Below are 114,017 nucleotides of genomic sequence, written 5' to 3'. Positions count from 1 at the left end.
TCGGCGAAGCGCTTCAGGCTGTAGACATAGTCCTCGGCGACCAGCTCGCGCTTGCGGCCCTTGAATGCGGGGTCGTCGGCGAAGTAGATGCCGGGCCGCAGGCGCACGGTCCAGGTCTTGTAGTCCTCGCTGTGCTCGGGATCGCCGGCCGCGGTCAGCGGCTTGAGCCGCGCCGGCCGCGCGAGATGATCGTAGGTGTACAGCCCCTCGAAGATGTGGGGCGTGATCATGCGCGAATACAGGTCGGTGATCTTGGCCGGATCGAAACCCGTCTCTGCGACGCGGAAGGCGTAGCGCAGCACCTTGGGCGGCGCCGCCGCGCCCTCCTGCGCCGCGCGCACGGTGGCCAGCGGCGCCAGCAGCAGCGCGCCGGCCAGCGCCAGCGCGGTCCAGGGCCGGCGCGCGCAGCGGGCGGCGGCGCTCATCGCGCGGCCCCTTCACGCGCCAGGCGCTCGGTGTCGATGTCCACGTACTTCCAGAAGTCGCGCAGGTAGAGGTTCTTGTCGTAGCCCAGGACCCAGGGCTGCAGCATGTCGGTGAAGACGCGGTGCACATGCACCTTGTAGGGCATGTAGGCCACCAGCAGGCGCTGGGCCTCGCGGATCACGGCGTCGCGCTCGGGGCCGTCGGGCATGCCGTGCTGCTTCTTGTACAGCGCGTTGAAGGCGGGCAGGTCGAAGCGTGCCTTGTTGGACTGGCCCTTGTTGCCGCCATAGCCCAGGCCGAGGAAGTTCTCGCCGTCGGGGATGTCGGCGCTCCAGCCCAGCCCCCACATCATCAGCTTGCCGGCGTTGGCGGCCTTGAGGTTCTCGGGCCACTTGGCGATCTTGAAGCGGATGCGCAGGCCCAGCGCGTCCATGTTCTTCTGCCACAGCTCGGCGAGCTGGCGGTTCTGTCCGTCGGGCTGGGTGGCGTACTCCAGCACCAGCGGACTGCCGTCGGGCTGGTCGCGCCAGCCGTCGCCGTCGCGGTCCACATAGCCGTGCAGGTCCAGCAAGGCCTTGGCGCGCGGCAGGTCGTGCTGGCTCATCTCGGACTTGAAATCGGCGGCGTAGCCGGTAACGCCCGGCGCGACGATGCCCTGCGCCGGCACGGCCTGGCCACGGCGCGGCAGGCGGATCTCCTGCTCCAGGTTTACGGCCAGCCCGATGGCGCGGCGCAGCGCGATCTTGTCCGCCGTGTAGCCGCCGACCAGCGGGTGGTCCATGTTGAAGTAGCTCGCCACGATGTCCGAGCGCGCGTAGCGCACCGCGCGCAGCCCCTGGCGGGCGAGGTTGGGCGCCAGCTGGTTCTGCGGCATCGCGATGGGCGCGAACTCGGCCGGCAGGTCGTCCACCATGTCGAATTCCTTGCGCAGGAAGGCCAGCCAGCGCGGCTGGTTCTCCTCGATGATGGAGATCTCCACGCGGTCGATCATGGGCAGGCGCCGGCCCTGCAGGCGGCGCACCTGCTCGGCCAGCACCGGGTTGTCCGTGGGCACCGGCTCGCGGTAGAACTCCTCGCGGTAGTTCGGGTTCTTCTCCAGCGCGATCAGCGAGCTGCGCCGCCAGTCGGCCAGGCGCCAGGCGCCGCTGCCCACCGGGTGCTCCATGATCTTGCCGTCGTAGTGCTCCACGACCTCGCGCGCGACCAGGCCCAGCATCGGATCGGCGAAGTGGTAGAGGAAGCGCGGATCGCTGTGCGCGATGCGGACCTCCAGCGTGTAGCGGTCCAGCAGGCGCAGCCCGTCGACCGGGCGGTCGTAGTCGAAGGGCGTCTTGTGCGTCAGCGCGGCCTTGCGCAGCTCGGACAGGCCCAGCACGCCGGCGTTCTCCAGCCGGTAGAGGCTGCCGCTCTTCCAGCGCGGGTCGTAGTGGCGGCGGATCGAATAGGCCAGGTCGGCCGCGGTCAGCTCGCGCTTGCGGCCCTGGAAGGCCGGATCGTCGGCGAAGTAGATGCCCTTGCGGAAGCGGAAGATGAAGCGCGTGTGGTTGTCCAGCACCTCGGGCATGCCCTCGGTGACGCCGGGCTCCAGCTGGTAGGGCCGCGCCAGGTAGCTGTAGCGCAGCGGCGTGTCGAAGATGCCGGCGACGATGACGCGCGAGTACAGGTCGGTGACCTGCACCGGATCGAAGCCGGTCTCGGCCACGCGGATGGCGTAGCGCAGCACCTTGGGCGCTGGCGCCGGGTCGGCGGCATGCACGGGAACGGCGGCGATCAGGCCCAGGGCCAGCAGGCCGCGACGGGACAGGGAGAGGGCGCGCAGGCGCAGGGAAGGGGAAGACTTCATTGCGAGAGGGTCAGTGGCCGGCGCGCTCGCGCGCCGCCAGGTCGATATCCACATACTTCCAGAAATCGCGCATGTAGATGTTGCGGTCATAGCCGATCAGCCAGGGCTGGGCCATGTCGGTGTAGATGCGGTGCACATGCAGCTTGATCGGCATGTAGGCCACCATCAGGCGCTGCGCCTCGCGCATCACGGCGGTGCGCTCGGGGCCGTCGGGCATGGACTTCTGGCGGCGGTACAGCTCGTCGAAGGCGGGCAGCGCGAAGCGCGACTTGTTGGCCTGGCCGCCGTTGGGGCCGTAGCCCAGCGCCAGGAAGGTGTCGCCGTCCGGCGCGGTGGCGCTCCAGCCCACGCCCCACATCATCAGCTTGCCGGCATTGGCGGCCTTGAGGTTCTCGGGCCATTTGCCGATCTTGAAGCGGATGCGCACGCCGATCGCGTCCATGGCCTTCTGCCACAGCTCGGCGAGCTGGCGCTTCTCGCCGTCGGGCTCGGTGGCGTATTCGATCACCAGCGGGCTGCCGTCGGGCATGTCGCGCCAGCCGTCGCCGTCCTGGTCGACATAGCCGTAGAGGTCCAGCAGGGCCTTGGCCTTGGCGGGGTCGTACTCGCTGAGCTCGCTGCGGAAGTCCGGGTCGTGGCCGGCCACGCCCGGCGCGATGGGCCCCTGCGCGGCGATGGCCTGGCCGCGGCGCGGCAGGCGGATTTCCTTCTGCACGTCCCAGGCCAGCGAGATCGCGCGGCGCAGCGCCACCTTCTCGGGCGCCAGGCCGCCCACCGTGGGGTCGTTCATGTTGAAGTAGCTCATCGCCACGTCGGCGCGCAGGTAGCGCACCGCCTGCATGCCCTGTTCGGCCAGGTTGGGCGCCAGCTGGTTGCGCGGCATCGCGATGGGCATGAATTCCTGCGGCACCTCGTCGACCATGTCGAACTCGCCGCGCAGGAAGGACAGCCAGCGCGGCTGGTTCTCCTCGATCACCGAGATCTCGACGCGGTCGATCAGGGGCAGGCGCTGCCCCTGCAGGCGCCGGGCTTGCGCCACCAGGCGGGCATTGGACGGGTCGGGCTGCTGGTCGTAGCGCTCTTCGCGGAAGTTCGGGTTTTTCTCGAGCACGATCAGCGAGCTGCGCCGCCAGTCGGCCAGGCGCCAGGCGCCGGTGCCCACCGGGTGCTCCATGATCTTGTCGCCGTAGCGCTCGACCACCTCGCGCGCCACCGCGCCGAGGAAGGGGTCGGCGAAGTTGTTCACGAAGCGCGGATCGCCGGTCTCGCTGCGCACCTGGAAGGTGTAGCGGTCCAGCACGCGCGCGCCGGCCACTTCGCTGTCGTAGTCGAAGGGCGTCTTGTCCTTGAGCGCCTTGCGGCGCAGCTCGGTCAGGCCCGGCAGTTTGGCGTTCTCGAGCAGGTAGAGGTTGCCGCTCTTGTTGCGCGGGTCGTAGTGGCGCTTGATCGCGTAGACGTAGTCCGCCGCGACGAGCTCGCGCTTGCGGCCCCCGAAAGCGGGGTCATCGTCGAAATAGATGCCGGGGCGCACGCGGAAGGTCAGGGTCTTGTAGTCCGGCGAGATCTCCGGCAAGTCTTGTACGGTGGACGCACGCAGGCGCACCGGACGGGCCAGGTAGTCGTAGCGCAGCGGCGCGTCGAAGATGCCGGCGGTGATGGTGCGCGAATAAAGGTCGGTGACCTGGGCCGGGTCGAAGCCGGTTTCGGCGATGCGGATCGCGTAGCGCAGCACCTTGGCCGGCTGCGCGGCCGGCGCGGCGGCGCTTGCCGCGGTCTGCGCCGCGGCGCCATCCAGCAGCGCCAGGGAGAGAAGAAGGGTCAGGCCGGCTCGCATCGTCGCATCGTGGGCTGAAGGAGAGGCGCGCGACCAGGCGCGCGGACGGCGGGGGACAGCGGCATGTGGCGCATCGGATCCTCGCGCGCCAGCCCCGGATGGGCGCGCATTGTGGCCCAGAACCACGACCACAGCGCCCCGGGAAACCATAACGAATATTCAGCTTAATGCGAACAAACAGCTATGTGCGCCCCATCGGTGCTGCACTAGACTCGCGCCCGTTGACCCGCAGCCCTGCACCAGGGCCGCTGCATGCCATGGCGGGCCCAGTCCCCGTTCGCTTGACCAGCGCGCGGGGTTTCAGTTCTCCCGGCGCTGTACGCCACGCGCACGCAGGCCGCCGGGATCCAGCGACTCGCAATAGGAGCCCGACAGCAATGGCGGCTTACTTGTTCAGACGCCTTTGGCAAATGATCCCCACCCTGCTGGGGGTCGTGCTGCTGGTGTTCTTCCTCTTCAAATGGTTTGGCGGCGATCCGGCCGAAGTGCTGGGCGGACTCAACGCCAGCGCCGAGCAGGTCCAGGCGATCCGCGAACAGCTGGGGCTGAACAAGCCCGTCTGGGAGCAGCTGCTGATCTTCCTGAAGCAGATCGTGACCTTCGACTGGGGCAAGAGCTGGGCGACCAACGAATCGGTGTCCAGCCTGTTCGCCAGCCGCATGCCGGCCACGCTGACGGTGATGCTGCCCATCCTGATCCTGGAAGTGCTGCTGGCCATCCCCTTCGCGCTGGCCGTGGCCTACATGCGCGGCAGCAAGATCGACCGCGCGGTGATGATCTTCACGACGGTGGCGGTGTCCATCTCGCTGCTGGTCTACGTGATCGTGTTCCAGTACTTCTTCGCCTTCCGCCTGGGCTGGTTCCCGGTGCAGGGCTGGAGCGACAGCTTCTGGACCAACCTGAGCACCTACGCGCCGCTGCCCATCTTCGTCGCGGTCGCGGTGGCGCTGTCGCCCTACACGCGGCTGTACCGCACCTTCTTCCTGGACGAGATCGGCCATGACTATGTGCGCACCGCGCGCGCCAAGGGCCTGACCGAGAAGACCATCCTGCTCAAGCACGTGCTGCGCAACGCGATGATCCCCATCATGACGAACATCTCGGTGGCGCTGCCGCACGTGTTCGTCGGCTCCTTCCTGCTGGAGGTCTTCTTCTCCATCCCGGGCCTGGGGCGCGAGATCCTGCTGGCGGTCAACCGCAGCGACTACCCGGTGATCCAGGCCTTCGCGATCTACATCGCGGCGCTGACCATGGTCGTGAACCTGATCACCGACCTGCTCTACAAGCTCGTCGACCCACGGGTGGTTCTGAAATGAGTGCAGTGATGACTTCGACGACGACGAACGGCGCGGCGCCCAAGCGCTCGCAGGGCGTGTGGGCCGCCTCCTGGCGCCGCCTGCGGGCCGACAAGATGGGCATGGGCGCGATGGTGGTGGTGGCGCTGTCGCTGCTGCTGGTGATCGCGGCCGGCGTGGGCCTGGTGGCCCGCGACTGGCAGAAGGAAGTGGGCGTGCCCAACGCGCCGCCCACCTTCATGGGACCGGCCCCGGCCGAGAACGCCGGCGCCATTCCCCAACCCAAGGGCCCCAACGTGGACCTGAGCGACATCGATCCGCTCGCGCCCAAGTACAAGGAATGGGAAGAGCGCGCCAAGACCTACAAGACCGAGGACACGGTCAAGGCCCAGACCCTCGCCTTCGGCGCCGACCGCCTGGGCCGCGACGTGCTGGCCAAGGCCATCAAGGGCGCGGAGATCTCCATCCTGGTGGGCGTGCTGGCGGCGCTGGTGGCCACCGTGATCGGCACCGTGCTGGGCGCGATCTCGGGCTTTTACGGCGGCAAGGTCGGCGACTTCCTGGAGTGGGTCTACAACGTCTTCACGGCGATGCCCAACATCCTGCTGATCTTCGCGTTCGCGGTGGTGTTCGGGCGCGGCGTGCTGCCGGTGGTGATGATCCTCGGGCTGGCCGGCTGGACCGGCATCTACCGCCTGATCCGCGCCGAGTTCATGAAGCATTCGGTGCGCGAGTACGTGCGCTCGGCCGAGGCCATCGGCGCCTCCAAGACCTCGCGCATGTTCAAGCACATCCTGCCCAACGTCTCGCACGTGGCGCTGGTGCAGCTCTCGCTGCACGTGGTCAGCTTCATCAAGAGCGAGGTGATCCTGTCCTACCTGGGCCTGGGCGTGAGCGTGGACCAGGTCTCCTGGGGCACGATGCTGGCCGAGGCGCAGAGCGAGCTGATCCTGGGCTACTGGTGGCAGCTGGTCGCGGTGACGGCCTTCATGGCCATCTTCGTCACCGCCTTCGCGCTGTTCACCGATGCGCTGCGCGATGCGCTGGACCCCAAGCTGCGTGGTCTGGAATGACCCCCACGATCACGGAGAGTTGAGATGTTGCTATCGATACAGGACCTGAAGGTCGCCTTCCGCATGGGCAAGGTGGACGGGCAGATGCAGCGCCAGCTGGCGGTCAAGGGCGTCAGCTTCGACGTGCCGGAGAACAGCACGGTGGCGCTGGTGGGCGAGTCGGGCTCGGGCAAGAGCGTCACGGCGATGTCCATCCTGAACCTGCTGCCCGAGAACGCCGAACGCAGCGGCCGCATCGAGTTCCAGGGCCGCGATCTGCTGAAGACCAGCCTGCGCGAGCTGCAGTCGGTGCGCGGGCGCGAGATCGCCTGCGTGTTCCAGGACCCGATGAGCTCGCTGAACCCGGTGTTCACGGTGGCCGACCAGATCATGGAGCCACTGATCAAGCACCTGGGCATGACGCGGCGCCAGGCGCTGACGCGCGCCGAGGAGCTGCTCAACGAGGTCGGCATCCCCGACCCCAAGCGCCGGCTCAAGAGCTATCCGCACGAGATGTCCGGCGGCCAGCAGCAGCGCGTGATGATCGCGGTGGCGCTGGCCTGCAAGCCCAAGCTGCTGATCGCCGACGAGCCCACCACCGCGCTGGACGTGACCATCCAGCGCCAGGTCATGGACCTGATGGCCAAGCTCAAGGACACGCACAAGATGAGCATGCTGTTCATCTCGCACGACCTGGGCGTGGTGGGCGAGATCGCCGACCAGGTGGTGGTGATGCGCCATGGCGAGATCCGCGAGAAGGCGCCGGTGGCCGACATCTTCCACCAGCCCCAGGACGCCTACACCCGCGCGCTGCTGGCCTGCCGGCCCAGCCTGACCGAGAACCCGGCGCGGCTGATGGTCATCGACGACCACATCGCCGCGCAGGCCGGCGAGGTGCGCGCGCAGAAGACCGCCAAGCCCAAGGACCCCAACGCGCCGGTGGTGCTGGAGGCGCGCGGGCTGAAGAAGAGCTTCTTCTTCAAGTCCGGCCTGTTCGGCAAGACCGAGTTCAAGGCGGTCAAGGACGTCAGCTTCCAGCTGCGCAAGGGCCACACGCTGGGCGTGGTGGGCGAGTCCGGCTCGGGCAAGACCACCATGGGGCTGACCCTGCTGCGCCTGCACGAGCCCACCGGCGGCGAGGTGCTGTTCGAGGGCCGCGACCTGCTGAAGATGGGCGGCGCCGACTGGCAGAAGATGCGCCGCCGCATCCAGGTGGTGTTCCAGAATCCCTATGCGTCGCTGAACCCGCGCTTCACGATCGCGCAGGCGCTGACCGAGCCGATGGAGATCCACGGCATCGGCGCCAGCCACCAGGAGCGCCTGGACCGCGCCGTCGCGCTGCTGAAGAAGGTCGGGCTGGACGAGAACGCGCTGTACAAGTACCCGCACGAGTTCTCCGGCGGCCAGCGCCAGCGCATCGCGATCGCGCGCTGCCTGACGCTGAACCCCGAGGTGCTGGTGCTGGACGAGTCGGTGTCGGCGCTGGACGTCTCGGTGCAGGCCCAGGTGCTGAACCTGCTCAAGGACCTGCAGGACGAGTTCGGCCTGTCCTACATCTTCATCAGCCACGACCTGGCGGTGGTCAAGTTCATCTCCGACGAGGTGCTGGTGATGCAGCACGGTGACGTGGTCGAACAGGCCGACGCGCAGGAGCTGCTGCGCGCGCCCAAGCAGGATTACACCCGCCGCCTGCTCGGCGCGGTGCCGCGCGGCTATCAGGGCGAGGAGCGCGCACAGGCGCCGGCCTGAACCGGCGCTGATCCGCCCTCACGACAGGCCGCCTCCGGGCGGCCTTGTTCATGGCGCGGCATCGGGCCGTCGCGCCCGGCAGCGCCTCGCCCCCACGCCGGCGCAATCCGTCGCCCCGGGACGGCAGGGCCGCCACCGGCTGTCTACAGTGCGCGCTCTTCTTCCACACTCACGGAGCACACAACAATGACCCGACGCCTCACCCCCCTCGCCCTGATCCTGGCCGCCCCCGTGCTGCTGAGCGCCTGCGTGATCGCGTCGCCCGGCAGCTCGCGCAACGGCGAGCCCGGCGACCTGCAGAAGATGGGCGAGCAGGCCGTGGCGACCTGCGGCGCCGGCAATGTCAAGGAAGTCAGCGCCCGGAGCTTCAGCTGCAAATGAGGACCTTCGATGGCCTGGCTGATGCCGACGCCATCGCGCAGGAGCTGGCCTCCGTCGAACCCGGCGACGCACTGGAGGCGGCCCAGCTCGCGGACGCGATGGCCTGGGTGCGCTCCGGCGCGCCGCTGTGCCGCACGGCCAGGCCGGCCACGCCGGCCAAGCACCTGGTCGCCTATTTCGCCGTGGTCGACAGGGCCCAGCGCGAGCTGCTGCTGGTAGACCACCGCAACGCCGGGCTGTGGCTGCCCACCGGCGGCCATGTCGAACCCGGCGAGCACCCGCGCCTGACCGCGGCCCGCGAGGCCGCGGAAGAACTGGGGCTGCAGGTGGACCCGGCGCGCGTCGGCCCGCCGCGCTTCATCACGGTGACCGAGACGGTCGGCCGCAGCGCCGGCCATGTGGACGTGTCGCTGTGGTACGTGCTGCGCGTGCCGCGCGACGCCCTGCTGCGCCCTGACCCGGCGGAGTTCCACGAGGCACGCTGGTTCGCGCTGGACGCGCTCCCCGCCACGCGCGTCGAGGCGCATCTGCAGCGCTTCGCGGCCAAGCTGCGCGCGGCCTCGGCCGAGGCCACCCTGCGCGAAGCCTGCGCCGCGGACGCCGAGCCCATCGCCGCGCTGCTGCCCGACCTGGGCTATGTGGCCACGCCCGAGCAGGTGGCGCGCCGCCTGGACGCGCTGCAGTCCTGGCCGGACCAGAAGGTCTTCGTCGCCGAACAAGGCGGGCGGCTGCTCGGGCTGTGCCATGTGCAGGGCGTGCGCCTGCTGGCTTCGGACGGCTATGCCGAGCTGCAGGCCCTGGTGGTGGCCGCCGACCGGCAAGGCCAGGGCTGGGGCCGTCGCCTGTTGGAGCAGGCCCAGCGCTGGGCCGGGCAGGCCGGCTATGCGCGGCTGCGGCTGCGCTCCGGCACCCAGCGCGACGCAGCCCATCGCTTCTACCGCGGCCAGGGCTTTGCGCAGGGCCGCGCCAGCTATGCGTTCGAGCGCGCCACAATTCCCGCATCCCCCCGACCGCCCAAGGATTGATGCGATGAAACTGATCGGCATGCTGGACTCGCCCTATGTGCGGCGCGTCGCGATCTCGCTGCAGTTGCTGGAGCTGCCCTTCGAACACGAACCGCTGTCGGTGTTCCGCACCTTCGACCAGTTCCGCGAGATCAACCCGGTGGTCAAGGCGCCCACGCTGGTGTGCGACGACGGCACGGTGCTGATGGACTCCACGCTGATCCTGGACTACGCGGAGTGCCTGGCCCGCCCGCTCAGGCTCATGCCCGCCGAACTGCCCCGCCGCGCCCAGGCGCTGCGCCTGATCGGACTGGCGCTGGCCGCCTGCGAGAAGAGCGTGCAGATCGTCTACGAGCTGAACCTCCGGCCCGCCGAGCGCCAGCATGCGCCCTGGCTGGAGCGGGTGCGCGGCCAGATGCAGGCCGCCTACGGCGAGCTGGAACAGGCGCTGGCCGACGCGCCGCAGCAGCCCCATCTGGGCGCGCCCGACCAGGCCATGGTGAGCATGGCCGTGGCCTGGCAGTTCACGCAGCAGACCCTGCCGGGCGCCGTGGATCCGGCCGCCTTCCCGCGTCTGCATGCGCTGTCGGAGGCCGCCGAGGCGCTGCCGGCCTTCCGCCAGGCGCCGCACGGCGACGGCGTCTGCCGCGTCCAGCGCCGCGGCTGAACCTCCGCTCCTCGCCACTCCACATCGCCCCTCGCCCGGCCCCGCGCCGGGCCGCCGGCGTTGCCGCGCCGCCATGACCAATGGCCTGTTGACAGCCTTCTCGATTGGTATAAAACTGATATCATCATTTTCAGGGATCGAGAGAAGGAGAAGACGATGAGCATGAGCAATCAGGCCGGCCCGCGCGAAACGGATGCACGCACCGCCAACGGCTATCTGGCCGTGCTGCTGGGGCTGGCGATGGCGGGCGGTGGCGTGGCGATGGCCCTCGCGGCACCAGGCGGCTTCGGCGCGGTGCTGGGCGGGCTGACCCTGGTGGCCGGCGTGCTGCTGCTGGGCGGGCTGTACATGCAGCAGCCCAACGAGGCGCGGCTGCTGACGCTGTTCGGCCGCTACCGCGGCACCGACCGCCACGAAGGCCTGCGCTGGGCCAACCCGCTGATGGCCAAGCGCAAGCTCTCGCTGCGCGCGCGCAACCTCAACGCGCCGACGCTGAAGGTCAACGACAAGCGCGGCAACCCGGTGGAGATCAGCGCCGCGGTGGTCTGGCGCGTCGAGGACTCGGCGCGCGCGGTGTTCGAGGTCGACGACTTCGAGCGCTATGTGGGCATCCAGTCCGAGGCCGCGATCCGCCACCTGGCCGCCCAGTTCGCCTATGACGAGGGCGAGGATCTGCAGCCCGGCGAGACCACGCTGCGCGCCGGCGCCGACGAGGTGGTGGAGGCGCTCAAGCGCGAACTGCAGGCGCGCTTCGCCGAGGCCGGCGTCACGGTGCTGGACGCCAAGATCACCCACCTGGCCTATGCGCCCGAGATCGCCCAGGTGATGCTGCGCCGCCAGCAGGCCGAGGCCATCATCAGCGCGCGCAAGAAGATCGTGCAGGGCGCGGTGAGCATGGTGGAGGAGGCGCTGAAGGGCCTGTCCGAGCGCTCCATCGTCGAGCTGGACGACGAGCGCAAGGCCGCGATGGTTTCCAACCTGCTGGTCGTGCTGTGCTCCGACAAGGACACCCAGCCCATCGTCAACACCGGCACGCTGTACAACTGAGCGCGGCGGGGGCGGCGATGCATCTGCTCTTTCTGCTCACGTCGGCGCTGGTGCTGGCGCTGGTCGCGGCCACCTACGCCCTGCTGCCCGAGGTGGTGGGCAGCGCGCACAAGGCCAGCAGCCGCGAGTCCTTCGCGCTGTTGACCCTGTTCCTGGGCCTGCTGCTGCCGCTGCTCACCAGCCATGGAGTGATGGCGCTGGTGCGGCGCTGGCCCACCGGCCTGAACCTGCCCCACCGGGACTACTGGCTGGCGCCCGAACGGCGCGAGGCCAGTCTGGCGCGCGTGCTCAAGCACCTGCTGCGCCTGGCGGTGCTGCTGCAGCTGCAGGCCATGGGGCAGTACCTGCATGTGCTGCTGCCGCAGCGGCCGGACTGGCCGCAGCCGGGCGCGGCGTTCTGGGCCGCGGCGCAGGGGCTCTTTCTGCTGGCGCTGCTGCTGCTCATCGTCGCGCTGGTGCGCGACTTCAGCCGGCCGCCGCCGCCACGGGGCGGCCATGGTTCGCGCGGACGCTGAGCCATGTCCAGCCCGGCCAAGAAAAGCTATCCGCTGCGCCTGGACCCGGCGCTGTGGGACGAGATCGAGCGCCTGGCCGCGCAGGAGCTGCGTTCGGCCAACGCGCAGATCGAGATGCTGCTGCGCGAGGCGCTGGCGCGCCGCGGCATCAAGCCGCAGCACTCGCCCACGGCGCGGCGCGGCCGGCCGCCGCGCGACGGCGACGACACCGCATCCTGATGCGTGCCCGGCCCGGCAGGCCGTTCAGCGCGCGCGCCGCAGCAGCGCGAACGCCACCGGCAGCGCCAGCCAGAAGCCCGAGGCCGGCATCAGCAGCAGGCCCAGCGCGGTCAGCCCGAGCAGGCCCAGGCCCAGCGCGCGCCAGGGCGCCGTCGTCGCGCACAGGCGCTCCAGCGCGCTCAGCGCCAGGCCCAGCAGGGCCAGCGGCGCGCCGAACAGCAGGAACCAGCTCACCGCCCCCAGCAGCGGGTCCGCGCCCACCGTGTCGAACAGGCCGCGCTGCCACATCCGCGCCAGCGGCGCGCTGAACACCACCAGTCCGAACAGCGTGTGCAGCAGCGCCACGCCCATCAGCCAGCGCCCCATCCAGGGGCGCGTCGTCTTCGATGCGTGCATCGGGATCTCCATCGTCAAAGGATCTCGCGGGCCAGCGCCGCCCAGGGGTTGCCGGTGCGCACGCGGGCACCCAGCTGGCGCAGCATCTGCACCAGGCCCAGGTAGGCGCGGTCGACGAACGGCAGCTCGGGCGGCACCGCACGCAGGTGCGCCAGCGCAACGCGGTGCGCGTCGGGCGCCATGGTCGGCGGCGGGGGCAGCGACGCAAAGTCGAAGTGCTCGCCACGCCAGGGCAGCAGCTGCCAGTCCAGCAGCGGCGCCAGCGCCGGCATCAGCCGCTCGCGGAAGGCGCGCGGCCCCAGCTCGGGGTCGACCATGCCCAGGCGCTGGTAGGCCGCCAGGTGGCCGGCGGTATCGCCGTCCAGGCGCGCGGCCCAGGCGCGGGCCAGCTGCGGCAAGAACTCGCCGTCCAGCGCCAGCGTGCGGCCGAAGTCCAGCAGGCCCAGGCGCCCGTCGGGCATGAACAGATAGTTGCCCGGATGCGGATCGGCCTGGATGCGGCGCAGCCGGGTGAGCCCCAGCATGAAGCTGTCCAGCAGCAGCTGGCCCATGCGGTCGCGCTGCGCCTGGCTGGGCGCGGTGGCCAGCCAGGGCTCCAGGTGCAGGCCGTCCAGATGGTCCATGCTGAGCACGCGCGCGCTGCTCAGCGCCGTGTGCACGCGCGGCAGCACCAGGTCCGGCAGGGCCTGCATGCGCGCGCCGAACCAGGCCAGCTCGCGCGCCTCGCGCTCATAGTCCAGCTCCTCCAGCAGGCGCGCGCGCAGCTGCTCCAGCACGCCGCGCGTCAGCGCCTCGTCCGGCAGCGCCAGGTTCAGCCCCGCGCCCAGCGGCCGCAGCAACCCGGCGAGCAGGCGCAGGTCGCTATCCACCGCGGCCGCCATGCCCGGGTACTGCAGCTTGACGGCCAGGCGCTCGCCGGCGAAGGAGCGCGCCTCGTGGACCTGGCCCAGGCTGGCGGCCGCGAAGGCCTGCGGCTGGAACTGCGCGAACAGGGCCTCGGGGCCGCGGCCGAACTCCTGCTTCATCAGCTTGAGCACCAGCGCGCGGTTCAACGGCGTGGCCTGGTGGTGTGCCTGCGCGAGCTGGCGGCGCAGGCCCTCGGGCAGCAGGCCCATCTCCAGGCTCAGCAGCTGGGCCGCCTTCAGCGCCGTGCCCTTGAGCTGGTTCAGCGCGCCGAACAGGATGCGGCCCAGGCGCTGTTCATGCTCGGCGCGCGCGGCGGCCTGCTCGGCGGCCGGCCGCGCCAGCCCGCCCACCTGGTGCGCCAGCCGCGCCGCGCCCATGCGCGCCACCGCGGCGCCGGCCACCGCGCCGCGCGCCAGGCGTCCGGTGCGCGGCGCCTGGCCCTTGTTCTTGTCCGCGTCCTTGCGCTCAGCCATGGTGCTGGGCCTGTTCCAGCATGCGCGGCACGATGCGGCGGTGCACCGGCCCCACCACCGCCATGTACAGGCGGCCCAGCCGGTTGTGCTCGTGGACCACGGTGCTCAGCTGCAGCTGCGGCCCCCGCGGCGTGTCCGCCTTGAACAGCGACAGGCGCACGAGCAGGTGGCGGTCGTCCTGCTCCAGCACCACTTCGCGCGCGCTGCGCGAATGCAGCTGGAAGATGCCGACGCGGTCGCCCAGCCGGTACTGCGCCGCCGGCCGCAGCCCCTCGCCCAGCTGTCCCAGGGCCTTGAGCCCGACGAGGCGGACCATGCCGTTGCGCAGCGCCATCAGCGCGTTCATCCAGCCGGGCGTGCGCGCGACCAGGTCCAGATAGCTCTGCAGCGCCTCCGCGTCGGGCGCGGGATCGGGCAGCGCGTGGCAGTCGGCGAAGTCGGCACCGACGCTGAGCGCCGCGATGCGGCTGCCGGCCGGCAGCGGGCAGGTGCGCACCGTCACAGCAGGCTCCAGCGCTGCACCAGGCCGAGCAGGTGGACCAGTCCGAAACCCAGGCAGATCGCCGAACTCCACAGCAGGAAGGGCGTCAACGGCAGGCCGCCCAGGCCCAGGATCAGCGGGGCCAGCCCGCGCAGCAGATAGACCGCGGTGATCAGCAGCAGCCCCCAGCGCAGCGCCGGCAGCCCGCGCAGCGCCGGCACCCAGCCGCCGGCTGCCCAGGCATAGCCGGCCCAGACCAGCAGCACGACGGCGATGCCCAGCGTGATCAGGGCCGGCTGGGCATGGCCGGCCTCGGCCAGCCGCGCCATGCGCTCGCCGGCACCGAAGAAGCGATACCAGGGCGCTCCGCCCAGGATGATGGCCAGGTGCAGCAGGGCCGCAAGCGCGCTGAGCGCGCCGGCGATGCCCAGCGCCAGATGGGGGGCGGCGGCGTTCATGCGCCGCTCCGGGCGCGCCGGCGGGCCGGCACCGCGGCGGCCGGCGTGGCCTTGCGCGCCCGCCGCGCTGGCGCCGCGGGCGGCGGGGCCTCGGTCGGCGGCGCGGAAGCCGGCATCTCGCCCAGGCCCTGGCGCAGCAGGCCCAGCATGTCCAGCAACCCGCTGCCGGGGCGCAGCAGCCGTGCCATCTGGCTGCGCAGCAGCAGGCCGGCCAGCGCCAGCAGCCTGGACACCAGCCCGGTGCGCAGCACCAGCACCAGCAGCTCCAGGCTCTGGTCCAGCAGCCGGGTGGTCTCGCCCTGTTGCTCGGAATCGTCGTGCAGCCAGAAGCCAATCACGCCATAGGCATAGTCCGCCACCAGCGCGCCCAGCGCCGCCTTGAAGCCGCAGTAGGGCATCTCGCCGCGCGCCTCGGCCTCGTCCAGCATCTGCTCCACCGCGGCCCGGAAGGCGGGCTTGCCCGGCAGTTCCTCGCCCAGCAGCGTCAGCGGCGCGGCCAGCAGCGCGCGCCGCGCCAGCGCGACGAAGCCGCGCTGCGGCGCCAGGCGCTCCAGCAGGCAGTCCAGCAGCAGCTGCAGGCGCTCCTGCAGCGAGAACTCGGCCTGCTCCGGCGTCGCGCGCCATTGCGCCAGCGCGTCCTCGAAGGCTTGCTCGAAATAGCCCAGCACCAGCTTTTCCTTGCTGGGGAAGTAGTTGTAGATGGTGGCGTCGCCCAGGCCGGCCTCGCGGGCCACCTGCTTCATCGTCGTGGCCTCGAAGCCCTGGGCCTCCATCAGCCGGACGGCCGCGTCCAGGATCTGGCGCCGGTTGCGCGCCTGCTGGGTCTTGCTGGTTCTCATATGAATACCTGCTATGTTTTATTCAGTTTCACACGCAAATAAAAGAATAGCAAGTACACATTCAATCCCGGACAAGGTTCAGGGGCCCCGTCCCGCCCGGGCCCGGCGGCGCGCTCGCAGGCCGATCAAGCCGGGTCCAGGACTTGTCCCGAGTGAAAGCGGGGCCTGCGCTCACTACACTCGCCGCCAACTTTGGAGGACTGCATGAGCGGCTTGTTGCGGTGGCGCCCGGTGAGCGTCGATACGGGGGTCACCGTGGCCCCGGACGAACGGCTGTCCTGGCCGCAGACCCTGGCCATGGGCGTGCAGCACGTCGTGGCCATGTTCGGCGCCACGGTGCTGGCGCCCTTGCTGATGGGCTTCGACCCCAACGTGGCCATCCTGATGAGCGGGCTGGGCACGCTGATCTTCTTCGTGATGGTGGGCGGCCGGGTGCCCAGCTACCTGGGTTCCAGCTTCGCCTTCATCGGCGTGGTGATCGCCGCCACCGGCTATGGCGGCAGCGGGCCCAATCCCAACCTGGCGGTGGCGCTGGGCGGCATCGTCGCCTGCGGCGCGCTGTACTTCCTCATCGGCGCGCTGGTCTCGGTCTCGGGCGCGGGCTGGGTGGAGCGGCTGATGCCGCCGGTGGTCACCGGCTCGGTGGTGGCGGTGATCGGCCTGAACCTGGCCGCGATCCCGATCAAGAACATGGCGCCCACGCCCTTCGACGCCTGGATGCAGGGCGTCACCTTCCTCAGCGTGGCGCTGGTGGCGGTGTTCTCGCGCGGCATGCTGCAGCGCCTGCTGATCCTCGCCGGCCTGATCCTGGCCACGCTCATCTATGCGCTGCTGACCAACGGGCTGGGCCTGGGCAAGGCGATCGACTTCGCGGCGGTCGCCCACGCGCCCTGGCTGGGCCTGCCCCACTTCAGCGCGCCGCGCGTCGAGCTCAAATCCGTGCTGCTGATCGCGCCGGTGGCGCTGATCCTGGTGGCCGAGAACCTGGGCCACCTGAAGGCGGTGGCGGCGATGACCGGCCGCGACATGACGCCCTATCTGGGCCGCGCCTTCATGGGCGATGGCCTGGCCACCATGATCAGTGGCGCCAGCGGCGGCACCGGCGTCACCACCTATGCCGAGAACATCGGCGTGATGGCGGCCACGCGCATCTACTCGACCGCGGTCTTTGTCGTCGCCGCGCTGATGGCGCTGCTGCTGGGCTTCAGCCCCAAGTTCGGCGCGCTGATCCAGACCATCCCGCTGGCGGTGATGGGCGGCGTGTCCATCGTCGTCTTCGGCCTGATCGCGGTGGCGGGCGCCAAGATCTGGGTCGACAACCGGGTGGACTTCTCGGACAACCGCAACCTGATGGTGGCGGCCGTCACGCTGATCCTGGGAACCGGTGATTTCACACTGAAGCTCGGAGACTTTGCGCTGGGTGGCATAGGAACGGCCACCTTTGGTGCGATCCTGCTGCACGCGCTGTTGAGCCGCGCGCGCGCCCGCTGACGCCAGGACGGTCGGGCCGCCGGGCTCGTCCCCCACCACGAGGGGAGCAGCCGCGAGGGGGCGAAGAACTGGCGCATGGACATGGCAATGAAGACGGGCGACCCGCGGACCAGCATCTGCGCGCGCAGCCGGGGGCTGGGCCTGCTGCTGCTGTGCCTGGTGCTGAGCGCCTGCCAGCCCGAGGCCGGTACGGCCGACGCCGCCCCCGCCGCGCCCGTGCTGCGCCGTGACAGCGCACTGATCAACGAGCTGGACCAGCTGGAGCGCGTCGGCCTCTCGCTGCCCGAGGACCATGCGCCGGCCCTGGCCGTGCTGCTGGGCCGCTGCCCGCCGGGCAGCGCCGAGCGGCTCGAAGGCCTCAGCGTACGCGCCAACCTGCTGGGCCTGCTGCGCGACCGCCCCGGCTTCGACGCCGCGGTCGCCGAGCTGGCCAACTGGCCCGACAACGCGCTGCGCCGCAGCGCCCGGCTGGCCGAGCGGCTGGCCCAGGCGCAATGGGCGCAGAACAACGGCGAGCTGAGCGTGGCGCTGCGCCTGCTGGCGCCGCTGCCGCCGGAAGAGCTGGCACCGCTGGAGCGCCGCCTGGCCTGGCGCGCGCTGGCCACGCTGGCACGCGTCCAGGCCGACTATGGCGAGCTGGACAACGCGATCGAGAACAATCTGCGCGCGCTGGAGATGGCCGACGGGCTGGGCGGTGTCTGGCGCCGCGTCGCCTCGCTGGCCGCGCTGACCGACGTCAGCAACCGCATGGACCAGCCCGAGCGCGCGCTGCGCTACTCCGACGAGGCACTGGCGCTGGCGCGGCAGGACCCGAATCCGGTCACGCTGTACGACGTCTACACGGTGCGCGGCATCGTGCACGCCAGCGACCGGCCCAGCGCGGCGGCCCGCGAGGCGCTCAACGCGGCGCTGGAGCAGGCCCGCGCGGCCGGCTCGTCGCGGCTGGAGGCGCTGGCACTGGGCAACCTGGCCGACCACATGCTGCGCCGCGGCGAATTCGCGCAGGCCGAAGCAACCGCGCGCCAGGCGCTGGAGCTGGCGCGCCAGCACCACCGCCTCAGCTCCGAAATCCTCGCGCTGCACAACCTGGGCATCGCCAAGATCGGCCAGCGCCGCATCGAGGAAGGCAAGCGTGACGTGCTGGCGGCCATCCACATGGAGGTCGAGCGCGGGGCCGGCGGCTACACCGCCGAGTCCTGGCGCGAGCTGGGCCAGTACCTGGAGCAGGCCGGCGACCTGCCCGGCGCGCTGGATGCCTACCACCGCTCGCGCGAGCTGTTCGACCAGGTGCTGCACGAGGAATCGCGCAAGGCCGTGCTGGAGGCTGAGGCGCGCTATGAGGACACGCGTCGGCGCAAGGAGATCGAGCTGCTCAACCGCGGCAACCGGCTCAAGGAGGGCGAGATCCTCAGCCGCGACCTGCAGCTGCGCCTGTGGGCCGAGGTCGGCGCCTGCGTGCTGCTGTCCGCGGCGCTGCTGTCGCTGGCCTACCGGCGCATCCGCCGCACCAACGCGGCGCTGGCGCAGGCCAACGAATCGCTGCGCGAGCAGAGCGAGCGCGACCCGCTCACCGGGCTGTCCAACCGGCGTCATTTCCAGTCCGTGATCCGCCAGGCCGACGCCGGCCTGCGCGGCAGCCTCTTCCTGATCGACATCGATCTGTTCAAGCGCATCAACGACCAATGGGGCCATGCGGCCGGCGACAGCGTGCTGATCGAGGTCGCGCGCCGGCTGCGCGCCGTGCTGCGCGAGCAGGACCTGGTGGTGCGCTGGGGCGGCGAGGAGTTCCTGATCCTGATCCGCTCTCCCGACCCGCTGGACGCCGGCCACCTGGCGCAGCGCCTGCTGGACCAGGTGGGCAGCAAGCCGGTGATGCATGGCAGCCAGGCCATCACCGTGACCGCGTCCATCGGCTATGCCTGCTTCCCGCTGCAGCCGCATGGCGTGGTGCTGGACTGGGAACGCGCGCTGGACCTGGCCGACACCGCGATGTACATGGCCAAGGCCCATGGCCGCAACAAGGCCTATGGCGTGACGGCGATGGAGGCGCGCCACGCCGACGAGGCGCTGGTCCTGGGCGCCCAGCTGGAATCGGCCTGGCATGCCGGACGCGCGCAGATCCATTGCGTGCAGGGCCCGCCGGTGGAGGCGCGCCATGCGTGAAGCGCTTCGCCTCGCCGCGCTGCTGCTGGCCCTGGCCTGCGCGCCGGCCCTGGCCGCGCCGGGGCCCAACGCGCTGGAGCTGCGCCTGCTGGAGCTGGACAGCCAGAGCTACAACGACCCCACCCGCGCCCTGCGCGCGCTGCGCGAAATGCGCGCCCGCCATGCCGGCGACGCGGCGCTGCAGCGCCGCATCGACTTCAGCATCGGCCGCGCCGAGGCGCTGTCCGGCAGCCGCGACGCGGCCGCCACGATCGCGCAGGCGCTGGACAAGGACCAGGCCCCGGAGCTGGCCGAGCTGCTGCGCGCCGAGATCGAGGACCGGCGCGGCTCCGCGGCCCGCGCCGGCGAGCATGCCCAGCGCGCGTTGGCCCAGCTCAACCCCGCCTGCCAGCGCCCGACGCCGCCGGCGCTGGTCCAGCAAGGCTGCGACTGGCGCGCCAGCTGGCATGCGCTGCGCCTGATCCAGCGCAGCCAGCTGGCCTCCGGCGAGCTGGCCTTTGCCGAGGCGAGCGCGCGCCAGGCGCTGGAGCTGGCGCGGCTGTCGCTGCCGGCGCGCCAGCAGAGCCAGGCGCTGATGTCCATGAGCGTGGTGGCGGCGCGCCAGAACCAGGGCGAGCAGGCGCACGACTGGCTGGCGCAGGCCCAGCCGCTGGCCGGCGGCGACCCGCTGCTGATGGCGCGGCTGCGCATGTTCGAGGCCACGCTGGTGCCGCGCACCGACGGCGGGGTGCGGCAGCTGCGCCTGCTCGACGAGGCCCTGGAGCTGGCGCAGCAGGCCGAGGCCCCGCGCGACGCCGCCCAGATCCGCAGCAACCTGGTCGACGCCTACATGCACCTGGGCCGCCCGCGCGAGGCCATCGAGCAGGCGCGGCTCGCGCTGCCGGTGCTGCAGTCCTACGGCGACCAGCGACTGGAGCGCACGCTGCGCCACAACCTCTCGGTGGCCCTGGTGCTGCTGCGCCAGTTCGACGCCGCGCGGCGCGAGATCGCGCTGGTGGAGCAGCTGCGCGAAGGCAGTGGCAACCTGAGCCAGCGCGCGGTGCAGCTGCGCGAACTGGGCGAGGCCTATGCGCGCGCGGGCCAGCACAAGGAGGCGCTGCGCCTCTATCACGAGGAGCGCGGCGTCAACGAGGAGCTCAACGCCCGCACCCGCCAGGCGGCGCTGCGCCAGCTCGCGCACAAATACGACAGCGGCGCGCGCGAGCGCGACCTGGAGCTGCTGCGCCGCGACGAGGCCCTGAAGGACCAGCAGCTGAACAACCGCCAGCTCGCGCGCTCGGTGGGCATCGGCCTGGCCGTGCTGCTCGGGCTGTCGCTGCTGCTGGTGGTGGTGATGCTGGGGCGCGTGCGCGAGGCCAACCGCCGGCTCAAGGCCAAGCAGGCGCTGCTGCGCGCGCAGAGCGAGCGCGACCCGCTCACCGACCTCGCCAACCGGCGCCATTTCCTCGGCGTGATGGAGCAGCGCATGCAGGGCCGCTTCGACGGCGCGCTGATGATGGTGGACATCGATCATTTCAAGCACATCAACGACCGCCAGGGCCATGCCGCCGGCGACGCGGTGATCTGCGAGGTGGCGCGGCGGCTGCGCACGGCCGTGCGCGACGAGGACCTGGTGGTGCGCTGGGGCGGCGAGGAGTTCCTGATCTTCATCACCGGCGTCGGCAACGACGCGCTGGCACAGCTGGCGCAGCGCGTGCTGCAGGCCATCGGCGGCACGCCCGTCGCGACCGAGGCCGGCCCGCTGCGCGTCACCGCGTCGATCGGCTTCGCGCACTTCCCGCTGCCGCCGGCGCAGATCGCGCTGCACTGGGAACAGGCGGTGAACTGGGCCGACATGGCGCTCTACACCGCGAAGTCGCGCGGCCGCAACCGCGCGGTAGGCATCGGCCTGGTGGCGGCCGAGGACGCGCAGGCCCTGCTGCAGATCGAGGCCGACTTCGAGAACGCCTGCTCCAACGAGCGCGTGCAGCTGCTCACCGTGCAGGGACCCGAGCCGGCGGCCGCGTAGACTGCGCGCCATGCTCCCGAGTTCCGCCCGGCCCGGCCTGTCCGCCTATCTGAAGGACAAGCTGGGCGACGATGCCGTGGCCGCGCTGGTCGTCAGCGTGCTGCTGATCCCGCAAAGCCTGGCCTACGCGCTGCTGGCCGGCCTGCCCGCGCAGGTGGGTCTGTACGCCAGCCTGCTGCCGCTGCTGGCCTACGCGCTGCTGGGCTCCAGCCCCTATCTGAACGTCGGCCCGGTCGCGGTGCTGGCGCTGATGATCATGCAGAGCCTGGCGCTGGCGCCGGCCGGGGTCAGCCCGTCCGAAGCCGCGCTGGTGCTGGCCGCCGAAGTGGGGTTGCTGCTCGCCGCCGCCGCGCTGCTGCGCCTGGACGCGCTGGCCGCGCTGCTGTCGGTGCCCGTGCTGCAGGGCTTCGAGGCCGGCGCGACGCTGGCCATCGCGGCCTCGCAGCTGCCCGCGCTGCTGGGCAGCCCGGCGCAGGGCGGTACGCTGGGCGCGCTGTGGCGCTCGGCGGATGCGACGGGCTGGCGCCTGGACGCGCCGAGCGCCGCGCTGGGCCTGGGCGCCATCGCGGCGCTGCTGCTGTCGCGCCGCGCGCTGGGGCCGCTGCTGCAGCGCTGGATGGGGGCCGCGCGCGCCGCGCTGCTGGTGCGCCTGGCGCCGCTGGCCGTGCTGCTGACCGCCCTGCTCATCGTCTGGGCGCTGCGGCCGCCATCGCTGGCGCTGATCGGCGCGCTGCCGCCATTGCAGCTGAGCCTGACGCTGCCGCGCCTGGACGCGGGCGTGTGGCAGGCCCTGCTGCCCGGCGCCGCGATGATCGCGCTGATGGCCTATGTGTCCAGCCTCACCGTCGCCGAATCGCTGGCGCGCCGCCACGGCCAGCGCGTGCAGCCACGCCGCGAGCTGATGGGCCTGGCCGGCGCCAACCTCGCGGCCGCGCTGAGCGGCGGCATGCCGGTGGCCGCCAGCTTCTCGCGCAGCGTGCTGGTCAGCGATGCCGGCAGCCGCAGCCGCTTCACCGGCGTGCTGGTCGCGCTGCTGATGGGGCTGGCGCTGCTGACCCTGGCCCCGGTGCTGGCCTGGCTGCCCCGGGCGGTGCTCGCCGCGACCATCGTCGTCGCCGTGCTGTCCGGGCTCTCGGCGCGCCCCTTCGTGCTCGCCTGGCGCTACGACCGCGCCGAGGCGCTGCTGATGGCAACCGTCGCGCTGCTGGTGCTGCTGGAAGGGATCAGCCTGGCGCTGGGGCTGGGTGTGCTGGGCTCGATCGCGCTGCTGCTGCAGCGCACCGCGCGTCCGCACGTGGCGCTGATCGGCCGCGTGCCGGGCACCGAACACTACCGCAACGTGGACCGCCACCGCGTCGAACTGGACCCGCAGGTGCTGGGCCTGCGCATCGACGAGAGCCTGCTGTTCACCAATGTGCGCAGCCTGGCCGATGTGGTCCAGGCCCATCTGGACCAGCACCCTCAGGCGCGCCGCGTGCTGCTGCAGATGTCGCCGGTCAACGGCATCGACGTCAGCGGCCTGGAGGCGCTGCACGAGCTGCAGGACGCGCTGGCGCGCCAGGAGCGCCGCCTGGACCTCAGCGAGGTCAAGGGCCCGGTGCTGGACCGGCTGCGCGCCGGTGGCTTCGAGCGCTGGTTCCGGGGCCGCATCTACCTGAGCCACCACCAGGGCATGCACGACGCGGGCTGACCCGCCGCGCGAGCGGCTAGCGGGCCTGCGACAGGGCCAGGCGCAGCCCGAAGGCCAGGAACAGCGCGCCCATCGTGCGGTTGAGCCATGACGTCAGCCGCGCCAGGCGGCCGTCGTGGCCCAGCCCGGCGCGCACGCGCCGCCCGGCCAGCGCGCCCATCCAGGCCAGCGCATGGCACCACAGCATGCCGTTGAGGTTGAAGATCGCGCCCAGCAGCAGGAAGGCCAGCGCCTTGTGCGGCGCGTCCGGCGCGATGAACTGCGGCACGAAGGCGAGGAAAAACAGCGCCACCTTGGGGTTGAGCACATTGGTCAGGAAGCCCTGGCGGAAGATCTGCCACAACGGGGCCGGTGCGGGCGCTTCCGACGGCGTGGCCGCGGCCGGCCGGGCGCGGCTGCGCAGCATCGCCAGGCCCAGATAGACCAGGTAGGCCGCACCGACCAGCTTCACCGCGGTGAAGGCCCAGGCCGAGGCCGACAGCAGCGCCGACAGCCCCAGCGCCGCCGCCAGCACGTGGACGCAAGTGCCCGCGCCTATGCCCAGCGCCGCGGCGGAGCCGGCGCGAAAACCCTGGCCGGCGCTGCGTGCCAGGATCAGCAGCGAGTCCGGCCCTGGCGTGATGTTCAGCAGCAGTCCGGAAATCACGAACAAGGTCAGGTCCTGGGTTCCGAACACGGTCCATCTCCTCCAGCCAACGGGCGGCCCGCCAGCCTAACGCAGATGGCGGGCGGCGTGCGCGCATGCGGTAGAGTCGTTCGACATCGACAACCTTTTCCCTCCCGGGGTTGACATGCCGGTCGACGGCCGCCTTCTTGAATTGTTCGAACGCAGCGAGCAGCTGCTGGCGGTCTTCGATCCGGAGGACCGGCTGCGCCATGCCAACCCGGCCTTCCGGCTCGCCTACGACCTCGGCCCCGACGAGCAGCCGCTGTGGACCGAGATCATGCGCGCCAACCACGCCAGCGGGCGCGGCGCGCTGATCGAGACCGGCGACATCGAGACCTGGCTCAGCGCCGTGGCCTCGCGGCGCGGCAAGCTGCCCTTTCGCGCCTTCGAGGCCGACCTCGCCGACGGGCGCTGGATCTGGATGTGCGAAACCCTGCAGCCCGATGGCTGGCTGTTGTGCGTGGCCTCGGACATCACCCATCTCCGCCAGGACGACCGCGCGCTGCGCGTCGCCCATGCCCGGGCGCAGCGCGCCGCGCAGACCGATGCGATGACGGGGCTGAGCAACCGCGCGCACGGCATGGCGCTGCTGCAGCGCGCGCTCAAGCAGCCCGGCCCGCTGTGCCTGGCGCTGCTGGACCTGGACCATTTCAAGCGCATCAACGACAGCCTGGGCCATGCCGCCGGCGACGAGGTGATCCGCGACTTCGCCCGCGCGCTGCAGGCCGGCACGCGGCGCGAGGACGTCTGCGCACGGCTGGGTGGTGAGGAGTTCATGCTGCTGCTGGCGCGCACGCCGTTGCCGCGCGCCATGGAGGTCGTCGAACGACTGCTGGAGCGCGTGCGCCGCGCACGCCCGCTGGTCGAGCACCCGGGCCTGGGCTACACCTGCTCGGCCGGCCTGGTACAGCGCCGCCCTGGCGAGAGCGAGGACGCGCTGCTGCGTCGCGCCGATGCCGCGCTCTATGCCGCCAAGGGCGCGGGACGGGACCGCATCGACGCCTGCGAATGAGCGTGCCGCGCGCGTGAGACCGGTCAGATCGACATGTTGACGACGCTGAGCGCCGTCTTCTTCACATGCACGCCGATCACCGCGACCACCTCGTCGGGCCGTGCCGGGCGCAGCAGCTGCTCGGTCTCCACGCTGACCTTGGTGACCAGCGAGTCATCCTCCAGCAGGCAGAAGAAGGGGCGCGGGTCGATCGCCGCGCTGGGATCGGGCCGGCCTTCGTTGGCGCCATGCGGCACGCGCAGGCCGTCCAGCAGGGTCTTCAGGCGGTTGTCGATGTCGCCGCCGTCGGTGATCAGCGTGCCGCGCGGCTGCTGGCGCAGCAGCAGCACCGAGATCTCGGCATAGAGGTCCAGGCGCTGGGTCACCAGCGGCGCGAACAGCAGCCCGCCCTTCTCGACGATCACCGAGGGCCGGTCGGACCGCGGCGGATGCGCCAGCAGCCAGTCCGAGGCCTCGCGCAAGGCGCGCTGCTGATGCCACAGCTCCTGCAGCTGCGGATGCAGCGCGCGCCGGATCTCCCACTTGTGCGCGGACTTGGCGCCCTGGCCATGCAGGGGACCCTCATAGATCAGCCGGAATTCCATGCGCCCAGCATAGCCGCAGCGGTGCGGCCGCTCAGACCGTGCCGGCCATGCCGCGCAGCAGCCACACGCCCAGCGCCCCCAGGGCCAGCAGCCACAGCAGCACGATCAGCCCCGCGACGAGCAGGTTGCGCGGCAGGCGCAGGCGCTGCTGCGCGGCACGCCCACGGGCGCGCTGCAGCACCGCGGGCGGCAGCAGGCGCAGCACCAGCCACAGCCCCAGCGGCACCAGCAGCAGATCGTCCAGCCAGCCCAGCACCGGGATGAAATCGGGAATCAGGTCGATCGGACTCAGCGCATAGGCAGCCACCGCCAGCGCGAGCAGGCGCAGGCCCCAGGGGGTCTCGCGGTCGCGCGCCGCGTAGTAGACGGTCAGCAATTCGCTGCGCAACGCGGCCGCCCATTGGCGCCAGACGCCCTTCCACATGCCCACACCGGCCTCCCGCTGGCTATCCGTGAGCCCCCTTATATGGGTTCTGCGGATCTGTTCACAAGCCGTCTGCGACGTTACGCTGCCTCATCAGCAAAGAAGATGATGAGGTCCTCATGAGAAAACGAAGGGTGGCCCCGAGTTTTCTCACCGCCCCCGGACGGCAGCCGAGCGGGCGGGCGCTGCTGCGCCGCGCCTTCGGCGCGCTGCTCGCGGTGGCTTGGCTGTGCGTCGCGGGACCGGCGCTGGCCGATGCGCTGCAGCGCCTGCGCTTCACCACGCTGCAGGCGCAGGACGGGCTGCCCAGCGAGGCGGTGGTGGTCAGCCTGCAGGACCACAACGGCCTGGTATGGCTGGGCACCACCAACGGGTTGGCGCGCTTCGATGGGCGCCACATGCGGGTGTTCAAGCCCGACCCGGCGCGCGCCGATTCGCTCAGCCATCCGGTGATCCACGCGCTGCTGGACGACGGCCAGGGCGCGCTGTGGGTCGGCACGGGCCAGGGCCTGGACCGGCTGGACCTGGGCCGCGAGACGCTGCGCCGCCTCGCGATGCCGCCGTCGCCGCCCGGCGTGCCGCTCGTGGTGAGCGGGTTGGCGCCGGCCGGCCCCGGCCGGCTGTGGGTGGGCCTGCCGGACGGGCTCTACCTGCTGCGGCTGGACGGCGAGCGCTTCGAGCGCTGGCCGGCCCCGGCACCGCTGGCGCCGGCCGGCCGCGTGCGCCGGCTGCTGCCCGACGGCCAGGGCGGCGTCTGGGCCGCCTATGACCGCGAGGTGATCCGCGTCGCGGCCGACGGGCGGCTGCTGGCCTGGGCCCACACGCGCGACGGGCATGGCGCCGCGCGGCAGCCCGCGGCGGCGCTGCTGCCGCGCGCGCTCGCGCTGGACGCGCGGCAGCGCCTGTGGGTGGGGCTCAGCGGCGGCGTGCAGGTCTGGCGCCCGGCGCCGCAGCAGCCGGGCGGGCTGGCGCCGGTCACCGACGCGGCGCTGGATGCGCTGCCGCGCGGCGCGGTCTACGACCTGCTCCGCGACACCCAGGACCGGATCTGGATCGCCAGCACCGGGGCCGGCGGGCTGGCGCGCTGGAGCGAGGACCAGGGCCTGCAGCGCTTCGAGCACCAGCCGGCGGTCACCGGCAGCCCGGCGGACAACGCGCTGGCCTCGCTGATGCTGGACCGCAGCGGCACGCTGTGGGCGGGCACCTGGGGCCGCGGCATCAGCCTCGCGGACCTGAACCAGGGCGGCTTCAGCCACTACAACGCGGTGCCCGGCGATCCCGCCAGCCTCTCCCATTCCGCGGTGCTGGCGGTGCTGATGGACGGCCCGGACCATGCCTGGGTGGGCACCTATGGCGGCGGGCTGAACCGGCTGCGCCTGGCCGACGGGCGGACCGAGCAGATTCCGCTGACCGAGCAGCCACTCGCCCGCGTCAAGGCGCTGCTGCGCGACCGCGAGGGCCAGCTGTGGATCGGCGGCGACGGCGGGCTGCTGCGCTACGACCCGCGACAGCGGCGCAGCGAGCGCCTGGCACTGAACGAGGAGTCGCCCGCGGCCGCCTCCATCAGCGCGCTGCTGCAGGACCGCCAGGGGCGCGTCTGGGCCGCCAGCGCGGCCGGCCTCTACCGCTTCCTGCCCGGCCAGCGCCGCCCCCAGGTGTTCCGCGCCCGCGCCGGCGAGCCGGGCGCGCTGCCCGGCCACACCATCGACTGCCTGCTGGAGGACCGCGAGGGCCGGCTGTGGCTGGGGAGCAAGAGCGGGCTGATCCTCTACGACGCGGCGCGCGACGCCTTCGTCGCGCCGCTGCGCCCCAGCGCCGAGCTGCCCGCGCCGGAGCGCCTGGGCGTGCAGGCGCTGCGCCAGGACGCGGGCGGCCGCCTCTGGCTGGGCACGACGCAGGGCCTGTACGAGCTGCTGCCCGGCGGCGCGGACGGCGGGCCGGCGCGCCTGCGCGCGCAGCCGCTGGCGGGCCAGGCCGGCAGCGGCTACTTTGCGCTGCAGGACGACGCCGATGGCGCGCTGTGGCTGGCCAACGAGGAGGGCCTGACCCGCTTCGACCCCGACGGTGGCACGCTGCGCCACTTTCCCCTGCGCAACCGCATCGAGCGCGGCTTCAATTTCGGCGCCGCCGCGCGCGGACCGGACGGCAGCCTCTACTTCGGCAGCGTGGGGCTGCTGCGCATCCAGCCCGCCGAGCTGCGCGACAACCCGCAGGCGCCGCGCGTGCTGCTGTCCGACCTGCGCCTGTTCAACCGCTCGCTCAGCGCCGACCCGGGCGACGCGCAGGCGGCCGGCCAGGCGCAGGCGCTGGGCGTGGACGGCGCGCTGCACCTGACCCGGAGCCTCCGCCTGGCGCCGCAGCACAGCATGATCAGCCTGGAGCTGTCGGCGCTGCACTTCACCGACCCCACGCAGCTGCGCTACGCCTGGAAGCTGGAGGGCTTCGACCGCGACTGGATCCCCGCGCCGGCCGGGCAGCCCATCGCCACCTACACCAACCTGGACCCCGGCCGCTACCGGCTGCTGGCCAAGGCCGCCAATCCCGACGGGGTGTGGAGCGAGCCGCAACCGCTGCTGACCCTGGAGGTGCAGCCGCCCTACTGGGCCACCTGGTGGTGGCGCGCGGGCGCCGCGCTGCTGCTGCTGGGCGGCGTGCTGCTGGCGCTGCGCTGGCGCGAGCGCACGCTGCGCGGCCGCCAGCTGCAGCTGGAGCGCAAGGTGCGCGACCGCACCGCCGAGGTCGTGGAGCAGGGCCGCCAGCTGGCGCGCGAGAAGCAACTGGCCGAGACCCAGCGCGAGGCCGCCGAGAAGGCGCGCCGCGACATCGCGCTGCTCAGCGAGATCGGCCGGCGCATCACCGCCATCCGCGACCCCGAGGCGATCTGCCAGACGCTCTACGAGCATGCCCGCGAGCTGGTGCCGGCGGATGTCTTCGGCGTCGGCCGGGTGGACTGGCAGGAGCGGCTGCTGCACTACGACTTCGTGCGCCAGCAGGGCCGCCCGGTGCGCCCCTATGTGCGCAGCCTGGACATTCCCGACCAGCCCTCGGTGCAATGCGTGCTGGAGGCGCGCGAGCTGGTGCTGACCCACATCACGCAGGACCACCGCGTGCTCGACGAGGTGGCGCGCCGGCGCGCCGGCACCGACCGGCTGCAGCTGCTGGACCAGGGCGAGCCCATCGTCGCCGGCTCCGGGCTGTACGTGCCCATGCTGCTGAAAGACCAGGTGATCGGCGTGATCGGCGTCGTCAGCGAGCGCGAAGCGGCGTTCGGTCCCGCGGAGCTGGACATCCTGCGCACGCTGGGCGCCTATGCCGCGGTGGCCTACGACAACGCCGAGGCCTACCGGCGCCTGAGCCTGACCCAGGAGCGCCTGGTGGAGCACGAGAAGCTGGCCGCGCTGGGCGCGCTGGTGGCCGGCGTGGCCCATGAGCTGAACACGCCGATCGGCAACGGGCTGCTGATGGCCAGCACGCTGCAGGAGGCCAGCCAGCACATGGCCGAGCGGCTGCGGGAGGGCGGGCTGCGGCGCTCGGAGCTGGCCCAGTTCTGCGAGCGCAACACCGAGTCCACCACGGTGCTGACGCGCGCGCTGGAGCAGGCGGCGGGCCTGATCGCCAGCTTCAAGCAGCTGGCGGTGGACCAGACCTCGGACCAGCGCCGCATCTTCCGCCTGCTGACGCTGTGCGAGGAGGTGGCCGTGACGCTGGCGGCACGGCTGCGCCGCGAGGGGCATCAGCTGGAACTGGCGGTGGACCCGGCGCTGGAGCTGGACAGCTTCCCCGGCCCGCTGGGCCAGGTGCTCAGCAACCTGGTGCTCAATGCCCAGCTGCACGGCTTTGCCGGGCGGCGCGACGGTCGCATGCGGCTGGAAGCCAGGCGCCTGGGCGCCGAGTCCGTGCGCATCGACTTCAGCGACGACGGCCACGGCATCCCGCCGCAGCACCTGCGGCGCATCTTCGAGCCCTTCTTCACCACCCGGCTGGGCCAGGGCGGCTCGGGGCTGGGACTGCACATTTGCTACAACATCGTCAGCAACCTGCTGGGCGGCAGCATCCGCGTGTTCAGCCGTCCTGGCGAGGGCGCGCGGTTCGTGATCGAGTTGCCCCTGCGGGCGCCGGAGCAGGGCGGCGCGCCCGCGGTGGAGGCGCCGGCGGACGGCGATCGCGGGGGATGAGTGGGGCATGGGGCGCGCGGCCCCTCCCCGCCCGCCACGCGGCAGCTCGCCGGGCAAGGCCTGCCGCGCCACCGGGCCTTACGCCAGGTCTCCCCAGGATCCCGCTGGACGAGGGGCCCACGCCACTCAATCCACCCAGACGACCCGGCTCTTGCGCCCCTGTTCCGCCCAGCCTTCCAGCCGCGCGCCAAAGAGCTCGTCCACGCGGTTGCGGCGGACCTTGAAGGTGGGGGTGATCAGGCCGTTGTCGACGGTCCAGGGGGTGCTGAGCAGCACCAGGCAGTCCAGGCGCTCGTGCGGGTCCAGCCGCGCGTTGACCTCGGCCAGGTGGCGTTCCAGCTCGGCCGTCAGCTGCTGGCGGCCGGCGCCGGTCGCGGCCTTCTGCACGGCCTCGGGCGACAGCATGGCCAGGCCCAGCGGCTGTGCCAGGTTGGCGCCCGTCACCACACAGGCTTCCAGCGCATCGTGCATCGCCAGCCGGTCTTCGATGGGCGCCGGCGCCACGTACTTGCCCTTGCTCGTCTTGAACAAATCCTTGACGCGGCCGGTGATGCGCAGGCAGCCGTCCTCGCGCAGCTCGGCCTTGTCGCCGGTGCGCAGCCAGCCGTCGTGGGTGAGCGTGTCGGCGGTCAGCTCGGGCTGCTTGTAGTAGCCCATCATCAGCGCCGGGCTCTTCATCTGCAGCTCGCCGGTCCGCGCGTCGATGCGGGTCTGCACGCCGTCGTAGGCCGGCCCCACGGTGCCCATCTGGTCAATGCCCGGCACGGTGATGTGGGAGACGGCCAGGTTCTCCGTCATGCCGTAGCCCTCGTTGATGGGCAGGCCCAGCCGGTGGTACCACTGCAGCAGCGCCAGCGGCATGGGCGCGGCACCGCCGGCCGCGATGCGGCAGCGCTCCAGGCCCAGGGCCTTGAGGATCTTGCGCCGGACCAGGCCGCCGATCAGGGGCAGGCCCAGCAGCAGGTCCAGCTTGCGCTGCGGCAGCCGGGCCAGCACGCCGTGCTGGAACTTGGTCCACAGCCGCGGCACCGAGAAGAACACCGTGGGCCGCGCGCGCTGCAGGTCCTCGGCAAAGGTGTCCAGGCTCTCGGCGAAGTAGATGCGCAGGCCGGTGCGCAGCCAGCCATGCTCGACCAGCACGCGCTCCACCACATGGGCCAGCGGCAGATAGGACAGCAGGCGGTCGTCGGTCCCGATGGGGATGCGGCCCAGCCCGGCGGCGATGGCCCAGGCGAAGTTGCCGAAGCTGTGCATCACGCCCTTGGGCGCGCCGGTGGTGCCGGAGGTGTAGATCAGCGTGGCCAGCTCATCGGCCGCGCGGGCGGGTTCGCCCACCAGCGGGCGGCTGCGCGCGCAGATCGCGTCCCAGTCCTCGTGGCGCTCGCGCACGTCGGCGGGCGACAGCGGGTAGCTGATGCAGGGCAGGCCGTCGGGCACGCCGGCGCGCATAGACTCCCAGCCGTCCAGCTTGCCGATGAAGAGCGCGCGTGACTCGCTGTGGGAGAGGATCTGCGCGATGGTCTCGGGCGCCAGCGTCGGATAGAGCGGCACGGAGACGTAGCCGGCCATCCAGATCGCCAGGTCGCTCATCAGCCACCAGGCGCAGTTCTTGGACAGGATGGCGACGCGCGCGCCCGGCTCCCAGCCCAACTCCTGACCCATGGCCCGCAGATGCGCGGCCATGCGCCGCACCTCGTCGGCGACCTGGCGCCAGACATAGTCCTTGACCGTGCCGTCGCCCATGGGCTGGCTCAGCGTCACCCGCTCGGGGGTTTCCAGCTCCCAGTGGTAGAGGCGCTGCAGCGCCAGACTGTCGGCGGGAATGCTGCCGATGACGGCCATGGGGGTCTCCTCTCGTTTGTGGTCGTGGCCCTGGGACGGACCCCGGCGCCTGGGCCTGAGGCTAGCGCGCCTGAGCCCCGTCCGGGAGGGGGTTTGCGACAAGCCTGTGCGCTCTAGGGGCGCCACTCCACGGCAGCCCCGCGTCGGAGCAGGCGCCGGGTTTGACGCAGGTCAGAACGCGGCCTCCGGCGGGTTGGCCGCGTCGCCGCGGGCGAGGCGGTCGCGCCAGGCGTCCAGCGGATGCGGCCGGCGCAGATGGCGCGGCCGCAGCGCGTCGGCGCGCGCCAGCGCGGCCTGAGCCTCGGGGGCCCGCTGCAGCACCAGGGTGGTGGCCAGGTCCAGCTGGGCACGCCAGCGCGGCGCCTGGTCGGGTTCGTCGATCGCGTCCAGCGCGGCCACGCGCTGCGCCAGCAGGCGGCGGCTGGCGTCCAGGTCGCCCTGCTGGCGCGCCAGCGCGCCCTGCAGTTGCTGCAGGCGGCTGCGCAGCGGTGCGCTGGTCTGCAGCACCGGCAGGGTCTGGATGCGCCGCGCCAGCTCCTGCGCCAGCGCGGGGTCCAGCGGCAGCGCGGCGCGCGCGAGGTTCAGCCAGGGTTCGGCGCGGTTGGGTCCGGACAGCCGCGGCTCGCGCTCCACGGCCTCGGCGATCTCGCGCGCCTCGCGCGCCAGCGCCGCCGGCTCGCCCGCGCCCAGCAGCGTGCGCGTCAGCAGCAGCTGGGCGCGCCGCGGCAGCTGCAGCGCCGGCATCTGCACGCCGCGCGCCAGGCTGGCGGCGAGCACCGCTTCGCGCTGGCGCAGCGCGGCGGCGTAGTCGCCCTGGTCCTGCCACCAGGTCGCCAGCTCGTTGCGCAGGCCCAGCGCGGTCTCGCTGTCCGGGCCCAGCACGCGGTCCATCTCGACGGTCAGCGCGTCCACCTCGCGCTCGAACGCCATGGGCAGCAGGCGGCGCATCTGCATGGTCAGCAGCCCGCGGCGCTGGGCCAGGACCTCGACCGAATCGGTCTTCATGCCCGCCGCCCAGGCCGGCCGCGCCTGCTCCAGCACCGCCTGCGCGTCGGCGAAACGGCCTTGGGCATAGCGCAGGATGGCGATCTTGTTGAGCACCGCCACGCGCGCCATCGAGCCTTCGGGCGTGGCCCGCGCGTTGACGGCCACCATCTCCGGTTCCAGCGCCTCGGCCTCGGCGAAGCGCCCGGTCTTGGTGTAGGCGACGAAGAGCATTTGCAGCAGCGCGTTGTAGTCGTCCGAGTCGTGCGCCCAGTGCCGGCGCGCCGGCGTCTGCAGCGGCGCGACGAGTTCGATGACGCGGTCCACCAGCCCGGCGGCGTTGTAGGTGCGGGCCAGCTGCATCTGCGCTTCGAGCACGCGCGCGTCGTCGGCGGGCCAGAGCGCGCGCAGCTGCTGCAGCTGGCGCTCGCCCAGTTCGATGGCCAGGTCCATGCGGCCCTGCGCATGGTAGACATGGGCCAGCACGCCCTGCAGGTCGGCGCGCAGCTCGGCGTCGCCGGCAAAGCGCTGGTCCAGTTCGCGGCGGCTCTTCTCCAGCAGGTCCAGCACGGTGGGTGGCCGGCCGCCATGTTCGTTGGGGTTGGCGCTGGACAGCAGGTCGCCGAGGTATTCCACCGCCTGCTGGCTGCGCCGCGCCGCCTGCTCGGCGCGCTGCCATTGCCACAGGCTCAGGCCCAGCCCGGCGGCCAGCGAACCCAGCACCAGCGCGCTGCCCAGCGCCAGCCCGGCATGGCGGCGCAGCCACAGCCGGGCGCGGTGGCGCCAGTCCTCGCCGCGCACGCTGACCGGTCGATGCGCCAGCCAGGCCTCCAGGTCGTCGATGAAGGCGCGCATGCTGGGATAGCGCTCGGCCGGGTTCTTGCGCAGCGCCTTGGCCACCACGGCGTCCAGGTCGCCGCGCGCCAGCCGGTGGTCCGGCGGCAGGCCCGGCCCGCTGCCGCGCGCGCCGACCGTGGGTCGCGTGTGTGCCAGGCGCAGCGGTTCGGTGTGCAGCACCGCATGTTCCATCGCCAGCGGGCTGGCGTCGCGCCCGGCATAGGGCAGCTCGCCGCTGAGCAGCTCGAACAGCATGACGCCCAGCGAATACTGGTCGGCCGCGGTGCCGATCGGGCCGCCCAGCAGCTGCTCCGGCGCCGCATAGGCGGGTGTCAGGCGGCGCCCGGCGACGCGGGTCAGCGCGCTGTCGCGCGGGGCGCCGGTCTCGTCGTCCAGCAGCGCGGCAATGCCGAAGTCCAGCAGCTTGGGCTCGCCGTCGGGCGTGACGATCACATTGCCCGGCTTGAGATCGCGGTGCACGACCAGCTGCGCATGGGCGTACTCGACCGCGCGCGCCACGCCGATCAGCAGGCGCACGCGCTGCGCCACCGACAGCCCGCGCGTGGCGGCATGGTGGGACAGGGTCAGCCCGGGCACATGCTCCAGCACCAGGAAGGCGGTCTCTCCCTCCAGCCCGGCGTCCAGCAGGCGCGCGATGCCGGGATGGCTCAGGCGGCCCAGCAGCGCGCGCTCGCGCGCGAAGCGGGCGGCCAGCCCGGGGCCGGTGATGTCGGCGCGCAGCAGCTTGACCGCGGCATTGGCCTCGTAGAGCCCGTCGCTGCGCCGCGCCAGCCAGACCTCGCCCATGCCGCCGATGCCGATGCGCTCGATCAGCGACCAGGCGCCCAGGCGCATGCCGGCGTGGGGCTGCACGTCGGCGGCGGGCGCGCCGGCCTGCGCCGCGCCCGCGGGGGTCAGGCCTTGCGTGACCGTGGGCTCGGCGGCGGGGTCCATGGCATCAGCGCGCGCCGGCGGTCGCGCCTCAGGCGCCCTCGGCCGCCTGCAGCGCGGCCAGCGCGTCGGCGAGCTGCTGCTCGCTGACCTGCTCGCCGCGGCTCACCGGCGCCTGCGCCAGCGCACCGGCGCCGTCCTTCTTCAGCCGCGCCACCCACTGGCCGGCCTCGCGGCCCTGGGCCAGGCCCTGGCTCTGCAGCAGCAGCGTGCCATCGGCGGCGAGCAGCTTGAAATAGAACAGCCCGTCCGCCTCGCGGTACTGCTTGAACTGCGGCAGCGCCGACTTCTCCTTCACCACCTGGGCCTTGGCCACCAGCGGCTGGAAGCGGCGCAGGCCCACGGCCTCGCGCAGGCGCTGCAGCAGCGGCGCGGCGATCGCGCGCGCCTTGGCCGCGCCGTCCATCAGGATGGCCTCGATCTTCTCGGGGTTGGCCATCAGCGCGTCGTAGCGCTCGCGCATGGGTCCGATCTCGGACTCGATCAGCTCGAACAGCTGCTGCTTGGCCTCGCCCCAGGCCAGGCCGGCGCGCAGCTGGGCGCGGAAGGCCTCGCGCTGGGCCGGCGTCGCGAAGGCGTCGTAGATCTGCACCAGGTGCGAGCCGTCCGGGTCCTTGGGTTCGCCGGGCGCGCGCGAGTCGGTGACGATGCGCGCGATCGCATCCTTCAAGGCCTTGGCGCCGCCTTCGAACAAGGGGATCACGTTGTCGTAGCTCTTGGACATCTTGCGGCCGTCCAGCCCCGGCAGCAGCTCCATCTCCTCATCGATGCTGGCCTCGGGCAGCACGAAGAACTCCGTGCCGGCCGCGCCGCCGAACAGGTGGTTGAAGCGCTGCGCGACGTCGCGCGCCATCTCGATGTGCTGGACCTGGTCCTTGCCGACCGGCACGCGGTGGGCGTTGAACATCAGGATGTCGGCCGCCATCAGGATGGGGTAGCAATACAGGCCCATGGTGACGCCGGCGTCGGCGTCCTCGCCAGCGGCCACATTGGCGTCCACCGCGGCCTTGTAAGCGTGGGCGCGGTTCATCTGGCCCTTGGAGGTCACGCAGGTCAGCAGCCAGCTGAGCTCGGGAATCTCCGGAATGTCGCTCTGGCGATAGAACACCACGCGCGAGGTGTCCAGGCCGGCGGCCAGCCAGGTGGCGGCGATCTGCAGGCGCGAGGCCTCGATGCGGTCGGGCTCGTCGCACTTGATCAGCGCGTGGTAGTCGGCCATGAAGAAGAAGCTCTCCACGCCGGGCTCGCGGCTGGCCGCGATGGCGCGGCGCACGGCGCCGACGTAGTTGCCGAGATGCAGGGTGCCGGTGGTGGTGATGCCGGTCAGGACGCGCTGGGTCATGGTCAGTCTGTGCTTCGGATCCGCGGAATGCTGCCCGCATTGTCCCAGAGCCGGCCGCGCCGCGGAGGCGTGGCTTGGCGCCCACGCCGCACGCCATTCGCCCACGATTCAACGCCACGGCGGGGCCGCCTTCCCCTAGCATGCGGTGCCAGGGGAGAGCCAAGCGCTGATGACCGAACTGCTGCTGATCAGTTCCGCATTGCAGACCTTGCTGGGCGGCGCGCTCTATGCGCTGTGGCGGCTGCAGGGCCAGCCACATGTGCGGCTCTGGGCCTGGAGCAATGCGCTGCTGGGCCTGGGCCTGGCGCTGGGCGTCGCGCTGGTGGACCCGGCGGTGGGCAAGCTGCGCCTGGAGCTGCAGGGGCTGGCGGCCGCCACCGCGATGAGCGCCTCGCTGTACTGCCAGCTGGCCGGCGCCGCGCTGTACAGCGGCCGGCCCTGGCGGGCGCGCCACGGCATCGCGCCGCTGGCCGTGGCGACGCTGGCGATGGTGCTCAGCGCCAACGCCAGCCTGGAGGCGGCGATCTGGGTCGGCGCGCTGCTGATGTGGGCAGGCAACTGGCTCTGCGCCTACTGGCTGTGGCCGGCGCGCCACCTCAGCGAACGCGTCGTCGTGGTCTGCTATGGGGCCGCCGGGCTGGTGCACCTGAGCGGCCCGATGCTGCATCCGTTGAGCCGCTCCGCCATCACCCATGCGTCGGGGCTGATGGTGCAGACCACGCTGGCGCTGGCGCTGATCCTGGTGTCGGTCGTGCGCGCGCAGCGCGAGGCGCGGCTGCAGGCGCGGCGCTTCCAGCGCCTGGCCGACGATTCGCTGCAGGCGCTCACCGTGCTGCGCCACGAGCGCGTGCTCTATGCCAATCCGGCGGCGATCGCGCTGTTCGGCTACCGCGACCTGGCGCAGATGATGCAGGCCGACCTGTTCACCGAGCAGGTGCCCAGCGACGCCCAGGCCGCGGCGCGCGAGCGCCATGCGCGCGTGCTGGCCGACGCCAGCGCGCGTTTCGAATGGGAGGCGACGCGGCTGGCGCGCGACGGCCGCCAGGTGCATGTGCGCTGCCTGTCCGGCCAGATCGAATGGGACGGCGAGCCCGCCGAGCTGCTGCTGATGCTGGACGACACCGCGCACCAGCAGGCGCTGGAGCAGCTGCGCCGCCAGGCCCACCAGGACGAGCTGACAGGCCTGCCCAACCGCAACTTCGTCGTCCAGGCCCTGCAGCAGATCACCACGCGCACCACGCCCTGCGCGCTGATCTCGGCCGACGTGGACCGCTTCCAGCTCATCAACGAGAGCCTGGGCCACGAGCGCGGCGACCTGCTGCTGCGCGCGCTGGGCGAACGACTGCTGCACCGGCTGCCGGCGGAATCGCTGCTGGCGCGGCTGGGCGAGGACCAGTTCCTGGTGCTGCTGGAGCGCGCCGACCCCGACTCGGCCGCCGCGCTGGTGGAACGCATCCAGCAGATGCTGGACCAGCCCTTCAGCGTCGGCGGGCATGAGCTCTTCGTCCACCTGTCCATCGGCGTGGCCCTTTACCCGCGCGATGCGCGCGACGCCGCCGGGCTGCTGCGCGCCAGCGACAGCGCGCTGCACCGCGCCAAGGCGCAGCCGGGCCAGGCCTGCGTCTTCTTCGATCCGGCGATGCAGCAGCATTCGCAGGCGCGCCTGCAGACCGAGCAGGCGCTGGGGCGGGCGATACGCCAGCACGAGTTCCTGCTCCAGTACCAGCCCAAGTTCAGCGCCGGCACGCGCCGCCTGGCGGGCTTCGAGGCGCTGGTGCGCTGGCAGCCGCCCGAGGGGCCGCGCATCAGCCCGGCCGACTTCATCCCCGCCGCCGAGCGCACCGGACAGATCCGCGCGCTCGGGAGGCTCATCCTCGCCATCGCGCTGGAGCAGATCGCGCGCTGGCGCCGCGACGGGCTGCCCGAGGTCAGCGTCGCGGTGAACGCGTCGCCGCTGCAGTTCGAAGACCCCGGCTTCGCGTCCGAGGTGCTGGCGATGCTGCAGCAGCATGGCGTCGCGGCAGAGGCGCTGGAGATCGAGATCACCGAAACCGCCGCGGTGAACCGCATGACCCTGGTGCTGCCCCAGCTCGCCCAGCTGCGCCAGGCCGGCGTGCGCATCGCGCTGGACGACTTTGGCACCGGCCAGTCCTCGCTGACCATGCTCCGCCGCCTGCCCATCCACAGCATGAAGCTGGACCGCAGCATGCTGGCGCCGCTGCCCGACCCCGACGCGCTGGCCATCCTGCGCGCCAGCTGCGTGCTGGGCCAGTCGCTGCGCCTGGACGTGGTCGCCGAGGGCGTGGAGACCGAGGCCCAGGCGCGCGCCGCCGAGGCCCAGGGCTGCACCCACCTGCAGGGCTACCACCTGGGCCGGCCGCTGGACGCGCAGGCCGCGGGCGCGCTGCTGGCGGCCTCGGCTGACTGAACCGGGCCGCGCGCGGGCCAGGGCCCAGCCGGGCTACGCCTCGATGCCCACCCAGCCCTGCTCGGTGTAGCGGTCGCCCTGCACCTGGCCGGGCGCGAACAGCGTATCCAGGCGGGCCAGCGTCCCCGTCTCCAGCACCAGCCGCGCCGCGTCCCAGTTGCTGCGCAGATGGCGGCTGCGCCGCGTGCCGGGGATCACCAGCGCATGCGGCTGCTTGTTCAGGATCCAGGCCAGCGCCAGCTGGGCGGGCGCCACGCCCAGCTCACCGGCCAGCACGGCCAGCTCGCCCGCCAGGCGGCGGTTGTGCTCGCCGGCTTCGCCGCTGAAGCGCGGCAGCTGGCGGCGGAAGTCGTCCGGGGCCAGGTCTTGCGCCGGCGGCAGCGCGGCGCTCGCCAGGGCCCGGCCCAGCGGGCTGTAGGCGACGAAGGCCACGCCCAGCTCGCGCGTCAGCGGCAGCATGCGCGCCTCGGCGCCGCGCTCCCACAGCGAATACTCGCTCTGCAGCGCCGCGACCGGATGGACCGCGTGCGCCCGGCGCAGCGTCTGGTCGCCGACCTCGGACAGACCGATCGCGCCGATCCGGCCTTCGCGCACCAGCGCGGCCAGCGCGTCCATCACCGTCTCGATGGGCACCGCGGGATCGCGCCGATGCACGTAGTACAGCCCGATCCGCTCCACGCCCAGCCGCCGCAGCGAGGCCTCGCAGGCGGCGCGGACGTAGGCCGGCGAGTTGTCGATGTGGCGCTCGTAGGTGCCGGGCGGACGCTGGATGCCGAACTTGGTGGCCAGGCAGACCTCGGCGCGGCGGGCCGGACCCAGCTCGGCCAGGAAGCGGCCCAGCAACTGCTCGTTGTGGCCGGCGCCGTAGGTGTCGGCGGTGTCGAAATGGCGCACGCCCAGCTCGAAGGCTTCGTGCAGCGTGGCCAGCGATTCGGCGTCGTCGTGCGCGCCGTAGAACTCGCTCATGCCCATGCAGCCCAGGCCCAGCGCGGGCAGGGCGCGGCCGGCGAGCGGCCGTGTCGGGACGGGAAGCGGGGATGGGACCTGCGGGTTGTCGAGAGGCATGTGCAACTCCATGTGAAGAGGCCGCCATGCTGCGCAACAAGACCCGCCGCGGGCAGTCCCGCGGCGCTGCACGGGCTGTTCAGCCGCGCTGCACAATGCGCGCGTGAATCATCTCCCTTCCAGCGCGCCCGACCTGCCGGCACTGCGCGTCTTCGTCGCCGTCGCCTGCCAGCGCAGCTACCGCCAGGCCGCGCTCGCGCTGGGCCTGACGCCGTCGGCGGTGAGCCAGGCGGTGCGCCGGCTGGAGCAGCAGCTGGGCCTCACGCTGTTCGCCCGCAGCACGCGCAGCGTGGCGCTGACCGAGGCCGGCGCGCGCCTGCTGCAAGACCTGACCCCGGCGCTGCAGGGCCTGGACGCCGCTCTGGCCGGCGCCGCCGAGTTGCGCGAGGGCCTGCAGGCGCTGCGTGGGCGGCTGCGCCTGAGCGTGCCGCGCAGCGCCGCCCGGCTGCTGCTGGCGCCGCTGGTCGCCCGGCTGTGCGCGCGTCATCCGCAGCTGGAGGTGGAGCTGTGCGCGCAGGACGCGCTGGTGGACATCGTCGAGCAGGGCTTCGACGCCGGCGTGCGCTTCGAGGAGCGCCTGCCCGGCGACATGGTGGCGCTGCCGCTGGCGCCGCCGCAGACCTTTGTCGTCGTCGCCCATCCGGCGCTGCTGGCGGACCGCGCCGCGCCGCAGCACCCCAACGAACTGGCGGGCTGGCCGGCGATACGCCAGCGCATGCCCAGCGGCGCGCTGCTGCGCTGGGAGTTCGCGCGCGGCCCGGAGCGCCTGCTCGTCGAGCCGCAGGGCCGGCTCACGCTGGACGACCAGGCCGCCGTGCTGGCCCATGCGCTGGAGGGCGCGGGGTTGGCCTATGTCTACGAGTGCGCGGCGCGTCCGCTGCTCGATCAGGGTCGCCTGGTGGAGCTGCTGCCGGCCTGGCGCGCGCCGGGCACGGGGCTGTGGCTCTATTACCCCAGCCGCCGCCAGGCCAGCCCGGGTCTGCGCGCGCTGATCGAGCTGCTGCGCGAGGGCGACACCGGCCTCAGCCGGCCATGAGCTCGCCCAGGCGCACCGGGCCGCCCGGCTGCCAGCCGGGATTGAACTGCAGCGGCCCCTTGGGGAAGAGCATCACGACCGTGGAGCCGAGCAGGAAGCGGCCCATCTCCTCGCCCTTGGCGAGGCGGATCTGCTGGTCTTCGTAGTGCCATTGGCGCACCCGCCCTGGCCGCGGCGGGTTGACCACGCCATGCCACACGGTGGCCATGGAGCCGACGATGGTGGCGCCCACCAGCACCAGCACAAAGGGGCCCTGCGCGCCTTCGAAGACGCAGACCACGCGCTCGTTGCGCGCGAACAGACCCGGCACGCCGCGCGCGGTGGTGGGGTTCACCGAGAACAGGTCGCCCGGCACATGGATCATGCGCAGCAGCCGGCCGGCGCAGGGCATGTGGATGCGGTGGTAGTCGCGCGGGCTCAGGTACAGCGTCGCGAAATGGCCGTCCTGGAACTGCGCGGCCAGTTGCGCATCGCCGCCGACCAGCGCGGTGGTGCTGTAGCCGTGGCCCTTGGCCTGGAAGATCTGGTCACCGGCGATGGGGCCGAACTGGCTGATCGCGCCGTCCACCGGGCAGATCAGCGCGGCGTCGGCGAGCGGCCGCGCGTCCGCCTTCAGCGCGCGGGTGAAGAATTCGTTGAAGCTGGCATAGGCGGCCGGGTCGGGCTCGGCGGCCTCGGCCATGTCGACACGGTAGCGTTCGACGAAGCGCCGGATGGCCCAGGTGGTCAGCGCGCCGGCCTGGGCGCTGGCGAAACGGCCCGCCAGGACGGTCAGCAGCCGCTTGGGCAAGAGGTATTGCGGCAGGACGGCAAGGCGGTCGGACACGGCGGTGGGCATGGGGATGGGCCAGAGGGAGCGCGGATTGTATCGACCGCCCCCCACGGGCGGCCTGCGTGCCGGCCTCCGCGACCCGGGGTCTTCCCTGAGAGCCTGGCCGCTACCATGTCGACCTCATCGCGCCGCTGCCGCCGACCATGGAAATCTATCTCGACGCCAATGCCACCACCCCCGTCCTGCCCCAGGCGCGCGCCGCCGCGCTGGCCGCGATGGACCAGGACTTCGGCAATCCCAGCAGCATCCACAGCACCGGGCTGAAGGCGCGCGCGCTGATGGACGCGGTGCGCGCGCGGGCACGGCGCGTGCTGCAGCTGGAGGGCGGGCGGCTGCTCTTCCTCAGCGGCGCCACCGAGGGCATACAGACCGCCGTGCTGTCGGCCCTGAACGCGCTGCGCGAACGCCGCGCCAGCGGCGACACGCGCGCGCTGACCCTGCTGTACGGCGCCACCGAGCACAAGGCCGTGCCCGAGGCGCTGAAGCACTGGAACCAGCTGCTGGGGCTGGACCTGCCGCTGCGTGCCATCCCGGTGGGCCGCGATGGCCGCCACGACCTGGACTGGCTGCGCGCCGAGCTGCCACAGGCCGGCCTGGTCTGCACCATGGCGGCCAACAACGAAACCGGCGTGATCAGCGACCTGGACGGCATCGCCGCGCTGCTGGACGCGCAGCCCGGGGACTTGCGCCCGCTATGGCTGGTGGACGGCGTCCAGGCGCTGGGCAAGCTGGCGCTGCGGCTGGAGGCGCGACGCATCGACTACGCGCCCTTCTCGGGCCACAAGCTCTATGCGCCCAAGGGCATAGGCCTGCTCTACGTGCGCGACGGCGCGCCGTTCACGCCGCTGCAGGTCGGCGGCGGCCAGGAGGGCGCGCTGCGCTCGGGCACCGAGAACATGTCCGGCATCGCCGCGCTGGGCGCGGTGCTGGCGGCGCTGGAGGAGGGCCGCAGCTTCCGCGACGCCGCAACGCTGGCGCAATTCCGCGCCCGCCTGACGCAGGCCCTGCAGGAGGCCTTCCCCAACCTGCAGTTCAACGCGCCGCAGGCGCTGTGCCTGCCCACCACGCTGAACTTCTCGGTGCCGGGGCTGCCGGCGCGGCTGCTGATGGACATGTTCGACGCCGCCGATGTGCGCGTCAGCGGCGGCTCGGCCTGCAGCGCCGCCAAGGCACAGCCCAGCTATGTGCTGGAGGCCATGGGGCTGCCACCCAGCCAGACCACCTCGGCGCTGCGCCTGTCCTTCGGCCCGGCGGCGGACGAGGACTTCATCGCCGAGGCCTGCGCGCGCATACGCGCCTGCGGCGAGGCGCTGCGCGAGAACTGCCTGAGCATCGAGGACAACCACCCGCTGCCGGCCGACGGCGTGACGCGCTTCGTCGTCGACGGCGCCTGCTGTTGGCTGGTCGCCGATGCGAGCCGGCGCCGCTGCGTCGTCATCGACCCGCTGCCCCAGCTCAACGAACGCCTGGCCCAGTGGCTGCGCTGCCAGGGCTACCAGCTGGCGGCGGTGCTGGACACGCACACCCATGCCGACCACGAGTCCTCCGCGCAGGCGCTGCGCGAGGCCGTGCCCGAGCTGCTGCAGGGCGGCACGCCGGACCTGCTGGGCTGGCCGGCGGCGCAACAGCGCCTGGAGCTGGGGCGCTGCTGGCTGACCCGGCTGGCCATCCCGGGCCATACCGACGATTCGGTCGCCTATCTGCTGCACGACGAACACGGGCTGCGCATGGCCTTCAGCGGCGACATCGTGATGCCCGGCCAGCTGGGCCGCAGCGATTTCCCGCACAGCGCGCCGCTGGCCTACCTGGACTCGATCAAGCGGCTGGCCGCCGCGGTGGGCCCGCACGGCCTGCTCGCGCCCGCGCACGACGAGGACCACCGCTTCGCCACCACGCTCAGCGCCGAGGCCGCGCAGCAGCCGCTGCTGGGCCGCGCGCTGGCGGGGCAGATCGAGGCCGCGGCCTTCGCCGCCGAGCTGACCGCTCTGAGCGAACAGGCGGGGCTGCCGCGCTGCGGCCCCATGGCCTGCGGTGCCGGAGCCGCGACGCAGGCTCCGCCGCCTCAGGCGCTGAGCCTGGACGGCTTGCGCGCGCTGCTGGAGCGCGCGCCGCACACCTGCGTGGTCGACGTGCGCGAACCCTATGAGCAGCGCCTGAGCCAGCTGCCGGAGCTGCCCGGGCTCGCACGCGCGCTGTCGGCGGTGCCGCTGTCGCGCCTGGTCGATGCGCTGCCGCAATGGCTGGCGCTGCCGGCCGAGACGCCGCTGGTGTTCTTCTGCCGCAGCGGCAACCGCAGCGCCCAGGCCGCCCAGGCCTTGCGCCGCCTGGGCCACGAGGCCGCCTACACGCTGGCCGGCGGCGTCGCGCTGTGGCCGCGCACGGCGGCGGCGGACGCGTCACTGGACGCCGCGCTGCTGGTCTGAGCCTGGCCGCTCAAGGCTGTGGCTCCATGGCCGGCGGCAGCGGGTCCAGCTTGAGTCGCGCCGGGTTGCGCAGGTCGATCACCGCTGTGTGCGCGGCCTTGTCGTGCAGGCCCTGGCGGTTGGCGTCCCAGAGGATCTGGGCAAAGCCCAGACCGCCGGTGGCCATGCCGGCGGCATAGCCGCCATAGCGGCGCATGTTGAGCATCAGCGTGGCCGGCTTGCCGGTCAGCTCCACGACCTTGAGCCCCATCAGCCGCTTGCCCGGCGTCTGGCCCGGCCAGACCAGCGGCCACAGCACGAAGTAGGCGAGCGCCCAGGCCAGGTTCAGGCCCACCTCGTCGACCCAGCGGCGCAGCTTTTCGCGCGGGTCCAGCACCGCCTCGGCCTCGAGCCGGCGCAGCCGGGCCTTGAGTTCGGCCGTCGCCTCGCGCTGCGCCTGCAGTTCCAGCTGCAGCGCCTGCTTCTCGTCGGCCGTCCCGGCCACCGCGCTGGCCGCCACCTGCAAGGCCTCGCGGGCGAGCCGGTGCGATTCGCCGGCCGTTCCGTCGTCTTTGCCGTCGTCCTCGGCGTCGGCGCGGGTCGCCGCCGCGGCCGATGCCGCCTGCTCGGTGGGCGCGCCCGACGCCGCCTTGGCGCGCCGGCGCGGACCGTCGTCATCGCCGGACAGGCTGGTGTAGAGCCCCAGCGCCAGCAACGCGACCACCGGCAGCCAGCCGGCCAGCGTTGCCCGTCCCTGTGGCGCCAGGCGCTGCAGCCGGTTCCAGCGCCAGGCCGCCCAGGCCAGCGCCGCCAGCAGCACCGAGCTGCCCTGCGACAGCAGCCCCAGCAGCGCCAGGTCCACCCCCATCGCCAGCGCGCGGCGCCAGGGCTGCGCCAGCGGCAGGCCCAGCAGCGGCGGCGCGACATTGAGGTCCTCGGGCGTGATCCAGGCCCTGGGGTCGGTCTCGGCGGAAGTGGAGCGCATGAAGCAGGCAGCGGGCAGTCGGTCCGGCACGCATTGTGGCGGTGTTACGGGCCGGGACAATCGCGCCTTCCCGGGGTCCGGCGGGCGCGGGCACGAGGGCCGATAATCGGCGCGTTCCCATCGCGCCCGCGCTCCATGTCCAATCTGATCGTCCACGGCGGCACGCCCCTCAAGGGCCGCATCGTCCCGTCCGCCAACAAGAACGCCGTCCTGCCCATCCTGTGCGCCACGCTGCTGACGCGCGAGCCCGTGCGGCTCAAGGGGGTGCCCGAGATCACCGACGTGAAGAAGATCCTGGAGGTCTTCCGCAAGCTGGGCAGCACGGTGGAGATGGACTTCCAGACCGGCGTGCTGGACCTGCACCACCGCGACACCCATTTCGACCCGGCGCAGGACCACCTGCCCGAGGAGATGCGCAGCTCCATCATGCTGGTGCCCGGCCTGATGGCGCGCTTCGGCGCCGCGCGCATTGAGGACGACGTCAAGGGCTGCACGCTGGGCGCGCGCGAGATCGACCCCCATGTGGAGGTCTTCCAGCGCTTCGGCGCGCGGGTGGACCGGGCCAGCGACGGCCTGCTGCTGACGGTGGACGGCAAGCTGCAGGCCAACGACCACTGGACCGATTACGCCTCGGTCACCACGACCGAGAACTTCGTGCTCTGCGCTGCGCTGGCCGACGGCCGCTCCACGCTGATGAACGCGGCCAGCGAACCGCATGTGCAGGAGTTCTGCCGCTTCATGCAGATGCTGGGCGCGCAGCTGGAAGGCCTGGGCACCTCGCGGCTGACCATCCACGGCGTCGAGCGCCTGGGCGGCGGCGAGTTCAGCTTCGCCGAGGACTTCCACGAGATCGTCACCTTCCTCGCGCTGGGCGCGATCACCGGCGGCGACGTGCAGGTGAAGAACTCGCAGCCCGAGCAGTTCCCGCTGATCGACCGCACCTTCGCCAAGTTCGGCGTGCACATCGTCCACGAGGACGGCTGGTCGCGCGCCGAGGTGGTCTCGCCCGATGGCCGGCTCAAGGTCAAGGAGCCCTTCACGCGCAACATCCTGCAGAAGGTCGAGGCCGCGCCGTGGCCCTATCTGCCGGTGGACCTGCTGCCCATCTTTGTCGCGCTGGGCGTGAAGGCCGAGGGCAGCGTGATGTTCTGGAACAAGGTCTACGACGGCGCGATGGGCTGGACCTCGGAGCTGTCCAAATTCGGCGCGCACGCCTTCCTGTCCGATCCGCACCGCATGGTGACCTTCGGCGGCAAGGCCCTGACACCGGCCGAGGTGGAGAGCCCCTACATCATCCGCGTCGCGATCGCGCTGCTGATGGTGGCGGCCAGCATCCCGGGCCGCTCGGTGATCCGCAATGCGACGCCGATCCGCCGCGCCCATCCGCACTTCGCCGAAAACATCGGCCGCCTGGGCGCCCGCATCGAATGGGTCGAGGGCGACTGAGTCCCGACATGCGGCGCAGGGGGTGGGCGCGTCGCGACGAGCAGGAATCCCAGCGCCTGCCGCGCCATCTGAACGAACGGGCCCGCGGCGGGCCGCAGATCGAGTGAGCCGGCCCGCGCGCCCCGCGCTGCCGCTGCGCGATGGTGTGGCCGCCAGTTCGCTGGCCTGCCCGCCGGGAGCGTGGCCGCTGCTGCTGGACTTCATCGCCGAACGCCTACCCCTCGTGGCGCGCGAGGACTGGGCCCGGCGCATGGACCGCGGCGATGTCGTCGACGCGCAGGGGAAGCCCCTGGCGGCCGCCACGCCGTACCGCGGCGGCCAGCGCATCCACTACTGGCGCTGGCTGGAGGCCGAGCCCGAGCTGCCCTTCGAGGCGCGCGTCCTGCACCTGGACGAGCACCTGCTGGTCGCCGACAAGCCGCATTTCATGCCGGTCACGCCCAAGGGGCGCTGGGTGCAGCAGACCCTGCTCACGCAGCTGCGGCGCCAGACCGGGCTGGCGGAACTGAGCCCCATCCACCGGCTGGATCGAGAGACCGCCGGCCTCACGCTGTTCAGCGTGCGGCGCCAGGACCGCGACGCCTACCAGCGCCTGTTCCGCGAGCGCAGTGTGCTCAAGGTCTACGAGGCCATCGCCGGCTGGCGCGCGGACCTGGCCCTGCCACGCCTGCTCAGCTGCCGGCTGGAGGAGCATCCAGAGGACTTCATGCAGATGCGCGCGGTGGCCGGCGAGCCCAACGCGCTCACCCGGCTGGCGCTGATCGAGCGCCTGCCCGGGGGCTGCGCGCGCTACGAGCTGCGGCCGCAAACCGGCGCCAAGCACCAGCTGCGCGCGCAGATGTGCCTGCTGGGACTGCCGATCGACGGCGACCGCATCTATCCAGTGCTGCAGCCGGTGGAGACAACACCCGACTTCAGCCGGCCGCTGCAGCTGCTGGCGCGCGAGATCGCCTTCACCGACCCGCTGGACGGCCGGCCGCGCCATTTCCGGACCGGGCTGCGGCTGGCGGGCCACGACGCCGCCCTCTGCCCCGCCTGACTCAGGGGTTTGGAGGGTCCGGAGTTTCCCGGAGGGGCGCTCAGGGAACCATTGTTGCTGTGCACAATGCCAAGCAGTCCCCTGTCCATCGACCCTCATGACTCTTGGCAGCTCGGTCGGGGCCCGTTCGGCCCTGGCGCTCTGGATCCTCGGTCTGCTGCTGGTGCTCGCCTCCGGCGGCTGGCGCCTGCATGACGAGATGCTGCAGCGCGGCCGCAATCAGCAGGCCGAGCTGCGCGCGCTGCCGCTGCTCTACGCGGCGCCGCTGGCGCGCGAACTACAGACCCGCGACGAGCCCGCGGTCCAGCAGCTGCTGGAGCTGATGCGCGACCGCCACGGCCTGCTGTCGGTGGAGCTGTCCGTCGAAGACGGGCGCAGCTACCGTGCCGAGGCCGAGCAGCGCGCGGACGCGGGCCCCAGCTCGGTCTTCGACCTGGGGCCGCGCCTGGGCGCGTCGGTGCGCGTGCAGGCGGCGGCGGTCAGCTGGCCCAATCTGCTCGCCCAGGACCGGCTGCTGCGCATCGCGCTGCAGCATCTGGGGCTGGCGCTGCTGCTGGGCGCGCTGGCCGTCTGGCTGGTGGACCGGCAGCTGCTGCGCCCGCTGCGCCGCCTGTCCGACCGCGCGCGCAGCTTCGATGTCAGCCAGCCGGCCCTGTTCGTCGCCGCCAACGAGGCCCAGGTCCTGCAGCCGCAGGAACTGCAGCAGCTGGAACAGGCCCTGGCCCATGTGCATACGCGGCTGGGCGACGAGCTGCAGCGCGAACAGTCGCAGGTGCGCACGTTGCGCCATGAGATCACGCGCCAGAGCGAGGCGCTGCAGCGCGCCGAGCGCGCGCTGGAATCCAAGCGCCGCGAACTGGAGGCGCTGGAGCGCCATGACGGGCTGACCGGGCTGAACAACCGGCGCGCTTTCGACGAGGCGCTGCGCCGCGAATTCAAGCGCGCCCAGCGCGACGGCGGCCGCCTGGCGCTGGCCGTGCTGGACCTGGACCACCTGCGCGCCTACAACGACCTGCGCGGTCGCGCGGCCGGCGACGACATGCTGCGCCGCTTCGGCCGCCAGCTGGGCGAGCGCTTCAAGCGCGACACCGACTTCGTCGCCCGGCTGGGCGGCGAGGAATTCGCCGTGCTGCTGCCCGGCTTCGATGCCGTGGCCGCGCAGGCCCTGCTCGATCAATTGCGCGAGGACTGGCGCGCCCTGGTGCAAGAGGCAGACCCGCTGCATCCGGTGACGGTCAGCATCGGCCTGGCGGCGATGCAGCCCAGCCGCCCCTACCTGAGCCCGCAAGGTTTGCTGCAGGCGGCCGACGAGGCGCTGTACATCGCCAAGCACACCGGCCGAGACCGGCTCAGCATGGCGGCCTGAGCCCGCGGGCCGCGGCTCAGCGGCCGTGCGATTCGGCGTTCTGCAGCTGCTCGGCGACGCGGCGCGCGGCGCGCAGCATCAGGGTCTCGTCCAGTTGCGCCTGGGTCGCCATGGCCAGGCAGATCTCTTCCAGCCGTTCCGGCTGATGCATCAGCGACCAGGCCAGCAGCGAGATCGCGCCCACGCCACGGCGCAGCATGGCGGCGGGCATCTCCAGCTCGGCCTGCAGCCGCACATGGTGGCGCACGCTGGCCACGGCGGCCGGCGCCAGTCCCCAGCTTTCGCACAATGCCGCACCCAGCGCGTCATGGCTGACGCCGAAGGCGGTGTGCTCCAGCTGGCACAGCTCGGTATCGCTGCCGGCGGCGCGCAGCATCGCCGGGTAGTGGCCCGGTGCGTGGCGGTACAGCACGGCCTTGCCGCATTCCTCGAACAAGCCGGCCGAATGCGCGGCCCAGGGGTCGACCCCCAGCATCTGGCCCATGCGCCCCATCAGCAGACCGCGCTTGGCGGCACGCTGCCACACGGGCTCGAGCTCGGCCGCCGGCGGAAAGGCGGCGCGCAAGCCCATCTCGAACGTGATCGCCGCCACTTCGCGCATGCCCAGATAGGTCAGCGCCTGTTGCACCGTCTGCACGCGGCCGCGCAGCCCGTACATCGACGAATTCACCGCCTTCAGCACCGCCGCGGCCAGCGCCATGTCGGTTTCGACCAGCGCGGACACGGCCTGCAGATCCACGTCCTCATCCGCCATCAGCAGCGAGAGCTTGACCAGCACCTCGGGCTGGGTGGGGATCTCGATGTCCAGGGCGCGCAATTGAGGGTCGACAGGCATGGTGGCTGGCCAGGGTGGATTGGACCCAATGGTATCGCCAGAAGGTGGGACAGTTGTCACGCCACCCAGGAAATGCGGGGGCCCTCAGCGGACGAAGGCGTCCCAACCCGTTTTAAGGATCAGCGCCGACACCACCAGCACGAAGACGCCACGCACGAAACCGGCGCCGCGCGCCAGCGCCAGGCGCGTGCCCAGCAGGCTGCCGGCGATGTTGGCCACCGCCATCACCGCCGCCAGATGCCACCAGACATGGCCCTTGGCCGCGAACAGCACCAGCGCGGCCGCATTGGTCGCGGTGTTCAGCAGCTTGGCGCTGGCCGAGGCGTGCAGGAAGTCGTAGCCCAGCAGGCGCACGAACAGGAAGACGAAGAAGCTGCCGGTGCCCGGGCCGAAAAATCCGTCATAGAAACCGATCACCAGCCCGATCGCACTCGCCAACCCGGCCTCGCGGCGACCCTCGTGGCGCGGTGCATGCTCGCGTCCCAGGTCCTTGCGCGCCAGCGTATAGATCAGCACGGCCAGCAGCACCAGCGGCAGGGCCTTGCGCAGGCCGTCGGCACGGATCAGGGTCACGGTCCAGGCCCCGGCAAAACTGCCCGCCAGCGCGGCCAGCGCCGCGGGCGCCAGCGCCGACCAGCGCAGCTGCACGCGCTTGGCATATTGCAGCGTGGCCCAGGCCGTGCCCCAGATGGCCGCGCCCTTGTTGGTGCCGAACAGCGTGGCGGGGGCCGCCTGCGGGAAGGTGCCGAACAGGGCGGGCACCAGGATCAAACCGCCGCCGCCCACGATGGCGTCGACGAAGCCGGCCATCAAGGAGGCCAGCGCAGCAATGAACATCTCGGTCATGGGTAGGCGGGCGGCGCTGGGCCCAAAAACAAAACGGGCACCCTGCGGGTGCCCGTGAATTGTGACAGTGTCACTGTGTTCGTTGGAATTGGTCTGATCTTGGTTTGTCTCCTCAGCCCCCGCAGGCAGCCATTGCTCTCACAGAGGCCGCATCGAGTGAACGCAATGTAGGCGCAGGTCAAAACGCACGCACTTGGGGTTTTCACTTGGCGTTGCGCACCACATTGGGGAGGAAAGAGTCCGGGACCGGGCTTGATTTTCTTTTGAAAACAATGACTTACCGATCAAACCATTAATCGCACAAGTCCCCCAGTCTGGTGCCGACCGCAGCATCGGAATGTGGGATTCCTGCGCCATTTGGCACAGGCCAGGGGCCTCTGGCCGCTCCAGCGCCGGCCTCAGCGGTGCCAGGGCAGGGCGGCGACACGGGCCTCGATCTCCTTCATCATCGCCAGGTAGGGCGCGCCCTCCAGGCCGCCGTAGCGGGCGAGGAAGTCCTTTTTATGCAGGAACTCGGGCAAGTCCGCGACCTCCGGCATGAAGTCAGCCTCACGGACCTCGCCGGCCAGCAGCGCCTGTAACCGGCGGGCCTGCTGCTGCGACATCAGCCCCACGCGAGCGCCCGACAGGTCGGCCGCGATGTCGTTGAAGCTGAAACCGCTGCCATCCTGCGCGTCGGACAGCTCCTTGTAGACGCCGATCGCATCCGCCATCGGGCCGCCGGCCTCGATGGCCAGCGCCGCCGACACCAGAAAATGCTGCGCGAAGTCGTCGCGGCCGCCAATCTGCAGCCGCAGCGGCTGGGCGCGCGGCCAGGTCTGGGCGTCCGGCAGCCAGCGGCTCCAGTGCTGGCCCACCGAGTAAAGCGCCAGGGTCAGCAGCGCGGCGCGGTTCTCCGCCGCCGCGTCGGCCCCCTGGTCGCTGCGCCGGGCGGCCTCGCGGAACAGCGCCTGCATCAGCGGCAGCATGGGCACGGCACTGCCCACCGGATGGGCTCGGCTGGCCTGCGCCAGGCGCTCTTGGTAGAAGCGCAGCCGCTGTCGCGCGTCGTCCGGCCAATAGCCGGCCACCAGCCGCTGCAGATGGGCCGGATGCCAGTCATAGGCCAGTTGCAGGAGCCCGGGTCCAAAGCGCACGGCATGGACCAGTTCGCCCAGCGTGCGCAGCTCCGCCGCAGCGGGTTGGGCCAACGCCGGCTTCAGCAGCCAGCGCTCCACCCATGCGGCGGGCAGCGGCAGGCGTCCGAACCGGATGTGATCAAGGGCGGGTAGTCCCAGCGGACGCTGGACAAGGGCGGCGTCCACATTGAGCCAGAAGCCCCAGGGCAAAGGCCGGCTGGCGCGTAGCCGCGCCCGGCCTTCCAGCAATTCAAGGTGCAGGGCGCCCTCGCCTCGCAGCCTCAGCCATTCATTGGAAAGAAGGGTCAGTTCAACATCGCTGAGGCGCAGCACGCGGATCCCGGGCGCGCTCTGGCGCGGATCGTTGCGCGCCAACAGGGTCTTGACCGCGCGGATCTGGTCCACACCGGCCGGGGCCGGGGCATGGATCTCGGGGCTGCGCTGCAGGGCCAGCGCCAGGCTCAAGGCCAGTGCGACCAGCAGCAATAGGAACAAGCACCCCAGGACTCTCAACAACCGTGTCATGCGGCCGAGTCTGCCATGCGGGCCACCGCAGAGCGGCGCGCAGGCGGGGTGGCGACCTTCTGGGAACGGGGAAACCGGACCGGGGACGCGCGGCTGGCGCCCCCAGGCGCTGGCTCAGCGCTTGCGGTCGAAGCGGGCCGCGCGGGCTTGGCTGCGGCGGTCGCAGCCCAGGCTGATCACCTCGAAGGCCTCATGCTTGCGGCCCTTGTCGGCGCACCACTCGGGCAGCGGGGCGCGACGAGATTGCGATTCGGGACGGACGGTGGACTTCATCATGGTCGGGGACCTTTGGTCATTTCCAAGCGGGGGGAAACCGCTTTGTGCCACCTAACGCGGCCCCCGGGGAGGCCGTTGACACGGCGTTCACAAATCCTGACCGACGCTACAGCACCGTGGCGCATATCGCGCAAATGTTCTTATAAAGAACAAACCGACCTCGCAAGGTGATGTCGGGCCGCAGGACACCGGTTGTCCGCTAAGCTGCCCGGCATGCCTCTGCCCGAAGACACGGCCTCCGCCGACCCTCTGCTCGTCGCCTGCTTGTGCGCCGCCTGGTGCCGGGTCTGCGAGTCTTACCGCGCAGAGTTCGCCGAATTGAGGCGGCGCCATCCCGAGACGCGCTTCGTCTGGGTGGACATCGAAGACGATGCGGAGTTGGTGGACGAGCTGGAGGTGGAAACCTTCCCGACGCTCCTGATCGGCCAGGGCGAGCGGCTGCGCTTCATCGGCCCGGTCGCGCCCCAGCTGGCGCCCGCCCAGCGTCTGATCGCCGCCGCCCGCGAGAGCGGCCCCTCGCCGGCCGACCCCGCTGCCCAGGCCTTGCTGCACCGTCTGGTCCATAGCTGCTGAGCCGGGGCGTCACAAGCGGCGAGAATGCGCCACCGGCCCACCGGCCAATTCGATACCGACGCACACCCATGAACGTCCAATTCAAGAGCTCCCTGGCCCGCGCCATTCCCATCATCGCGCTGGACCGCCCCAGCTACCAGGCCCTGTCCGCCAAGCTGCCGAAGAAGACCCAGGCCTGGCTGGCCACGATGGGCTTCAACGCGGCGCCGGACAGCTTCGCGCTGGTGCCGGGCGAGGACGGCAAGCTGGCCCAGGTGTTCGCCGGCGTGGCCCATACGGCCCATCCTTTCGCGCTCTCGGCGCTGCCGCTGGCGCTGCCTGAAGGTCAGTACTCACTCTCCCCGGAAGGCTTGAGCCTGACCGATGAAGCCGCCGCCCTGTCCTGGGAACTGGGCTGCTACCAGTTCGACCTGTACAAGCCACGCAAGCGCCAGCCGGCGCAGCTGCTGCTCAAGAGCAGCCCGGACGCCCAGCGCGGCCTGGCGATCGCGACCGCGATGGTGGCCACCCGCGATCTGGTGAACACCCCGGCCGAGCACATGGGTCCCGAGGAGCTGGCCAAGGCCGCGCAGTTGCTGGCCAAGCAGCATGGCGCCAAGTTCAAGCAGCTGGTCGGCGACGAGCTGCTGAAGAAGAACTTCCCCGCGATCCATGCCGTCGGCCGCGCCAGCACGCGCGCGCCGCGCCTGATCGAGCTGAACTGGGGCAGCGACAAGCATCCGCGCCTGACCCTGGTCGGCAAGGGCGTGTGCTTCGACACCGGCGGCCTGGACCTGAAGAGCGCCGAAGGCATGCGCCAGATGAAGAAGGACATGGGCGGCGCCGCGAACGCGCTGGGCTTGGCCACGCTGATCATGGCGCTGAAGCTGCCGGTGCGCCTGCAGCTGCTGATCCCGGCGGTGGAGAACGCCGTGGCCGGCAATGCCTACCGCCCCGGCGACGTGATCAAGACCCGTGCCGGCCTGCACATCGAGATTGGCAACACCGACGCCGAAGGCCGCGTGATCCTGTGCGACGCGCTGGCCTATGCCGCCGAGTCCAAGCCCGAGCTGATCATTGACCTGGCCACGCTGACCGGCGCCGCCCGCGTCGCGCTGGGCGCGCAACTGCCCGCGCTGTTCTCCAAGCACATGGACACCGCGCGCGACCTGGTGGACCTGGGCCTGAAGCTGGACGATCCGCTGTGGCACATGCCGCTGTGGGCGCCCTACAAAGAGGGCATCACCAGCGGCATCGCCGACATCGTCAACACCGGCCGCAATGCGCTGGCCGGGGCGATCAACGCCGCGCTGTTCCTGGAGGCCTTCGTGCCCGAGCAGCAGGACTGGCTGCACATCGACCTGTTCGCCTGGAACGATGTGGCCCGCGCCGGCCGCCCGGTGGGCGGCGAGGCGCAGACGGTGCGCACGCTGCTGGCCTATCTGGAAGAGCGCTTCGCCGCCTGAGGCGGCGCACGCTCAGGCGCCGGCACGCACCCAGTCGGCCGCCTTCTCGGCGATCATCAACGTCGGCGAGTTGGTGTTGCCGCTGGTGATGGTCGGCATCACGCTGGCGTCCACCACGCGCAGCCCCTGCACGCCGCGCACGCGCAGGCGGCTGTCGACCACCGCCTGCGCGTCGTCGGCGCGGCCCATGCGGCAGGTGCCCACCGGATGGAAGATGGTGGTCGCGATGTCGCCGGCCAGGCGGGCCAGTTCCTCGTCGCTCTGGTACTGCGGCCCAGGCTTGAACTCCTCGGGCCGGAAGCGCGCCAGCGCCGGCTGGGCGGCGATGTGCCGGGTCAGGCGCAGGCTTTGCGCGGCCACCTGCCGGTCCTCGTCGGTGCTCAGATAGCGCGGCGCGATCGCCGGCGCATCGGCCGGGTCGGGCGAACGAATCTCCACCGTGCCGCGGCTGCTGGGGTTGAGGTTGCAGACGCTGGCGGTGAAGGCGTTGAAGCGGTGCAGCGGCTCGCCGAAGGCATCCAGTGACAGCGGCTGCACGTGGTACTGCAGGTCGGGCCAGGCCTTGTCCGGCGTGCTGCGCGCGAAGGCGCCGAGCTGCGAGGGCGCCATGCTCATGGGCCCGCTGCGCCGCAGCGCGTACTCCAGTCCGATGCGCGCCTTGCCCCACAGACTCTGGGCCAGCGTGTTGAGCGTGGGCACGCCCTGCACCTTGAACACCGCGCGGATCTGCAGATGGTCCTGCAGATTGGCACCGACGCCGGCCAGGTCCTGCTCCACCGCGATGCCGTGGCGCTGCAGCAGCGCGCCCGGCCCCAGCCCCGAGAGCTGCAGGATTTGCGGCGAACCGATCGCCCCGGCTGCCAGCAAGACCTGCCCCCCGGGGGCCAGGCGCAGCGCCTCCACGCCTTGCGGCGTGCGCACCTTCACGCCGGTGCAGCGCAGTGCACCGTCCTGGCGCTCCAGCAGCAGCCGCTGCACCTGGCAGCCGGTCCACATCTCGAAGTTGGGGCGGGCATAGCAGGTCGGGCGCAGAAAGGCCTTGGCGGTGTTCCAGCGCCAGCCGGCGCGCTGGTTGACCTCGAAATAGCCCACGCCCTCGTTGTTGCCGCCGTTGAAGTCGGGCGTGGCCGGGATGCCGGCCTGCTGCGCGGCGGCGGCGAAGGCGTCCAGAATCTCCCAGCGCAGGCGCTGGCGCTCCACGCGCCATTCGCCGCCATGGCCGTGCAGGGCCGCGAAGCCGGGCAGCGCCTGCTCGGCCGACTGCGGGTCCAGCCGCCAGTGATGCTCATGCTTCTTGAAGAAGGGCAGCACCGCGTCCCAGCGCCAGTCGGCGTCGCCGGTGGTCTGGGCCCAGCCCTCGTAGTCGCGCGACTGGCCGCGCATGTAGATCATGCCGTTGATGCTGGAGCAGCCACCCAGCACCTTCCCGCGTGGGTAGCGCAGGCTGCGGCCGTTCAGCCCGGGGTCGGGTTCGGTCTTGAACAGCCAGTCGGTGCGCGGGTTGCCGATGCAGTACAGATAGCCGACGGGGATGTGGATCCAGTGGTAGTCGTCGCGCCCGCCGGCTTCCAGCAGCAGCACGCGGCGCGTGGGGTCGGCGCTCAGGCGGTTGGCCAGCAGGCAGCCGGCGGTGCCGGCGCCGACGATGATGATGTCGAAGGGGTCACTCATCCGCCTATGCTGACGCAGGGCCGGCGCACGGGCATCAGCGTTGATACCAGTCGCCGGCCGCGCGCAACAGACGTCCGGCCCCGGGGCGAGATCGGGCTGCGCCGGACATGGAGGCGCTCAGGAGGAGATGCGGCTGCCCAGCGCATACCAATCGAAGCGCCGCGTCGCTGCCATCACCGCGGCCAGCGTCGCGAACAGCAGCAGCGTGCCGATCACCAGCGCGGCCTGCTCCAGGTTGAGCAACACGTAGAGCGCCCCATAGAGCAGCGCCATCAGCGCCGCGAAGACCAGGCCGCTGCGCAGCCGGCCCAGCATCGCGCTGCCGTAGAAGCCCAGCAGGCCCACGACCGCCGCGGTCGCCAGCAGGTAGGAGAGGCCGAAGCGCAGATGCTCGGACAGGCTCAGCAACAGCAGGAAGAACAGGCTCACCGCCAGCCCCACCAGCAGGTACTGAACGGGATGGACGCGGCGCTGGGCCATCAGCTCCAGCAGGCCGACGCCGACGAAGGTCAGCACGATGAACAGCAGGCCGTACTTGATCGCGCGGTCGCTCATCACATAGGGGTTGACCGGGTCCAGCATGGCAAAGTTCAGCGTGTCCACGAACTGCTTGCCCTCGCCGCCCAAACCGGGCACGACCTGACCCCCACGCACGCCGGCGACGGCATTGGACGCCAGCTCGGAGACCTGCCATTGCGCCTGAAAACCCTGTGGGCCGACCTGGCGCGCCGACGGCAGGAAGCGCCCGCCGAAGCTGGGGTGCGGCCAGTCGGAACGCAGCTTCACCTCGGTGGCCGACGCCGCGGGCACCAGCGCGAACTCGCTCATGCCCACCAGCTGCACGGTCGCGCGCAGCTGCAGCGGCTGCGTCGGCGCCTGCTCCGGCAGCATCGCATGCAGGCCGCGCGGATAGGCGTCGCTGCGGGTGCCGGGCCGAAGTGCCAGCGCCTGCCCCTCGTGCTGCACGGCCACGCTGCGCAGCCCGCGCGCATCACTGAGCGCCAGCATCACGCGCGGCGTTTCGCAGCTGAGGCGGCCGTTGGGCTGTTCCGACCGGGGCTGCAAGGCCTCCAGCGAATTCCAGCGCGCGTCCAGTTGCAACCGCCCCTGGTAGCCGTTGATCTTGAACAGGCCGCGGTAGCGCGGCTCCTGCTTGAACTCACCGTCCACGCCGAGCTGGGTCGGCAGCGCACTGAGCGTGAAATCGCGCCGCTCGCGGTTGACGCGGCGCTCCGCGCCGCTGCCACTGACCGACTCCCACTCTTCGGTGCAGCTGCGCTGCAGCAGCGGGCCCAGCAGCACCTGCTCGCCGGCCTGAGCCTCGGCCACGCTTTGCTGCGCCTCGCGCTGGCGCCCCTGGCGCTCGTCGACGACCCAGCCGATGCGCATCAGCACGATGGACAGCAACACGGTCACGCCGGCCAGGATCACCAGCTTCCACCACAGGGCACGTACTTGCATTCGCTTCGCTCCGTCTTCTTTGCAACGTGAGCGGGCAGTCTCGCGAGCCCCTGTGTGTTCAAGACGAAGTTTGTGAAGCGGGCGTGAAGTCCAGCGTCACGCGCAGCCCCGGCTCGCCCGGCTCGAAGCCCAGACGGCCGCCATGCAGCTCGGCGATCTGGCGCACGATGGCCAGCCCCAGGCCCGAGCCCTTGCGCGGGCTGCCGGGCCGCGCCGTGGAAAAGAAGCGCTGCCCCAGCTGGCCCCAGGCCGCGGCCGGCACGCCGGGGCCGTGGTCACGCAGCTCGAAGAAGGCGCGCCCCTCGCGCAGCCCGGTGCGCAGCTCCAGCACCGAGTCTTCCGGCGCGAAGTCCAGCGCATTCGTCAGCAGGTTGCTCAACGCAAGGGTCAGCAGCTCGGGGTCGGCCATCACGCCGACAGGCTCGCGCTGCCGCCAGTCCACGCGCAGCCGCTTGTGCTGCAAGGGATCGGCGAGCAGCGCCAGCACCTCGTCCACCGCCTGGTCCAGGCGCAGCAGGCGCGGATGCTCGGGCCCGCGCCGCAGCTCCAGCGTGGTCAGCGCGAGCACGCGCTCCACCAGCTCGGTCATGCGCTGGCTCTGCCCCACCACCTGGGCGGCGAAGCGGCGCCGGTCGGCGCTTGGCAGCGCGTCCTCCTGCAGCAACTCGCCGGCGCCGCGCAGCGCGGCCAGCGGGCTCTTGAGCTCGTGCGTCAGCGCGCGCACCAGGTGCTCCACCTGCTCTCGCCCATCCAGCCGCTCACGCATCGCATCCATGGCCTGGGCGAGTTCGCCCAATTCGCCGGGCACCGCGGGCGGCGGCGCGCGGCTGCCCAGCTGGACCTGCTGCGCATAGCGGCGCAGCCGGCGCACATTGGCCACCAGCCACCCGGTCACCGCCGCACCCACCGCCAGCGAGACCGCTAGCAGCAGCAGCCCGGCCATCAGGATGCGGCGCTCGGCGCGTTCGATGAAGCGCTGCACCGCCGCCACCGGCTTGGCCACCGTCACCACGCCCAGCGTCCGGCCGTCGCGCTGCACCGGCGCGGCCACGTACATCACCGGACTGCTCTGGCCTTCGTCCAGGCTGGAGCGCGCGCCGTACTCGCCGCGCAGCGTGCGCGCCACGTCACGCCAGCGCGAATAGTCCTGGCCCAGCGCGCTGTCGGGACCGGACACGCTGTCCAGCACCACGCGGCCCTGGGCGTCAGTGACATAGACGCGCAAGTCCAGGCTCTGTTTGCGCAGGCCCCAGATCTGCGCGTCCACCGGCCGCTGGGCATAGGCGGCGAGATGGCGCGCGAAGCGCGTGCCACGCAGGTCGCTCCCCGGCGGCATCACGGCCAGGTCGTCCTGCGCGAGCTCCGCCAACAGGTGGGCGCTGTCCACCATCAGGTCCTCCATCACCTCGCGCACGCTGGGCTTGACCTCGCCCAGCACCACGCGCAGCAGGATGAAGGCCGTCAGCCCGGCGATCAGGAAGAAGCCGAAAAAGAGACGCAGGCCCAGCCGCATGCCCGTGCCGCCCTAGTCCAGCGAGTAACCCAGGCCGCGGTGCGTGCGTATCGGGTCCTGCTCGGGGCGGACCAGACGCAGCTTGGCGCGCAGGGTCTTGATGTGGGTGTCCACGGTGCGGTCGCCGCTGTCGGCCTCCTGGCCCCAGACCGCGTCCAGCAGGCTGTCGCGCGAATGGATGCGTTGCGGCGCCTCCAGCAGGCGCAGCAGCAGCCCCAGCTCGCGCCGAGTGAGCGGCAGCAACTCGCCGTGGTAGCGCACCCGCGATCCGCCCGCCTCGATGCTGAAGCCGGCCACCGGCCTCGCCGGCGCTTCGCGCAGCGCCTGGGCACGGCGCAGCAGCGCGCGCACGCGTGCCACCAGCTCGCGCGGGCTGAAGGGCTTGGCCAGGTAGTCGTCGGCGCCCAGCTCCAGGCCGGCCACCTTGTCGCTCTCCTCGCTGCGCGCGCTGAGCATCAGGATGGGCAGGGCCGGCTGCGGCCCCTGGCGGATCTCGCGGCACAGATCCAGCCCGTTGCCGTCGGGCAGGCCGACGTCCAGCAGCGCGAGGTCGGTTTCCGCGCGCGCCAGGCAGGCGCGCGCCTCGTGCAGCCAGCCACACAGCGCCAGCCGGTAGCCCTCGCGCTCGAGCACGAAGGCCACCGTCTGGGCGATGGCCGGATCGTCCTCGAGCAGCAGGATGCGTGCGCTCATCGAACCGCTCCCGCGCCAGCGCCGTCCTGCGCCAGCGTGCGCAGATAGGCCAGGCCCGGCGCCGCGCGCGGGCCATACCAGCTCAGCAACTCGCCATCGACCAGGCGCACCCGCGCCCGCGGGCACAGCGACTGGGCCTCGGCGAGGTGCTCGGCGCCGAAGCGGTAGGGCTCGGAGCTCAGCAGCAGCTCGTCGATCTCGGCCAGCCACGGCTCGTCGCCCCGCAGCACCGGGTAGCGCGCCGCGCCGCTGGGCCCACCCTGGACCGCTGGCCAGCTTTGCCAGCCCACGCGCTCCAGCATGGCCGCGATGTAGGTGTCGCGCGCCACGCACATCCAGGGCTGACGCCAGATCAGGTAAAGCACGCGGCGCCGCGGCCAGTCGCGCGCGCCGCAGGCCGCCAGCTCGCGCTGCAGCGCCGCGTCCAGCGCCGCCGCCCGCGCCGCCACGCCGGGCTGGTCGCCGAACTCCTGCAGCATCTGCGCCAGCAGCGCCAGGTTGTCCTCCGGCCGACAGGGATGGGTGACGACGATGCGGGGCACGAACTCGCGCAGCGCGCGCACTGTGTCCTCGCGGTTTTCGTCGACGTTGACCAGCACATGGGTGGGCGCCAGCTCGCGCAGGCGATCCAGCTGCACGTCCTTGGTGCCGCCGACCTTGGGGATCGCCGCCACCATCTCGCGGGGATGGATGCAAAAGCCCGTGCGCGCGACCAGCCGCGGCGCCAGGCCCAGCGCCACCAGCAGCTCGGTCAGCGAGGGCACCAACGACGCGATGCGCGGCTCCCGGGCGGCCTGCGCGCGTTTCAGATCAGCATCCGCCATCCCGTGCAACTCTCAAACTTGGTAATCCAAACGGACCGGAAGGCCCGATCACCGCGGTCGCGGCCCGGACATTTTCGGCCGCTGTCGGTTTTGATCGACGTCAGCCGTTATGTACGGAAAGGGTCCGCAACCGGGAAATCGCCGGCTAGCCTGGAATTTACGGGTTAACACGCAGAAGCCGAAAAACAACAGTGCGGTTGACGGATTGCGAAAGCCCAAAAGCGTCACCCATAATCGGAATCGACTGTATGCAGCGCCTTCGTTTGAATGGTTCACGATGGGTTGAAGCAGCACATTGGTTATTTGGTTTTTGAAAGGGCTTCCCCATGGGAAACAAGCTTTACGTCGGCAACCTCGCTTACAGCGTGCGCGACGAAGCGCTGCAAGAGGCATTCTCGCAATTCGGTACCGTCAATTCCGCCAAGGTCATGATGGACCGCGAAACCGGCCGCTCCAAGGGCTTCGGCTTTGTGGAAATGGCCACTGATGCCGAGGCACAGTCCGCCATCAACGGCATGAACGGTCAGCCTCTGGACGGCCGTGCGCTGGTCGTCAACGTGGCTCGTCCGCGTGAAGAGCGTCCGGGCGGCTTCGGCGGCGGCGGCCGTTCGGGTGGCGGCGGCTTCGGCGGCGGTCGCTCGGGTGGTGGCGGCTACGGCGGCGGTGCCGGCGGCGGCGGCTACGGCGGTGGCCGTTCCGGTGGCGGCGGCTACGGCGGTGGTGGCCGTTCCGGCGGCGGCTACGGTGGTGGCGGCGGCGGCGGTTACGGCGGTGGCCGTTCCAGCGGCTACTGATCCTGCGCCAGGGCTTGGGCCCTGTCAGAAAGCACCCTGCGGGGTGCTTTTTTCATTCCGTTGCCGCTGACCTGACGGAAAGCCTGACGCGTGAGGGTCAGGTCTTGCCTGCCTCGGGAGGATGGCCGGCCCCCTGCCGATGCTTGCGCGGACGGCCTGCCAGCAGACGGTCGAACCAGGCATTGGGCAGCACGCGCAGCAACCGCGCGACCACGCCCATCTGCCAGGGGATCACGCGGAAGCTGGCGCCGGCCGATATCGCCTCGAAAGCCCGGCGCGCGAAGTCTTCGGGCTGCATCAGAAAGGGCATGCTGTAGCGGTTCTGGCGCGTCAGCGGCGTGTCGATGTAGCCGGGCGCGATGGTGACCACGCGCACGCCGTCGGGGCGACATTCGCCGCGCAGGCTTTCGCAATAGCTGATCACCGCCGCCTTGCTGGAGCAATAGGCGCCATGGCCCGGCAGGCCGCGTATGCCGGCCACGCTGGCGATCCCCACCAGCGTGCCGCCGCGCCGCTCGCGCATCGGCGCGATGAAGGGCTGAAAGGTGGCGGCGAGGCCGATGTTGTTGGTGGCGTAGACCTGCTGCATCACCTGCAGGTCTTCGAAGTAGGCGCTGTCCATGCCGATGCTGATGCCGGCGTTGGCAATCACCACCTGCGGCAGCCCCTGTTGCGCGATGCAGGCGCGGCCCGCCGCGGCGATGGACTCCGGCACGCTGACGTCGGCCGCGTAGACGCGCCAGCGCGCCGCATCCAGGCCCTGGGCCTGCGCCCATTCGCGCATCTGCGCGTCGCGCCGCGCCACCAGCGCCAGCGACCAGCCGGCGCGGTAGTACTGCAGCGCCAGCGCCTGGCCGATGCCGCTGGACGCGCCGGTGATGTAGACCAGGCCGGTCATGGTGTTTTCTTGCCGCCGCGCGGCGTGGTGGCACGCGGCTCAAACCGGCCACGGGTCTTGCCCGCGAAGCGCAGCTGGCCGCTGAGGTTGTCGTACTCGAAGGACTGCAGCTGCAGCTCGCCGCCGATCGCATACAGCGTGGACGGCAGGTGGGAACGCAGCTTTTCCTCGTTGACGAAGGCATGCAGGAATTCGCTGCGCAGCTCCAGAGAGGGGCGCTCGGAAAGCCGGCCCTGGTCGTCGCGGGTGAAGCGGCGCACGGTGACGCCACCCATCATCTGCACCTCGCTGCCATCGCCGTTGGCCAGCGCGCGCTGGCCCTGGGCCAGGGTCAGCTCGCCCTTGTCGCCGCTGGCGCGCAGCTGAACGCTGTCGATCTCCACCGTGTCGGTGTCGGGATAGTGGCGCAGTTCGCGGCCATGGAGCTCGGCGCGCAGCCGACCGTCGACGCCGAAGCGCCGGCTCTCGAAGCCCTGCATCGCATAGTCGGGAATGTGGCGCGGCGCGGCTTTCTCGCGCGGCGGCTCCATCTCCGGCGTGTTCTTGACCAGCCACCAGGTGAACAGCGCCAGCAGCGCCATCACCAGCAGCGGCACATAGGCGACCAGCAGCGACTGCAGCCGCCACAACAGCGGCTGGCGCCGCCGCGCCGGCGTGCCCCCCACCGCGGGCGGCAGCGGACGACCCGTGCTGCGAATGACGCGAGGCTCGGCCGTCATCCCGCGCTGTCCAGGGTTTGCAGATGGCCCTGCAACAGGCGCGCGTAGTGGCCACCGGCCATCAGCAGCAGGTCGCAGAACTCGCGCGCCGCGCCATGCCCGCCGGCGGCCTGCGTCACATGGTGGGCAACGGCGCGCACCTCGGCATGCGCCTGCGCCGGCGCGCAGGCAAAGCCGGCACGCAGCATCAGCGGCAGATCGGGCCAGTCATCGCCGATCACCGCGACCTCGGCCCAGGCCACGCCCAGGCCCTGCAGCAACGGCTGGGCGACGGCCAGCTTGTCCTTCGCGCCATAGGCGGCATGGGCCAGCCCCAGGTCGGCGACGCGGCGACGCACCGCGGGCGAATCGCGCCCGGTGATGACAATGGGCACGATGCCGGCTTGCGCCAGCAGCTTCATGCCGTGGCCGTCCAAGGTCGCGAAGGCTTTGAAGGCTTCGCCGGCATCGCTGAGGTAGATGCGGCCGTCGGTCAGCACGCCGTCGACGTCGAAAATCGCGGCCCGCAGCCCCAGTCCGGGGCCCTGGGCCTTCAACAGCAGCTCGGGCGGAAAGCTCAGCGCCGGGGTCAGTTCACGCGCCATCGTCAGATCACCTTGGCGCTCATCAGGTCGTTGATGTGCACGGCGCCCTGCAGCCGGCCGGACTCGTCGGTGACCAGCACGACGGTGATGCGCGCGCTTTCCATCAGGTCGGCGGCATCCACCGCCAGCGCATCGGCGCGCACGCGCTTGGGCTGGCCGGACATGACCTGGCCGGCGCTGAGGCCGCGCAGGTCGCCGCCGCGCTCGATCAGGCGACGCAGGTCGCCGTCGGTGAACACGCCCTGCACGCGGTCCTCGGCATCGACGACGATGGCCAGACCCATGCTCTTGGCGGACATCTCGCGCATCATCTCGGTGAAGCCGGCGTCCGGCCGCACGCGCGGCAGGGCCTCGCCCTCGCGCATCAGGTCGCGCACATGGGTGAGCAGCTTGCGGCCCAGCGCGCCACCGGGGTGGGAGCGGGCGAAGTCCTCGGGCTTGAAGCCGCGCGCGTCCAGCAGCGCCACGGCCAGCGCATCGCCCAGCGCCATCTGCGCCGTGGTGCTGGCGGTGGGTGCCAGGTTGAGCGGGCAGGCCTCCTTGGCCACCGCGCTGTCCAGCACGATGTCGGCATGGCGGGCCAGGCTGGACTCGGCACGGCCGGTCATCGCGACGATGCACACACCCAGGCGCTTGAGCACGGGCAGCACGGCATTGAGCTCCTCGCTCTCGCCCGAATTCGACAGCGCCAGCACCACATCCTTGACGGTGACCATGCCGAGATCGCCATGGCTGGCCTCGGCCGGATGGACGAACATCGCCGGCGTCCCGGTGGAGGCCAGCGTGGCGGCGATCTTGCGGCCCACATGACCGCTCTTGCCCATGCCCATCACGACCACGCGGCCGCTGCAGGCCAGCATCGCGCGCACCGCGGCGGCAAAGGCCTGGTCCAGCCGGGGCGCCAGTTCGGTCAGCGCCGCGGCCTCGATCTGCAGGGCCTCGCGGGCCATGCAGACCGCGCGTTGCGGGTCGAATTCAGGGGGCATCGCAGTCATCCGGGCAGTATATCGACGGGGCCCAGCCACAGTGCCACCGCGAAGCCCTGCGCCACCGGCGGCAGCCACAGCGCGCCGCCGTGCGCGCGCGCGACCAGGTCCGCCAGCATCAGGCCCAGGCCCATGCGGCCTTCGTACTGCTGGCGCTCCAGCGCCGCCTGCAGCGCCGCGCGGCGCTCCGGCGCCAGCGCCTCGCCGTCGTTGTGCAACAGCAGCTCGCGGCCGCCGTCGGGCAGCGTGCGGGCACTGAGATGCAGCCGTGTCGCATGATGGCGCCAGGCGTTGTCGATCAGGTTGATCAGGGCCGCCGCCAGCAGATCCGGGTCGGCGTCCAGCTGCAGCGGCTCCTCCAGTTGCAAGCTCAGCGGCGGCAGCGGCAGGTGGGCCAGCAGCTCGGCCAGCGCGACCGGGCGGCGCTGCAGCTGCATGCCGGAGCGAAACAGCGCCAGCATGGCCGTGACCACGCGGCGCAGCCGGTCGGCCGCCTCGCGGCTGCGCCGCAGCCGCTCCTGCAGCGGCGCGGGCGCCTCGCGCATGGCCATCGCCAGCTGGGCATCCAGCGCGGCCAGCGGCGTGCGCAACGCATGCGCGGCATGGGCGCTGAAGGCGCGCTCATTGCCCACGCGCAGCGCCAGGCGCTCGCCCAGCGCCACCACGGCGCTGCGGATCTCGGTCAGCTCCTGCTGCGAGGCCTCGGGCAGGGCTTGTGCGTCCTGCACCGGGTCGTAGCTCTGCAGGGCCTGCGCCAGCCGTGCCAGCGGACGCAGCTCGCGGCGCGCGCGCTGGCGCAGCCACAGCGTGCACAGCCCGCCGACCAGCAGGGCCGACCCGGCGCTGGCCAGGCCGATGCCGCTGATCACCTCGCGCCGCTCCTTGCGCGTCTGCGCCACCACCAGCCAGGCCTCGGTGCTGCCGCTGTGCAGCGGACGCGCATAGAGGCGCCAGCCCGGTGTGCCGGCCTCGCCGCGCCAGTCGCTGAAGCCTTCGCGCAGCGGCCAGGCCCGCTCCGGCGCCAGCGCCGAGCGCGCCTGCAGCCGCCCGGCGCGCTGCAGCTGCCAGGCGAAATGGCGCTCGATCGCCTCGGGCGGCTGGGGCCCGGGCCAGCCACCCGCGGGCGGCTCGGCGAGGAGATGGGCGAGCACCTCGGCCGAGGCCTGCAGGCTGTCGTCCATCAGCTCGTCGGCCTCATGGCGCACCACCAGCCAGACGCACAGCCCGGCCAGCAGCGCCCAGACCATGGAGACGCGCAAGATCTGCGCGCCCAGCCGCAACGCGATGGAGCCCGGACGGCGCTCACCCACGGCAGAGTCCTCCGCGCTGCCGGCTCATCGTTGCGCCGGCATGCGGTACCCCAGGCCGCGCACGGTTTCGATACAGTCGCGGCCCAGCTTGCGGCGCAGGCTGGAGACATGGACCTCCAGCGCGTTGCTCTGCACCTCGGCGTCCTGGCACAGCACACGCTGTTCCAGCTCGGTCCGCGGCACGATGCGACCGGCGCGCGAGCCCAGGGTCTCCAGCAGCGCCCATTCGCGCGCGGTCAGGGTCACCGGCTGGCCGTCGCGGGTGACGCGACGTGCCGCCAGGTCCAGCCAGACCGGCCCCAGCTGGCGCTGCGAGCTACCGGCGCCCTGGTGGCGGCGCCAGACGGCGCGCGCCCGCGCCACCAGTTCCTCGGGCGCGAAGGGCTTGACCAGGTAGTCGTCCGCGCCGCCGTCCAACCCCTCCAGGCGGTCGACGAGCAGATCGCGCGCGGTCAGCATCAGCGCCGGCGTCATCACGCCGGCGCGGCGCAAGCCCTTGAGCCAGTCCAGCCCCGAACCGTCCGGCAGCCGCCAGTCCACCAGCAACAGGTCGTAGTCCAGATGCTGGGCCGGCAGCAGCGCGCCCAGGCGGGTTAGCCAGTCCACTTCATGGCCCTCGGCGCGCAGGTAGTCCCGCAGGGCCTCGCCCAATAGTTCGTCGTCTTCCAGCAACAGCAAGCGCATGGCGCAACGATAGCGCAGCGCCGGCCCCGCCCTCACCGCAGGGCTACGGGTTACCCCCAGGGGCGGACGCCGCCGGGCTTCAGCGCCGCTTCAGGTGCCTGGCGCTTACTTGAGGGTTATGCCCGTGCTGGATCCCCTTCACAGTTCCTCCGCGACCGGTCCGCGGCGGACCTCGCCACTGTCCCGTTATCGCCTTTCAGGGCCGCTGCAGGCCAGCGTGATCGCACTGGCGCTGCTGCTGCTGTGGGACTTCAGCGGCCTGGATCTGTGGGCGGTGCGCCTGGTCGGCGGCGAACAAGGCTTCGCCTGGCGCGAGCGCTGGCTCACCGCCGGACTGATGCACCAGGGCGGGCGCTGGTTGGCGCTGGGCCTGATCCTGTGGATGCTGCTCCATGCGCTGCATGTGCCGCGCTGGTCGCCGTGGGCGGGGCTGAGCCGGCGCGAGCGCTGGGTGGGCTGCGGCGTGATGGCGCTGAGCCTGGCGCTGATCCCCTTGCTCAAGCGCGCCAGCCAGACCAGCTGTCCCTGGGACCTGGCCGAGTTCGGCGGCAATGCCCGCTATGTGTCGCACTGGGCCTGGGGCGTGCTGGATGGCGGATCGGGCCACTGTTTCCCGTCCGGCCACGCGAGCTCGGCCTTCGCCTTCCTGGCCGGCTACTTCATGCTGCGCCGCAGCCGCCCGCGCCAGGCCCGGCTGTGGCTGGGCGCGCTGCTGCTGCTGGGCACGGGTTATGGCCTGGCGCAGATGGCGCGCGGCGCCCACTACCCCAGCCACACGATGTGGACGGCCTGGATCTGCTGGACCCTGGCGGCGTTGTCCGAGCGCTGGATGCGCGAGCCCACCCCCGCCCAGCCTGCCTGAGCCCCCTCTGGCGGCGCCGCGTCACAACCGGCGTCACAACCGGCTGTTACCCCGCCCCGGCGCCCGTTTCGCAGAATCGGTGTTCCCCCAACACCGCGCGAACGGAGACAAGCCATGGGCAAGAAACTGCTGCTGCTGGCCGGCGACTATGTCGAGGACTACGAGATCATGGTGCCCTTCCAGGCTCTGCAGGCCGTGGGGCATGAGGTGCATGCGGTCTGCCCGGGCAAGAAGGCCGGCGAGCAGCTGCTGACCGCGATCCACGACTTCGAGGGGGCGCAGACCTATTCCGAGAAGCCCGGCCACCGCTTCACACTGAACGCCAGCTTCGACACGATCCGCGCGCAGGACTATGACGCACTGGTCATCCCCGGCGGCCGCGCGCCCGAGTACCTGCGCACCGTGGCCGGCGTGCTGCCGCTGGTGCAGCACTTCGCGCAGGCCGACAAGCCGATCGCCGCGATCTGCCATGGCGCGCAGCTGCTCGCCGCGGCCGGTGTGATACGCGGCCGGCGCGTGTCCGCCTACCCCGCCTGCGCGGCCGAGGTCGAGCTGGCCGGGGCCAGCTATGCACAGATCCCGGTGGACCAGGCGGTGACCGACGGCCTGCTGGTCACGGCGCCGGCCTGGCCCGCGCATCCGGCCTGGATCGCCCAGTTCCTCGCCGTGCTGGGCACGCGGATCACGCACTGAGCGCGCGCGCCGCCGCACAATGCTGCGCGTGCCCTGCCCGCGGAGATGCCCATGTGCGAGGTCTTCATCAGCGCCAGCCCCGAGTCCTACGAGTCGCGCACGCGCTCGGTGCGCCTGCATGGCGTCATCACCAGCATCCGGCTGGAGAACCTGCACTGGGAGGTGCTGGAAGAGATCGCCGCGCGCGACGGCCTGGGCGTGACCCAGCTGATCGAGAAGCTGCACGACGAGCTGGTGCAGGCGCGCGGGACGGTGGGCAATTTCGCGTCCTTCCTGCGCGTCTCGGCGCTGCGCTACATGGCGCTGCAGGCGCGCCAGCGCATCCCGGCCGACCTGGGCGTGCCGCTGCGTTCACTGGACGCGGACGCGGTGCTGCGCGGGCTGCCGCCGCGCTGGTCGCGGCCGACCCGGCCGGCGCAGGAGCACGAGGGCTGACGCGGGGCCAGGATGGACAAAGGGCCCCTCGCGGGGCCCTTTCGGGGGGAGCCGCGCGTCAGGCGCGGCGATGGCGGCGAACCGCGATCAGGGATAGAGGCCGCGTTCCTCGCGCGCCTGCAGCACGCGCGTGCAGGCCACGGTGAAGGCCGCGGTGCGCAGCGGGATGCGGTGCTGCTCGCTGGTCTCCCAGATGCCCTTGAAGGCGCCGATCAGGATCTTGTCCAGACGGACGTTGATCTCGTCCTCGGTCCAGAAGAAGGACGAGAAGTCCTGCACCCACTCGAAGTAGGACACGGTCACGCCACCGGCGTTGGCGATCACGTCGGGCACGACGATGATGCCGCGCTCGGCCAGCACCGCGTCGCCGTCCGGCGTGGTCGGGCCGTTGGCGCCTTCCAGCACGATGCGGGTGTGCAGGCGCTTGGCGCGCTCGGCGGTGATCTGGCCTTCCAGCGCCGCGGGGATCAGCACATCGGTCTTGACGTCCCAGAAGTCCTCGTTGGCGATGGCTTCGGCGCCCTTGAAGCCGGCCACGCCGCCGACGCGGGCCACATGGTCCAGCAGGTCCTGCATGTCCAGGCCGGTGTCATTGTGGATGGTGCCGGTATGGTCCTGCACCGCGACGACCTTGGCGCCGTTGGCGGCGAACATCTTCGCGGCCACCGAACCCACGTTGCCGAAGCCCTGCACCGCAACGCGGGCGCCTTCCATCGGCACGTTCAGGCGGCGCATCGCCTCGCGGCCGACGACGAACACGCCGCGGCCGGTGGCGGCCACGCGGCCCAGCGAGCCACCCAGCGGGATGGGCTTGCCGGTGACGACGCCAGTCGCGGTGGCGCCGACGTTCATCGAGTAGGTGTCCATCATCCAGGCCATGATCTGGCCGTTGGTGTTGACGTCAGGCGCGGGGATGTCCTGGGTCGGGCCGATGATGATGCCGATCTCGCTGGTGTAGCGGCGCGTGACCTTCTCCAGCTCCTTCAGCGACAGCTGCTTGGGGTCCAGGCGGATGCCGCCCTTGGCGCCGCCGTAGGGCAGGTTGACCGCGGCGTTCTTGATCGTCATCCACGCCGACAGCGCCATCACTTCTTCCAGCGTGACGTCGGGGTGGTAGCGCACGCCGCCCTTGCCCGGGCCGCGGGTCAGGCTGTGCTGCACACGGAAGCCCTCATAGTGGGCGATGGTGCCGTTGTCCAGCTCGATGGGGATGTCCACGATCAGGGCGCGCTTGGGTCGGCGCAGCGTCTCCACCCAGCGGGCCAGCTTGCCCAGGTAGGGCTCGACCGCGTCGATCTGGGACAGGTAGGTACCCCAGGGACTGTTGCGCGTGGGCGTGACGAAGGACAGATTGGGCATGAAATGCTCCGTAACTTTTTGGGTGGCGCGAACGGTATCCTGAACGCGACCGGCCGAGCCAGCGTTTCCAAAGCCGAGTGCACATGCGCTTATGCGGCGCGCGCATAGCGGGTGAAAGTTTGCGCCGAAGAGGCCTTTGACGCAAATAATCACTCAGATCCCCGCAGTGACTCCGTCCGCCCTCCGCTCAGTCGGTGCGCAGGCACTCGATGGGCAGCAGCCGCGACGCGCGCCGCGCCGGGTAGTAACCGAAGAACAGCCCCACCGCGCTGGAGAAGCCCACCGCCACCAGCATGTGCTGCAGCGACAGCGCCATCTCGAACTTGCCGCTGGCGTTGACCCCCCAGGCCCCCAGCGCCGCGAGCAGGATGCCCACGCCGCCGCCCACCAGACACAGCACCACCGCCTCGCCGAGGAACTGCCACAGCACGTCGCGCGGGCGTGCGCCTATCGCCATGCGCAGGCCGATCTCGCGGATGCGCTCGGACACGCTGACCAGCATGATGTTCATGATGCCGATGCCGCCCACCAGCAGCGAGATCGCGCCCACCACGCCCAGGCCGATGGACAGGCCCGCGCCGATCGCATTGCCGGTCTGCGCGATGCTGGCGAGGTTGGTGATGACGAAGTCGTCGCTCTTGTCACCGGTGATGCGGTGGCGGTCGCGCAGCAGCTCGGCCGCGTCCTGCTGCGCGGCGTCCAGCTCGGCCGCGCTGTGCGCCTGCAGGCTGATGTAGTGCACCGTGCCGGGACGCGCCAGGCGCAGCGGCATTGCGCTGATGGGCACCAGGATCAGGTCCCCCAGCTCGGTGCCGTCCAGCGTGCGGCCGGAGCCGCCCAGCACGCCGATCACCGTGTAGGGCTGCCCATCCAGGCGCAGGGTCTGGCCCAGCGGGTCGCGGTCGCGGAAATGCTCGCCGGCCAGCTTGTTGCCGATCACGGCGACGCGCGCCGCCGCGCTGACGTCGCGCTCGTCCAGGCCCACGCCCTGGTCGACGCGGTAGTTGCGCAGCTCCAGCATCGCCGGCGTGGTGCCCAGCACGGTCTGGTTGCTGTTGGTTTCGGCCGACTGCACCTGGAAGAAGCCCTGCAGCGCCGGCGCCGCGCCCTTCAGCGAGGGCAGGCCGGCCAGCGCCTGCGCGTCGGCCTGGGTCAGCGTGGGCAGCTCGCCGCTGCGTCGGCGCACGCCGCCGCCGTCGGTGGGCACGCCGTTCTGCACGATGAGCTGGTTGCTGCCCAGCACGGCGAGCTCCTTGTCGATGAAGGCGCGCACCGCGTCGCCGACGCTGAGCATCAGGGTCACCGACGCGATGCCGATGATCACGCCCAGCATGGTCAGCCCCGAGCGCAGCCGGTTGGCGTTCAGCGAGCGCAGCGCCTCCAGAAAAATCTGCGACGGGTTCATGCCGCGCTCCTCTGCACCATGGCCACGGCGGGGTCGCCGCCGGGCGGCCCGTCGTAGGACACGCGGCCATCGGTCAGCCGCACCAGCCGGCGCGCATGCAGCGCCACGTCCGGCTCATGGGTCACCAGCACGATGGTCAGGCCTTGTTCGCGGTTGAGCCGGTCCAGGATGGCCAGCACCTCGGCGGTGGTCTGGGTGTCGAGGTTGCCGGTCGGCTCGTCGGCCAGCAGCAGCGGCGCCTCGTTGGCCAGCGCGCGCGCGATCGCGACGCGCTGCTGCTGGCCGCCCGAGAGCTGGCTGGGCATGCGCTGCGCCAGCGTGCCCAGGCCGACGGCCTGCAGCAGCGCCTGCGCGCGCTCGCGCGCCCGCAGCCGGCCCACGCCGGCATAGATCAGCGGCAGCGCGACGTTTTCCGCCACGCTCATGCGCTTGAGCAGGTTGAAGCTCTGGAACACGAAGCCGATGGCCTGGTTGCGCAGCTGGGCCTGCTCGGCGGCGTCCAGCCGGCTGACATCGCGGCCCTGCAGGCGCAGCTCGCCGGCATCACAACGGTCCAGCAGGCCCATCAGGTTCATCAGCGTGCTCTTGCCGGAGCCGCTCGCGCCCATCAGTGCCACGTACTCGCCCGGCTGCACCTCCAGGTCGATGCCGTGCAGCACCGGCGTAACGACGTCGCCGGTCCGGTAGCTCTTGGTGATGCCGCGCAGGCTGAGCACCGGCGCGGCGGCGGCAGCGCCGCTCACGGCGCGTCCTTGCGCTCGGGCGCGGCGCGGCGCGTGACGACCTCGTCGCCGGCCTTCAAGTCGCCGCTGAGCAGCTCGGTGTAGCGGGTGTTGGAAATACCCACGGTCACCTCGTGGGCCTTGAGCCGGCGCTCGGCGTCCAGCGTGTAGACCTTGAACACGCGGTAGCTGCCACGGCGGGCGGAGAGCACGCCGTCGTCATCGCCGCCGCGTGCCGCCGAGGCCGCGGCTGCCGAGGAGGAGGCCGAGGCGGGAGCCGACGCGGCCGCGCCCCGGGTCTTGAGCTCGTCCTCGTCGGGCCTGAAGCGCAGCGCCGCCGTCGGCAGCCGCAGCGCCTTCTCGCGCTGCGCGACGACGATGCGCGTCTGCGCCGTCATGCCGGGCTTGAGCATGCCGTCCTCGTTGGCCACGTTGACGATCACCGTGTAGCTCACCACGCCCTGGGTGTTGCTGGCGTTGAGGCGAAACTGCTGGACGCGGCCCTCGAACTCGCGCGACGGGAAGGCGTCGACGATGAAGCGCACCTGCTGGCCTTCCTGGATCAGCCCGGCGTCGGCCTCGCTGACGTTGGTCTGGATCACCATCTCGCGCAGGTCCTTGGCGATCTGGAACAGCTCCGGCGTCTGGAAGCTGGCCGCCACGGTCTGGCCCACGTCGACGTTGCGCTTGATGACGACGCCATCCACCGGCGCGCGGATCACGCTGTTGCCCAGGTCGGTCTCGGCGGACAGCAGCTGGGCCCGCGCCAGGTCCACGTTGGCCCGCGCCGCGGCCAGCTCGCGCCGGCTCTGGTCGCGCTGGCTGGCGCCGATGAAGCCCTGGGCGAGCAGCGATTCATTGCGCTCGTGGGTGGCCCGCGCAAAGGCCAGGCTGGCCTCGGCCGAGTCCAGCTGCGCCTTGGCCTGGCTCACGCGCGCCTGGAAGTTGGTCGGGTCCAGCCGCAGCAAGACCTGACCCTTGCGCACCGGGTCGTTGAAGTCGGCCAGCCGCTCCGCGACGGTGCCGCTGACCTGCGAGCCCACCGTCACCGAGATCACCGGCTGCAGATTGCCGTTGGCCATCACGACCTGGGTGATGGGTCCCTGGTCGACGGCCGCGCTGCGATAAGGCGAGGGTTTGGGCGCACGGGCGGCGCTGCGGCTCACCCACCAGCCGGCCGCGGCCAGCACGCCGGCAGCAGCCAGCCACAACACGGCCTTGCGGCTCAAGCGAATCATGATGCTCCCTTGCACCGTCGCGGCAGTCGGACGGTCTGGCGGCGAACTATAGAAGAGCGGCGCGGCATTTTTGGCGCCCGCCCCGTGCCGGTTCTCATGCGTGCGAACCCTGGCCTTACCATCGGACACCATGATGACTGCGCTGGATCTGACCCTGCTGTACCTGGTGGCCGCCGTGCTGGGCGTGGTCATCTGCCGCTCGCTGAAGCTGCCACCCATCCTGGGCTATCTGACGGTGGGCATGGTGCTGGGCCCTAATGCCACCGCGCTGGCCGGCAATCCGGACGGGGTCAACTACCTGGCAGAGTTCGGCGTCGTCTTCCTGATGTTCGTCATCGGGCTGGAGTTCAACCTGCCCAAGCTGCGCAGCATGCGCACCATGGTGTTCGGCCTTGGGCTGCTGCAGGTGCTGCTGACGGTGGCCGGCACGGTGCTGGGCAATGTGCTGCTGGAGCAGGTGTTCGCGCTCTTCCACATCCGCTGGGAACTGCACTGGCAGGGCGCGCTGGTACTGGGCGCCGCAATGGCGATGAGCTCCACCGCCATCGTCGTCAAGCTGATGGCCGAGCGGCTGGAGCTGGAGAGCGAGCATGGCCGGCGCGTCGTCGGCGTGCTGCTGTTCCAGGACCTGGCCGTGGTGCCGCTGCTGGTGCTGATTCCGGCGCTGGACGGCAGCGGCACCGAGATGGCGCAGTCGCTGGGCTGGGCGGGGCTCAAGGCCGTGCTGCTGCTGACCCTGCTGCTGACCGGCGGCCAGCAGGTGATGCGGCGCTGGCTCACGCTGGTGGCGCGGCGCAAGAACCAGGAGCTGTTCATGCTCAACCTGCTGCTGGTCACGCTGGGGCTGGCCTGGCTGACCGAGCATGCGGGGCTGTCGCTGGCGCTGGGGGCCTTCGTGGCCGGCATGCTGATTGCCGAAACCGAGTTCAAGCACCAGGTGGAGACCGACATCCGCCCCTTCCACGACGTGCTGCTGGGGCTGTTCTTCATCACCATCGGCATGCGCCTGGACTGGAAGACCCTGGTCGACCAATGGCCGCTGGTCATCATCCTGGCGGTCGTGCCCACCTTCTCCAAATTCGCGCTGATCGCGGCGCTGGCCAAGCTCTTCAAGGCGCCCACCGGCGTGGCGCTGCGCACCGGGCTGTACCTGGCGCAGGCCGGCGAATTCGGCTTCGTGCTGCTGACCCTGGGTACCCAGCACCAGCTGGTGGCCGCCCAGTGGGTCAGCCCGGTGCTGGCCGCCATGGTGCTGTCCATGCTGCTGACGCCGCTGGTGATCGAGCACAGCAACCGCATCGTGATGAAGCTCTCGGCGAGCGACTGGCTGCTGCAGTCGGTGCAGCTGACGACGATCGCGAAGAAGTCCATCAAGAACACCGCCCACGTGATCATCTGCGGCTACGGCCGCAGCGGCCAGAACCTGGCCCGGCTGCTGGAGGCCGAGAGCATTCCCTACATGGCGCTGGACCTGGACCCGGACCGCGTGCGCCAGGCCGCCGCCGCTGGCCAGAGCGTGGTCTTCGGCGACGCCGCCCGGCTCACCAGCCTGATGGCGGCGGGCCTGTCGCGCGCCAGCGCCGTGGTGATCAGCTACCACGACACGCCGTCGGCGCTGAAGGTGCTGCACGAGGTGCGCGCCCATGCACCGCAGGTGCCGGTGGTGGTGCGCACCATCGACGATGCCGATCTTGAGCGGCTGCGCAACGCCGGCGCCACCGAGGTCGTGCCCGAGGCCATCGAGGGCTCGCTGATGCTGGCCAGCCACGCGCTGGCGCTGGTGGGCGTGCCCATGCGCCGCGTGATCCGCATCACCCGCGACGCGCGCGACCGCCGCTACGGCCTGCTGCGCGGCTACTTCCACGGCGCCGACGACGACGGGCTGGAGGAGCGCGACCAGACCCGGCTGCAGTCCCTGACCCTGCCGGTGGCCAGCCCGCTGCACGGGCGCCGACTCACCGAGGCGGGGCTGATCGAGCTGGGCGTCAGCGTGGTCTCGGTGCGCCACCCCAGCGGCGCGGTGCGCAGCGCCGAGCCGGAGCTGACGCTGGAAGGCGGCGACACCCTGGTGCTGTCCGGCACGCCGGAGGCCTTGACGCTGGCGGAGCAGCAGCTGCTGCGCGGGTGACAGCCTGCCGCCTGAGTGACAGGCGGCGACGCCGGCATGGGCCACACTGCCGCCCATGCTGCAGATTCCCGCCCGCCAGAACCGCCGCCGCATCTACCTGATGCGCCACGGGGCGGTCAGCTACTTCGATGGCGAAACCGGCCGTCCGGTGCTGCCCGAGCAGGTCGACCTGAACCACGAAGGCCGCGCCCAGGCGCGCGCCGCTGGCGAGGCCTTCGCCGCGGCCGGCGTGCGCTTCGACCGCGTCATCGTCTCCGGCCTGCCGCGCACGCTGCAGACCGCGCAGCGCGTGCTGCAGCACAGCGGCCAGGCCGGGCTCGCACCGCAAATCTGGCCCGAATGGCAGGAGATACGCGGCGGCCGCCTGTCCGAGATCGACGACGCGCAGCTGGAGCAGGCCTTCACCGGCCTGCAGCGCAGCCCGGTCGACGAGGCGCAGCGCTTCCTGAACGGCGAATGCATCGGCGAGCTGCTGGACCGCGTGCTGGGCGGCGTGCGCCGGCTGCGCGCCGACCCCGACTGGGACTGCGCGCTGCTGGTGCTGCATGGCGTGGTCAACGCCGCCATCCTGTCGCACGCGATCAGCGGCGGCCAGCGCCTGATGCTGGGGGGCTGGGTGCAGTCGCCGGCCTGCATCAATGTGCTGGACCTGGGCGATGCCCCGGGCGACTGGCTGCTGCGCGCCACCAATCTCGCGCCGCTGCAAGGCTTGCACGCGCAGGACCGCGCCACCACGATGGAGGCGCTGTACGCCCAATACCTGGACTACCGGAACCGCCGCCGCCGCTGACGCGGCCGCCCACGCCGGCCTCCCGCCTTCCACCGACGACCTGAAGGACCCCGCGATGAACTTCGACTACAGCCCCAAGGTGCAAGAGATGCGCCAGCGCCTGCTGGCCTTCTTCGACGAGCACATCTATCCCAACGAGAAGCGCTACCACGACGAGATCGCCGCCAACCGCAGCGCCGGCAACGCCTGGCTGCCCACCCGCGTGATCGAGGAGCTCAAGCCCAAGGCGCGCGCCGCCGGGCTGTGGAACCTGTTCCTGCCGAAGAGCGCCCGCGCGCCCGAAGGGCTGAGCAACCTGGAATACGCGCCGCTGGCCGAGATCATGGGCCGGGTCTACTGGGCCTCCGAGGTATTCAACTGCTCGGCGCCGGACACCGGCAACATGGAGACGCTGGAGCGCTACGCCACCGAGGCGCAGAAGGACCGCTGGCTGGAGCCGCTGCTGCGCGGCGAGATCCGCTCGGCCTTCCTGATGACGGAGCCCGAGGTGGCCTCGTCGGACGCGACCAACATCCAGTGCCGCATCGAACGCGATGGCGACGACTACGTGATCAACGGCACCAAGTGGTGGTCCAGCGGCGCCGGCGATCCGCGCTGCCAGCTCTACATCGTGATGGGCAAGACCAACCCCGACGCCGGCCGCCACGAACAGCAGTCCATGGTGCTGGTGCCGGCCAACACGCCCGGCGTCACCGTGAAGCGGGCGCTGCCGGTGTTCGGCTATGACGACGCACCGCACGGCCACATGGAGATCGAGCTGCGCGACGTGCGCGTGCCGGTGCAGGACGCCATCCTGCTGGGCGAGGGCCGCGGCTTCGAGATCGCACAGGGCCGCCTGGGCCCGGGGCGCATCCATCACTGCATGCGCTCCATCGGCGCCGCCGAGCGCGCGCTGGAACTGATGTGCCAGCGCGCCATCGCGCGCGTGGCCTTCGGCAAGACCCTGGCGCAGCAGACCGTCACCCAGGAGCGCATCGCCGAGGCGCGCTGCATGATCGACCAGGCGCGCCTGCTGACGCTCAAGGCCGCGTACATGATGGACACCGTGGGCAACAAGGTGGCCAAGGCGGAGATCGCGATGATCAAGATCGTCGCGCCCAGCATGGCGCTGAAGGTGATCGACTGGGCCATCCAGGTCCATGGCGGCGCCGGCGTCTCCGACGACACGCCGCTGGCCTATATGTGGGCCGGGCAGCGCACGCTGCGCTTCGCCGACGGTCCCGACGAGGTGCACCGCAACGCGCTGGCCAAGCTGGAGCTGTCGCGCCACATGAAGCTGTCGCCCGACCGGGTGCAGATGCCCATCACCCGGGGCGCCTGATCGCTGGGCGGCACGCCTCTACCCGGACAGGAAACTGGCGGACATCCCCCTTTGGGGGGTGACCTGACTCATCTGTTCGCGGAGCGGCACAAGGGCTAGGATTTTCGGCTTGGCTGGTCCATGCCGCATGAACAAAGCTCCCACTGTCCGCCCCTGGCATCTGCTCGCCTTCGCCGCGCTGCTGGGCGTGGAAGGGGTGTTGCTGGGCTTCAGCATCGGCGGGCCGCAGGGCGCGCCGATGCTGCCCTGGCTGGCCACCGGCACAATGGCGCTGACGGTGGCGGTCGCGATCGCGGTGCTGGGCAGCCTGCAGCGCGCCAGCCGCCGCGCCCTGCTGGCGCAACGCACGCTCGAAGAGGCCATCGACGCGCTGCCCGCCAGCGTGGAGATCTTCGACCGGCGCGACCGGCTGATCGCTTACAACCGCCGCCTGGTCGAGCTCTACCCGCACATGCTGCGCGCCTTCGAGCAGGGCGCCAGCTTCGAGGAGATGGCGCGCGAGTCGCTGGCGCGCGGCGGCGTGCCCGAGGCTCTCGGGCGCGAATCCGAATGGCTGGCCGAGCGGCTGCAGGAGCGCGGCCGCCGCCAGCTGCCGCTGCTGCAGCGCGTGCACGGCGAGCTCTGGCTGCATATCTTCGAGCGGCGCACGCCGTCCGGCGGCATCGTCGGCGTGCGCATGGACGTCAGCGACCTGATCCACGAGCAGCAGCGCCTGGCCGCCAGCCAGGCCCAGCTCAAGGCCATCATCCGCGCGGCGATGAACGGCATCCTCACGCTGGACCCGGGCGGCCATGTGCTGGAGGTCAATCCCAGCTGCGAGGACCTGTTCGGCTTCACCGCCGCCGAGCTGCAGGGGGTGCACCTGGGCATGCTCTTCCATGGCGCCGGCCACCTGATGCCGCAGGACCTGCTCAGCGTGCCCCAGGAGCTGGCCGCGCGCCACCGCAGTGGCGCCGAGCTGACGCTGCAGGTCAGTGTCTCCGAGGTGCGCACCGAGACCACGCTGCTCTACGTCTGCGTGGTGACCGACTTCAGCGAACGCAAGCGCCAGGAGATGCGGCTGCAGCGCGCCAACGAGCTGCTCGCGCGCCAGTCCACCACCGACGGCCTGACCGGCGTCGGCAACCGGCGCCTGTTCGACCAGCTGCTGCAGAACGCCTGGCTGCGCAGCGCCCGCACCGGGCTGCCGCTGGCCCTGCTGATGGTGGACATCGACCACTTCAAGCAATACAACGACCGCTACGGCCACGTGGCCGGCGACGACTGCCTGCGCCGCGTCGCCGCGCTGCTGCGCAGTTGCGTGGGCGGCGAATCCGAGACCGTGTGCCGCTACGGCGGCGAGGAGTTCGCGCTGCTGCTGGCCGAAGTCGACCTGGACGGCGCGCGCAGCGTCGCGCAACGCTGCCTGGACAGCGTGCGCCTGGCCGCCATCGAACACGAGGCCTCGCCCGGGCGACGCACCGTGAGCCTGTCCATCGGCGTGGCGCTGCAGGTGGGCTGCGCGCAAGCGCCGGCGCTGCGCCTGATCGAGGCCGCCGACGCCGCGCTGTACCAGGCCAAGGCGGGCGGGCGCGGCCGGCTCAGCTGCCAGGTCCAGCAGGCCTGAGCCGTGCCGACGCGGCGCGCGCGACAATCGCCCCATGCAAGACGCCGACTACCTGAAGGGCCGGATCCGCACCGTGCCCGACTGGCCCGAACCCGGGGTGCAGTTCCGCGACATCACACCGCTGCTGTCCGACCCGCGCGCCTTCCGCGTGCTGATCGACCAGTTCGTGCACCGCTACTTCGACACCCGCCCCAGCGCCGTGGCCGGGCTGGACGCGCGCGGCTTCATCATCGGTTCGGTGCTGGCCTACGAACTCAACATCGGCTTCGTGCCCATTCGCAAAAAGGGCAAGCTGCCCTTCACCACCGTGGCCGAGACCTATGAACTGGAATACGGCAGCGCCACCGTGGAGATGCACACCGACGCCGTCCAGGCCGGCGACCGCGTGCTGCTGATCGACGACCTGATCGCCACCGGCGGCACCATGCTGGCCGGCAAGCGCCTGCTGGAGCGCCTGGGCGCCACCGTGATCGAGGGCGCGGCCATCGTGGACCTGCCCGAGCTGGGCGGCTCGCGGCGTCTGCGCGAGGCCGGGCTGCCGCTGTTCACGCTGGTGTCCTTCGACGGGGCCTGAGCGCCCGCCTTGCCGGCCCGCTCAGCCCGGCGCGCGCGCCATCGCGGCGCGCACATGGGCGGCGAATTCCTCCGGCGGCATGGGCCGCGCGTAGTAGTAGCCCTGGGCCAGCTCGCAGCCCAGGTGGCGCAGCGCCTCGCCGGTGGCGCGGTCCTCCACCCCTTCGGCCAGCGTGCGCAGGCCCAGGCCGCGGGCCATCTGGATGATGGCGCGCACGATGGCCGGATCGGCATCGTGCGCCAGGTCCTTGACGAAGCTGCGGTCGATCTTCAGCTGGTCCACCGACAACCGTTTGAGATAGGCCAGACTGGAGTAGCCGGTGCCGAAATCATCGATGGACAGGCGCACGCCCAGAGCCTCCAGCGCGGCGACGCGCGCGGTCATGGTCTCGGCGTCGTGCAGCAGCATGGACTCGGTCAGCTCCAGCTCCAGGCACTGCGGCGGCAGCCCGTGCTCGCGCAGCGCCTGCGCCACCACCTGCTCGACCTGGCCGCGGCGCAGCTGCAGCACCGACAGGTTGACCGCCACGCCCTCCAGCACCAGCCCCTGCGCGCGCCATTGCGCCAGCTGGCGGCAGGCCTCGCGGATCACCCAATCGCCGATGGGCAGGATCAGCCCGCTGTCCTCGGCCACCGGGATGAAGCGCGCCGGCGGCACCAGGCCCTCGGGGCGGCGCCAGCGCAAGAGCGCCTCGGCGCCCACCACGCGGCCGTCATCCAGCGCCACCTGCGGCTGGTAGTGCAGCGTCAGCTCGCCACGCTCCAGCGCCTGTGCCAGCCCATGGCGCAGCTGCAGCCGCTCGGAGACTTCGGCGTTCATGCGCTCGTCGAAGAGCTGGAAGGTGTTGCGCCCGGCGTCCTTGGCGCGGTACATCGCGGTATCGGCCTTGCGCAGCAGCGCGTCGTACTGATCGCCGTCCTGCGGGAAGCGCGACACGCCGATGGACACCGTGCTGAGGATCTCATGCCCATCCAGCACCAGCGGCTGGCCCAGCACCGCCATCAGCTTGTCCACCACGCCGTCCAGCGCCAGACCGGCCGGCCCCTCGCTGCTCAGCACGATGAGGAATTCGTCGCCGCTGAGGCGGCAGATGCTGTCGCTGTCGCGCAGCGCATCGCGCAGGCGCCGCGCCGTGCTGCGCAGCAGCTCGTCGCCGATCTGGTGGCCCAGCGAATCATTGATGCTCTTGAAGTCGTCCAGGTCCAGGTACAGCAGCGCGACCTCGCCGCCCAGGCGCTGGGCCGCGCCGATCGCGCGTTCCACGCGGTCGCGTGCCATCACGCGGTTGGGCAGGCCGGTCAGCGGGTCGTGAAAGGCCAGAAACTCGACGCGCCGCTCGGCCTCGCGGCGCTCCTCGATCTCCACCAGCAGGCGCTGGTAGGGTGCGCGCACCGCGGCGACGAACACCGCGCGGTAGATGTAGACATAGGCCAGGATCTTGTACAGATGGCCCAGCAGCTGGAAGCCGTCGTTGACATGCGAGTACAGCGTGAAGCACAGCTCGCTGAGCACCGTGATCAGCGCCGCGGTGCGCAGGTCCACCGCGTCATAGCGCCCGGTGCTGCGCGCGCGCAGATGGAAGCCCAGCGCCGCCAGCGCCTGCAGCAGCACGATGCCGTACTCGGCCCCGACCTTGAACGGGGTCAGCCCCGCGCCATCGACGAAGGTACGCGGCCACAGCTGCGGAAACCCCAGCAGCAGCACGAACAGCAGCACCGACAGGCCCAGCGCCCCCAGTCCCAGCCCGACCCGCGACAGGCCTTCGCCGCGCCAGCGCGGCCAGCCGCGCAGCGCCACCAACAGCAGCGTCAGCGCGGCGACATAGCGCGCCGCGAGCCAGAAGCGGATCGCCTTCTCGGGGTCGCCCGGCGAAAAGAAGTCCGGCATGCCGCGGTAGGACAGCATGTGCCCCAGGTCCAGCAGCCCGACGACCAGGAAGCCACAACCCAGCAGCAGGCCGTCGCCGGCCTCCTTGTCCTGCGGCCCGGCATGCCAGCACACCGCGAAGACCATCAGCGCCATCGCCACCGCCAGCGTCTCGCCCACCGTGTGCAGCCAGACCGGGAACAGATGAGGCTCGCCCTTGAATCCCGGCAGCGATGGCGCCTGCCACACCAGCACGAACAGCAGACTCAGGGCCAGCACCAGCATGGCTGACCCGGGACGCAACATCGCGCGCTGGCCCTGCGGCCCGGGGGCGGGCGGCAGGGCGGGAGCCAGCGGTGGCGATGCGTGCCTGGAGGACATGGGTGGGGAAGGTTGGCCGGGAAGAGCCCAGGCTCATCAGGGTTTTATCAAACTCTGCCCCTCATGCGTCTTGACTTATGTTCAAGCGCGACTTGCAAACCACACTTGCGCGTGCGGCTGGCGGGTGGCGGTGGCTTTCACTTGCCGATGCAGAAGCGGCTGAAGATCTCGCCCAGCAGGTCGTCGGCGCTGAAGGCGCCGGTGATCTCGCCCAGCGCGTCATGCGCCAGGCGCAGCTCCTCGGCCATCAGGTCCAGCGCGGGTGGCTGCTGCGCGGCCTGCTCCAGCCCCAGGGCCACATGCTCGCGGGTGCGGCGCAACGCCTGCACATGGCGTTCGCGGGCGATGAACAGCCCCTCGGGCACCGCATGCCAGCCCACCTGTTCGAGCAGGCGGCGGCGCAGCGCGTCCAGGCCCGCACCGGTCTTGGCGGACAGCGTCAGCGCCCCCGGGGTCAGGTCTTGCCGGGCCGCGGCGGACTCCGGCGCGTCGGCCTTGTTGTAGACCTGCAGGATGCGCGCCGGGTCCACGCCGGCCAGGTGGGTGCGGATTTCGGCGTCCTCGGCCTCGTAGTCGGGCCGGCCCACCCGCGTGAGGTCGTGCAGGAAGAGCAGCACGTCGGCATCGGCGATCGCATCCCAGCTGCGCGCCACGCCGATGCGCTCCACCTCGTCGTCGGTGTCGCGCAGCCCGGCGGTGTCACTGATATGCAGGGGCACGCCTTCCACCTGGATGGTCTGGCTGAGCTTGTCGCGCGTGGTGCCGGGGATGGGCGTGACGATGGCCAGCTCGGCGCCGGCCAGCGCGTTGAGCAGCGAGCTCTTGCCCACGTTGGGCTGGCCGGCCAGCACCACCTTGATGCCCTCGCGCAGGATGGCGCCCTGGCGGCTGCGCTCCAACAGCGCGTCCAGCTGCGCGAGCAGGCGCCGCAGCTTGCCCAGCGCGTCGGCGGCCTGCAGGAAGTCGATCTCTTCCTCGGGGAAGTCCAGCGTGGCCTCGACCAGCATGCGCAGCGCGATCAGCGCGTCGCGCAGCTGCCCCACCTCGCTGCTCAGCGCCCCGGCCAGCGCGCGGCCGGCGCTGCGCGCGGCGGCCTCGGTGCTGGCGTCGATCAGGTCAGCCACCGCCTCGGCCTGCGCCAGGTCCAGCTTGCCGTTGAGAAAGGCGCGGCGCGTGAACTCGCCGGGCTCGGCCAGACGCATGCGCAGCGCCGGGTCGGCCTCCAGGCAGCGCGCCAGCAGCAGCTGCAGCACCACCGGCCCGCCATGGGCCTGCAGCTCCAGCACATGCTCGCCGGTGTAGGAATGGGGGGCGGGAAAGTACAGCGCCAGGCCGTGGTCGATGGCCTCGCCGGCGGCGCTTCTGAACGGCAGGTAGGTCGCCTCGCGCGGCTTCAGCGCGCGGCCGCAGAGCGCCTGCACCAGCGGGGTCAGGTCTTGCGGGGCAGACACCCGCACGATGCCGACCGCTCCGCGGCCGGGAGCGGTGGCGATGGCGGCGATGGGGTCCTGGTGGCGCGACAGCATGGCGGGATTTTCCCCGATGCGGGCCCACGCGCCCGGCGTTGTTCGATCGCATCATGCCGCTCGCCCGGGGTGGTCACGCCCTGGGCAGGGCGGCATGATGCGCACCCGCCGGCCTCTCCCGGCCATCCTGACGCACTGTCGTGTCGCAAGACGAAATTCAAGCCATCCCCCCGCTGGCCGACGAGCTGTATCGTGCCCTCAAGACCCTGGCCCGCCAGCGCCTGCGCCGCAGTGGTCCCATGACCCTGTTGGACACCACGGCCCTGGTGCACGAAAGCTGGTTCCGCCTGTCCCGGCGGGCCGAGTGGGAATCGATGGGCAAGGACCACTTCATGGCCTATGCCGCCACCGCGATGCGTTCCATCGTCGTGGACTACGCGCGGGCGCGCCAGGCCGCCATCCGCGGCGGTTTGGTCACGCACCTGGATCTGGACGAACTGCCGACGCTGGCGCATCGCGACGAAGAGTACCTGACCGTGCACGAGGCGCTCCAGGACCTGGAGCGCCACGACCCGCGCCTGGCCCGGCTGGTGGAGCTGCGCTACTTCGTAGGGCTGGAGGAGGTCGAGTGCGCCGAGCTGCTGGGCGTGGCCCGGCGCACCGTGCAGCGCGACTGGCAGAAGGCCAAGGCGATCCTCTGGGAAGCCCTGCGTCCATGAGTTCGGATCTGCTGGCCCATTGGGCCGCGCTCGAACCCTTGCTGGACCAGGCGCTGAGCCTGCCGCCCGCGGACCGCGAACGCTTCCTGGACACCCTGCCGCCGGACCAGCAGCGCTGGCGCGCCGATCTGGCGCGGCTGCTGCAGGCCGAGGCCCAGGCCGACCAGGCCGGTTTCATGGACCGCGCCGCCCGCCTCCATGGCACCGGCACGCTGGGGACGGCCGCCGACGCGGCGCCAACCTGGCAGGCGGGTCAGCAGGTTGGGCCCTGGGTGCTGGTCGAGGAACTGGGGCGCGGCGGCATGGCCAGCGTGTGGCGCGCCCACCCGCACAGCGGCGACTTCCAGCGCGAGGTGGCGCTGAAGCTGCCCCACAGCCCGGCGCCGGGATGGCTGGAGCGCATGCGCCGCGAGCGTGACATCCTCGCGCGGCTGCAGCATGGCGGGATCGCGCGCCTCTACGACGCCGGCACCGACGCCGCGGGCCTGCCCTGGCTGGCGATGGAATGCGTGCAGGGCCGCGACATCCTCGGCTGGTGCGACGCACGCGGCAGCGACACCGCAACCCGTCTGCGGCTGCTGCTGCAGGTGGCCGATGCGCTCCAGTATGCGCACAGCCGACTGGTGATTCATCGCGACATCAAGCCGGCCAACGTGCTGGTGCAGGACGACGGCCAGACGCGGCTGCTGGACTTCGGCATCGCGCGCTGGCTGGCACCGGACGGGGACAACCCGGCGCTGACCCAGCTGGGCCAGCGGCCAATGACGCCCGAATACGCCTCGCCCGAGCAGGTGCGCGGCGAAGAACCCGGCGTGGCATCGGACATCTATGCGCTGGGCGTGCTGGCCTACCGGCTGCTCAGCGGCGCCAGCCCCTATGCCAGTGCGATGCCCGCGTCACGCCATGCGCTGGAAAGCGCGGTGCTGGAGCTGGAGCCGCCCGCCCCGTCCAGCGTGGCGGCCACGCTGGCGCTGCGCAAGGCCTTGCGCGGCGACTTGGACGCCATCGTGCTGAAGGCGCTGGCCAAGGAACCCGCGCAGCGCTACGCCACCATGGACGCGCTGGCCGCGGACCTGCGCCGCCACCTGGCCGGCGAGCCGGTGCTGGCGCGCCCCCCGTCCTGGCGTTACCGCGCCGGGCGCTTCGTGGCGCGCCATCGCGCCGGGGTCGCGGCCTCCCTGGCCGCGGTGCTGGCCCTGCTGGGCACGACGGGCTGGGCCCTGCAGGCCGCCAGCGTGGCCCAGCAGGAAGCGCGGCGCTCGAGGGCGATGTACGAGTTCCTGACGGGCCTGTTCAACCCGCTGCGGGACGCGCAGCCGGACACCCGCAACCGCGACATGCCAGTGCGCCGCCTCATCGAGGATGGTGCCAGGCAGGTGCTCGCCTCGCTGAAGGACGAACCGTTCGCCCGCGAACAGTTGCTGGTGGACCTGAGCACGCTGACCCAGCAGCTGGGGCTGCCCGAGCTGTCGCGCCAGCTGGCCCAGGAGCGCGTCCGCTACGCGCAGCTTCTGCACGGAACGCACAGCGTGGCCTATGCCGACGCCCTGTTGGGGCAGCGGGACCTGTGGGAGAGCGCCGGCGCCTACGGCGAGGGCTACGAGGCCGCCCGTCAGGCCCTGGACATCTATCGCGAGCGGCACGAGCAGGCCCCGCAGCGGCTGGCACTGGCCCATCTGACGCTGGGTGGCTTCGGCGCACGGCTGCATACGCCGCGGCACGAAGACATCGAGCATTTGCAGACTGCCGCCCGGCTGCTGAGCCAGGTGCCGGCGCCCAATCTGCTCGGCGTGGTCTACGAACAGCTGCTGGTGGCCCACCTGGGCCGCGGCGACATGGAGTCGGCCTACCAGGCGGGCATGCAGGGGGTGCGGGCCAACCGCAGCCAGCGCGGCGTGGAGGACTGGAAAACCGGCGCCTCCGAAGACCAGGTCGGCCAGCTCGCCCTGCTGACCCTGCGCCCGGCCGAGGCGGACATCCTGCTCACCCACGGTCTGCAGGTGCTGCGCCAGGCCATGGGGCCGGACGTGGTCATCCTGGCGCGGGGCGAAAGCAATCTCGCGCTGCTCGACCTCGCCGCCGGCCGCGACGCCGAGGCGCGCCGTCATGTGGCCGAAGCGCTGCGCATCGTGGCCCTGCCCGCCAACCGGTCCATGGCCGCCTTCACGCTGACCGCCGAGGCCACGGCCATGGAGGTGGCCTTGCAGACCGGAGACTGGGCCGCGCTGCGCAAGGCCTGCCAGCCCTGGGGGCACGACGTGCAGGCGCCTCAGCCCGCGCTGCGCCTGCGGCTGCAGCAGGCCTGCATGGCCGAGGCCATCCACGCCGGCGACACGGGCCGCGCCCAGGCCTTGCTGGCGCAGGGCGAGCAGGTGGCCCGGCAGTTCTTCGCCCAGGTGCCTGCGCGCCATGCCTCGCTCTGGCTGCGCGCTGGCGACCTGCGGCTGGCACAGGGCCAGCGCGACGCGGCGCTCGCGCTGTGGCGTCGCGTGCTGGACCTGGACGACACCAGCATCGTCCCTTACCGCGCCCAGGCCTATGCACGCCTGCAGGCCCAGGGCGGCGCGGACGACGGCGCGATGGCACGCGCCCGCCGCCTGACACAGCAGCTGCTTTCGTCCGGCGGCCCGCGCTACTACGCCAGGTACCTGGCGCTGCTGCCCGCACCGTCCGCAGCCCCTTGATCCGACCATGGCGCTTTTGCGCGCCGGTTCTCGTGAATGCGTAAGAAGGCGACGCCAGATGGCGGTAGCCCTCGTTGCGCAACCAAGGAGGACTGGCAATGAAGAAGTTTTCGACCCTCGGACTGAGCCTGCTCGTGGCCGCCACGCTGGCAGCCTGCGGCGGTGGAGGGAGTGACAACACGGGCTCCGGCGGCACGACCGGCAATGGGTCCGGCAATACCGGCGGCACCGGCGGCACGGGCGGCACGGGCGGCACGGGCGGCACGGGCGGTACAGGCGGTACAGGCGGTACAGGCGGTACGGGTGGCACGGGTGGCACGGGTGGCACGGGCGGCACGGGCACCAGCTTCCCATACAGCCGCTATGACGTGTACGCGCTCTACGACACGACCACCGTGTCCGGGACCGGCGCGGTGGCCTCGGTGTCGGCCACGCAGGGCGCGCTGGCCATCGGCTCGTTCAGCTTCCGCGGCGCGCTGGGCGGCGGCGAAACCACCATCACCCTGGGCAGCGGCGCCGTCAGCCTGAAGAGCGGCATCGTGCTGCCGGCGGACCTGAGCTGGCTCGCACCGGGCGCCGATGGGCAGCTGATCCAGCAATGTTCGGTGGTGCGCCAGGACGCCTCTGGCGCCACCGTCTCGGGCTATCCCAAGAGCATGACGGTGATGCTGGCCAACACCAGCACGCCGCTGACCAAGCTCGGCGACATCCCGACCGGCACGCGGCTCTATGTGGCGGAAGACTGCAAGTTCACCGGCAGCACGCCCACCGGCGATATCGCCGCCGTCAACGCCCAGGCCAACGACAACGTCGTCGTGAACGCGGACGGCTCTCTGACCCTGAACCCCATCGGGGCGGCCAGCTTCACGGTCTCCGCGGCCAATGTCAGCGCGGCCCTGGCCGCAGGCGGCACCGGGCTGGACACGATGGGCGACGTCGCCGTGCCCAGCACCGCCGGCAAGGCCGCGGGCAGCTATGCGATGCATGCCTACAGCATCGCTCGCACCGGTGCGGCGCCGCGCTATGTGGTCGTCATCCAGGCCACGCCCACCGGAGGCAAGGCCTCGCTGGGCAGCAAGGGCGTGGTGTCCATGCTGGTCAGCCCCTGATCGGCGATTGATGCGCCGGCCACAGCGGGCCGACGCTGGGGGCGGCGGGAGCCGCCCCGCGCGCGCGATGGCGCGGGGGAGGCCGGCCGCGGCGCTCTCGTGAGCCCGCGGGTCCGGCCGCTGGGCCGCCCGCTTCCGGGAGGAGTCGGGCGGCAGCCTCTCTGCCCCGCATTCAGCGCATTAAAGGTCCTTGTACCGACGAAAAAAAGCCCCCGCTCGCGGGGGCTTCATGCCGAGGTGTGAACGACTGCGCGGCCGCGCTCAGTTCTGCACGCCCAGCTGCTTGTTGATGGCCCATTGCTGGGCGATCGACAGGATGTTGTTCACCAGCCAGTACAGCACCAGGCCGGACGGGAAGAAGAAGAACATCACGCTGAAGGCCAGCGGCATGATCCACATCATCTTGGCCTGCACGGGATCCGGCGGCGTCGGGTTCAGCCAGACCTGCAGCAGGCTGGTCGCCGTCATCAGCAGCGGCAGCACGAAGAAGGGGTCCTTGGCCGACAGGTCGGTGATCCAGCCGATCCAGGGCGCGTGGCGCATTTCCACGCTGGACAGCAGCACCCAGTACAGCGCGATGAAGAAGGGCATCTGCAGGAAGATGGGCAGGCAGCTGCCGATCGGGTTGACCTTCTCCTCGCGGTAGATGCGCATCATCTCCTGCTGCATCTGCTGCGGCTTGTCCTTCAGGCGCTCGCGCAGCTCCATGATGCGCGGGTTGACCGCCTTCATTTTGGCCATCGAGCGGTAGGCGCTGGCATTGAGCCAGTAGAAGGCCGCCTTCAGCAGCACCACCAGCGCGATGATGGCCCAGCCCCAGTTGCCCAGCAGGCCATGCAGCTGGTCCAGCAGCCAGAACAGCGGCTTGGACAGCACGGTGAACCAGCCATAGTCCTTGACCAGCTCCAGTCCCGGCGCCAGCGCGGCGAGCTTCTTTTCTTCCTGCGGACCGACATAGAGCAGGTCGCTCACCGCGGTGGACGCGCCTGGCGCCAGCGCGGCCAGCGTGCTGACCGTGCCCACCGAGTACAGGCCGTTGCCCACGCTCTTGGCGTAGAACTCGCGCGCGCCGGCCTCGTTGTGCAGCCAGGCCGACACGAAGTAGTGCTGGACCATGGCCACCCAGCCGTCGCTGGCCTGCTTCTCGAACTGGGCCTTGCCCTTTTCGATGTCCTTGAAGTCGACCTTCTGGAACTTGGCCTTGTCGGTATAGATGGCCGGGCCGGTGAAGGTGGAATAGAAGCTGGACTGGCCCGGGCCGGGCTGGCCGTCGCGCACCAGCTGCTTGTACAGCTGCGGCGTCACGGCGGCGGTACCGGTGTTGAGCACCTCGTGCTTCACGTCGACGGCATAGCTGCCGCGCTTGAAGGTGTAGGTCTTGGCCAGCTTCAGGCCGGCGGACTCGGGCGACTCGAAGCGCACGACGACGCTGTCGCTGCCGTCCTTCAGTTCGCGCGGGCCTTCCGCCACGCTCATCACGCTCAGGTGATTGGGCGCGCCGGCCACGCCGACCAGGCCGGTCTCGGCACGGTACTGGTGGCTGGGGTTGATCACCACCACATGCCCGCTGGGGTCGGTCTCGTCCTTGTGCTTGAGCAGCTCGACGCGGACCAGGCTGCCGCCGCGGCTGTCCAGCGTGGCCTTGACCAGGTCGGTGCTGATGGTGACGGACTGGCTGGCGGGCAGGGTCGTCGCGGGCGGCGGCGTGGCGGCACCCGGCGCGGCCGGGGCACCGGCCATCGCGTTGGGCAGCGTGGCCGAAGCCGGTGCCGACGCGGCGCTCGCCGCCGGCCGGGCGGGCGCCGGGCTGAACAGCGACGGATGGCCGTTGTGCTTTTGCCAGCCGTCCCACAGCAGGACCAGCGACATGGTGAACACCACCCACAACACGGTGCGGCGTAGATCAGTCATGGGGAAGCTTCTGTATTGGTGGTTGAAGAGGTCTCGGATCCGCTGCGCTGGCGCAGCAGATGCGTGAACAGGCGGGGCGGATTGTCGGGCACGGGATCGTGGCCGCCCAGACAGAAGGGATTGCAGCGCAGTATGCGCGCGACCGCCATGTAAGTGCCGGCCGCCGCCCCATGGCGCTGCAAGGCCTGCATCGCATAGCTGGAGCAGCTCGGCGCGTAGCGGCAGCCCGCGCGCAGCCAGGGGCTCAGCAGCAGCTGGTAGCCGCGCACGGCCCCCATCAGGACGCGCTGAGCCACACCACGCCGCGCCGCCATGGCTCAGGTTCTCCCGCTCGCGCCGCGCTGCAGCCGCTCCAGCAGCTGGCGCAGCTCGGCGCGCACGACGGCGCTGAGCGCCTCCGAGCGGGCGCTCACGAACTGTTTGCGGTCGAACGGTGCGCGCAGGCGCACCACCCACAGCCCCGGCGGCAGCGCGCGGCCCTCGGCCTGGAAGAGGCCGCGGATCTGACGCTTGAGCAGGTTGCGGGTCACCGCCCGGCGCGCGTGCCGCTTGGGCACGACCATGCCCAGCCAGGCCTGCTGAGGCATCGCCGGAGGCCGGGGTTCGGGGGCTGGCGCGGGGGATTCATCCACAGCCTGTGCATGGTTGTGTGCATCACCTGTGGATAACTCAGGCTTTGCTGTGGATTTCGGCTTGCGTGGCTCGCTGGGCTCCGCCGCCAGATGATGGACGGCGAAATGAGCACTTCGAGCGCGGCTGGGTTGCCCCAGGACGCGCTCGAAGTCGGCCGATCGCTGGATGCGGCCGATCACGGTGGTGTCGGAAACGGACTCGAAAGAGTCGCCAGCGCGAGGCTTAGACAGCCAGGCGCTTGCGGCCCTTGGCGCGGCGCGCGTTGATCACGGCGCGACCGCCACGGGTCTTCATGCGGACCAGGAAGCCGTGGGTACGGGCGCGGCGGGTCTTGGAACCTTGGTAAGTGCGTTTCATGCTGAACCTCTGGATGGGCCGGCGGCCCCTGATGCTCGGCCATTCGGCCAGGGTGACTCGGGTGGACGCAAGCGCTGGAAGGGTCTGACGCCACCCTCGGGTGGCACCCATCCGCGGGCCGCCCGGGCGATGAGTCTGGCCGGGTGTGTGGCTGACGGCAGCGCCGCCGCCCGCGAACCCGGCCACAGCGTCGCCCGCTATGGCCCCGCGCCAGCGCAATCCTCAAGCACACCGCCACGGGCCCCGCCCCGGCTCAAGCGCCGGGACCGTCAACCCAGGAGGGGCGCCCACGCGAATGCGTCCAGCGTCCGGAAAACCCGCGATTACATCAAAGAATGCCTGCCGGGTCAATGCAAACCCGTAGACCACGGCCCGGGCGCGGGGGAATGCCTGGGCTTGACCGCACTTAAAAAACTGTGGATAACCCAGACCTTTGCGGCCCGTGTGCGTACAATCCGGCCGCTCGAAGAATAAGTTTTCCACAATGAGCGCAGACTTCTCTGGGTTGGCAGGCGCCGGTGCCGCACTTTGGCAGCGCGGCTGCGAGCGGCTCGCCACCGAACTGCCCGAGCAGCAATTCAACACCTGGATCCGCCCGCTGCCGCCGGCCGACATCATCGAGCCGGACGGCCCGCAAGGCGGCCTGCTGGTGTCGCTGCGGGTGCCCAACCGTTTCAAGCTGGACTGGATACGCAGCCAGTACGCCGGCCGCATCGAGGCCATCCTCAGTGAACTCACCGGCCGCCCCGCGCGGCTGGAGCTGGCGCTGGCGCCGCGCCAGCCCATCGTGCCGCTGCCGCGCCAGGCCGCGCCCGCGCTGACGCTGGGCCAGGTGCTGCAGCACAACGGCCTGCAATCCGGCCCCGCCGCGGTGGCCCCGCCCGCCCAAGGCGCGGGCAGCATCACGGTGAACGGCCCCGTGGGCGCCGCCGCCTTCGCGCCACCCGCCCAGGCCGCCATGCCGGCGCAGGCGGCGCAGCCGCAGCAGCCCGTGGGCGCCAACGCGGCCACGCTGCCGCCCAGCGCCACGCGCCACCGCATCAACCCGGCACTGACCTTCGACACCCTGGTGCCCGGCCGCGCGAACCAGATGGCGCGCACCGCCGCGCTGCACGTGGCCGGCGCCCCGGGCCAGATGTACAACCCGTTGTTCATCTACGGCGGCGTGGGCCTGGGCAAGACCCACCTGATCCACGCCGTTGGCAACGCGCTGCTGAAGGACAAGCCGGACGCCCGCGTGCTCTACCTGCACGCCGAGCAGTTCATCTCCGACGTGGTGAAGAACTACCAGCGCAAGACCTTCGACGAACTCAAGGCCAAGTACCACTCGCTGGACCTGCTGCTGATCGACGACGTGCAGTTCTTCGCCGGCAAGGACCGCACGCAGGAAGAGTTCTTCAACGCCTTCGAGGCCCTGCTGGCCAAGCGCGCGCACATCATCATGACCTCGGACACCTACCCCAAGGGGCTGGTGGACATCGACGAGCGCCTGACCAGCCGCTTCGACTCCGGGCTGACGGTGGCGATCGAGCCGCCCGAGCTGGAGATGCGCGTCGCCATCCTGATGAAGAAGGCCGAGGCCGAGGGCCAGCCCATGCCCGAGGACGTGGCCTTCTTCGTCGCGAAGAACGTGCGCGCCAACGTGCGCGAACTGGAAGGCGCGCTGCGCAAGGTGCTGGCCTACAGCCGCTTCTCGCACAAGGACATCAACATCCAGCTCGCCCGCGAGGCGCTCAAGGACCTGCTGTCCATCCAGAACCGGCAGATCTCGGTGGAGAACATCCAGAAGACGGTGGCCGACTTCTACAAGATCAAGGTCGCCGACATGTACAGCAAGAAGCGCCCGGCCAGCATCGCGCGGCCGCGCCAGATCGCGATGTACCTGGCCAAGGAGCTGACGCAGAAGAGCCTGCCCGAGATCGGCGAGCTGTTCGGCGGCCGCGACCACACCACCGTGCTGCACGCGGTGCGCAAGATCGGCGGCGAGCGGCACAAGAACACCGAGCTGAACCAGCAGCTGCACGTGCTGGAACAGACGCTCAAGGGCTGATGCGCCGCCGCAACCCCGGCCCCTGGTTTCCACCCCCGGGAAACACCCCATTCCTGGGTGAAAATGCGCGCTGTTGCATCGCGCGCGCGTTCACTCCAGAAGCCGCCGTGCGGCGCAGCCTGACAAGAAGCGGAGAGAGGACCTCATGATCGTGTTGAAAGCCAGCCAGGACAAAGTGCTTGCCGCGCTGCAGGCCGTGTCCGGCATCGTGGAGCGCCGCCACACCCTGCCCATCCTGGCCAATGTGCTGATCCGCAAGCAGGGTCCGCAGGTGGAGCTGACCACCAGCGACCTGGAGATCCAGGTGCGCACCACGGTCGAATTCGACGGCGACGCGGGCGATTTCTCCACCACCGTGGGCGCGCGCAAGCTGATCGACATCCTGCGCTCCATGCCCGCCGACCAGACGGTCAGCCTCTCCAGCAACCAGAGCAAGCTCACGCTGCAGGGCGGCAAGAGCCGCTTCACGCTGCAGACCCTGCCGGCCGAGGACTTCCCGCTGGTACAGGAAGCAGCCGACTTCGGCCCCGCGTTCAGCGTGCCGCAGAAGACGCTGAAGGGCCTGATCAACCAGGTCCACTTCGCGATGGCGGTGCACGACATCCGCTACTACCTGAACGGGATCCTCTTCGTCGCCGAGGGCAAGACCCTGACCCTGGTGGCCACCGACGGCCACCGCCTGGCGCTGGCCCAGGCCGAGCTGGACACCGAGATGCCCAAGCAGGAGGTCATCCTGCCGCGCAAGACCGTGCTGGAGCTGATGCGCCTGCTCAAGGACGGCGGCAAGGACAACGCCGACGATCAGCCCATCGAACTGCGCTTTGCCGGCAACCAGGCCAAGTTCAGCTTCAGCGGCATGGAGTTCGTGACCAAGCTGGTCGAGGGCAAGTTCCCCGACTACAACCGCGTCATCCCCAAGAACCACCGCTTCCACGTCATCCTCGGCCGCGCGCCGCTGCTGGCCGCGCTGCAGCGCGCCGCGATCCTGACCAGCGAGAAGTTCAAGGCCGTGCGCCTGTCCTTCGAGCCGGGCCTGCTGTCCATCGCCTCCAGCAACGCCGAGCAGGAGGAGGCCAAGGAAGAAATCGAAATCGACTACGGCGGCGACCGCATCGAGACCGGCTTCAACGTGACCTACCTGATGGACGTGCTGTCCAACATGGGCCAGGACATGGTGCGGGTCGAGCTCAACGACAGTGCCTCCAGCGCGCTGATCACCATCCCCGACCAGAACGGCTTCAAGTACGTGGTCATGCCCATGCGCATCTGACCCCCGTCAAATTTGCGACACACAGCGGGCCTCGGCCCGCTTCAGTGCTTTTGAAGGGGCCTGCAAGACCTGGCCCCGCGTGAGAGAGAGTCCCCGATGAGCGAGTCCCAGACCCCCCCGAACGACGACGCAGCCAAGCCCGGCGCGAACCCCGCGGCCCAGGGCGGCGGCGATTCGGCCGGCTACGGCGAGTCCAGCATCCAGATCCTGGAAGGCCTGGAGGCGGTGCGCAAGCGCCCGGGCATGTACATCGGCGACACCTCCGACGGCACCGGCCTGCACCACCTGGTGTTCGAGGTGGTGGACAACTCCATCGACGAGGCGCTGGCCGGCTACTGCGACGACATCGTCGTCACCATCCACACCGACAACTCCATCTCCGTCATCGACAACGGCCGCGGCATCCCCACCGGCGTGAAGATGGACGACAAGCACGAGCCCAAGCGCTCCGCCGCCGAGATCGCGCTGACCGAGCTGCACGCCGGTGGCAAGTTCAACCAGAACTCCTACAAGGTCTCCGGCGGCCTGCACGGCGTGGGCGTGTCCTGCGTGAACGCGCTGTCCAAGTGGCTGCGCCTGACCGTGCGCCGCGAAGGCAAGGCCCACTTCATCGAGTTCCGCAAGGGCGTGCCGCAGGACCGCGTGCTGGAAATGCGCGATGGCTTCGAGGTCAGCCCGATGAAGATCACCGGCGACACCGACAAGCGCGGCACCGAGGTGCACTTCCTGCCCGACACCGAGATCTTCCAGCAGAACTACGAGTTCCACTACGAGATCCTGGCCAAGCGCCTGCGCGAGCTCTCCTTCCTGAACAACGGCGTGAAGATCCGCCTGGTCGACGAGCGCAACCAGAAGGAAGACAACTTCGCCTATGCCGGCGGCGTGCGCGGCTTTGTCGAGTTCATCAACAAGGGCAAGAGCGTCCTGCACCCCAACATCTTCCACGCCCAGGGGGACAAGCTCTCCGACCAGAACACCAACATCGGCGTCGAAGTCTCGATGCAGTGGAACGACGGCTTCAACGAGTCCGTGCTCTGCTTCACCAACAACATCCCCCAGCGCGACGGCGGCACCCACCTGACCGGCCTGCGCGCCGCGATGACACGGGTGATCAACAAGTACATCGAAGACAACGAGCTGGCCAAGAAAGCCAAGGTCGACATCTCCGGCGACGACATGCGCGAAGGCCTGGCCTGCGTCATCTCGGTCAAGGTGCCCGAGCCCAAGTTCTCCAGCCAGACCAAGGACAAGCTGGTCTCCAGCGAGGTGCGCGGCCCGGTGGAGGAAATCGTCGCCAGCAAGCTGACCGACTGGCTGCTCGAGAACCCGATCGACGCCAAGACCATCTGCGGCAAGATCGTCGAGGCCGCGCGCGCCCGCGAAGCCGCGCGCAAGGCCCGCGAGATGACCCGCCGCAAGGGCGTGCTCGACGGTTTCGGCCTGCCCGGCAAGCTGGCCGACTGCCAGGAAAAAAACCCCGAGCTCTGCGAGATCTACATCGTGGAGGGTGACTCCGCAGGGGGCTCCGCCAAGCAGGGCCGCGACCGAAAGTTCCAGGCCATCCTGCCGCTGCGCGGCAAGATCCTGAACGTGGAAAAGGCGCGCTACGAGAAGCTGCTGAGCTCCAACGAAATCGTCACGCTGATCACCGCGCTGGGCACCGGCATCGGCCGCGGCGCCGGCAGCGACGACTTCAACCCCGACAAGCTGCGCTACCACCGCATCATCATCATGACCGACGCGGACGTGGACGGCGCCCACATCCGCACGCTGCTGCTGACCTTCTTCTACCGCCAGATGCCCGAGCTGGTCGAGCGCGGCCACATCTACATCGCGCAGCCGCCGCTGTACAAGGTCAAGGTCGGCAAGCAGGAGCAGTACCTGAAGGACGGCCACGAGCTGGACGCCTTCCTGCTGAAGGTGGCGCTGCACGACGCGCAGCTGCACCTGGGCGCCGAGAGCGGGGGGCAGGTCTTGCAGGGCGAGGAACTGGAGACCAAGGCACGCCAGTACATCGCCGCGCAGAACGTCATCGAACGCCTGTCCGCCTGGATGGACGGCGAGGCGCTGCACGTGCTGGCCTCCGGCCTGGCGCTGAACCTGGACAGCAAGGAAGCCGCCGATGCCAGCGCCAGCGCGCTGCAGGCCGCGCTGCACGACGCCCAGGTCAGCGCCGAGACCGACCCGCGCACCGACAAGCTGCTGCTGCGCATCAGCCGCCGCCACCATGGCAACGTGCGCTCCAGCGTCATCACCGCCGACTTCGTGCACGGGGCCGACTATGAAGTGCTGGCCGAGGCCGGCCTGATCTTCAAGGGCCTGATCCGTGGCGAAGCCACCATCCAGAAGGGCGAGGGCGAGAAGGCCAAGGAATCCAAGGTCGGTGACTTCCGCGCCGCGATGGCCTGGCTGATGACCCAGGCCGAATCCAGCGTCGGCCGCCAGCGCTACAAGGGCCTGGGCGAAATGAACCCCGAGCAGCTCTGGGAAACCACCATGGACCCCACCGTCCGCCGCCTGCTGCGCGTGCAGATCGAAGACGCCATCGAAGCCGACCGCGTCTTCACCATGCTGATGGGCGACGAAGTCGAGCCGCGCCGCGACTTCATCGAGACGAATGCGCTGAGGGCGGCGAACATCGACGTTTGATCGCTGTGTAGGGCGACCCATAACGTGAGAATCCAAGACCCATAAGATGAGAAATCTATGGGTCTTTTTTGTCAGTTGCTAATGGCTATTGACGTCCAATCGGAGGGGCGTGCGCGGGGCCGCTGCCCAATAGCGGGTTTGACGCCAGGAGGCGCTCAGCATGCCGTTTGAACCCCGCTCGTCGAGTCTGTTGCTCACTGCGACTGGCCGAGCGTGGCTTGAACGGTTTGCTGAGGTCGACCGGCCCATGGTTCGGCAACTTACCGAAGCGCTGTCGCTCGTGTCGATCCAGGAATTTGAGCGAACCCTCCAGCGCGCAATTGAAAAACTGGCTGAGGGCAGTTCAGGACCAGTGGCACTGTATGCAGCACGAGAAGTCCCTCGCAACTCCAGCCTGGACTTTCGTAATGGCGGCTCCGGATTGGATTCGGTTGCCACAGGCAGCGATGTTGGCAGCGAGGCACGTGTCGCACATGTTGTGCGCCAGCTGTGCCGGACTCGATCAAGCCAACTGCTCCGGCAACCAAGTATTGAGAAGCTGCTGGAGAGCCGCGTTCGCCACGTTGTTGTCGTAGATGACCTTATCGGCTCTGGCGTGAGAACCAGCGCTTACCTAAGCCAGCTGTGGAGTGACCCGACTATCAAGTCCTGGTGGTCCTACAAGCTGGTTCGCTTTACGGTCATCGCATACGCAGGTACAGCAGAAGGTGTTCGCCATTTGCGTCGACATCCCTGCAAACCCGACGTGGAGATTCATCGCTACTGCCCCACTCTTGACGGGCTACCTTGGCCACGAGAGCAACGACGACAAGCACGGCGGTTGTGCACACGCTATGCAGAGAGCCATGCTCTCAGGGGTTGGCATTTGGGGTTTGGAAGCTCAGCAGCGTTGCTGGTCTTCGAGCACGGATGCCCCAACAACGTGCCCGGAATCTTCTGGGCGAACTCGAAGGACTCTACGAAGGCCTGGCAGCCGCTCTTTCCCGGGCGCGCGTCTACCGCGGAGGCTGCCAGCGTTTTTCCCCCTGAGCTGGCGTCGCGAACACCCGTCAGTGTCCTGTTGACTGCAGGTCAATCGCGCATTGCTGGAGCACTTTCTGAAGTTCTTGACCGGCCCTTGTCCACGGCGACCATCATCCTGTTGGCACTGCTTGGCCGGGGCATCAACCGAGTAGACGCAATTGCGCACGCTACAGGACTTGGCGCCAAGGAGTGCCAGGCCTTGCTCGAAGCATGTATCGCGTCTGGTCTTATATCGCCGCATAGACGGTTGACTGACTTAGGCGCTGCTGAGTTGGCGGGAATTGGGGCTGCGGCATTACCTCGGGCAAACCGCATTTTGGAGCTTGGCGAGGACGGCTACTATCCACGCTCGTTGAGAGGGCGCACCGTTGGCTAGCGTTGACCTGGACCTGTGTTTTCAGCGGCACAGGTTGGGGCGCGGATTTCCGTTGCCCTCTGAAGTTGCCCAGGCTATGGCGGATGCAAGACGCGAGTCATCCATCCTACGAAGCCTCGGGTCAGACTCGCGTCTCCCCTCCGCCGGTCGTCGGAGTAAAAGTAGCTAACGATGTGGTCCTCTCAACCCTATCTTGTTCGCGGCAGGAAGCTTGGGCTGAGCCCTGAGCTGCTGCAAGAGGCCGTCAAGCAGAGCCGGCGATTGGCGCAACGCCATCCGCAGCCTTTGCCTGTCCTTCTGACGCTTTGCCATCTCGCCAAGCGCACCGGGGTTCCTTACAGCTCACTGCGGGCTTACGTAAGCCGTCAGGCGGTTGAACCCTATCGACGCTTCCGCATCCGCAAGCGCTCAGGAGGCGTGCGCCGCATCTGTGTGCCGGAGCCAACCCTTGGGGCGATTCAAACTTGGATCGCTGAACACATCCTTCAGCGGGCCCAGGTACATCGCGCAAGCCATGCATTCAAGAAGGGCGACAGCATCGTGCGCTGTGCCGAACAACACTCAGGAGCCCGGTGGTTGGTGAAGATGGACATCGCTGACTTCTTCGGAAGCGTGAGCGAGATTGATGTCCACCGGGTCTTTGTAGGGTTGGGCTACAACCCCTTGGTTTCCTTTGAACTGGCACGAATTTGTACAGAGCTCCCGTCCCGCTCTGACAAATACGCTTTGTCCTCTTGGCAGTGCCGTTACGCTAGACGTGGCATTCCTGCCTATGGGCAACAGTACATCGGCCGCCTTCCGCAAGGCGCTCCGAGTAGCCCAATGCTGGCCAACCTCACCATGGTTGCGACAGACCAGAAGCTAGAAGAAATCGCGCTGAAGGCCGGTTTGCTTTACACCCGATACAGCGACGACCTGACTTTTTCGACGGCCGGTGACTTTGACAAAGGGCGGGCATACGGGCTTATCGAGGAGGTTGCTGCCGTGTTGAAAAGCCGCGGCTTATTTCCCAATCGGGCAAAGACGGTGATCGTGCATCCTGGCGCTCGGCGGCTGGTACTGGGTCTCCTTGTAGACGGGGATGCGCCTAGGCTGACGCGAGTGTTCCGCGACCGGCTACGGCAGCATCTTTACTACTTGGAGAAGCTTGGCATTGCCGCTCACGTCCAAGCGAGGGCTTTCGAGTCCGCGGGAGGCCTATATCGACACCTGCGCGGGCTGATCGACTACGCCAATTCGGTTGACCCTACCTATGCTGGACCGCTGCTCGCTCGTCTAGAGGCGCTACCCTGGGCAAGATGAGCGACGCTTAGACCAAGGTCTCGACAACCCATCCCAGATGTTGAAGCGCTGCGACACAGTCGGCGGAAACCCGCTCACGGTTGACGGCTAGACACAAGAAGCTCGTAGGCCTCGACATCCCTACATAGAGATTCCGGAACTGCGAGAGGAGGCTTTCTTTCATTTTTGGATCGCGGACTTTCTGCCCGGCAAGGACCGGCAAGGCCTCAGCCAAGTCAAAGCGGCGGCTGGGATGCCCAAGCGACTCGAGAACCAACGTGGCCAGATGTGTCTCGCCCTTCATTGAGGCTACTGTGCCAATCTCCACCTCAACGCACCGCCCCCCTCGTGTGACCCGGCAGAACCGCTGGCTAGCCTCTTGTTCAGGTTGCCGCTCTGGGGCAGCAAACACCGGCATCGCCTGGAACTTCGCGACGGTCATTTCGGCGGGCAGCAGTGGCTGCAAGTATTGGCTGAACAACTGGATTGCTTGGCTCCGACCGGCCTCGGTGGCTCCCAAGCCTGGAGCGAGAGCCAGCGCTCGGCACAGGTGCCGGACGGCGGATGCATCTTGGGCAAGCCGCCGGAATAGCTGAGAACCGTCGCGGAGCTCTACATGACCCTGTTGGATGACATGCAGAGCAAGCCGGATGCGCCTGCAGAGCGAGTCGCATGGCTTCAAGCGGAAATCAGGCGCCTCAAGGCCCAGCGCCGGAGCCTCAAGGTCAGCGATCACGAGGAAATCGCTGAGATTCGGCGGGTGTACGGAGCACTCCTGAAGGGCTCACGAGGGGTGTGGTGAGCAAGGCGCTGATCGCGCGGGTAAGGTCAGCATCAAGCAATCCGGGAACCCCGTGCTGTAGCAGCGCCCCCACGCCACCGCTTGATTAAACTTGATTTCCGCTGTTGTGTAGCCGATAATTCACTGGCTATGCACAAAGTTATCCACAGCGAAAAGCTCAAGCAGGCTCTGCAGGCGCGCGGGTGGACACAGAAGGATCTGGCCACCACGCTGGAGGTGACGGGGCAAGCCGTCACCAACTGGATGAAGGGCGTTGACTTTCCCCGCCCCGACAAGTTGCTGAAACTGGCCACGACCTTGCAGCTGAGCTTTGCCGACCTCGTTGTCAGCTCAGCAAAGGATCAACCTGTCATTGCGTTCCGCAAGAAGGGTGGTGCCAAGACGACAGACTCCCACGTGCTCAAGGCTATCGCCATGGGCTCGCTACTCAAGCCGTTGGTGCCGTTCCTTTCGGAATTGCGCTCCTTGAGGGTCCAGATCCAGTCCCCGACCACCCAATACGACGCGTTGCAAGCCGTGTCGGCTGAGGTGCGTACCCGTATTGGGCTCGGCGGTCAGGCAGTTCTGTCCTATGAACACCTGATCGGGGAGTTTGAGGCCAACGGCGCAGTCATCGTGCCGGTCATGTGGGGAGAGAAGCAGAACCACAAGAACGCACTGCACATCCTGCTGCCGCAGGAGAAGGTGACGTTCATCTTCTTGAACCTGGACACTCGGTTGGAGGACTTCAAGTTCTGGATGGCTCACGAGTTGGCGCATGTCTACACGCCCGACTTGGCTGGCTCAGATGAAGGCGAGGATTTCGCCGACGCCTTGGCTGGCGCGCTGCTGTTTCCCAAGTCCCTGGCTGAGGCGGCCTACCCCCAGGCTGTTCGTCAAAGCACGCCGGCCGGCGAGATCCGGGAACTGCAGCGGCACGCTAGCGCACACAGCATTTCGTTGTTCAGCGTGTTCCGCGAGATCAACAACTACGCCAAGGCTCATGGCCTACCCGTGCTGCGTAGCAAGGACACAGACATCCACGCGATTCGCAACAGCCAGCGCGGCAAGCTTGTCAGCGAAGGCTTGTTTGCGCCAGTGCCGCCGGAACCTGCTGCCTACATCGCCGCCAGTCAGAACGTGTTTCGCAGTGGGTTCTTCCCGGCTCTCCAGAGGATGCTTAAGAGCAAAGGTACTGGTGCAGGGTATGTTCAGCAGATCATGGACATCCCGATGCAGGACGCTGCGGCGCTTCATGGAGAGCTTTGCCGTTGACCTTGGTCCTGCTCGACACGAATGCCTACCTTCGCCTGGCGAAACGTGTCAGGCCTGCGGTAGGTGTCAAGTTCGGGCAGAAGGGATACGTTCTCACGATCCACAAGTCGGTTGAGGATGAGGTTCATCGCAACCCGCGATTGCGCGCGACCTACCCCTGGTTCGATGGCCAGGAGTTCGCGAGTGAACGAATGGCTAAACAGGTCCGCTTGAGCGATGCGGACAAAGCCAGCATCCAGGCGGCTCAAAGCGTGCTGCACGGCTGGGTTCTTGCCGACCCTGAACCCTACACATCTGGGGGCAGGTCGCCGCCAGGTCCAACGGATTGCTGGTTGCTAGCACTCGGTCAAGTCAAGCCGGCGATCGTAGTAACGGATGACCTGGGCATGCATGCTCTAGCGAAAGACTTTGGCATCCTCGTTTGGCACGGCTATGAGCTTCTGGACAAGCTTCGCTCAGCCAAGGTCGTCGATCCACCGTTGATCAGAGAGATCTACGAGGCGCTTGAGACCAACGGTGATCTTCCGAAGACTTGGCAGGAAGCGAAGCACACTGTGTTTCTGAAGATCTTCGGTCCCAAGGCACGCTGAGCAGTTCAGTACGGGACAGGGGACGGAATGAGCGACACGAAGCAATCAGGCGCTCGGTTCATCAGTGCCGAGTGATGTGAATCACTCGGCTGAGATCAAGAAAGATCGGACCCGTGGGAAAAGCTCAAAGTCAGTCTATTCATCAAATGATGGCAAGGATCTGCAATGCGGACAGCCTGGGCGAAGCCCTGTTCCTCTATAAAGCGAATGAGGACGCTTTGCGAGACTGCAAATTCATCTTCGCCGCAGGCTCGGGCCCGACTCCAGGCTTTGCCGTGAACAAGAACTTCCGAGGTGGGGCTGCGGTCAGAAGCCTGTTCGGCACGGACCGAGTTGTTGTCCTGGACGACGCCACGGTCAGAGAGATGGAGTCGGGAGACACCACCTTTGCCATCGACTACTCAATCTCGCTAGACACGCAGGCATTCAGCTACCTTACCCCGTACCTGGCTGGCAATCACGCACGCCTCCCGGAAGACTTTCAAGAGGTTTTTGAGTTCATTGCTCGCGACGATGTCTTTGTTGACCCATTGCCGTACCTTCGGGAAAACCTGGGCCGGCTCGGTGAGCCCAAGACGCTCGATCACGTATTTCGAACCTTCAGAGCGTATGAAGTGCTTCGGACCATCGATCTGCCGTGGCTGCAGGCGCGAGGCGAAGTTCGCTCGACGCTTCCAGATTCAGATCTGGACGCACGCGCTCAGCGGCTTCTGTCGCGCCAGCTGTACGACAGCCAGGACGAGGCATTGATGCGAGAGCTGAAGCGGGGATACCACTTCGCATACATCGCGCTGCTCAAAATGGTGGCGATCCAGCTCTCTTCAGGAGACGCGCTGACGAACGAGAAGATGCTGAAGTTCAGCGAGTTCGCTGATCAGCGTATGGCAACGATGAACGCGCGCGAAACTGCGCTTGCACGCGCTTACTTTGAGAGAGGGCAGAAGCTCGCGTTCTTCGGAAAAGTTCAGTCCAAGAAGCAGGATCTGATCGAACAGCTTCAGAACATGGCCTGGGATCTCTGGCACGTTCGCAGCATGGAGCAGGCGCTGGTACTCAAACCGTCGGCGCACGCCAGGTTCTTCTTTCCTGCATTTCTGACGTTCGACAAACGGCTGATCGAGGTCATCGACCTATACCCGCTGAAGGCTTGTGCGTTCAGTACTGAGGAAGGACAGCCGATGCCTTTCTATGATGGTGATTGGTTCGATTTCGTCGCTACCGATGAATCTGGAAAGGCACACTTCAAGGAGCGCTTTTACTCATCTGAAGCTATCGCATCGCGTAACGCGCGGCGGCCTGCAGCCTCATCCAGTCTGCTCAGCGTCGTGACCGACCTGGAAAACGACGTTCGGGCAGCCGCCAAAATTTGAGGCACCTCCTGCCGACGGATTCACCACGAAGGAAAAGCCGTGCCGAAGAATGACATCCACGTTGTTCCTCATGGCAACGGTTGGGCAATGAGGAACGAGAGCGCCTGCCTCCCGGGCCGGGATGTCACTCGAACCCAACGAGAGGCACTGAGCTTGCTCGCGAACAAGTGAAGCGTGAGAAGGTCGAAGTGGTCATCCACCGCAAGACAGGTGAGATCCGCGACAGCAACAACTACGGCAACGATCCCAATCCGCCGAAGATGGCAAGCACTAGACCGTGTCAGTTTCGATGGCAAGGCTTTCGGGATCTTGCACATTCCATGGCAGCATTCGGCGGCGGATGCGCCACGGAACATGAAAAATCCGTTGTGGGGCGCTAGGCTGCTTTGCAGCAAATGTGTCACCCAACATGATCGCTGTCGAACACGGAGCGCCTGAGTCTTCGCGACTGGCGCCGCGGTTCCCCCACTGGCGGCCATCAGCTCTTGCGACGGACCATCCCGACCTGCGGGTTCGGGCCCTTGCATGGCTCAGATCTGCCGCTGGCCCCTCTGAAGGATCGAAATAATGGATTGGATCCCCATAGTCTTCGTGACGTTCAAGGTGCTCGTGTTCGGCACCGGCATGTTCTTCGCCATCAAGTGGCATCACGACCAAGAGAAGAAGAAAAAGAAGAAGTGACGGAGCCGGCGGACGGGGCGCGTCTATGCCGAGCGTTCTAGGCCGGGCCACTTCCACTTTCAGCCGAATTCCGCTGTAGTTCGACGGGAGGTCGCTTTGCAGCGGACGCGATCCTTCGCGTTGACCGACTCGGCACCGGGAACCGGTCGCTCAACGTCGGAGTTCGCTGGCTCAACTCGGGCACGCGGTATGCAGCACGGTCTACGAACACGCTCGCCAACGCCATCCCGCGCGTTGGTCGCGCAGCACACGGAACTGGTCGCCGATCGCGACGGTCACGCTCAACCCGGAGCGGGGTGTGGCCGTCGCAGCCTAACTTCGCAGCCACGATATTCAACCGAGAGCTGCATGACCGAGGCGACAACTACCCTGACGCACGCCGCCCCCCACAAAAGGGCCAGATTACATGGCCGTTACACCACGAATCTTGCAGATCTTGCTAGTACTTCCTGGCCAAAATGTCGTGTCATAAACATACAAACTCACGTTCGAACTAGTTGCTTTCGCCGTGACAACTGCAGCGTAGGCCTGCTTATATCCGGGATCAGTTGCTGAAAGCCAAAATGCATCGCAACCTGGCACGACCGTATCGGAATATACAACAAAATCACCATTTCCATAGTCGGTGTAGACAAGGTATTTAGTGATACGAAGTGGCGGAGTGTCAATCATCGCAACCGCAGCGTTAGCGCCCAGGACAAATATAAACACCGCCAACAACCGAGAGATGCGACAGAGATTCATTTTCGACTTTTCCATGAAGTGCGTAATCTTAAGTACTGAAATCAAAGCGCTAAGGAAGTTCTGCATAAATCGCCAGTTGCCGTGCTTGGCAGCGACGTGAAGCACTGAGACGATAACAGCCGCCAAATCCGGCACACCGTCAATTCCGTCGCAGAGGTCATCTTTCAGGCCTCTGGCCGAAGGCTGGCCGCCCAGAAGGGTGGATTGGAGGCAAGGATGCCGGGCTCGTCAATCGCACCTGCGAGGGTGCCGCCGCCAGTGCCCGCCGCTGACTTGCCGCCACTGCGGTCCAAGCGGCTCCTGGATCAGCTGCGGGAGCGCATTCGTTGCCTCCACGACAGCCTGCGCGTACCGAAGAGGCCTATGTGTACGGGTGCCGGGCGTTCATCTGTTTTCACCGGCTGCAGCGCCCGAAGGACTTGGGCGCCGATGCCGTCGATCGGTCGAACGCGCAGCCAGCACTGGATTCCCTTCGTTCTGACCCGAGAGGCGCTGGGCCGGGTGTTCGCCCTGCTGCAGGATAGCGATGACCTTCGTACGGTGAAGGATCTCCTGGGCCATGCCGATGTGGCCACCACCATGATCTAGACGCCTGTGCTCAAGGTGGGCGGCGGGGCGGTGCGCAGCGGATGAGGCCCAAGCGCGGCGGCCCACCTCTTGCACGACGGGTGCCTGGCTTCCGAACCGCCAAGGCCCTCAGGGTGCCGCAGGACCACACAGGTGCCGCTCCAGCAGCCCCGTCATGAACTGAAAGCTCTGAAGGTGCATGCCGCGCTGGTTGTAGGCCTGACGCGTCAGCACCGCGACGGCGTCCAGCGCGGGCAGGATGAGCACATGATTGCCGCCATTGCCGGACATCATCCACGCGCTCGTCAGGCCGCAGCGCAGCGGGTAGTCGCGCCGCCAGAAGAGTTCGCCGTAGTCCATCCCGAAGGGCGTTGGCCGGCGCACGCTCAGCAGGGCGGCCACCTGTTCCGGTGCCAGCAGCGCGCCGCCGTCTGGGCCGGCGCCCTGGCGCAGCAGCATCTGCGCCAGCGCGGCCCAGTCGCGCGTCTTCAAGCGCAGGCCGCCACCGGTCATGGTCTCGCCCTGGGGCGAGTGCGGCCACTGCCATTGGGTGATGCGCAGCGGCGCGAAGAGCCGCCGCCGCGCATAGGCCTCCAGCCCGCCGGGCACGCGGCGCTCCAGCAATTGCCCCAGCAGAACCACGCCGGCCGTGCAGTAGGCGAACGGCCCCAGGCCTTGACCATCGCGCGTCACCGCGCGCGTGGGCAGGTCGGCAGCCCAGCGCAACCAGCGCGGCTGCGGATACATGCCTTCTTCGTTGCCCGGGCTGCCGTCCTGGTTGTCATCGCAGTCCAGCGCCGAGGACATGGTGAGCAAGTCCTCCACCACGATGCCGCGCTTGGCCGGGCCGTCGTTCGCAAACGGCTGGACGTCCTGGAGCCCGTCGAACACGGGGGTGTCGCGCCTCAGCAGCCCATCCTGCACGGCCGCGGCCACCAGCAGGCCGGTCACGGACTTGCCTGCGGAACGGGTGTCGTGCAGGGTGCCCTCGTCGGCGCCGCGCGCATACAGCGCCACCACCACCCGCCCATGGCGCTGCAGCAGCACGCTGGTGGCGCCGGGCAAGGCCTCCAGCGCCGCCCGGTCCTGCTCAAGCAGCTCGGCCGGCGCCAGCCCCGCGTTTGGCGCGGCCCAGGTAAGCAGCGGCAGCATGAGCATCGCCCCAAGCCACGCTCCGTGGCGCACCCCAGCAAGACGCCACCTGGAAGCCCGTGGGCCCGCGTCAACCCGGCGGTCGTCGAACGACATGTGCTGCAAACGCATGACCGGAGCAGGCGAAGTGGAAAACCCCATCATGCCGCAGCCAGCGGGTCGCCCCCGCCGCCATCGTCCAGCCGGCCAACCGCATCGCCAATGCGCCCGGATCGAACACCGGCCGACAGCGGATTCATGCGGACGGCCCGCCGTCCTCCCCGGGGTCGTAGAAGCGCCGCGCCAGCCCCTGCCGCCCGGGATAGAAGCGGAAGTAGGGCCGAGCTTCTGCCAGCGTGCGCGCCACCGAGGGCCGTTGCAGCAGGCGCTCGACATAGGCCAACAGCCGCTCGTGCGCCGGCGCGATGGGCACATAGGTCTGGGCGTAGAACAGGGCCGGCGCGGCGGCGCAGTCGGCCAGGCTGAAGGCGTCACCCACCACCCAGTGGCGGCCCTGCAGCTGCTGGTCGACCATCGCGTAAGCCCACAGCAGGCCCTGGCGCGCCAGCGCCACGGCGATGGGGTCGCGGTCGGACTCGTCGCGCAGCAGGTCGGCGGTGAAGGCCTGCATGGGCGTCATCACGTAGTTGTCGAACAGGCGGTCCCACAGGCGCACCTGCAGAGCCTGGTCCTCGTCCGCCGGGATCAGCCGGCGCCCGACGGCGGCGTGGTGGCGCTGCAGGTGCTCAATCATGATGCTGGTCTCGGGCACGGGCCGGCCCTGGTCCGTCAGCAGCGGGATCTTGCCGCTGGGCCACAGCGCCAGGAAAGCCGCGCGCTCGGCCGGGTCGCCCAGATTGAGCAGACGTTTGTCCGCGTCGATGCCCAGCTCGTCCAGCGCGATGAGCACCTTCTGGCAATAGGAGGACAGCGGATGGAAGTACAGCGTCAAGGCCGTCATGCGAGGCTCCGGTGGATGGGTCGGATGACGCAAACATGGACGACACCGGCCCCGCCGTCAAGCCTGCCGCCGAGCGGCGAGGGCTCAGCTCGCGGCCGGGCGAGCCGGCGGCGCGGGTTGCCGCTCGACGCGCTCCAGCGCGTCGCTCAGGCAGGCCCAGGCTGGCGCGCTGGAGACCCAGATGCGGGCCGCCCGAGTATCGGTGGCCCGCCTGCCCTCAGCCCGCCAGCCGTTGGAAGCGGCGGATCATCCACGGCCCCGTCAACGCGCCCAGCCCCACCGTGCTCCAGGCCAGCACCCAGGCCTGGCCGGGCAGTTGCAGCCGCGCCTGCCCCCAGTCCAGCGCCAGGCCGAAGACCCAGGGGCTGAGCGCGCCGGCGCCAAAGCCCAGCACCGAGCGCACCGAAAAGGCGGCGCCCAGGCGCGCGGGCGGCACCACGTCCGCCAGCGCGGTGGAGTAGACCGACGAATCGGCGATCGCGAGCAGGCTGTAGAGCGCGCCCACCACGGCCACCGCCCAGACCGGCGCCGCCCACAGCCAGCCGAACGCGAAAGAACAGCACAGGCTGGCGCAGCTCGCGGCCATCATCACCCGCGCGCGGCCGAAGCGGTCCGAGGCCACGCCGCCCATCAGACTGCCGGCCACGCTGGCCAGATGGGCCAGCGCCGCCAGCGCCACGCCGCCGGCCAGCGCGCGCGCGCCGCCGTCCTGCACGAAGGCCAGATAAGCGGGCAGCCAGGCCCACAGCGCCATCAGCTCCCAGCAGTGCGCGGCGTAGGCCCAGTTGCCCGCCATGGCCGGCCTGTCGCGCAGCGTTTCGGCCAGTGCCCGCCGCATGCCGCCGGCGCGCGCCGGCGCGGCCACGGCGGGGTCGGCCCGCATGCGGTTCAGCGCCGCCCAGGTCAGCACCGCGCCCAGCGCCACCAGCAGCGCGATGAACCGCAGCGCCCATGGCCAGGACAGGGTGGCGCAGGCCAGCGCCACCACGCCCAGCGACAGCGCATAGCCCAGCGACGAGGCGCCGATGAAGGCCCCCATCGCACGGCCCCGCTGGCCGGCCGCCACGTTGGACGCCAGCAGCTGCAGCCCGGGGCTGTAGCAGGCGCCGGCGCACAGGCCGGTCAGGCCCAGCAGCACCGCCGCCGAGCCCGGGCCGCTGGCGCCACCCGCGAAGGCGGCCGTGGCGATCGCGGTCAGCCCGCTGCCGACCCGGACCACGCGCCGCGGCCCCAGCCGGTCGGACAGAAAGCCCACGCCGAACAGCGAGACCAGGTAGCCCGCGTGCCAGGCGCTCTGCACCAGCCCGGCCTGCGAGGCGCTGAGCCCCCAGTCGGCCATCACCGCCGGCATCACGCCGGCCCAGGCGCAGGCAATCGTGGCCTGCAGACAGCGGCTCAGGCACAGCAGCCCCAGCCAGCCGCGGCCCGGGTCGGCGTCGGCGGCCATCAGGGCTGGGCCAGCGCGCGCTGCATCAGCACGGTGTCGACCTCGCGGCCGAACTTGTGCCCGACCGCGTGCAGCACGCCCACGCGCACAAAGCCAGCGCGCTCGTGCAGGCGGATGGAGCCTTGGTTGGCGCTGTCGCCGATGACGGCCACCATCTGGCGCAGGCCGGCGGCGCGGCAGCGCTCGATCAGCGCGCGCAACAACTGGCCCCCCAGGCCCCGGCTCTGGCGGTCGGCGCGGATGTACACCGAGTTCTCCACCGTGCCGCGGTAGGCGGCGCGGCTGCGGTAGCGCGCGGCATAGGCATAGCCGACCACCACGCCGTCGTCCAGCGCCACCAGCCAGGGCAGGCCATCGTGGCGCGAGGCCTCGAAGCGCTGGCGCAGCTCGTCGACGCCGGGCACCTCCTCCTCGAAGGAGCACAGGGCCTGCAGCACATAGGGGGCATAAATCTCACGCACGGCGGGCAGGTGGTCGGGCGTGGCGTCGGCAATCTGCAGGCGCGGGGCAAGGACGGGCAGGGACTTCATGGGGCGATGTTGACGCCCGCGTTTCGATAAGAGAAGCTGCCTGAACTTGTTCAATGCATAAGGAATTCTTTTGTCCGCACGCTTCTCGCTGGACCAGCTCCAGGCCCTGGTGCTGGTGATCGAGACCGGCAGTTTCTCGGCCGCGGCCGAGCAACTGGGGCTGAGCCAGCCCGCGGTCAGCCTGCAGGTGAAGGAGCTGGAGCGCCGCCTGGGCGCGCGCCTGGTCGAGCGCGTGGGCCGGCGCCTGGGGCCGACCGCCGCCGGGGTGTCGCTGCTGGATCATGCGCGCGGCATTCTGGAGGCGGCCGACCAGGCGGTGGCCGCGGTGCAGACGCATGCCGAGGGCGTGCTCGGCACGGTGCGCCTGGGCAGCGGCGCCACCGCCTGCATCCACCTGCTGCCGGCGCTGCTGCGGCAGATCCGCGAACGCCATCCGCAACTTCAGGTGGTGGTGACGACCGGCAACACGGACGAGTTCGTGCGCCGCGTGGAGCGCAACGAGCAAGACCTGGCACTCGTGACCCTGCCGGTGGCGAGCCGCGCGCTGGTGGTCACGCCGCTGCTGCGCGACGCCTTCGTCGCCATCGGCCCGCCCGCGGCGCGGCGCCTGCCGCGCACGGTGGCGCCGCAGGACTTCGCGACGCGGCCGCTGGTGCTGTTCGAGCCCGGCGCCCACACGCGCCAGCTGGCCGAGGCCTGGCTGCTGGCCGGCGGCCTGAAGGCGCGGCCGGAGATGGAGCTGGGCAGCGTGGAAGCCATCAAGGAGATGGTGGCCGCCGGGCTGGGCTACAGCCTCATCCCGCAGATGGCCCTGCGGCCGCAGGACCGCCAGCGCCTGCAGGTGGCGTCGCTGGCGCCACCGCTGGTGCGCGAACTGGGACTGATCGTGCGCGCCGACAAGCCGCTGACCCGCGCCATGCAGGCCGTGGTCCACGGGCTGTCGGCCTGCCACGCGCTCCCGGGTCGGACGCGCAAACCCGGCTAGCCCCGGCGCCCAGGTCCCGGCCCGGCCCGGCCCGGCCTTGACGGCCCACCCGAAACCGGCTTGGACCGCGCGTGTGAAGGAATACCCGCCCGGCCGAAATAGCGAGTCAGCCACCCGTGGGCGCCGAGGCCCGCGCCGGCCTCTTGGTGTGCGGTTTTTCACGCTTGGCAACCCATCTCGCGCGCCAAACGCCCACTCGAACAGAGATCGCCTTACGCACGCTTGACAGTGGGTGCGCGCACCACCGTTTTTTACCCCGGCGAGGCCGGGCTGTTTGCATTCGTCAAGAAGTCACGGCGCTGTCATCGGCATACCGCAATGCGCTGGAATTTGCTATGCGCACACATCTAGAGTCAGGCAGCGAGGTCCTGGCGCAGGCCTTGAGCGCTCTGCTTGACATCGAACGATCCCGTCCGCGCCACCGGGTCAGGCCGCGTGCTCCGCGTTGTCTGAAAGCCATTCCAGGAGTCATCGCAATGGCCGCGTCCTCGTTGAATCATGTGTTTCGTCTGGTGTGGTCGGAACGCCTGGGCGCCTTCGTCGCCGTGGCCGAGACCCGCCGCGGGCGCGGCAAGGGCAGCGGGCGCAACGGCCGCGCGCTGAGGCGGGCGCTGCATGGCCTCGCATTGATGCTGGCGGGACTGGCGACCTTCGGCCCGGCGCTGGCGGGCGCGCTGCCGACCGGCGCGCAAGTGGTCACCGGCAACGCCAGCTTCGCGCAGACCGGCTCCGCGCTGACCATCACCCAGAAGTCCAACCTGCTGGCGACCAACTGGCAGAGCTTCAACATTGGCGCGGGCAGCAGTGTCACCTTTGTCCAGCCCTCGCAGGCCTCGGTGGCGCTGAACCGGGTGCTGGGCGCGGACGTCTCCACCATCCAGGGCGCGCTGAAGGCCAACGGCCAGGTCTTCCTGCTCAACCCCAACGGCGTGCTGTTCACACCCACCGCCCAGGTCAATGTGGGCGGGCTGGTGGCCAGCACCCTGGCGATCAGCGACGCCGACTTCGCCGCCGGCCGCTTCCAGTTCCACGCCGCCGACTCCGCCGTGCCGGGCGCGACGGTGAACAACCAGGGCAGCCTGCGCGCCGCCGACGGCGGTACGGTGGCGCTGATCGCGGCCCGCGTGCTCAACAGTGGCAGCATCGAGGCCACGCGCGGCCGCGCGCTGCTGGCCGCCGCCGACGAGGTGACGCTGGACCTCGGCGCCAGCGTGCCGCTGCGCGTCACCAAGGGCGCGCTGGACGCGCTGGTCGACAACGGCGGCGCGATACGCGCCGACGGCGGCTTGGTGCTGCTCACCGCGCAGGCGCGCGATCAGCTCAGCGCCGCGGTGATCAACAACAGCGGCGTGGTGCGCGCGCAGACCCTGGCCAGCGGCGAGAAGGGCGAGATCCTGCTGCTGGGCGACATGCAGTCGGGGCAGCTGAACGTCGGCGGGCATCTGGACGCCAGCGCGCCGCAGGGCGGCAACGGCGGGCACATCGAGACCTCGGCGGCCTGGGTGAACACGCGCGCCGACCTGAAGGTCGACGCCGCGGCGAGCAAGGGGCTGGGCGGCGACTGGCTGATCGACCCCTATGACTACACGATAGGCCCCAGCGCCGCGTCGACCATCTCGAGCACGCTCAGCGGCGGCACCAGCGTGACCGTCACCACCCAGGCCAACAGCAGCGCCTACGGCAGCGCGGGAAGTTCCTCGGGCAATGGCGACATCACCGTCAGCAACGCCATCACCAAGAGCGGCGGCGGCAGCGCGACGCTGACGCTGCAGGCCGACCGCAACATCGTCGTCAACGCGCCCATCACCTCGAACAGCGGCGCGCTGAACATCACGCTGAGCGCGGCCAACAACGCCAGCGGCACGCTGGGCGGCGTCAACCTGAGCGCCGACCTCAACTCCAACGGCGGCACCATCCTGATCGGCGGCGCCGGCGGCAGCCTCACCAGCGCGCAGTCCAACGGCATCGGCTATGCGCTCAACAGCAGCGCCAGCACGCCGGCGGTGCAGATCGGCACCAACGTCAACATCCTCTCGGGCGGCGGCAACATCACGGTCAACGGCCAGACCAACGCCAGCACCAGCTCCTACGAAGGAAGCAAGGGCGGCATTTATGTGCTGTCCGGCGCCACCGTCAATTCCGGCGGCGGCAACCTCTACATGAGCGGCATCAGCACCGGCGCCGCCAAGGAGTTCGGCTTCGGCGTGGAGGCCGCCTCGGGCACCACCACCACCTTCATGAGCTCCGCGGCCAGCGGCGGCGTCGTGGTGGACGCGCAGAACACGCTGAACTCGCTGGGCGCGCTGGGCCTGGTCAACAACGGCAGCCAGGCGCGCGTGCAGTTCTGGGCGCCCAACGTCGCCTACCTGCAGTTCCGCATCAACGGCTCCAACCAGGCGGCCACCTTCACGCAGAGTTCGCCTTGTCACCCCGGCTATCCGAACTGCGGCACCATGGTCATCCCGGGCGGCAACCAGAGCTACACCTCGGCGGGCTACAACGTGGTCAGCATGGCGCTGCAGCCCATCTACGTCTTCACGGGCAACGGCAGCAAGACCTATGACGGCACGACCGACGCCAGCAACGTCGCGCTGAGTTCGCTGGGCGGCCCGGGGGGCTTCACCGTCAGCCAGCTGGGCGCGCTGGGCTTCTCGACCGCCAGCAAGAACGCGGGCAGCTACACCTCGTTGATCGGCAGCGCGTCCAACCCCAGCAGCTACTCCGGCGGCACCTACGCAGTCGCCTATTTCAACCAGGGCACCTACACCATCAACCAAAAGGCGCTGAACAGCTTCAGCGCCGCCAACAAGGTCTACGACGGCACGACCGCCGCGGCCGTCAGCGCCAGCGGCATCGTCGTCGGCGATGCGGTCACCGTGAACGCCACCGGCGGCTTCGCGTCGGCCAACGTCGGCAACAGCATCTCGGTGAACGTCACCGGCGTGTCGCTGGCCGGCGCCGACGCTGGCAACTACAACATCACCGGCTTCAGCTCGATCAGCACCAGCGCCAACATCACCAAGGCCGCGCTGACCGTCACCGCCAACAACGCCGCCAAGACCTACAACGGCAGCGCCTGGAGCGGCAACAGCGGCGTCAGCATCAGCGGCTTCGTCAATGGCGAGACCAGCACCGTGCTGGGCGGCAGTCTCTCCTACACCGGCAGCGCGCAGGGCGCGGTCAACGCCGGCAGCTACGCGATCACGCCGCAGGGCCTCAGCTCGGGCAATTACCAAATCAGCTATGGCAACGGTACGCTCACCGTGAGCCCGGCCACCCTGAGCCTGAGCGCCAACAGCGCGTCACGCCTCTACGGGGCCAGCAACCCGGCGTTCAGCGGCACGGTGACGGGCTTCGTGGGCAGCGACACGCTGGCCAACGCCACCACCGGCACGCTGGCCTTCGCTACGCCCGCCACCGCCACCAGCAACGTCGGCAGCTACGCGATCAACGGCAGCGGCCTCACGGCCAACAACGGCAACTACGTCTTCGCGCAGGCCGCCGGCAACGCCAGCGCGCTGAGCATTACCCCGGCCACGCTGACCCTGGCGGCCAACAGCGCGTCGCGGCTCTATGGCGCGGCCAATCCCGGCTTCAGCGGCACGGTGACCGGCTTCGTCAATGGCGACACCCAGGCCAGCGCGACCACCGGCACGCTGACCTTCAGCTCGCCGGCCACCACCGCCAGCAACGTCGGCAGCTACGCGATCAACGGCAGCGGCCTCACCGCCAACAATGGCAACTACGTCTTCGCCCAGGCCGCCGGCAACGCCAGCGCGCTGAGCGTCACGCCCGCCACGCTGACCGTGGCGGCCAACAGCGCGTCGCGCCTGTATGGCGCGGCCAACCCCAGCTTCAGCGGCACGGTGACCGGCTTCGTGGGCAGCGACACGCTGGCCAACGCCACCACCGGCACGCTGGCCTTCGCGACGCCCGCC

Annotated in this window: 94 protein-coding genes and 1 pseudogene (1 of these 95 running past the window's edge); 48 read left to right on the top strand and 47 right to left on the bottom strand. The window is 70.3% G+C overall.

Translation table 11 applies throughout. The annotated features are described in order from the left end of the window. The 3 genes in view from LZ017_RS18985 to LZ017_RS18975 are tightly spaced (at most 10 nt apart) and all read right to left on the bottom strand, a layout consistent with a single transcriptional unit that may run on beyond the window. Positions 1-425: the start of an ABC transporter substrate-binding protein gene (locus LZ017_RS18985; RefSeq protein ID WP_241398492.1), read on the bottom strand. It extends 1,423 nt beyond the left edge of the window; the window shows 425 of its 1,848 coding nt (coding positions 1-425); the start codon lies at positions 423-425; its stop codon lies beyond the left edge, outside the window. Then, complete coding sequence (locus LZ017_RS18980) at positions 422-2,269, bottom strand: ABC transporter substrate-binding protein (protein ID WP_241398491.1); 1,848 nt, start codon at positions 2,267-2,269, stop codon at positions 422-424. The genes LZ017_RS18985 and LZ017_RS18980 overlap by 4 nt, the downstream gene beginning before the upstream one ends. Before the next feature lie 10 nt (positions 2,270-2,279). Next, entirely contained in the window at positions 2,280-4,103 is a 1,824-nt protein-coding gene (locus LZ017_RS18975; protein ID WP_241398490.1) for an ABC transporter substrate-binding protein, read from the bottom strand. Between the two features lie 377 nt (positions 4,104-4,480). Between LZ017_RS18975 and LZ017_RS18970 the strand changes: the two genes are divergently transcribed. The 9 genes from LZ017_RS18970 to LZ017_RS18930 all read left to right on the top strand — a co-directional run bounded on the left by LZ017_RS18970 (position 4,481) and on the right by LZ017_RS18930 (position 12,032). Further along, on the top strand, positions 4,481-5,419 hold the full coding sequence (locus LZ017_RS18970; protein ID WP_241398489.1) for an ABC transporter permease: 939 nt from the start codon (positions 4,481-4,483) through the stop codon (positions 5,417-5,419). An 8-nt stretch (positions 5,420-5,427) separates the two neighbouring features. Beyond that, on the top strand, positions 5,428-6,471 hold the full coding sequence (locus tag LZ017_RS18965) for an ABC transporter permease (RefSeq protein ID WP_277604785.1): 1,044 nt from the start codon (positions 5,428-5,430) through the stop codon (positions 6,469-6,471). A 24-nt stretch (positions 6,472-6,495) separates the two neighbouring features. After that, positions 6,496-8,199 carry a dipeptide ABC transporter ATP-binding protein gene (locus tag LZ017_RS18960; protein ID WP_241398487.1) on the top strand — a complete coding sequence of 568 codons (1,704 nt, stop codon included), beginning with the start codon at positions 6,496-6,498 and terminating at the stop codon, positions 8,197-8,199. Between the two features lie 186 nt (positions 8,200-8,385). Then, positions 8,386-8,580: a hypothetical protein gene (locus tag LZ017_RS18955; protein WP_241398486.1), complete on the top strand. Its 195-nt coding sequence runs from the start codon at positions 8,386-8,388 to the stop codon at positions 8,578-8,580. Continuing rightward, complete coding sequence (locus tag LZ017_RS18950) at positions 8,577-9,605, top strand: bifunctional NUDIX hydrolase family protein/GNAT family N-acetyltransferase (RefSeq protein ID WP_241398485.1); 1,029 nt, start codon at positions 8,577-8,579, stop codon at positions 9,603-9,605. Before LZ017_RS18955 ends, LZ017_RS18950 begins: the two co-directional genes overlap by 4 nt. A 4-nt stretch (positions 9,606-9,609) precedes the next feature. Beyond that, the gene (locus tag LZ017_RS18945; RefSeq protein ID WP_241398484.1) at positions 9,610-10,251 is read left to right on the top strand and encodes a glutathione S-transferase family protein; all 642 of its coding nucleotides are present in this window, start codon (positions 9,610-9,612) and stop codon (positions 10,249-10,251) included. A 156-nt stretch (positions 10,252-10,407) separates the two neighbouring features. Next, positions 10,408-11,298, top strand: a complete 891-nt coding sequence (locus LZ017_RS18940) for an SPFH domain-containing protein (protein WP_241398483.1) — start codon at positions 10,408-10,410, stop codon at positions 11,296-11,298. Between the two features lie 17 nt (positions 11,299-11,315). Beyond that, entirely contained in the window at positions 11,316-11,813 is a 498-nt protein-coding gene (locus LZ017_RS18935) for a hypothetical protein (RefSeq protein ID WP_241398482.1), read from the top strand. Positions 11,814-11,816: 3 nt separating this feature from the next. Then, positions 11,817-12,032 carry a hypothetical protein gene (locus LZ017_RS18930; RefSeq protein WP_241398481.1) on the top strand — a complete coding sequence of 72 codons (216 nt, stop codon included), beginning with the start codon at positions 11,817-11,819 and terminating at the stop codon, positions 12,030-12,032. A 24-nt stretch (positions 12,033-12,056) separates the two neighbouring features. Here LZ017_RS18930 and LZ017_RS18925 read toward each other — a convergent pair whose 3' ends face one another. Genes LZ017_RS18925 through LZ017_RS18905 form a run of 5 tightly spaced genes read right to left on the bottom strand, consistent with a single transcriptional unit; the run spans position 12,057 to position 15,585 of the window. After that, positions 12,057-12,428 (bottom strand): DUF6463 family protein, encoded by a 372-nt coding sequence (locus tag LZ017_RS18925; RefSeq protein ID WP_241398480.1) that lies wholly within the window; start codon positions 12,426-12,428, stop codon positions 12,057-12,059. Between the two features lie 14 nt (positions 12,429-12,442). Further along, positions 12,443-13,807 (bottom strand): AarF/ABC1/UbiB kinase family protein, encoded by a 1,365-nt coding sequence (locus LZ017_RS18920; protein WP_241398479.1) that lies wholly within the window; start codon positions 13,805-13,807, stop codon positions 12,443-12,445. Beyond that, complete coding sequence (locus LZ017_RS18915) at positions 13,800-14,309, bottom strand: DUF2867 domain-containing protein (RefSeq protein WP_241398478.1); 510 nt, start codon at positions 14,307-14,309, stop codon at positions 13,800-13,802. Before LZ017_RS18915 ends, LZ017_RS18920 begins: the two co-directional genes overlap by 8 nt. Further along, positions 14,306-14,746, bottom strand: coding sequence for a hypothetical protein (locus LZ017_RS18910; RefSeq protein WP_241398477.1), 441 nt, complete (start codon positions 14,744-14,746; stop codon positions 14,306-14,308). The genes LZ017_RS18915 and LZ017_RS18910 overlap by 4 nt, the downstream gene beginning before the upstream one ends. After that, entirely contained in the window at positions 14,743-15,585 is an 843-nt protein-coding gene (locus LZ017_RS18905) for a TetR/AcrR family transcriptional regulator (RefSeq protein ID WP_241398476.1), read from the bottom strand. The genes LZ017_RS18910 and LZ017_RS18905 overlap by 4 nt, the downstream gene beginning before the upstream one ends. 204 nt (positions 15,586-15,789) lie before the next feature. Here LZ017_RS18905 and LZ017_RS18900 point away from each other — a divergent pair, with 204 nt between their 5' ends. From LZ017_RS18900 to LZ017_RS18885, 4 genes are all read left to right on the top strand, one after another. Continuing rightward, positions 15,790-17,076, top strand: a complete 1,287-nt coding sequence (locus tag LZ017_RS18900; protein WP_241398475.1) for a solute carrier family 23 protein — start codon at positions 15,790-15,792, stop codon at positions 17,074-17,076. A gap of 81 nt (positions 17,077-17,157) precedes the next feature. Next, on the top strand, positions 17,158-19,239 hold the full coding sequence (locus LZ017_RS18895) for a diguanylate cyclase (RefSeq protein WP_241398473.1): 2,082 nt from the start codon (positions 17,158-17,160) through the stop codon (positions 19,237-19,239). Beyond that, positions 19,232-21,247, top strand: a complete 2,016-nt coding sequence (locus LZ017_RS18890) for a GGDEF domain-containing protein (RefSeq protein ID WP_241398471.1) — start codon at positions 19,232-19,234, stop codon at positions 21,245-21,247. The genes LZ017_RS18895 and LZ017_RS18890 overlap by 8 nt, the downstream gene beginning before the upstream one ends. Before the next feature lie 10 nt (positions 21,248-21,257). Then, positions 21,258-22,937: a SulP family inorganic anion transporter gene (locus LZ017_RS18885; RefSeq protein WP_241398470.1), complete on the top strand. Its 1,680-nt coding sequence runs from the start codon at positions 21,258-21,260 to the stop codon at positions 22,935-22,937. Positions 22,938-22,953: 16 nt separating this feature from the next. On the opposite strand, the gene LZ017_RS18880 is transcribed toward LZ017_RS18885, so the two are convergent. After that, on the bottom strand, positions 22,954-23,613 hold the full coding sequence (locus tag LZ017_RS18880; RefSeq protein WP_241398469.1) for a LysE family translocator: 660 nt from the start codon (positions 23,611-23,613) through the stop codon (positions 22,954-22,956). A gap of 115 nt (positions 23,614-23,728) precedes the next feature. Between LZ017_RS18880 and LZ017_RS18875 the strand changes: the two genes are divergently transcribed. Beyond that, on the top strand, positions 23,729-24,616 hold the full coding sequence (locus LZ017_RS18875; protein ID WP_241398468.1) for a diguanylate cyclase: 888 nt from the start codon (positions 23,729-23,731) through the stop codon (positions 24,614-24,616). Between the two features lie 23 nt (positions 24,617-24,639). Here LZ017_RS18875 and LZ017_RS18870 read toward each other — a convergent pair whose 3' ends face one another. Both LZ017_RS18870 and LZ017_RS18865 read right to left on the bottom strand, forming a co-directional pair. Beyond that, positions 24,640-25,200: a hypothetical protein gene (locus tag LZ017_RS18870; protein ID WP_241398467.1), complete on the bottom strand. Its 561-nt coding sequence runs from the start codon at positions 25,198-25,200 to the stop codon at positions 24,640-24,642. 31 nt (positions 25,201-25,231) lie between these two features. Continuing rightward, positions 25,232-25,624 (bottom strand): YkvA family protein, encoded by a 393-nt coding sequence (locus tag LZ017_RS18865; protein WP_241398529.1) that lies wholly within the window; start codon positions 25,622-25,624, stop codon positions 25,232-25,234. Between the two features lie 119 nt (positions 25,625-25,743). On the opposite strand from LZ017_RS18865, the gene LZ017_RS18860 reads away from it, so the two are divergent. Then, entirely contained in the window at positions 25,744-29,799 is a 4,056-nt protein-coding gene (locus tag LZ017_RS18860) for a two-component regulator propeller domain-containing protein (RefSeq protein ID WP_241398466.1), read from the top strand. 126 nt (positions 29,800-29,925) lie between these two features. Here the strand turns inward: LZ017_RS18860 and LZ017_RS18855 are convergent, their stop codons facing one another. The 3 genes from LZ017_RS18855 to LZ017_RS18845 form a co-directional block, all read right to left on the bottom strand. Next, on the bottom strand, positions 29,926-31,632 hold the full coding sequence (locus LZ017_RS18855; RefSeq protein ID WP_374109954.1) for an AMP-binding protein: 1,707 nt from the start codon (positions 31,630-31,632) through the stop codon (positions 29,926-29,928). A 180-nt stretch (positions 31,633-31,812) separates the two neighbouring features. Next, positions 31,813-34,416 (bottom strand): serine/threonine-protein kinase, encoded by a 2,604-nt coding sequence (locus LZ017_RS18850; protein WP_241398464.1) that lies wholly within the window; start codon positions 34,414-34,416, stop codon positions 31,813-31,815. Between the two features lie 28 nt (positions 34,417-34,444). Next, complete coding sequence (locus tag LZ017_RS18845; RefSeq protein ID WP_241398463.1) at positions 34,445-35,755, bottom strand: tryptophan--tRNA ligase; 1,311 nt, start codon at positions 35,753-35,755, stop codon at positions 34,445-34,447. Between the two features lie 169 nt (positions 35,756-35,924). Here LZ017_RS18845 and LZ017_RS18840 point away from each other — a divergent pair, with 169 nt between their 5' ends. Then, a complete protein-coding gene (locus LZ017_RS18840) occupies positions 35,925-38,183 on the top strand; it encodes a bifunctional diguanylate cyclase/phosphodiesterase (RefSeq protein WP_241398462.1) in 2,259 nt (752 codons plus the stop codon). A gap of 33 nt (positions 38,184-38,216) precedes the next feature. Here LZ017_RS18840 and LZ017_RS18835 read toward each other — a convergent pair whose 3' ends face one another. After that, complete coding sequence (locus LZ017_RS18835) at positions 38,217-39,248, bottom strand: aldo/keto reductase (protein ID WP_241398461.1); 1,032 nt, start codon at positions 39,246-39,248, stop codon at positions 38,217-38,219. 103 nt (positions 39,249-39,351) lie between these two features. On the opposite strand from LZ017_RS18835, the gene LZ017_RS18830 reads away from it, so the two are divergent. Further along, positions 39,352-40,284 carry a LysR family transcriptional regulator gene (locus LZ017_RS18830; protein ID WP_241398460.1) on the top strand — a complete coding sequence of 311 codons (933 nt, stop codon included), beginning with the start codon at positions 39,352-39,354 and terminating at the stop codon, positions 40,282-40,284. On the opposite strand, the gene asd is transcribed toward LZ017_RS18830, so the two are convergent. After that, positions 40,271-41,110, bottom strand: a complete 840-nt coding sequence (asd, locus tag LZ017_RS18825; RefSeq protein ID WP_241398528.1) for an archaetidylserine decarboxylase — start codon at positions 41,108-41,110, stop codon at positions 40,271-40,273. The genes LZ017_RS18830 and asd overlap by 14 nt on opposite strands. 149 nt (positions 41,111-41,259) lie before the next feature. On the opposite strand from asd, the gene LZ017_RS18820 reads away from it, so the two are divergent. Next, on the top strand, positions 41,260-43,539 hold the full coding sequence (locus LZ017_RS18820) for an aminotransferase class V-fold PLP-dependent enzyme (RefSeq protein ID WP_241398459.1): 2,280 nt from the start codon (positions 41,260-41,262) through the stop codon (positions 43,537-43,539). A 10-nt stretch (positions 43,540-43,549) separates the two neighbouring features. Here LZ017_RS18820 and LZ017_RS18815 read toward each other — a convergent pair whose 3' ends face one another. Continuing rightward, a complete protein-coding gene (locus LZ017_RS18815) occupies positions 43,550-44,503 on the bottom strand; it encodes an RDD family protein (RefSeq protein ID WP_241398458.1) in 954 nt (317 codons plus the stop codon). A 135-nt stretch (positions 44,504-44,638) separates the two neighbouring features. Between LZ017_RS18815 and LZ017_RS18810 the strand changes: the two genes are divergently transcribed. The 3 genes from LZ017_RS18810 to LZ017_RS18800 all read left to right on the top strand — a co-directional run bounded on the left by LZ017_RS18810 (position 44,639) and on the right by LZ017_RS18800 (position 48,354). Continuing rightward, entirely contained in the window at positions 44,639-45,949 is a 1,311-nt protein-coding gene (locus LZ017_RS18810; protein ID WP_241398457.1) for a UDP-N-acetylglucosamine 1-carboxyvinyltransferase, read from the top strand. 103 nt (positions 45,950-46,052) lie between these two features. After that, positions 46,053-46,988, top strand: coding sequence for a pseudouridine synthase (locus tag LZ017_RS18805; protein WP_241398456.1), 936 nt, complete (start codon positions 46,053-46,055; stop codon positions 46,986-46,988). Between the two features lie 97 nt (positions 46,989-47,085). Then, positions 47,086-48,354, top strand: a complete 1,269-nt coding sequence (locus LZ017_RS18800; protein ID WP_241398455.1) for a diguanylate cyclase — start codon at positions 47,086-47,088, stop codon at positions 48,352-48,354. A 16-nt stretch (positions 48,355-48,370) separates the two neighbouring features. Here the strand turns inward: LZ017_RS18800 and LZ017_RS18795 are convergent, their stop codons facing one another. From LZ017_RS18795 to LZ017_RS18780, 4 genes are all read right to left on the bottom strand, one after another. Then, complete coding sequence (locus LZ017_RS18795) at positions 48,371-49,189, bottom strand: HDOD domain-containing protein (RefSeq protein WP_241398454.1); 819 nt, start codon at positions 49,187-49,189, stop codon at positions 48,371-48,373. Positions 49,190-49,273: 84 nt separating this feature from the next. Next, on the bottom strand, positions 49,274-50,035 hold the full coding sequence (locus tag LZ017_RS18790) for a TSUP family transporter (RefSeq protein WP_241398453.1): 762 nt from the start codon (positions 50,033-50,035) through the stop codon (positions 49,274-49,276). Positions 50,036-50,433: 398 nt separating this feature from the next. Then, the gene (locus LZ017_RS18785; protein WP_241398452.1) at positions 50,434-51,648 is read right to left on the bottom strand and encodes a hypothetical protein; all 1,215 of its coding nucleotides are present in this window, start codon (positions 51,646-51,648) and stop codon (positions 50,434-50,436) included. A gap of 144 nt (positions 51,649-51,792) precedes the next feature. Next, positions 51,793-51,954 (bottom strand): hypothetical protein, encoded by a 162-nt coding sequence (locus LZ017_RS18780; protein WP_241398451.1) that lies wholly within the window; start codon positions 51,952-51,954, stop codon positions 51,793-51,795. 213 nt (positions 51,955-52,167) lie between these two features. On the opposite strand from LZ017_RS18780, the gene LZ017_RS18775 reads away from it, so the two are divergent. Continuing rightward, the gene (locus tag LZ017_RS18775; RefSeq protein ID WP_241398450.1) at positions 52,168-52,527 is read left to right on the top strand and encodes a thioredoxin family protein; all 360 of its coding nucleotides are present in this window, start codon (positions 52,168-52,170) and stop codon (positions 52,525-52,527) included. A 68-nt stretch (positions 52,528-52,595) separates the two neighbouring features. After that, a complete protein-coding gene (locus LZ017_RS18770; RefSeq protein ID WP_241398449.1) occupies positions 52,596-53,972 on the top strand; it encodes a leucyl aminopeptidase family protein in 1,377 nt (458 codons plus the stop codon). 12 nt (positions 53,973-53,984) lie between these two features. On the opposite strand, the gene LZ017_RS18765 is transcribed toward LZ017_RS18770, so the two are convergent. The 5 genes from LZ017_RS18765 to LZ017_RS18745 all read right to left on the bottom strand — a co-directional run bounded on the left by LZ017_RS18765 (position 53,985) and on the right by LZ017_RS18745 (position 60,134). Beyond that, positions 53,985-55,643, bottom strand: coding sequence for a GMC family oxidoreductase (locus LZ017_RS18765; RefSeq protein WP_241398448.1), 1,659 nt, complete (start codon positions 55,641-55,643; stop codon positions 53,985-53,987). A 117-nt stretch (positions 55,644-55,760) separates the two neighbouring features. After that, entirely contained in the window at positions 55,761-57,104 is a 1,344-nt protein-coding gene (gene creD / locus LZ017_RS18760) for a cell envelope integrity protein CreD (protein WP_241398447.1), read from the bottom strand. Positions 57,105-57,162: 58 nt separating this feature from the next. Beyond that, on the bottom strand, positions 57,163-58,617 hold the full coding sequence (creC, locus tag LZ017_RS18755; protein WP_241398446.1) for a two-component system sensor histidine kinase CreC: 1,455 nt from the start codon (positions 58,615-58,617) through the stop codon (positions 57,163-57,165). A 12-nt stretch (positions 58,618-58,629) separates the two neighbouring features. Next, the gene (gene creB, locus LZ017_RS18750; protein ID WP_241398445.1) at positions 58,630-59,310 is read right to left on the bottom strand and encodes a two-component system response regulator CreB; all 681 of its coding nucleotides are present in this window, start codon (positions 59,308-59,310) and stop codon (positions 58,630-58,632) included. Further along, a complete protein-coding gene (locus LZ017_RS18745) occupies positions 59,307-60,134 on the bottom strand; it encodes a helical backbone metal receptor (RefSeq protein ID WP_241398444.1) in 828 nt (275 codons plus the stop codon). The genes creB and LZ017_RS18745 overlap by 4 nt, the downstream gene beginning before the upstream one ends. Before the next feature lie 326 nt (positions 60,135-60,460). On the opposite strand from LZ017_RS18745, the gene LZ017_RS18740 reads away from it, so the two are divergent. After that, entirely contained in the window at positions 60,461-60,928 is a 468-nt protein-coding gene (locus tag LZ017_RS18740; RefSeq protein WP_241398443.1) for an RNA-binding protein, read from the top strand. Between the two features lie 97 nt (positions 60,929-61,025). On the opposite strand, the gene LZ017_RS18735 is transcribed toward LZ017_RS18740, so the two are convergent. From LZ017_RS18735 to LZ017_RS18705, 6 genes are read right to left on the bottom strand one after another with little or no spacing between them, the layout of a single operon-like run. Continuing rightward, positions 61,026-61,826: an SDR family oxidoreductase gene (locus LZ017_RS18735; protein ID WP_241398442.1), complete on the bottom strand. Its 801-nt coding sequence runs from the start codon at positions 61,824-61,826 to the stop codon at positions 61,026-61,028. Beyond that, entirely contained in the window at positions 61,823-62,545 is a 723-nt protein-coding gene (lptC, locus tag LZ017_RS18730) for an LPS export ABC transporter periplasmic protein LptC (RefSeq protein WP_241398441.1), read from the bottom strand. The genes LZ017_RS18735 and lptC overlap by 4 nt, the downstream gene beginning before the upstream one ends. Further along, positions 62,542-63,129 (bottom strand): HAD family hydrolase, encoded by a 588-nt coding sequence (locus tag LZ017_RS18725; protein ID WP_241398440.1) that lies wholly within the window; start codon positions 63,127-63,129, stop codon positions 62,542-62,544. Before LZ017_RS18725 ends, lptC begins: the two co-directional genes overlap by 4 nt. Before the next feature lie 2 nt (positions 63,130-63,131). Continuing rightward, positions 63,132-64,124, bottom strand: coding sequence for a KpsF/GutQ family sugar-phosphate isomerase (locus tag LZ017_RS18720; protein WP_241398439.1), 993 nt, complete (start codon positions 64,122-64,124; stop codon positions 63,132-63,134). Further along, the gene (locus LZ017_RS22170; RefSeq protein ID WP_308194087.1) at positions 64,121-65,425 is read right to left on the bottom strand and encodes a HAMP domain-containing sensor histidine kinase; all 1,305 of its coding nucleotides are present in this window, start codon (positions 65,423-65,425) and stop codon (positions 64,121-64,123) included. Before LZ017_RS22170 ends, LZ017_RS18720 begins: the two co-directional genes overlap by 4 nt. Before the next feature lie 24 nt (positions 65,426-65,449). Beyond that, complete coding sequence (locus LZ017_RS18705) at positions 65,450-66,109, bottom strand: response regulator transcription factor (RefSeq protein ID WP_241398438.1); 660 nt, start codon at positions 66,107-66,109, stop codon at positions 65,450-65,452. A 217-nt stretch (positions 66,110-66,326) separates the two neighbouring features. Here LZ017_RS18705 and LZ017_RS18700 point away from each other — a divergent pair, with 217 nt between their 5' ends. The 3 genes from LZ017_RS18700 (at position 66,327) to LZ017_RS18690 (ending at position 68,099) form a co-directional block, all read left to right on the top strand. Beyond that, positions 66,327-66,971 (top strand): phosphatase PAP2 family protein, encoded by a 645-nt coding sequence (locus LZ017_RS18700; RefSeq protein WP_241398437.1) that lies wholly within the window; start codon positions 66,327-66,329, stop codon positions 66,969-66,971. Between the two features lie 114 nt (positions 66,972-67,085). Beyond that, entirely contained in the window at positions 67,086-67,664 is a 579-nt protein-coding gene (locus tag LZ017_RS18695; RefSeq protein WP_241398436.1) for a DJ-1/PfpI family protein, read from the top strand. Between the two features lie 51 nt (positions 67,665-67,715). Continuing rightward, complete coding sequence (locus LZ017_RS18690) at positions 67,716-68,099, top strand: ribbon-helix-helix domain-containing protein (protein WP_241398435.1); 384 nt, start codon at positions 67,716-67,718, stop codon at positions 68,097-68,099. An 87-nt stretch (positions 68,100-68,186) separates the two neighbouring features. Here the strand turns inward: LZ017_RS18690 and LZ017_RS18685 are convergent, their stop codons facing one another. The 4 genes from LZ017_RS18685 to LZ017_RS18670 form a co-directional block, all read right to left on the bottom strand. After that, a complete protein-coding gene (locus LZ017_RS18685) occupies positions 68,187-69,458 on the bottom strand; it encodes a Glu/Leu/Phe/Val dehydrogenase (RefSeq protein WP_241398434.1) in 1,272 nt (423 codons plus the stop codon). Between the two features lie 187 nt (positions 69,459-69,645). Next, a complete protein-coding gene (locus LZ017_RS18680) occupies positions 69,646-70,863 on the bottom strand; it encodes an ABC transporter permease (protein WP_241398433.1) in 1,218 nt (405 codons plus the stop codon). After that, positions 70,860-71,606 carry an ABC transporter ATP-binding protein gene (locus LZ017_RS18675; protein WP_241398432.1) on the bottom strand — a complete coding sequence of 249 codons (747 nt, stop codon included), beginning with the start codon at positions 71,604-71,606 and terminating at the stop codon, positions 70,860-70,862. Before LZ017_RS18675 ends, LZ017_RS18680 begins: the two co-directional genes overlap by 4 nt. After that, positions 71,603-72,823: an efflux RND transporter periplasmic adaptor subunit gene (locus LZ017_RS18670; protein WP_241398431.1), complete on the bottom strand. Its 1,221-nt coding sequence runs from the start codon at positions 72,821-72,823 to the stop codon at positions 71,603-71,605. The genes LZ017_RS18675 and LZ017_RS18670 overlap by 4 nt, the downstream gene beginning before the upstream one ends. A 133-nt stretch (positions 72,824-72,956) precedes the next feature. Between LZ017_RS18670 and LZ017_RS18665 the strand changes: the two genes are divergently transcribed. The 5 genes from LZ017_RS18665 to LZ017_RS18645 all read left to right on the top strand — a co-directional run bounded on the left by LZ017_RS18665 (position 72,957) and on the right by LZ017_RS18645 (position 79,242). Continuing rightward, the gene (locus tag LZ017_RS18665) at positions 72,957-74,951 is read left to right on the top strand and encodes a monovalent cation:proton antiporter family protein (protein ID WP_241398527.1); all 1,995 of its coding nucleotides are present in this window, start codon (positions 72,957-72,959) and stop codon (positions 74,949-74,951) included. A 55-nt stretch (positions 74,952-75,006) separates the two neighbouring features. Beyond that, positions 75,007-75,741: a histidine phosphatase family protein gene (locus tag LZ017_RS18660; RefSeq protein WP_241398430.1), complete on the top strand. Its 735-nt coding sequence runs from the start codon at positions 75,007-75,009 to the stop codon at positions 75,739-75,741. Between the two features lie 55 nt (positions 75,742-75,796). Continuing rightward, entirely contained in the window at positions 75,797-77,062 is a 1,266-nt protein-coding gene (locus tag LZ017_RS18655; protein ID WP_241398429.1) for an acyl-CoA dehydrogenase family protein, read from the top strand. Between the two features lie 127 nt (positions 77,063-77,189). Then, entirely contained in the window at positions 77,190-78,668 is a 1,479-nt protein-coding gene (locus LZ017_RS18650; RefSeq protein ID WP_241398428.1) for a diguanylate cyclase, read from the top strand. A 34-nt stretch (positions 78,669-78,702) separates the two neighbouring features. Next, the gene (locus LZ017_RS18645; protein ID WP_241398427.1) at positions 78,703-79,242 is read left to right on the top strand and encodes an adenine phosphoribosyltransferase; all 540 of its coding nucleotides are present in this window, start codon (positions 78,703-78,705) and stop codon (positions 79,240-79,242) included. A 21-nt stretch (positions 79,243-79,263) separates the two neighbouring features. Here the strand turns inward: LZ017_RS18645 and LZ017_RS18640 are convergent, their stop codons facing one another. Both LZ017_RS18640 and mnmE read right to left on the bottom strand, forming a co-directional pair. Next, entirely contained in the window at positions 79,264-81,393 is a 2,130-nt protein-coding gene (locus tag LZ017_RS18640; RefSeq protein ID WP_241398426.1) for an EAL domain-containing protein, read from the bottom strand. 233 nt (positions 81,394-81,626) lie between these two features. Next, positions 81,627-83,015: a tRNA uridine-5-carboxymethylaminomethyl(34) synthesis GTPase MnmE gene (gene mnmE, locus LZ017_RS18635; protein ID WP_241398425.1), complete on the bottom strand. Its 1,389-nt coding sequence runs from the start codon at positions 83,013-83,015 to the stop codon at positions 81,627-81,629. A 140-nt stretch (positions 83,016-83,155) separates the two neighbouring features. On the opposite strand from mnmE, the gene LZ017_RS18630 reads away from it, so the two are divergent. The 3 genes from LZ017_RS18630 (at position 83,156) to LZ017_RS18620 (ending at position 87,467) form a co-directional block, all read left to right on the top strand. Continuing rightward, positions 83,156-83,674: an ECF-type sigma factor gene (locus LZ017_RS18630; protein ID WP_241398424.1), complete on the top strand. Its 519-nt coding sequence runs from the start codon at positions 83,156-83,158 to the stop codon at positions 83,672-83,674. Continuing rightward, the gene (locus LZ017_RS18625) at positions 83,671-86,358 is read left to right on the top strand and encodes a serine/threonine-protein kinase (protein ID WP_241398423.1); all 2,688 of its coding nucleotides are present in this window, start codon (positions 83,671-83,673) and stop codon (positions 86,356-86,358) included. The genes LZ017_RS18630 and LZ017_RS18625 overlap by 4 nt, the downstream gene beginning before the upstream one ends. A gap of 98 nt (positions 86,359-86,456) precedes the next feature. Beyond that, positions 86,457-87,467 (top strand): hypothetical protein, encoded by a 1,011-nt coding sequence (locus LZ017_RS18620; RefSeq protein WP_241398422.1) that lies wholly within the window; start codon positions 86,457-86,459, stop codon positions 87,465-87,467. A gap of 261 nt (positions 87,468-87,728) precedes the next feature. Here the strand turns inward: LZ017_RS18620 and yidC are convergent, their stop codons facing one another. The 4 genes from yidC to rpmH are packed head-to-tail and all read right to left on the bottom strand — an operon-like array spanning position 87,729 to position 90,368. After that, positions 87,729-89,378 carry a membrane protein insertase YidC gene (gene yidC, locus LZ017_RS18615; RefSeq protein ID WP_241398421.1) on the bottom strand — a complete coding sequence of 550 codons (1,650 nt, stop codon included), beginning with the start codon at positions 89,376-89,378 and terminating at the stop codon, positions 87,729-87,731. Then, positions 89,375-89,656: a membrane protein insertion efficiency factor YidD gene (yidD, locus tag LZ017_RS18610; RefSeq protein WP_277604789.1), complete on the bottom strand. Its 282-nt coding sequence runs from the start codon at positions 89,654-89,656 to the stop codon at positions 89,375-89,377. The genes yidC and yidD overlap by 4 nt, the downstream gene beginning before the upstream one ends. 39 nt (positions 89,657-89,695) lie before the next feature. Next, entirely contained in the window at positions 89,696-90,190 is a 495-nt protein-coding gene (locus tag LZ017_RS18605; RefSeq protein WP_308194086.1) for a ribonuclease P protein component, read from the bottom strand. Positions 90,191-90,233: 43 nt separating this feature from the next. After that, a complete protein-coding gene (rpmH, locus tag LZ017_RS18600; protein ID WP_241398419.1) occupies positions 90,234-90,368 on the bottom strand; it encodes a 50S ribosomal protein L34 in 135 nt (44 codons plus the stop codon). 484 nt (positions 90,369-90,852) lie between these two features. Between rpmH and dnaA the strand changes: the two genes are divergently transcribed. The 9 genes from dnaA to LZ017_RS22355 all read left to right on the top strand — a co-directional run bounded on the left by dnaA (position 90,853) and on the right by LZ017_RS22355 (position 103,413). Continuing rightward, entirely contained in the window at positions 90,853-92,418 is a 1,566-nt protein-coding gene (gene dnaA, locus LZ017_RS18595; RefSeq protein WP_241398418.1) for a chromosomal replication initiator protein DnaA, read from the top strand. 145 nt (positions 92,419-92,563) lie between these two features. Then, positions 92,564-93,688: a DNA polymerase III subunit beta gene (gene dnaN / locus LZ017_RS18590; protein WP_241398417.1), complete on the top strand. Its 1,125-nt coding sequence runs from the start codon at positions 92,564-92,566 to the stop codon at positions 93,686-93,688. A gap of 96 nt (positions 93,689-93,784) precedes the next feature. Further along, positions 93,785-96,337, top strand: coding sequence for a DNA topoisomerase (ATP-hydrolyzing) subunit B (gyrB, locus tag LZ017_RS18585; protein ID WP_241398416.1), 2,553 nt, complete (start codon positions 93,785-93,787; stop codon positions 96,335-96,337). A 1,570-nt stretch (positions 96,338-97,907) separates the two neighbouring features. Beyond that, positions 97,908-99,038: a reverse transcriptase family protein gene (locus LZ017_RS18580; protein ID WP_241398415.1), complete on the top strand. Its 1,131-nt coding sequence runs from the start codon at positions 97,908-97,910 to the stop codon at positions 99,036-99,038. 595 nt (positions 99,039-99,633) lie between these two features. Next, a complete protein-coding gene (locus LZ017_RS18575; protein ID WP_241398414.1) occupies positions 99,634-99,819 on the top strand; it encodes a hypothetical protein in 186 nt (61 codons plus the stop codon). A gap of 129 nt (positions 99,820-99,948) precedes the next feature. After that, positions 99,949-101,073 (top strand): XRE family transcriptional regulator, encoded by a 1,125-nt coding sequence (locus LZ017_RS18570; protein ID WP_241398413.1) that lies wholly within the window; start codon positions 99,949-99,951, stop codon positions 101,071-101,073. Then, positions 101,070-101,663: a DUF4411 family protein gene (locus tag LZ017_RS18565; RefSeq protein ID WP_241398412.1), complete on the top strand. Its 594-nt coding sequence runs from the start codon at positions 101,070-101,072 to the stop codon at positions 101,661-101,663. The genes LZ017_RS18570 and LZ017_RS18565 overlap by 4 nt, the downstream gene beginning before the upstream one ends. A gap of 113 nt (positions 101,664-101,776) precedes the next feature. After that, a complete protein-coding gene (locus LZ017_RS18560; RefSeq protein ID WP_241398411.1) occupies positions 101,777-103,033 on the top strand; it encodes a hypothetical protein in 1,257 nt (418 codons plus the stop codon). Positions 103,034-103,200: 167 nt separating this feature from the next. Then, complete coding sequence (locus LZ017_RS22355) at positions 103,201-103,413, top strand: hypothetical protein (protein WP_374109952.1); 213 nt, start codon at positions 103,201-103,203, stop codon at positions 103,411-103,413. A 703-nt stretch (positions 103,414-104,116) separates the two neighbouring features. Here LZ017_RS22355 and LZ017_RS18555 read toward each other — a convergent pair. Beyond that, positions 104,117-104,593: a hypothetical protein gene (locus LZ017_RS18555; RefSeq protein WP_241398410.1), complete on the bottom strand. Its 477-nt coding sequence runs from the start codon at positions 104,591-104,593 to the stop codon at positions 104,117-104,119. 81 nt (positions 104,594-104,674) lie between these two features. Here LZ017_RS18555 and LZ017_RS18550 point away from each other — a divergent pair. Together LZ017_RS18550 and LZ017_RS18545 are read left to right on the top strand one after the other, a co-directional pair. Next, positions 104,675-104,898 (top strand): annotated as a pseudogene (locus LZ017_RS18550) (integrase); the annotation flags it as partial. Next, positions 104,888-105,046: a hypothetical protein gene (locus tag LZ017_RS18545; protein WP_241398531.1), complete on the top strand. Its 159-nt coding sequence runs from the start codon at positions 104,888-104,890 to the stop codon at positions 105,044-105,046. The pseudogene LZ017_RS18550 and the gene LZ017_RS18545, both read left to right, overlap by 11 nt. A gap of 108 nt (positions 105,047-105,154) precedes the next feature. On the opposite strand, the gene LZ017_RS18540 is transcribed toward LZ017_RS18545, so the two are convergent. From LZ017_RS18540 to LZ017_RS18525, 4 genes are all read right to left on the bottom strand, one after another. Further along, the gene (locus LZ017_RS18540; protein ID WP_241398409.1) at positions 105,155-106,177 is read right to left on the bottom strand and encodes a serine hydrolase; all 1,023 of its coding nucleotides are present in this window, start codon (positions 106,175-106,177) and stop codon (positions 105,155-105,157) included. A gap of 235 nt (positions 106,178-106,412) precedes the next feature. Next, complete coding sequence (locus tag LZ017_RS18535) at positions 106,413-107,117, bottom strand: glutathione S-transferase family protein (protein WP_241398408.1); 705 nt, start codon at positions 107,115-107,117, stop codon at positions 106,413-106,415. A 217-nt stretch (positions 107,118-107,334) separates the two neighbouring features. Then, the gene (locus LZ017_RS18530) at positions 107,335-108,564 is read right to left on the bottom strand and encodes an MFS transporter (RefSeq protein WP_241398407.1); all 1,230 of its coding nucleotides are present in this window, start codon (positions 108,562-108,564) and stop codon (positions 107,335-107,337) included. Further along, positions 108,564-109,094 carry a GNAT family N-acetyltransferase gene (locus LZ017_RS18525; RefSeq protein ID WP_241398406.1) on the bottom strand — a complete coding sequence of 177 codons (531 nt, stop codon included), beginning with the start codon at positions 109,092-109,094 and terminating at the stop codon, positions 108,564-108,566. Before LZ017_RS18525 ends, LZ017_RS18530 begins: the two co-directional genes overlap by 1 nt. A gap of 70 nt (positions 109,095-109,164) precedes the next feature. Between LZ017_RS18525 and LZ017_RS18520 the strand changes: the two genes are divergently transcribed. Together LZ017_RS18520 and LZ017_RS18515 are read left to right on the top strand one after the other, a co-directional pair. Further along, complete coding sequence (locus LZ017_RS18520) at positions 109,165-110,079, top strand: LysR family transcriptional regulator (RefSeq protein WP_241398405.1); 915 nt, start codon at positions 109,165-109,167, stop codon at positions 110,077-110,079. 476 nt (positions 110,080-110,555) lie between these two features. Continuing rightward, positions 110,556-114,017, top strand: a 3,462-nt coding sequence (locus LZ017_RS18515; RefSeq protein ID WP_241398404.1) for an MBG domain-containing protein, incomplete at its 3' end; no start/stop codon positions are given.

Source organism: Pelomonas sp. CA6, assembly GCF_022549225.1.
In the GTDB taxonomy this organism is placed as follows: domain Bacteria; phylum Pseudomonadota; class Gammaproteobacteria; order Burkholderiales; family Burkholderiaceae_C; genus Roseateles.
This window is presented reverse-complemented; position numbering and strand designations above follow the sequence as displayed.

What these genes read in the sequence shown, in the direction of transcription:
- LZ017_RS18875 (WP_241398468.1), top strand. Translation starts at nt 23,729, where the DNA reads ATGCCGGTCGACGGCCGCCTTCTTGAATTGTTCGAACGCAGCGAGCAG.
- LZ017_RS18865 (WP_241398529.1), bottom strand. Translation starts at nt 25,624, where the DNA reads ATGTGGAAGGGCGTCTGGCGCCAATGGGCGGCCGCGTTGCGCAGCGAA.
- LZ017_RS18980 (WP_241398491.1), bottom strand. Translation starts at nt 2,269, where the DNA reads ATGAAGTCTTCCCCTTCCCTGCGCCTGCGCGCCCTCTCCCTGTCCCGT.
- LZ017_RS18645 (WP_241398427.1), top strand. Translation starts at nt 78,703, where the DNA reads ATGCAAGACGCCGACTACCTGAAGGGCCGGATCCGCACCGTGCCCGAC.
- LZ017_RS18820 (WP_241398459.1), top strand. Translation starts at nt 41,260, where the DNA reads ATGGAAATCTATCTCGACGCCAATGCCACCACCCCCGTCCTGCCCCAG.
- LZ017_RS18795 (WP_241398454.1), bottom strand. Translation starts at nt 49,189, where the DNA reads ATGCCTGTCGACCCTCAATTGCGCGCCCTGGACATCGAGATCCCCACC.
- LZ017_RS18920 (WP_241398479.1), bottom strand. Translation starts at nt 13,807, where the DNA reads ATGGCTGAGCGCAAGGACGCGGACAAGAACAAGGGCCAGGCGCCGCGC.
- LZ017_RS18800 (WP_241398455.1), top strand. Translation starts at nt 47,086, where the DNA reads ATGACTCTTGGCAGCTCGGTCGGGGCCCGTTCGGCCCTGGCGCTCTGG.
- LZ017_RS18890 (WP_241398471.1), top strand. Translation starts at nt 19,232, where the DNA reads ATGCGTGAAGCGCTTCGCCTCGCCGCGCTGCTGCTGGCCCTGGCCTGC.
- gyrB (WP_241398416.1), top strand. Translation starts at nt 93,785, where the DNA reads ATGAGCGAGTCCCAGACCCCCCCGAACGACGACGCAGCCAAGCCCGGC.
- LZ017_RS18950 (WP_241398485.1), top strand. Translation starts at nt 8,577, where the DNA reads ATGAGGACCTTCGATGGCCTGGCTGATGCCGACGCCATCGCGCAGGAG.
- LZ017_RS18845 (WP_241398463.1), bottom strand. Translation starts at nt 35,755, where the DNA reads ATGACCCAGCGCGTCCTGACCGGCATCACCACCACCGGCACCCTGCAT.
- LZ017_RS18940 (WP_241398483.1), top strand. Translation starts at nt 10,408, where the DNA reads ATGAGCATGAGCAATCAGGCCGGCCCGCGCGAAACGGATGCACGCACC.
- LZ017_RS18670 (WP_241398431.1), bottom strand. Translation starts at nt 72,823, where the DNA reads ATGATTCGCTTGAGCCGCAAGGCCGTGTTGTGGCTGGCTGCTGCCGGC.
- LZ017_RS18685 (WP_241398434.1), bottom strand. Translation starts at nt 69,458, where the DNA reads ATGCCCAATCTGTCCTTCGTCACGCCCACGCGCAACAGTCCCTGGGGT.
- LZ017_RS18860 (WP_241398466.1), top strand. Translation starts at nt 25,744, where the DNA reads ATGAGAAAACGAAGGGTGGCCCCGAGTTTTCTCACCGCCCCCGGACGG.
- LZ017_RS18840 (WP_241398462.1), top strand. Translation starts at nt 35,925, where the DNA reads ATGACCGAACTGCTGCTGATCAGTTCCGCATTGCAGACCTTGCTGGGC.
- LZ017_RS18895 (WP_241398473.1), top strand. Translation starts at nt 17,158, where the DNA reads ATGGCAATGAAGACGGGCGACCCGCGGACCAGCATCTGCGCGCGCAGC.
- LZ017_RS18570 (WP_241398413.1), top strand. Translation starts at nt 99,949, where the DNA reads ATGCACAAAGTTATCCACAGCGAAAAGCTCAAGCAGGCTCTGCAGGCG.
- creB (WP_241398445.1), bottom strand. Translation starts at nt 59,310, where the DNA reads ATGAGCGCACGCATCCTGCTGCTCGAGGACGATCCGGCCATCGCCCAG.
- LZ017_RS18970 (WP_241398489.1), top strand. Translation starts at nt 4,481, where the DNA reads ATGGCGGCTTACTTGTTCAGACGCCTTTGGCAAATGATCCCCACCCTG.
- yidD (WP_277604789.1), bottom strand. Translation starts at nt 89,656, where the DNA reads ATGGGGGCCGTGCGCGGCTACCAGCTGCTGCTGAGCCCCTGGCTGCGC.
- LZ017_RS18705 (WP_241398438.1), bottom strand. Translation starts at nt 66,109, where the DNA reads ATGCGCTTGCTGTTGCTGGAAGACGACGAACTATTGGGCGAGGCCCTG.
- LZ017_RS18905 (WP_241398476.1), bottom strand. Translation starts at nt 15,585, where the DNA reads ATGAGAACCAGCAAGACCCAGCAGGCGCGCAACCGGCGCCAGATCCTG.
- yidC (WP_241398421.1), bottom strand. Translation starts at nt 89,378, where the DNA reads ATGACTGATCTACGCCGCACCGTGTTGTGGGTGGTGTTCACCATGTCG.
- LZ017_RS18925 (WP_241398480.1), bottom strand. Translation starts at nt 12,428, where the DNA reads ATGCACGCATCGAAGACGACGCGCCCCTGGATGGGGCGCTGGCTGATG.
- LZ017_RS18650 (WP_241398428.1), top strand. Translation starts at nt 77,190, where the DNA reads ATGAACAAAGCTCCCACTGTCCGCCCCTGGCATCTGCTCGCCTTCGCC.
- LZ017_RS18770 (WP_241398449.1), top strand. Translation starts at nt 52,596, where the DNA reads ATGAACGTCCAATTCAAGAGCTCCCTGGCCCGCGCCATTCCCATCATC.
- LZ017_RS18945 (WP_241398484.1), top strand. Translation starts at nt 9,610, where the DNA reads ATGAAACTGATCGGCATGCTGGACTCGCCCTATGTGCGGCGCGTCGCG.
- LZ017_RS18955 (WP_241398486.1), top strand. Translation starts at nt 8,386, where the DNA reads ATGACCCGACGCCTCACCCCCCTCGCCCTGATCCTGGCCGCCCCCGTG.
- LZ017_RS18735 (WP_241398442.1), bottom strand. Translation starts at nt 61,826, where the DNA reads ATGACCGGCCTGGTCTACATCACCGGCGCGTCCAGCGGCATCGGCCAG.
- LZ017_RS18665 (WP_241398527.1), top strand. Translation starts at nt 72,957, where the DNA reads ATGACTGCGCTGGATCTGACCCTGCTGTACCTGGTGGCCGCCGTGCTG.
- LZ017_RS18930 (WP_241398481.1), top strand. Translation starts at nt 11,817, where the DNA reads ATGTCCAGCCCGGCCAAGAAAAGCTATCCGCTGCGCCTGGACCCGGCG.
- LZ017_RS18690 (WP_241398435.1), top strand. Translation starts at nt 67,716, where the DNA reads ATGTGCGAGGTCTTCATCAGCGCCAGCCCCGAGTCCTACGAGTCGCGC.
- LZ017_RS18655 (WP_241398429.1), top strand. Translation starts at nt 75,797, where the DNA reads ATGAACTTCGACTACAGCCCCAAGGTGCAAGAGATGCGCCAGCGCCTG.
- LZ017_RS18810 (WP_241398457.1), top strand. Translation starts at nt 44,639, where the DNA reads ATGTCCAATCTGATCGTCCACGGCGGCACGCCCCTCAAGGGCCGCATC.
- LZ017_RS18960 (WP_241398487.1), top strand. Translation starts at nt 6,496, where the DNA reads ATGTTGCTATCGATACAGGACCTGAAGGTCGCCTTCCGCATGGGCAAG.
- LZ017_RS18775 (WP_241398450.1), top strand. Translation starts at nt 52,168, where the DNA reads ATGCCTCTGCCCGAAGACACGGCCTCCGCCGACCCTCTGCTCGTCGCC.
- LZ017_RS18885 (WP_241398470.1), top strand. Translation starts at nt 21,258, where the DNA reads ATGCTCCCGAGTTCCGCCCGGCCCGGCCTGTCCGCCTATCTGAAGGAC.
- LZ017_RS18780 (WP_241398451.1), bottom strand. Translation starts at nt 51,954, where the DNA reads ATGATGAAGTCCACCGTCCGTCCCGAATCGCAATCTCGTCGCGCCCCG.
- LZ017_RS18620 (WP_241398422.1), top strand. Translation starts at nt 86,457, where the DNA reads ATGAAGAAGTTTTCGACCCTCGGACTGAGCCTGCTCGTGGCCGCCACG.
- LZ017_RS18835 (WP_241398461.1), bottom strand. Translation starts at nt 39,248, where the DNA reads ATGCCTCTCGACAACCCGCAGGTCCCATCCCCGCTTCCCGTCCCGACA.
- LZ017_RS18575 (WP_241398414.1), top strand. Translation starts at nt 99,634, where the DNA reads ATGACCCTGTTGGATGACATGCAGAGCAAGCCGGATGCGCCTGCAGAG.
- creC (WP_241398446.1), bottom strand. Translation starts at nt 58,617, where the DNA reads ATGCGGCTGGGCCTGCGTCTCTTTTTCGGCTTCTTCCTGATCGCCGGG.
- LZ017_RS18965 (WP_277604785.1), top strand. Translation starts at nt 5,428, where the DNA reads ATGACTTCGACGACGACGAACGGCGCGGCGCCCAAGCGCTCGCAGGGC.
- dnaN (WP_241398417.1), top strand. Translation starts at nt 92,564, where the DNA reads ATGATCGTGTTGAAAGCCAGCCAGGACAAAGTGCTTGCCGCGCTGCAG.
- LZ017_RS18740 (WP_241398443.1), top strand. Translation starts at nt 60,461, where the DNA reads ATGGGAAACAAGCTTTACGTCGGCAACCTCGCTTACAGCGTGCGCGAC.
- LZ017_RS18815 (WP_241398458.1), bottom strand. Translation starts at nt 44,503, where the DNA reads ATGCGCTCCACTTCCGCCGAGACCGACCCCAGGGCCTGGATCACGCCC.
- LZ017_RS18725 (WP_241398440.1), bottom strand. Translation starts at nt 63,129, where the DNA reads ATGGCGCGTGAACTGACCCCGGCGCTGAGCTTTCCGCCCGAGCTGCTG.
- rpmH (WP_241398419.1), bottom strand. Translation starts at nt 90,368, where the DNA reads ATGAAACGCACTTACCAAGGTTCCAAGACCCGCCGCGCCCGTACCCAC.
- LZ017_RS18765 (WP_241398448.1), bottom strand. Translation starts at nt 55,643, where the DNA reads ATGAGTGACCCCTTCGACATCATCATCGTCGGCGCCGGCACCGCCGGC.
- LZ017_RS18580 (WP_241398415.1), top strand. Translation starts at nt 97,908, where the DNA reads ATGTGGTCCTCTCAACCCTATCTTGTTCGCGGCAGGAAGCTTGGGCTG.
- LZ017_RS18530 (WP_241398407.1), bottom strand. Translation starts at nt 108,564, where the DNA reads ATGGCCGCCGACGCCGACCCGGGCCGCGGCTGGCTGGGGCTGCTGTGC.
- LZ017_RS18540 (WP_241398409.1), bottom strand. Translation starts at nt 106,177, where the DNA reads ATGCTGCCGCTGCTTACCTGGGCCGCGCCAAACGCGGGGCTGGCGCCG.
- mnmE (WP_241398425.1), bottom strand. Translation starts at nt 83,015, where the DNA reads ATGCTGTCGCGCCACCAGGACCCCATCGCCGCCATCGCCACCGCTCCC.
- LZ017_RS18720 (WP_241398439.1), bottom strand. Translation starts at nt 64,124, where the DNA reads ATGACTGCGATGCCCCCTGAATTCGACCCGCAACGCGCGGTCTGCATG.
- LZ017_RS18535 (WP_241398408.1), bottom strand. Translation starts at nt 107,117, where the DNA reads ATGACGGCCTTGACGCTGTACTTCCATCCGCTGTCCTCCTATTGCCAG.
- LZ017_RS18790 (WP_241398453.1), bottom strand. Translation starts at nt 50,035, where the DNA reads ATGACCGAGATGTTCATTGCTGCGCTGGCCTCCTTGATGGCCGGCTTC.
- LZ017_RS18680 (WP_241398433.1), bottom strand. Translation starts at nt 70,863, where the DNA reads ATGAACCCGTCGCAGATTTTTCTGGAGGCGCTGCGCTCGCTGAACGCC.
- LZ017_RS18525 (WP_241398406.1), bottom strand. Translation starts at nt 109,094, where the DNA reads ATGAAGTCCCTGCCCGTCCTTGCCCCGCGCCTGCAGATTGCCGACGCC.
- LZ017_RS18545 (WP_241398531.1), top strand. Translation starts at nt 104,888, where the DNA reads ATGCCGTCGATCGGTCGAACGCGCAGCCAGCACTGGATTCCCTTCGTT.
- LZ017_RS18900 (WP_241398475.1), top strand. Translation starts at nt 15,790, where the DNA reads ATGAGCGGCTTGTTGCGGTGGCGCCCGGTGAGCGTCGATACGGGGGTC.
- LZ017_RS18935 (WP_241398482.1), top strand. Translation starts at nt 11,316, where the DNA reads ATGCATCTGCTCTTTCTGCTCACGTCGGCGCTGGTGCTGGCGCTGGTC.
- LZ017_RS18695 (WP_241398436.1), top strand. Translation starts at nt 67,086, where the DNA reads ATGGGCAAGAAACTGCTGCTGCTGGCCGGCGACTATGTCGAGGACTAC.
- LZ017_RS18640 (WP_241398426.1), bottom strand. Translation starts at nt 81,393, where the DNA reads ATGCTGGTGCTGGCCCTGAGTCTGCTGTTCGTGCTGGTGTGGCAGGCG.
- dnaA (WP_241398418.1), top strand. Translation starts at nt 90,853, where the DNA reads ATGAGCGCAGACTTCTCTGGGTTGGCAGGCGCCGGTGCCGCACTTTGG.
- LZ017_RS18870 (WP_241398467.1), bottom strand. Translation starts at nt 25,200, where the DNA reads ATGGAATTCCGGCTGATCTATGAGGGTCCCCTGCATGGCCAGGGCGCC.
- creD (WP_241398447.1), bottom strand. Translation starts at nt 57,104, where the DNA reads ATGCAAGTACGTGCCCTGTGGTGGAAGCTGGTGATCCTGGCCGGCGTG.
- LZ017_RS18975 (WP_241398490.1), bottom strand. Translation starts at nt 4,103, where the DNA reads ATGCGAGCCGGCCTGACCCTTCTTCTCTCCCTGGCGCTGCTGGATGGC.
- LZ017_RS18850 (WP_241398464.1), bottom strand. Translation starts at nt 34,416, where the DNA reads ATGGACCCCGCCGCCGAGCCCACGGTCACGCAAGGCCTGACCCCCGCG.
- LZ017_RS18660 (WP_241398430.1), top strand. Translation starts at nt 75,007, where the DNA reads ATGCTGCAGATTCCCGCCCGCCAGAACCGCCGCCGCATCTACCTGATG.
- LZ017_RS18745 (WP_241398444.1), bottom strand. Translation starts at nt 60,134, where the DNA reads ATGGCGGATGCTGATCTGAAACGCGCGCAGGCCGCCCGGGAGCCGCGC.
- lptC (WP_241398441.1), bottom strand. Translation starts at nt 62,545, where the DNA reads ATGACGGCCGAGCCTCGCGTCATTCGCAGCACGGGTCGTCCGCTGCCG.
- LZ017_RS18910 (WP_241398477.1), bottom strand. Translation starts at nt 14,746, where the DNA reads ATGAACGCCGCCGCCCCCCATCTGGCGCTGGGCATCGCCGGCGCGCTC.
- LZ017_RS18625 (WP_241398423.1), top strand. Translation starts at nt 83,671, where the DNA reads ATGAGTTCGGATCTGCTGGCCCATTGGGCCGCGCTCGAACCCTTGCTG.